At 71.9% G+C, this 111,676-nt stretch carries 108 protein-coding genes, 3 tRNA genes, 1 other RNA gene and 2 pseudogenes; 56 read left to right on the forward strand and 58 right to left on the reverse strand.

Going from position 1 to position 111,676, the window contains the following annotated elements:
• Window positions 1-923: 923 nt before the first annotated feature.
• On the reverse strand, window positions 924-1,712 hold the full coding sequence (locus tag ACA361_RS19670) for a Fic family protein (protein ID WP_375013671.1): 789 nt from the start codon (window positions 1,710-1,712) through the stop codon (window positions 924-926).
• Window positions 1,713-1,869: 157 nt separating this feature from the next.
• Here ACA361_RS19670 and acs point away from each other — a divergent pair, with 157 nt between their 5' ends.
• From acs to ACA361_RS19690, 4 genes are all read left to right on the forward strand, one after another.
• The gene (gene acs / locus ACA361_RS19675) at window positions 1,870-3,837 is read left to right on the forward strand and encodes an acetate--CoA ligase (protein WP_375013673.1); all 1,968 of its coding nucleotides are present in this window, start codon (window positions 1,870-1,872) and stop codon (window positions 3,835-3,837) included.
• Between the two features lie 292 nt (window positions 3,838-4,129).
• Window positions 4,130-4,576: a phage holin family protein gene (locus ACA361_RS19680; protein ID WP_375013675.1), complete on the forward strand. Its 447-nt coding sequence runs from the start codon at window positions 4,130-4,132 to the stop codon at window positions 4,574-4,576.
• 6 nt (window positions 4,577-4,582) lie between these two features.
• Complete coding sequence (locus ACA361_RS19685; protein ID WP_375013676.1) at window positions 4,583-5,506, forward strand: alpha/beta fold hydrolase; 924 nt, start codon at window positions 4,583-4,585, stop codon at window positions 5,504-5,506.
• Window positions 5,507-5,568: 62 nt separating this feature from the next.
• The gene (locus ACA361_RS19690; protein ID WP_375013678.1) at window positions 5,569-6,063 is read left to right on the forward strand and encodes a DUF309 domain-containing protein; all 495 of its coding nucleotides are present in this window, start codon (window positions 5,569-5,571) and stop codon (window positions 6,061-6,063) included.
• A 61-nt stretch (window positions 6,064-6,124) separates the two neighbouring features.
• Here ACA361_RS19690 and ACA361_RS19695 read toward each other — a convergent pair whose 3' ends face one another.
• The 3 genes from ACA361_RS19695 to nth all read right to left on the reverse strand — a co-directional run bounded on the left by ACA361_RS19695 (window position 6,125) and on the right by nth (window position 8,999).
• A complete protein-coding gene (locus tag ACA361_RS19695; protein ID WP_375013679.1) occupies window positions 6,125-7,321 on the reverse strand; it encodes a MarP family serine protease in 1,197 nt (398 codons plus the stop codon).
• A gap of 198 nt (window positions 7,322-7,519) precedes the next feature.
• Entirely contained in the window at window positions 7,520-8,122 is a 603-nt protein-coding gene (locus ACA361_RS19700; RefSeq protein ID WP_375014225.1) for an NUDIX hydrolase, read from the reverse strand.
• A 124-nt stretch (window positions 8,123-8,246) separates the two neighbouring features.
• On the reverse strand, window positions 8,247-8,999 hold the full coding sequence (gene nth, locus ACA361_RS19705; protein WP_375013681.1) for an endonuclease III: 753 nt from the start codon (window positions 8,997-8,999) through the stop codon (window positions 8,247-8,249).
• Between the two features lie 114 nt (window positions 9,000-9,113).
• On the opposite strand from nth, the gene ACA361_RS19710 reads away from it, so the two are divergent.
• Window positions 9,114-9,800, forward strand: a complete 687-nt coding sequence (locus ACA361_RS19710; protein ID WP_344594623.1) for a Crp/Fnr family transcriptional regulator — start codon at window positions 9,114-9,116, stop codon at window positions 9,798-9,800.
• Between the two features lie 113 nt (window positions 9,801-9,913).
• On the opposite strand, the gene ACA361_RS19715 is transcribed toward ACA361_RS19710, so the two are convergent.
• The 5 genes from ACA361_RS19715 to ACA361_RS19735 form a co-directional block, all read right to left on the reverse strand.
• Window positions 9,914-10,717, reverse strand: coding sequence for an MBL fold metallo-hydrolase (locus ACA361_RS19715; RefSeq protein WP_375013683.1), 804 nt, complete (start codon window positions 10,715-10,717; stop codon window positions 9,914-9,916).
• Between the two features lie 143 nt (window positions 10,718-10,860).
• A complete protein-coding gene (locus ACA361_RS19720; RefSeq protein ID WP_375013685.1) occupies window positions 10,861-11,709 on the reverse strand; it encodes an NUDIX hydrolase in 849 nt (282 codons plus the stop codon).
• A 115-nt stretch (window positions 11,710-11,824) separates the two neighbouring features.
• The gene (locus tag ACA361_RS19725; RefSeq protein ID WP_366624330.1) at window positions 11,825-12,286 is read right to left on the reverse strand and encodes a RidA family protein; all 462 of its coding nucleotides are present in this window, start codon (window positions 12,284-12,286) and stop codon (window positions 11,825-11,827) included.
• Between the two features lie 7 nt (window positions 12,287-12,293).
• On the reverse strand, window positions 12,294-12,452 hold the full coding sequence (locus ACA361_RS19730) for a DUF4177 domain-containing protein (RefSeq protein WP_157420262.1): 159 nt from the start codon (window positions 12,450-12,452) through the stop codon (window positions 12,294-12,296).
• Between the two features lie 27 nt (window positions 12,453-12,479).
• Entirely contained in the window at window positions 12,480-13,493 is a 1,014-nt protein-coding gene (locus ACA361_RS19735; RefSeq protein WP_375013687.1) for a slipin family protein, read from the reverse strand.
• 216 nt (window positions 13,494-13,709) lie between these two features.
• Between ACA361_RS19735 and ACA361_RS19740 the strand changes: the two genes are divergently transcribed.
• Both ACA361_RS19740 and ACA361_RS19745 read left to right on the forward strand, forming a co-directional pair.
• A complete protein-coding gene (locus tag ACA361_RS19740; RefSeq protein ID WP_375013688.1) occupies window positions 13,710-14,705 on the forward strand; it encodes an ArsA-related P-loop ATPase in 996 nt (331 codons plus the stop codon).
• 118 nt (window positions 14,706-14,823) lie between these two features.
• Window positions 14,824-15,960, forward strand: coding sequence for an ArsA family ATPase (locus ACA361_RS19745; protein WP_375013690.1), 1,137 nt, complete (start codon window positions 14,824-14,826; stop codon window positions 15,958-15,960).
• A gap of 183 nt (window positions 15,961-16,143) precedes the next feature.
• On the opposite strand, the gene ACA361_RS19750 is transcribed toward ACA361_RS19745, so the two are convergent.
• Window positions 16,144-16,455: a WhiB family transcriptional regulator gene (locus ACA361_RS19750; RefSeq protein WP_375013692.1), complete on the reverse strand. Its 312-nt coding sequence runs from the start codon at window positions 16,453-16,455 to the stop codon at window positions 16,144-16,146.
• Between the two features lie 473 nt (window positions 16,456-16,928).
• Between ACA361_RS19750 and ACA361_RS19755 the strand changes: the two genes are divergently transcribed.
• Window positions 16,929-19,232: a transglycosylase domain-containing protein gene (locus ACA361_RS19755; RefSeq protein ID WP_375013693.1), complete on the forward strand. Its 2,304-nt coding sequence runs from the start codon at window positions 16,929-16,931 to the stop codon at window positions 19,230-19,232.
• A 36-nt stretch (window positions 19,233-19,268) separates the two neighbouring features.
• Here the strand turns inward: ACA361_RS19755 and ACA361_RS19760 are convergent, their stop codons facing one another.
• Window positions 19,269-19,727, reverse strand: a complete 459-nt coding sequence (locus ACA361_RS19760) for a GatB/YqeY domain-containing protein (RefSeq protein ID WP_375013695.1) — start codon at window positions 19,725-19,727, stop codon at window positions 19,269-19,271.
• A gap of 108 nt (window positions 19,728-19,835) precedes the next feature.
• Between ACA361_RS19760 and ACA361_RS19765 the strand changes: the two genes are divergently transcribed.
• Window positions 19,836-20,732: a metallophosphoesterase gene (locus ACA361_RS19765; RefSeq protein ID WP_375013697.1), complete on the forward strand. Its 897-nt coding sequence runs from the start codon at window positions 19,836-19,838 to the stop codon at window positions 20,730-20,732.
• 80 nt (window positions 20,733-20,812) lie between these two features.
• A tRNA-Pro gene (locus ACA361_RS19770) sits at window positions 20,813-20,886 on the forward strand.
• Between the two features lie 113 nt (window positions 20,887-20,999).
• Here ACA361_RS19770 and ACA361_RS19775 read toward each other — a convergent pair.
• Complete coding sequence (locus ACA361_RS19775) at window positions 21,000-21,446, reverse strand: hypothetical protein (protein WP_375013699.1); 447 nt, start codon at window positions 21,444-21,446, stop codon at window positions 21,000-21,002.
• 78 nt (window positions 21,447-21,524) lie between these two features.
• Here ACA361_RS19775 and ACA361_RS19780 point away from each other — a divergent pair, with 78 nt between their 5' ends.
• On the forward strand, window positions 21,525-22,706 hold the full coding sequence (locus ACA361_RS19780) for an HNH endonuclease (protein ID WP_375013700.1): 1,182 nt from the start codon (window positions 21,525-21,527) through the stop codon (window positions 22,704-22,706).
• 668 nt (window positions 22,707-23,374) lie between these two features.
• On the opposite strand, the gene ACA361_RS19785 is transcribed toward ACA361_RS19780, so the two are convergent.
• Window positions 23,375-23,788, reverse strand: a complete 414-nt coding sequence (locus ACA361_RS19785; RefSeq protein WP_375013702.1) for an ATP-binding protein — start codon at window positions 23,786-23,788, stop codon at window positions 23,375-23,377.
• A 320-nt stretch (window positions 23,789-24,108) separates the two neighbouring features.
• Here ACA361_RS19785 and ACA361_RS19790 point away from each other — a divergent pair, with 320 nt between their 5' ends.
• The 5 genes from ACA361_RS19790 (at window position 24,109) to ACA361_RS19810 (ending at window position 26,484) form a co-directional block, all read left to right on the forward strand.
• Window positions 24,109-24,954, forward strand: a complete 846-nt coding sequence (locus ACA361_RS19790; RefSeq protein ID WP_375013704.1) for a helix-turn-helix domain-containing protein — start codon at window positions 24,109-24,111, stop codon at window positions 24,952-24,954.
• Between the two features lie 13 nt (window positions 24,955-24,967).
• On the forward strand, window positions 24,968-25,192 hold the full coding sequence (locus ACA361_RS19795) for a DUF397 domain-containing protein (RefSeq protein ID WP_375013706.1): 225 nt from the start codon (window positions 24,968-24,970) through the stop codon (window positions 25,190-25,192).
• Between the two features lie 19 nt (window positions 25,193-25,211).
• Entirely contained in the window at window positions 25,212-25,436 is a 225-nt protein-coding gene (locus ACA361_RS19800; protein WP_375014227.1) for a DUF397 domain-containing protein, read from the forward strand.
• 278 nt (window positions 25,437-25,714) lie between these two features.
• Window positions 25,715-26,152 carry a hypothetical protein gene (locus ACA361_RS19805; RefSeq protein ID WP_375013708.1) on the forward strand — a complete coding sequence of 146 codons (438 nt, stop codon included), beginning with the start codon at window positions 25,715-25,717 and terminating at the stop codon, window positions 26,150-26,152.
• A gap of 113 nt (window positions 26,153-26,265) precedes the next feature.
• Window positions 26,266-26,484, forward strand: coding sequence for a hypothetical protein (locus tag ACA361_RS19810; RefSeq protein WP_375013710.1), 219 nt, complete (start codon window positions 26,266-26,268; stop codon window positions 26,482-26,484).
• A 6-nt stretch (window positions 26,485-26,490) separates the two neighbouring features.
• Here the strand turns inward: ACA361_RS19810 and ACA361_RS19815 are convergent, their stop codons facing one another.
• From ACA361_RS19815 to ACA361_RS19825, 3 genes are all read right to left on the reverse strand, one after another.
• The gene (locus tag ACA361_RS19815; RefSeq protein ID WP_375013712.1) at window positions 26,491-27,216 is read right to left on the reverse strand and encodes a DUF981 family protein; all 726 of its coding nucleotides are present in this window, start codon (window positions 27,214-27,216) and stop codon (window positions 26,491-26,493) included.
• 409 nt (window positions 27,217-27,625) lie between these two features.
• Window positions 27,626-28,117 (reverse strand): GNAT family N-acetyltransferase, encoded by a 492-nt coding sequence (locus ACA361_RS19820; RefSeq protein WP_375013714.1) that lies wholly within the window; start codon window positions 28,115-28,117, stop codon window positions 27,626-27,628.
• 111 nt (window positions 28,118-28,228) lie between these two features.
• Window positions 28,229-29,230 (reverse strand): pyridoxal-phosphate dependent enzyme, encoded by a 1,002-nt coding sequence (locus ACA361_RS19825; protein ID WP_375013716.1) that lies wholly within the window; start codon window positions 29,228-29,230, stop codon window positions 28,229-28,231.
• Between the two features lie 77 nt (window positions 29,231-29,307).
• Here ACA361_RS19825 and ACA361_RS19830 point away from each other — a divergent pair, with 77 nt between their 5' ends.
• From ACA361_RS19830 to ACA361_RS19840, 3 genes are read left to right on the forward strand one after another with little or no spacing between them, the layout of a single operon-like run.
• Window positions 29,308-30,288, forward strand: coding sequence for a LysR substrate-binding domain-containing protein (locus tag ACA361_RS19830; protein WP_375013717.1), 981 nt, complete (start codon window positions 29,308-29,310; stop codon window positions 30,286-30,288).
• A gap of 47 nt (window positions 30,289-30,335) precedes the next feature.
• Entirely contained in the window at window positions 30,336-30,620 is a 285-nt protein-coding gene (locus tag ACA361_RS19835; protein WP_375013719.1) for a hypothetical protein, read from the forward strand.
• Window positions 30,621-30,632: 12 nt separating this feature from the next.
• Window positions 30,633-30,764 (forward strand): hypothetical protein, encoded by a 132-nt coding sequence (locus ACA361_RS19840; protein ID WP_375013721.1) that lies wholly within the window; start codon window positions 30,633-30,635, stop codon window positions 30,762-30,764.
• A 12-nt stretch (window positions 30,765-30,776) separates the two neighbouring features.
• Here ACA361_RS19840 and ACA361_RS19845 read toward each other — a convergent pair whose 3' ends face one another.
• Window positions 30,777-30,974 (reverse strand): hypothetical protein, encoded by a 198-nt coding sequence (locus ACA361_RS19845; RefSeq protein ID WP_375013723.1) that lies wholly within the window; start codon window positions 30,972-30,974, stop codon window positions 30,777-30,779.
• Between the two features lie 168 nt (window positions 30,975-31,142).
• Here ACA361_RS19845 and ACA361_RS19850 point away from each other — a divergent pair, with 168 nt between their 5' ends.
• Complete coding sequence (locus tag ACA361_RS19850; RefSeq protein ID WP_375013724.1) at window positions 31,143-31,925, forward strand: MerR family transcriptional regulator; 783 nt, start codon at window positions 31,143-31,145, stop codon at window positions 31,923-31,925.
• 58 nt (window positions 31,926-31,983) lie between these two features.
• On the forward strand, window positions 31,984-33,756 hold the full coding sequence (locus tag ACA361_RS19855; RefSeq protein ID WP_375013726.1) for a prolyl oligopeptidase family serine peptidase: 1,773 nt from the start codon (window positions 31,984-31,986) through the stop codon (window positions 33,754-33,756).
• Window positions 33,757-33,768: 12 nt separating this feature from the next.
• Here the strand turns inward: ACA361_RS19855 and ACA361_RS19860 are convergent, their stop codons facing one another.
• From ACA361_RS19860 to ffs, 7 genes and pseudogenes are all read right to left on the reverse strand, one after another.
• Complete coding sequence (locus tag ACA361_RS19860; protein ID WP_375013727.1) at window positions 33,769-34,437, reverse strand: TetR/AcrR family transcriptional regulator; 669 nt, start codon at window positions 34,435-34,437, stop codon at window positions 33,769-33,771.
• Window positions 34,438-34,684: 247 nt separating this feature from the next.
• Window positions 34,685-35,971 carry an aspartate kinase gene (locus ACA361_RS19865; protein WP_375013729.1) on the reverse strand — a complete coding sequence of 429 codons (1,287 nt, stop codon included), beginning with the start codon at window positions 35,969-35,971 and terminating at the stop codon, window positions 34,685-34,687.
• Window positions 35,972-36,133: 162 nt separating this feature from the next.
• Window positions 36,134-36,703: a DUF5063 domain-containing protein gene (locus ACA361_RS19870; protein ID WP_375013731.1), complete on the reverse strand. Its 570-nt coding sequence runs from the start codon at window positions 36,701-36,703 to the stop codon at window positions 36,134-36,136.
• Entirely contained in the window at window positions 36,696-37,295 is a 600-nt protein-coding gene (gene recR / locus ACA361_RS19875; RefSeq protein ID WP_375013733.1) for a recombination mediator RecR, read from the reverse strand. The genes ACA361_RS19870 and recR overlap by 8 nt, the downstream gene beginning before the upstream one ends.
• A gap of 203 nt (window positions 37,296-37,498) precedes the next feature.
• Window positions 37,499-37,849, reverse strand: a pseudogene (locus tag ACA361_RS19880) (YbaB/EbfC family nucleoid-associated protein); the annotation flags it as partial.
• Between the two features lie 130 nt (window positions 37,850-37,979).
• Complete coding sequence (locus tag ACA361_RS19885; RefSeq protein WP_375013735.1) at window positions 37,980-40,067, reverse strand: DNA polymerase III subunit gamma and tau; 2,088 nt, start codon at window positions 40,065-40,067, stop codon at window positions 37,980-37,982.
• Between the two features lie 52 nt (window positions 40,068-40,119).
• An RNA gene (gene ffs, locus ACA361_RS19890) (signal recognition particle sRNA small type) lies at window positions 40,120-40,215 on the reverse strand.
• A gap of 80 nt (window positions 40,216-40,295) precedes the next feature.
• Between ffs and ACA361_RS19895 the strand changes: the two genes are divergently transcribed.
• Window positions 40,296-40,652 carry a DUF952 domain-containing protein gene (locus ACA361_RS19895; RefSeq protein WP_375013737.1) on the forward strand — a complete coding sequence of 119 codons (357 nt, stop codon included), beginning with the start codon at window positions 40,296-40,298 and terminating at the stop codon, window positions 40,650-40,652.
• 10 nt (window positions 40,653-40,662) lie between these two features.
• A tRNA-Ser gene (locus tag ACA361_RS19900) sits at window positions 40,663-40,747 on the forward strand.
• Between the two features lie 67 nt (window positions 40,748-40,814).
• Here ACA361_RS19900 and ACA361_RS19905 read toward each other — a convergent pair.
• Window positions 40,815-41,351, reverse strand: a complete 537-nt coding sequence (locus ACA361_RS19905) for a MarR family winged helix-turn-helix transcriptional regulator (protein ID WP_375014229.1) — start codon at window positions 41,349-41,351, stop codon at window positions 40,815-40,817.
• A 51-nt stretch (window positions 41,352-41,402) separates the two neighbouring features.
• Here ACA361_RS19905 and ACA361_RS19910 point away from each other — a divergent pair, with 51 nt between their 5' ends.
• The gene (locus tag ACA361_RS19910; RefSeq protein WP_375013739.1) at window positions 41,403-43,469 is read left to right on the forward strand and encodes an MMPL family transporter; all 2,067 of its coding nucleotides are present in this window, start codon (window positions 41,403-41,405) and stop codon (window positions 43,467-43,469) included.
• On the opposite strand, the gene ACA361_RS19915 is transcribed toward ACA361_RS19910, so the two are convergent.
• From ACA361_RS19915 to upp, 8 genes and pseudogenes are all read right to left on the reverse strand, one after another.
• On the reverse strand, window positions 43,466-43,786 hold the full coding sequence (locus tag ACA361_RS19915; protein ID WP_375013740.1) for a type II toxin-antitoxin system VapB family antitoxin: 321 nt from the start codon (window positions 43,784-43,786) through the stop codon (window positions 43,466-43,468). The genes ACA361_RS19910 and ACA361_RS19915 overlap by 4 nt on opposite strands.
• A gap of 111 nt (window positions 43,787-43,897) precedes the next feature.
• Window positions 43,898-45,174, reverse strand: a pseudogene (locus ACA361_RS19920) (CynX/NimT family MFS transporter).
• 92 nt (window positions 45,175-45,266) lie between these two features.
• Window positions 45,267-46,007 carry a FadR/GntR family transcriptional regulator gene (locus ACA361_RS19925; protein ID WP_375013742.1) on the reverse strand — a complete coding sequence of 247 codons (741 nt, stop codon included), beginning with the start codon at window positions 46,005-46,007 and terminating at the stop codon, window positions 45,267-45,269.
• A gap of 112 nt (window positions 46,008-46,119) precedes the next feature.
• A complete protein-coding gene (locus ACA361_RS19930; RefSeq protein ID WP_375013744.1) occupies window positions 46,120-47,571 on the reverse strand; it encodes a helix-turn-helix domain-containing protein in 1,452 nt (483 codons plus the stop codon).
• A 317-nt stretch (window positions 47,572-47,888) separates the two neighbouring features.
• On the reverse strand, window positions 47,889-48,407 hold the full coding sequence (locus tag ACA361_RS19935; RefSeq protein ID WP_375013746.1) for a PH domain-containing protein: 519 nt from the start codon (window positions 48,405-48,407) through the stop codon (window positions 47,889-47,891).
• A gap of 10 nt (window positions 48,408-48,417) precedes the next feature.
• On the reverse strand, window positions 48,418-48,576 hold the full coding sequence (locus ACA361_RS19940) for a hypothetical protein (RefSeq protein WP_366622000.1): 159 nt from the start codon (window positions 48,574-48,576) through the stop codon (window positions 48,418-48,420).
• Between the two features lie 75 nt (window positions 48,577-48,651).
• Entirely contained in the window at window positions 48,652-48,960 is a 309-nt protein-coding gene (locus tag ACA361_RS19945; RefSeq protein WP_375013749.1) for a hypothetical protein, read from the reverse strand.
• 156 nt (window positions 48,961-49,116) lie between these two features.
• Complete coding sequence (gene upp, locus ACA361_RS19950; RefSeq protein WP_375013751.1) at window positions 49,117-49,755, reverse strand: uracil phosphoribosyltransferase; 639 nt, start codon at window positions 49,753-49,755, stop codon at window positions 49,117-49,119.
• Between the two features lie 126 nt (window positions 49,756-49,881).
• Between upp and ACA361_RS19955 the strand changes: the two genes are divergently transcribed.
• The 5 genes from ACA361_RS19955 (at window position 49,882) to ACA361_RS19975 (ending at window position 52,190) form a co-directional block, all read left to right on the forward strand.
• Window positions 49,882-50,394: a hypothetical protein gene (locus ACA361_RS19955; RefSeq protein WP_375013753.1), complete on the forward strand. Its 513-nt coding sequence runs from the start codon at window positions 49,882-49,884 to the stop codon at window positions 50,392-50,394.
• A gap of 198 nt (window positions 50,395-50,592) precedes the next feature.
• Window positions 50,593-51,078: a tRNA adenosine deaminase-associated protein gene (locus ACA361_RS19960; RefSeq protein WP_366621992.1), complete on the forward strand. Its 486-nt coding sequence runs from the start codon at window positions 50,593-50,595 to the stop codon at window positions 51,076-51,078.
• A 75-nt stretch (window positions 51,079-51,153) separates the two neighbouring features.
• A complete protein-coding gene (locus ACA361_RS19965) occupies window positions 51,154-51,591 on the forward strand; it encodes a tRNA adenosine deaminase-associated protein (protein WP_366621990.1) in 438 nt (145 codons plus the stop codon).
• Window positions 51,592-51,657: 66 nt separating this feature from the next.
• On the forward strand, window positions 51,658-52,095 hold the full coding sequence (gene tadA / locus ACA361_RS19970) for a tRNA adenosine(34) deaminase TadA (RefSeq protein ID WP_375014231.1): 438 nt from the start codon (window positions 51,658-51,660) through the stop codon (window positions 52,093-52,095).
• 10 nt (window positions 52,096-52,105) lie between these two features.
• Window positions 52,106-52,190: transfer RNA gene (locus ACA361_RS19975), tRNA-Ser, on the forward strand.
• A gap of 43 nt (window positions 52,191-52,233) precedes the next feature.
• Here the strand turns inward: ACA361_RS19975 and ACA361_RS19980 are convergent.
• Both ACA361_RS19980 and ACA361_RS19985 read right to left on the reverse strand, forming a co-directional pair.
• Window positions 52,234-53,103: an EamA family transporter gene (locus ACA361_RS19980; protein ID WP_375013755.1), complete on the reverse strand. Its 870-nt coding sequence runs from the start codon at window positions 53,101-53,103 to the stop codon at window positions 52,234-52,236.
• Window positions 53,103-53,753, reverse strand: a complete 651-nt coding sequence (locus ACA361_RS19985) for a B3/4 domain-containing protein (protein WP_375013757.1) — start codon at window positions 53,751-53,753, stop codon at window positions 53,103-53,105. Before ACA361_RS19985 ends, ACA361_RS19980 begins: the two co-directional genes overlap by 1 nt.
• A 71-nt stretch (window positions 53,754-53,824) precedes the next feature.
• On the opposite strand from ACA361_RS19985, the gene ACA361_RS19990 reads away from it, so the two are divergent.
• Entirely contained in the window at window positions 53,825-54,388 is a 564-nt protein-coding gene (locus tag ACA361_RS19990) for a helix-turn-helix domain-containing protein (RefSeq protein ID WP_375013758.1), read from the forward strand.
• A 47-nt stretch (window positions 54,389-54,435) separates the two neighbouring features.
• Window positions 54,436-55,440: a hypothetical protein gene (locus ACA361_RS19995; RefSeq protein ID WP_375013759.1), complete on the forward strand. Its 1,005-nt coding sequence runs from the start codon at window positions 54,436-54,438 to the stop codon at window positions 55,438-55,440.
• 272 nt (window positions 55,441-55,712) lie between these two features.
• Here ACA361_RS19995 and dnaN read toward each other — a convergent pair whose 3' ends face one another.
• The 4 genes from dnaN to ACA361_RS20015 are packed head-to-tail and all read right to left on the reverse strand — an operon-like array spanning window position 55,713 to window position 60,348.
• Window positions 55,713-56,861, reverse strand: coding sequence for a DNA polymerase III subunit beta (dnaN, locus tag ACA361_RS20000; protein ID WP_375013761.1), 1,149 nt, complete (start codon window positions 56,859-56,861; stop codon window positions 55,713-55,715).
• Between the two features lie 60 nt (window positions 56,862-56,921).
• Complete coding sequence (locus ACA361_RS20005) at window positions 56,922-57,419, reverse strand: methylated-DNA--[protein]-cysteine S-methyltransferase (RefSeq protein ID WP_375013763.1); 498 nt, start codon at window positions 57,417-57,419, stop codon at window positions 56,922-56,924.
• An 11-nt stretch (window positions 57,420-57,430) separates the two neighbouring features.
• A complete protein-coding gene (locus ACA361_RS20010; protein WP_375013765.1) occupies window positions 57,431-58,900 on the reverse strand; it encodes an AlkA N-terminal domain-containing protein in 1,470 nt (489 codons plus the stop codon).
• A 50-nt stretch (window positions 58,901-58,950) separates the two neighbouring features.
• On the reverse strand, window positions 58,951-60,348 hold the full coding sequence (locus ACA361_RS20015) for an MFS transporter (protein WP_375013767.1): 1,398 nt from the start codon (window positions 60,346-60,348) through the stop codon (window positions 58,951-58,953).
• A gap of 90 nt (window positions 60,349-60,438) precedes the next feature.
• On the opposite strand from ACA361_RS20015, the gene ACA361_RS20020 reads away from it, so the two are divergent.
• Both ACA361_RS20020 and ACA361_RS20025 read left to right on the forward strand, forming a co-directional pair.
• A complete protein-coding gene (locus tag ACA361_RS20020) occupies window positions 60,439-61,296 on the forward strand; it encodes a helix-turn-helix domain-containing protein (RefSeq protein WP_375013769.1) in 858 nt (285 codons plus the stop codon).
• Window positions 61,297-61,364: 68 nt separating this feature from the next.
• Window positions 61,365-62,495, forward strand: a complete 1,131-nt coding sequence (locus ACA361_RS20025) for a methyltransferase (protein ID WP_375013771.1) — start codon at window positions 61,365-61,367, stop codon at window positions 62,493-62,495.
• A gap of 242 nt (window positions 62,496-62,737) precedes the next feature.
• Here ACA361_RS20025 and ACA361_RS20030 read toward each other — a convergent pair whose 3' ends face one another.
• Window positions 62,738-66,073, reverse strand: coding sequence for a BTAD domain-containing putative transcriptional regulator (locus ACA361_RS20030; RefSeq protein WP_375013772.1), 3,336 nt, complete (start codon window positions 66,071-66,073; stop codon window positions 62,738-62,740).
• 95 nt (window positions 66,074-66,168) lie between these two features.
• Between ACA361_RS20030 and ACA361_RS20035 the strand changes: the two genes are divergently transcribed.
• The 4 genes from ACA361_RS20035 (at window position 66,169) to ACA361_RS20050 (ending at window position 68,878) form a co-directional block, all read left to right on the forward strand.
• Window positions 66,169-67,017 (forward strand): NAD(P)-binding domain-containing protein, encoded by an 849-nt coding sequence (locus ACA361_RS20035; protein WP_375013774.1) that lies wholly within the window; start codon window positions 66,169-66,171, stop codon window positions 67,015-67,017.
• Window positions 67,018-67,151: 134 nt separating this feature from the next.
• On the forward strand, window positions 67,152-67,604 hold the full coding sequence (locus ACA361_RS20040) for a MarR family winged helix-turn-helix transcriptional regulator (protein ID WP_375013775.1): 453 nt from the start codon (window positions 67,152-67,154) through the stop codon (window positions 67,602-67,604).
• A gap of 155 nt (window positions 67,605-67,759) precedes the next feature.
• Window positions 67,760-68,503, forward strand: a complete 744-nt coding sequence (locus tag ACA361_RS20045; protein ID WP_375013777.1) for an SDR family NAD(P)-dependent oxidoreductase — start codon at window positions 67,760-67,762, stop codon at window positions 68,501-68,503.
• A 12-nt stretch (window positions 68,504-68,515) separates the two neighbouring features.
• Window positions 68,516-68,878 (forward strand): MerR family transcriptional regulator, encoded by a 363-nt coding sequence (locus ACA361_RS20050; protein WP_375013779.1) that lies wholly within the window; start codon window positions 68,516-68,518, stop codon window positions 68,876-68,878.
• A 6-nt stretch (window positions 68,879-68,884) separates the two neighbouring features.
• Here the strand turns inward: ACA361_RS20050 and dnaB are convergent, their stop codons facing one another.
• Window positions 68,885-71,506 carry a replicative DNA helicase gene (gene dnaB, locus ACA361_RS20055; RefSeq protein ID WP_375013781.1) on the reverse strand — a complete coding sequence of 874 codons (2,622 nt, stop codon included), beginning with the start codon at window positions 71,504-71,506 and terminating at the stop codon, window positions 68,885-68,887.
• Window positions 71,507-71,856: 350 nt separating this feature from the next.
• On the opposite strand from dnaB, the gene ACA361_RS20060 reads away from it, so the two are divergent.
• Window positions 71,857-73,182, forward strand: a complete 1,326-nt coding sequence (locus ACA361_RS20060) for an MATE family efflux transporter (protein WP_375013783.1) — start codon at window positions 71,857-71,859, stop codon at window positions 73,180-73,182.
• A 99-nt stretch (window positions 73,183-73,281) separates the two neighbouring features.
• Window positions 73,282-73,470, forward strand: a complete 189-nt coding sequence (locus ACA361_RS20065) for a hypothetical protein (protein ID WP_366621930.1) — start codon at window positions 73,282-73,284, stop codon at window positions 73,468-73,470.
• Between the two features lie 28 nt (window positions 73,471-73,498).
• Here the strand turns inward: ACA361_RS20065 and ACA361_RS20070 are convergent, their stop codons facing one another.
• The 6 genes from ACA361_RS20070 to ACA361_RS20095 form a co-directional block, all read right to left on the reverse strand.
• Window positions 73,499-74,407 carry a peptidoglycan recognition family protein gene (locus ACA361_RS20070; RefSeq protein WP_375013785.1) on the reverse strand — a complete coding sequence of 303 codons (909 nt, stop codon included), beginning with the start codon at window positions 74,405-74,407 and terminating at the stop codon, window positions 73,499-73,501.
• 227 nt (window positions 74,408-74,634) lie between these two features.
• On the reverse strand, window positions 74,635-75,081 hold the full coding sequence (gene rplI / locus ACA361_RS20075; RefSeq protein WP_366621924.1) for a 50S ribosomal protein L9: 447 nt from the start codon (window positions 75,079-75,081) through the stop codon (window positions 74,635-74,637).
• Window positions 75,082-75,097: 16 nt separating this feature from the next.
• Window positions 75,098-75,334, reverse strand: a complete 237-nt coding sequence (gene rpsR, locus ACA361_RS20080; protein ID WP_019631633.1) for a 30S ribosomal protein S18 — start codon at window positions 75,332-75,334, stop codon at window positions 75,098-75,100.
• A gap of 58 nt (window positions 75,335-75,392) precedes the next feature.
• Window positions 75,393-75,947: a single-stranded DNA-binding protein gene (locus ACA361_RS20085; RefSeq protein ID WP_375013788.1), complete on the reverse strand. Its 555-nt coding sequence runs from the start codon at window positions 75,945-75,947 to the stop codon at window positions 75,393-75,395.
• A gap of 37 nt (window positions 75,948-75,984) precedes the next feature.
• A complete protein-coding gene (rpsF, locus tag ACA361_RS20090; RefSeq protein WP_366621920.1) occupies window positions 75,985-76,275 on the reverse strand; it encodes a 30S ribosomal protein S6 in 291 nt (96 codons plus the stop codon).
• A 176-nt stretch (window positions 76,276-76,451) separates the two neighbouring features.
• Entirely contained in the window at window positions 76,452-76,613 is a 162-nt protein-coding gene (locus ACA361_RS20095; protein ID WP_366621918.1) for a hypothetical protein, read from the reverse strand.
• 215 nt (window positions 76,614-76,828) lie between these two features.
• Here ACA361_RS20095 and ACA361_RS20100 point away from each other — a divergent pair, with 215 nt between their 5' ends.
• The 3 genes from ACA361_RS20100 (at window position 76,829) to ACA361_RS20110 (ending at window position 78,605) form a co-directional block, all read left to right on the forward strand.
• Window positions 76,829-77,134 (forward strand): hypothetical protein, encoded by a 306-nt coding sequence (locus tag ACA361_RS20100; protein ID WP_375013791.1) that lies wholly within the window; start codon window positions 76,829-76,831, stop codon window positions 77,132-77,134.
• Between the two features lie 36 nt (window positions 77,135-77,170).
• Window positions 77,171-77,941 (forward strand): deoxyribonuclease IV, encoded by a 771-nt coding sequence (locus ACA361_RS20105; protein ID WP_375013792.1) that lies wholly within the window; start codon window positions 77,171-77,173, stop codon window positions 77,939-77,941.
• 292 nt (window positions 77,942-78,233) lie between these two features.
• The gene (locus tag ACA361_RS20110; RefSeq protein ID WP_375013794.1) at window positions 78,234-78,605 is read left to right on the forward strand and encodes a DUF4190 domain-containing protein; all 372 of its coding nucleotides are present in this window, start codon (window positions 78,234-78,236) and stop codon (window positions 78,603-78,605) included.
• A gap of 38 nt (window positions 78,606-78,643) precedes the next feature.
• On the opposite strand, the gene ACA361_RS20115 is transcribed toward ACA361_RS20110, so the two are convergent.
• The 5 genes from ACA361_RS20115 to ACA361_RS20135 form a co-directional block, all read right to left on the reverse strand.
• Window positions 78,644-79,114: a barstar family protein gene (locus ACA361_RS20115; protein WP_375013796.1), complete on the reverse strand. Its 471-nt coding sequence runs from the start codon at window positions 79,112-79,114 to the stop codon at window positions 78,644-78,646.
• A gap of 86 nt (window positions 79,115-79,200) precedes the next feature.
• Complete coding sequence (locus ACA361_RS20120; RefSeq protein WP_375013798.1) at window positions 79,201-80,562, reverse strand: glycosyltransferase family 87 protein; 1,362 nt, start codon at window positions 80,560-80,562, stop codon at window positions 79,201-79,203.
• Between the two features lie 107 nt (window positions 80,563-80,669).
• A complete protein-coding gene (locus ACA361_RS20125) occupies window positions 80,670-82,799 on the reverse strand; it encodes a transglycosylase domain-containing protein (RefSeq protein ID WP_375013800.1) in 2,130 nt (709 codons plus the stop codon).
• A gap of 557 nt (window positions 82,800-83,356) precedes the next feature.
• On the reverse strand, window positions 83,357-85,654 hold the full coding sequence (locus tag ACA361_RS20130; RefSeq protein ID WP_375013802.1) for a transglycosylase domain-containing protein: 2,298 nt from the start codon (window positions 85,652-85,654) through the stop codon (window positions 83,357-83,359).
• Between the two features lie 605 nt (window positions 85,655-86,259).
• Window positions 86,260-86,613, reverse strand: a complete 354-nt coding sequence (locus ACA361_RS20135; protein ID WP_375013804.1) for a DUF5318 family protein — start codon at window positions 86,611-86,613, stop codon at window positions 86,260-86,262.
• A gap of 95 nt (window positions 86,614-86,708) precedes the next feature.
• Here ACA361_RS20135 and ACA361_RS20140 point away from each other — a divergent pair, with 95 nt between their 5' ends.
• The 4 genes from ACA361_RS20140 (at window position 86,709) to ACA361_RS20155 (ending at window position 91,812) form a co-directional block, all read left to right on the forward strand.
• Window positions 86,709-87,359, forward strand: a complete 651-nt coding sequence (locus ACA361_RS20140) for a helix-turn-helix transcriptional regulator (RefSeq protein ID WP_375013806.1) — start codon at window positions 86,709-86,711, stop codon at window positions 87,357-87,359.
• A gap of 67 nt (window positions 87,360-87,426) precedes the next feature.
• The gene (locus ACA361_RS20145) at window positions 87,427-88,506 is read left to right on the forward strand and encodes an inositol-3-phosphate synthase (RefSeq protein WP_375013808.1); all 1,080 of its coding nucleotides are present in this window, start codon (window positions 87,427-87,429) and stop codon (window positions 88,504-88,506) included.
• A 181-nt stretch (window positions 88,507-88,687) separates the two neighbouring features.
• Window positions 88,688-90,472 (forward strand): ABC transporter substrate-binding protein, encoded by a 1,785-nt coding sequence (locus tag ACA361_RS20150; protein WP_375013810.1) that lies wholly within the window; start codon window positions 88,688-88,690, stop codon window positions 90,470-90,472.
• 56 nt (window positions 90,473-90,528) lie between these two features.
• Window positions 90,529-91,812 (forward strand): MFS transporter, encoded by a 1,284-nt coding sequence (locus ACA361_RS20155; RefSeq protein ID WP_375013811.1) that lies wholly within the window; start codon window positions 90,529-90,531, stop codon window positions 91,810-91,812.
• Here the strand turns inward: ACA361_RS20155 and ACA361_RS20160 are convergent.
• Window positions 91,767-93,101: an adenosylmethionine--8-amino-7-oxononanoate transaminase gene (locus tag ACA361_RS20160; protein ID WP_375013813.1), complete on the reverse strand. Its 1,335-nt coding sequence runs from the start codon at window positions 93,099-93,101 to the stop codon at window positions 91,767-91,769. The two genes, ACA361_RS20155 and ACA361_RS20160, sit on opposite strands and share 46 nt — an antisense overlap.
• A complete protein-coding gene (locus ACA361_RS20165) occupies window positions 93,098-94,564 on the reverse strand; it encodes a CCA tRNA nucleotidyltransferase (protein WP_375013814.1) in 1,467 nt (488 codons plus the stop codon). Before ACA361_RS20165 ends, ACA361_RS20160 begins: the two co-directional genes overlap by 4 nt.
• 390 nt (window positions 94,565-94,954) lie before the next feature.
• On the opposite strand from ACA361_RS20165, the gene ACA361_RS20170 reads away from it, so the two are divergent.
• From ACA361_RS20170 to ACA361_RS20195, 6 genes are all read left to right on the forward strand, one after another.
• Window positions 94,955-95,596 (forward strand): aminoacyl-tRNA deacylase, encoded by a 642-nt coding sequence (locus tag ACA361_RS20170; protein ID WP_375013816.1) that lies wholly within the window; start codon window positions 94,955-94,957, stop codon window positions 95,594-95,596.
• A 418-nt stretch (window positions 95,597-96,014) separates the two neighbouring features.
• A complete protein-coding gene (locus ACA361_RS20175; protein WP_375013817.1) occupies window positions 96,015-98,663 on the forward strand; it encodes a DUF6049 family protein in 2,649 nt (882 codons plus the stop codon).
• Window positions 98,593-100,458 carry a murein biosynthesis integral membrane protein MurJ gene (gene murJ / locus ACA361_RS20180; protein ID WP_375013818.1) on the forward strand — a complete coding sequence of 622 codons (1,866 nt, stop codon included), beginning with the start codon at window positions 98,593-98,595 and terminating at the stop codon, window positions 100,456-100,458. The genes ACA361_RS20175 and murJ overlap by 71 nt, the downstream gene beginning before the upstream one ends.
• Window positions 100,459-100,684: 226 nt before the next feature.
• Window positions 100,685-102,343, forward strand: coding sequence for an AMP-binding protein (locus ACA361_RS20185; RefSeq protein WP_375013820.1), 1,659 nt, complete (start codon window positions 100,685-100,687; stop codon window positions 102,341-102,343).
• Between the two features lie 218 nt (window positions 102,344-102,561).
• Window positions 102,562-103,155 carry an RNA polymerase sigma factor SigM gene (gene sigM, locus ACA361_RS20190; RefSeq protein ID WP_375013822.1) on the forward strand — a complete coding sequence of 198 codons (594 nt, stop codon included), beginning with the start codon at window positions 102,562-102,564 and terminating at the stop codon, window positions 103,153-103,155.
• A 26-nt stretch (window positions 103,156-103,181) separates the two neighbouring features.
• Window positions 103,182-103,988 carry a hypothetical protein gene (locus tag ACA361_RS20195; RefSeq protein WP_375013824.1) on the forward strand — a complete coding sequence of 269 codons (807 nt, stop codon included), beginning with the start codon at window positions 103,182-103,184 and terminating at the stop codon, window positions 103,986-103,988.
• 168 nt (window positions 103,989-104,156) lie between these two features.
• Here ACA361_RS20195 and ACA361_RS20200 read toward each other — a convergent pair whose 3' ends face one another.
• Window positions 104,157-104,726, reverse strand: a complete 570-nt coding sequence (locus tag ACA361_RS20200) for a dienelactone hydrolase family protein (RefSeq protein WP_375013826.1) — start codon at window positions 104,724-104,726, stop codon at window positions 104,157-104,159.
• 172 nt (window positions 104,727-104,898) lie between these two features.
• Between ACA361_RS20200 and trxB the strand changes: the two genes are divergently transcribed.
• The gene (gene trxB / locus ACA361_RS20205; protein ID WP_375013828.1) at window positions 104,899-105,876 is read left to right on the forward strand and encodes a thioredoxin-disulfide reductase; all 978 of its coding nucleotides are present in this window, start codon (window positions 104,899-104,901) and stop codon (window positions 105,874-105,876) included.
• Between the two features lie 18 nt (window positions 105,877-105,894).
• Window positions 105,895-106,209: a thioredoxin gene (gene trxA / locus ACA361_RS20210; protein WP_375013830.1), complete on the forward strand. Its 315-nt coding sequence runs from the start codon at window positions 105,895-105,897 to the stop codon at window positions 106,207-106,209.
• A 114-nt stretch (window positions 106,210-106,323) separates the two neighbouring features.
• Here trxA and ACA361_RS20215 read toward each other — a convergent pair whose 3' ends face one another.
• Window positions 106,324-106,941, reverse strand: coding sequence for a GNAT family N-acetyltransferase (locus ACA361_RS20215; RefSeq protein WP_375013832.1), 618 nt, complete (start codon window positions 106,939-106,941; stop codon window positions 106,324-106,326).
• A 255-nt stretch (window positions 106,942-107,196) separates the two neighbouring features.
• Here ACA361_RS20215 and ACA361_RS20220 point away from each other — a divergent pair, with 255 nt between their 5' ends.
• Together ACA361_RS20220 and ACA361_RS20225 are read left to right on the forward strand one after the other, a co-directional pair.
• Entirely contained in the window at window positions 107,197-108,429 is a 1,233-nt protein-coding gene (locus tag ACA361_RS20220; RefSeq protein ID WP_375014233.1) for a PLP-dependent aminotransferase family protein, read from the forward strand.
• Window positions 108,430-108,529: 100 nt separating this feature from the next.
• Window positions 108,530-109,483 (forward strand): D-alanine--D-alanine ligase, encoded by a 954-nt coding sequence (locus tag ACA361_RS20225; RefSeq protein WP_375013834.1) that lies wholly within the window; start codon window positions 108,530-108,532, stop codon window positions 109,481-109,483.
• Between the two features lie 280 nt (window positions 109,484-109,763).
• On the opposite strand, the gene ACA361_RS20230 is transcribed toward ACA361_RS20225, so the two are convergent.
• Window positions 109,764-110,756, reverse strand: a complete 993-nt coding sequence (locus tag ACA361_RS20230; protein ID WP_375013836.1) for a ParB/RepB/Spo0J family partition protein — start codon at window positions 110,754-110,756, stop codon at window positions 109,764-109,766.
• Window positions 110,753-111,622, reverse strand: a complete 870-nt coding sequence (locus tag ACA361_RS20235; RefSeq protein WP_375013838.1) for a ParA family protein — start codon at window positions 111,620-111,622, stop codon at window positions 110,753-110,755. The genes ACA361_RS20230 and ACA361_RS20235 overlap by 4 nt, the downstream gene beginning before the upstream one ends.
• Window positions 111,623-111,676 lie beyond the last annotated feature (54 nt).

Consider the following 111,676-nt stretch of genomic DNA (forward strand, 5'->3'; position numbering starts at 1 on the left):
ACACCGCGCGCCCCCGCCCCCGCCCGCGGGGGGCGGGGTGGCGCGATAGCCGCCACCCGGCCGCTCTACGACAGGGCGACCCCCGCCGGGGGGGAGAGCGGGGGTCGCCGAACGGTCCGGCTCCGGGGGGGTAGAGCCGGCCCGTTTTCCTAGAAAGCCTCGGAAGATCGAATCAGGCGGATGCCGGTTCGATCTATAGAGCGGGCAAAGTCGCTGCCTCCAGTGTAGGCAGATACAACATATGCTGCCCGATCGTCCAGAGTTCCGTCGAGCGGCAAAGTCATCCTGCCGGGTCATGCTTTCTTGCACCTGGTGGAGAGGATCCCACCCTGCGAGCCGCGTGACGTCGTAGGCGCTTCGCCGCTCCCGCCGGAGAACCGCCGGGAAAGCCCTGGACGAGGTTGGGAGCGTACAGCAGATCTAAAGATCCTTCCGGCACGGGACGAGATCGCCGACATAAAGAATCGATCACACTGCGTGATCGATTCCGGGATGTGCCGGAGTTGAGACGGTATCTCCCGGAATGGCGGCCAGTGGTGGCCGGTGCCCGGAGGGGCGGGCGCGGCTTTGGGACGGCCGCTCGCCGAATAGGGGCTTGTCATCAGGGCAAATAAGGCGTAGACAGGAGTTACGGACCAAGTGTCCGAGCACGGCAGCCGGGCACCCACGCGCGACCAGCCGCGGGAGGCGCGTAGTGACGGGCTTGACCCGCTCCTACGAATATGAGGTGCACGCTTGGTAACCCGGTGTGACGTGACTGGCGGCGGCGTCCCGCAGCGAGGGGCGCCGTTCGCTATGCCAGGAACGATCAATCACATTCGCGTATCACAACGGCGCACGTGAGGTCACGGCGGCGTGGCGCGCCCCGAAGGCTTACTTTTCGGAAAGGGCGCGGTTACGCCGGCAGCAGGTGTGAGTGGCCCTCAGCCACGCAGGAACGCCTCGCAGATGGCCTGCGAGTCGCGCGCCGCGGCGGCGGTCGCGTCGGCGCAATGGCGGATCCAGCCGGCGACGCCGTCCTGCGTCCCGGTGGCGTAGCCCCGCAGGGCGGCGGCGTAGCCCTCGGCGAGTTCCGCGTGACCGACCTCGGGCGCGGTGAGCGACTTGGGGTCCAGGCCGCGGGCGACCAGCGTGAGGCGCTCCGCGGCCCGCGCGACGATGCCGTCCCCCCACCCGAACGGGCGCAGGGTCAGCAGCTCGCCGTGCGCGATCGCGGCGACGACCAGGGCGGGGGCCTTCGTCGGGCCGGTGAGGAGGCCGCTCAGCATGTCCAGGCGGGCGGCGACCTCGGCCGGGGCCGGCGGCTCGCCCAGGCCGAGCGGGTCCTTGGCCGCCCGGTCGGAACGGGGCCGCCCGAGATCGGCGCTGTCGACGGCGTCCGCCGCGGCCAGCACGTGCAGGCGGGCCAGCACCTGCCGCGGCGCCTGACGCCAGGTCTCCGCGAGGGAACCGAGCTCCGCTGAGACCCGCAGCGCCCCCTGCACGGTGGGGTCCGCCGGGTTCTCCGTGCTGCGCAGCTCTTCCAGGGTGACCGAGGCGCCTTCCAGTACGGCGGTCGCGCGCGCCCCCCGCAGGGCGGACTCCGTGGACACCTCCGCGCTGCGCCGGCGGAGGATGCGGTGCCCGAGCAGCCTGTCCACGGCGGTCCGGGCGTCCGCGACCGCCTCGGCCACACCGGGCAGGTTCGCTACTTGGGCAAGGGCGTCGGTCACGCGCCCGACCCTATGCGGTCGCCGGTGTTCGCACGTCACCGCCCCGGGTAACGGTCGTCTCGCGGCCCCCGGCGGAACGGGCGGCTTGTGAGTCGGCAACATCCCTGGTGAAGTGGGTCTCACCGGGCGCCTTCCTCTCGCAACAAAGGAGTACGCGTTGAGCCAGAGTCAAGAAACACTGTCGAACCTGTTGCAGGAGACGCGGCGCTTCCCTCCCCCGGCCGACCTCGCCGAGGCCGCGAACGTCAAGGCCGAGGCGTACGAGGAGGCCGCCGCCGACCCGCAGGCGTTCTGGGCCCGCCAGGCGGAGCGGCTGAGCTGGTCCAAGCCCTGGGACGAGGTGCTCGACTGGAGCAACCCGCCGTTCGCGAAGTGGTTCGTGGGCGGCGAGCTGAACGTGGCGTACAACTGCGTCGACCGCCACGTGGAGGCGGGCAAGGGCGCCAAGGTCGCCTTCCACTGGGAGGGCGAGCCGGGCGACAGCCGGACGCTCACCTACGCCGACCTCCAGCGCGAGGTGAACAAGGCGGCCAACGCCCTGCTGGAGCTGGGCGTCAGGAAGGGCGACCGGGTCGCCATCTACCTGCCGATGATCCCGGAGCTGCCCATCTCGATGCTCGCGTGCGCGCGCATCGGGGCGACCCACTCGGTCGTGTTCGGCGGCTTCTCCGCGGAGGCCCTGCGCACGCGCATCAACGACGCCGAGGCCAAGGTGGTCGTCACCGCGGACGGCGGTTTCCGGCGCGGCAAGCCGTCGGCCCTGAAGTCCATCGTGGACGAGGCCGTGGAGGGGACGCCGTCCATCACCAAGGTCGTGGTGGTCCGCCGTACGGGCGAGGACGTCGCGTCCCATGACAGGGACGTGTGGTGGCACGACCTGGTGGAGCGGCAGAGCGAGGAGCACAAGGCGGAGGCGCACGACGCCGAGCACCCGCTGTACATCCTGTACACGTCCGGTACGACGGGTAAGCCCAAGGGCATCCTGCACACGTCCGGCGGTTACCTGACGCAGGTCGCGTACACGCACCACGCGGTGTTCGACCTGAAGCCGGAGACGGACGTCTACTGGTGCTCGGCCGACATCGGCTGGGTGACCGGGCACTCGTACATCGTGTACGGGCCGCTCGCCAACGGCGCCACCAGCGTCATCTACGAGGGCACCCCGGACACCCCGCACAGGGGGCGCTGGTGGGAGGTCATCCAGAAGTACAAGGTGTCGATCTTCTACACGGCGCCGACCGCGATCCGCACCTGCATGAAGTGGGGCGACGAGATCCCGGCGGAGTTCGACCTGTCGTCGCTGCGCGTGCTGGGCAGCGTCGGCGAGCCGATCAACCCCGAGGCGTACGTCTGGTACCGCGACAACATCGGCGGCGGGCGCGCGCCGGTGGTGGACACGTGGTGGCAGACCGAGACCGGCGGCATCATGATCAGCCCGCTGCCGGGCGTCACGGCGGCCAAGCCGGGCGCGGCGATGACGCCGCTGCCGGGCATCGCGGCGGACGTGGTGGACGACCAGGGCCGGCCGGTGCCGAACGGCGGCGGCGGGTTCCTGGTGGTCAAGGAGCCGTGGCCGTCGATGCTGCGGACGATCTGGGGCGACGACGAGCGGTTCGTGAAGACGTACTGGTCGCGGTTCGAGGGCCTGTACTTCGCCGGGGACGGCGCCAAGAAGGACGACGACGGCGACTTCTGGCTGCTGGGCCGGGTGGACGACGTCATGCTCGTCTCGGGCCACAACATCTCCACGACGGAGGTGGAGTCGGCGCTGGTGTCGCACCCGAAGGTCGCCGAGGCGGCCGTGGTGGGCGCGACCGACCCGGTGACCGGGCAGGCGATCGTGTCGTTCGTGATCCCGCGCGGCAGCGCCGGCGGCGAGGTGGAGGGCGAGGACTTCATCAAGGAGCTGCGCGACCACGTCGCCAAGACGCTCGGCCCGATCGCCAAGCCGCGGCAGATCATGATCGTTCCGGAGCTGCCCAAGACCCGGTCCGGCAAGATCATGCGGCGGCTGCTGCGCGACGTGGCGGAGAACCGCAGCATCGGGGACGTCACCACGCTGGCCGACAGCACGGTGATGGACCTGATCTCCGAGAAGCTGCCCGCGTCCAAGTCCGACGACTGACACGCGGCCGAGGCGCGTTCCGGGCGGCCGTTCCCGCGGGGGAGCGGCCGCCCGGACGGCCCTGGGTGTGACCGCCGGGCCGGTGATCGGTAAGTTCGTGGGCGTCTCCGGCGGATCCCGGCCGCGGGGCGGCGCCGTATAGGGCGTTCGCAAAGGGTCGGGGCCGGTTTCACCGTTTCTCTGCTGTACGGCGGTTTGGCCTATACCGACCCCGCACAATTCGAGAGAGTGACGACAGCGGTCCTGATAGCGGGCCTCCTCGCCTCGGTGGCCGCCTGGAAGGAGAGAGCGAATGTCCGAGGCACTGCCGGGCGAACGCGTCGAGGAGAAGTCCCTCGGCGAACTCGTCGCGCTGGCGTCGAGCAACGTCTCCGACCTGGTCAGGGCGGAGATCGACCTGGCCAAGATGGAGCTGAAGGGCGACGCCAAGAAGGCCGCTCTGGGCAGCGTCATGTTCAGCGTGGCGGGCCTGATCGCCGGGCTGATCGTGATCCTGCTGTCGATCGCCGCCGCGTACGGGCTGGTCGCGCTGGGCGTCTGGCACTGGGCCGCGTTCCTGATCGTCGCGGGCGTCTACCTGCTGCTCGCGCTGGCGCTCATCGGGATCGGCTACTGGCGGATCAAGAAGATCGAGGGGGCGAAGCGGACCCGCAAGACCCTCAAGGACGACTTCGCCGCGCTGCGCCGCCGCGGCGACTCCGCCGACGCCGACGCCGGCACTCCAGCGCTGACGGACTGACCGGCCATGCCCGCGTTCGGCTCGTCCATCGTCGAGGTCGACGGCCCCTGGACCCACCGCACGGTCAGCGCCGGGGGCACCCGGTTCCACGTGGCGGAGGCCGGTGAGGGGCCGCTCGTGCTGCTGCTGCACGGCTTCCCCGAGTTCTGGTGGTCGTGGCACAACCAGCTGGTGTCCCTCGCCGCGGCGGGCTACCGGGCGGCGGCGGTGGACCTCCGCGGGTACGGCGGCAGCGACAAGCCGCCGCGCGGGTACGACCTGGTCACGCTCGCCGGCGACGCCGCCGGGCTCGTCCGGGCGCTCGGCGAGGCGAACGCCATCGTCGCGGGCCACGACTGGGGCGGGCTGCTCGCCTGGACGATGGCCGTGTACCACCCGAAGGTGGTCCAGCGGCTCGCCGTGGTCAGCGCACCGCATCCGCTCCGCCTGCGCCAGGCCGTACGGAGCGATCCGCGCGGCCAGGGATGGGCGGCGCGGCACATCTTCGGCTACCAGCTGCCGATGTGGCCCGAACGGCGCCTCATCAGGAACGACGCCGAATTCCTGGGACGCCTCCTGCACGAATGGTCGGGCCCAGGGTGGCCGGACGAGAAGACCGAACGGCTCGTGCGGGACGCGATGCAGATTCCGGGCACGGTCCACTGCGCGCTCGAATACCACCGCTGGTTCATCCGGTCGCAGCCCCGCCCAGATGGCATCCGGTACGCGCACCGCATGCGCACGCCGATCCAGGTGCCCACCCTGCAACTGCACGGCTCCCTGGACCCGTGCACGCTCCCGGCCAGCGCGCAGGGGTCCGGCCGCTACGTCGAGGCGCCGTACCGGTGGAAGCTCATCGAGGGCGCCGGCCACTTCCCCCACCAGGAACGCCCCCGCGCGTTCGACGCGCAGCTCCTCGGCTGGCTGAAGGACCCCGAGCCGGAGCACTGAACGGAGCACCGCGGCACAACCCCGGGCGTCGCGCTCCTCCTGCGTGCGCTCACAATGGGGTCATGCGGGATCGCGACGAGACGGGGCGGCCGCGCAATGCCCGGCCGCGCGACGCGTACGGGCGCCCACTGCCCCGAGGCGCCGCCGGGACGCCCACCATGCCCGACGACCTGACCGTGACGCCCACGGAGGCTCTGGAGCAGGCTCAGCGGCTCCTGGACGAGGACAGGCCGTTCCACGCCCACGAGGTCCTGGAGGCGGCGTGGAAGGCCGCGCCCGAGGCGGAGCGCGAGCTGTGGCGCGGCCTCGCCCAGGTGGCGGTGGGCGTCACGCACGTGCGGCGCGGCAATCCGCGCGGCGCGCGAGCCCTCCTGGAACGCGCCGCCGACCGCATCGAGGAGCACTCACGGAACGCGCCGCACGCGCCGTACGACATCGACGCCCCCGGAATCGTCGCGGAGGCGCGCCGCATAGCGGAGAGCGCCGAGAACGCGGCGGACGGCACCGAGCTCCCCATAGCGCTGCGCCTGACCCGTTCCGGGCGACCGGAAACGTAACCGCAACCGGCCACCCGCCCTTGCAGCGAGATCAGCCGAGGCCAGCCTAGGTCGGTCGAGGTCAGTCGGAGCAGTTCTGCGTCGTGACGGGGGTCGTGGCGGCCGCGCCGGCGCGGGCGTCCGGGGCGACCTCCTCGGCGGTGAGCGCGTAGCCGGTGGCCGGCGCGTCCAGCGCGGCCGCGAAGATCACGCCGTACACGGTGCCGTCGCGGGCCAGCAGCGGGCCGCCGGAGTTGCCCGGCTCGACCGTGCCGCGGATCGCGTAGATCTCCCGGCTGACCTGGCCGGCGTGGTAGATGTCCGGGCCCTTGGCGGTCTGCCGGGCGCGGATCCGGGCGGCGCTCGCGGTGAACGGGTGGTTCTTCGGGAAGCCGGCGATGATCGCGTCGTCCCGCACCTTGGCCTCGCCGGCGAACTTCAGCGGCGGCGCGTCCAGGCCGGGCACGTGCAGGACGGCGATGTCGCGCTTGGGGTCGTACAGGACGACGCGGCCGCGGTCCCGCGCGCCGCTCAGCGAGGCGATCACGGACTGGCCGCGGGCGCCGGCGACGACGTGCGCGTTCGTCATCACGCGGTCCTTGGCGTACACGAACCCGGTGCCCTCGATCTTGCGCTGGCACTGCGGGGCGGTGCTCTCGACCTTGACGATGCTGCGCTTGGCGGCCTGGAGCGCCGGCGTGTCGAGGATGGCGTCGTCCGGCGGCGGCACCTCGACCACCGACTCGCCGCCGAGCCCGTTGAAGACCTGCGGGAACTCGCTGGCCTTCACGAACCCCTGGAACGAGGCGAACCAGGTGGCGGCCTGCGACGGCATCACGCCGTCGATGCCGTTGATGATCGTGGAGCCGTTCACCTGGGTGCGGACCGGCTTGAACTCCGAGCCGGCCACCAGGCTGCCGAAGAACCAGGCGACGATCAGCAGCGACAGCGAGCTGACGACGGCGCCGCCGGCGGCGTCGGCCGCCCGGGCGTTGTCGCCGGTCACGCGGTTGCGCAGCACGGCGCCCACGGAGGACGCGATCAGCTGCCCGAGGGTCGCGGACAGGAACGCGATGACGATCGCGAGCAGCGCCTGCTGCGCGGCGCCGTCCACGGCGGCCTCGGCGATCGGCGGCGCGATGAGGACGCCTATGACGCCCCCGCCGACGAAGCCACCGAAGCTCAGCAGGCTCACGATGAAGCCCTGCCGGTAGCCCGAGACTGCGAACAGCACGACGAGCACGAGCAGTATCAGGTCCAGAAGGTGGTCGCCCAGCACCGCTTCACCGTATAGCGCGAACGGCCCGCCGTACGTCCCCTCGCTGTACCAGATTGTGCGTCCTTATCTCGCCGTCTGGTGCGATGCGCGCCCGTTCCCGGCCGCGTACGGTACGGGATCGCCGGTCGGGCGGGGATCAGGTGGCACCGGCCGGGACGCCGGAAGAGCGCCGGAAGGGGTGATCAAGGCCACCCGTTCTCAGTCGCGGGCGGCCAGGTCCAGCACCTTCTGCGGGAGGTCCTCCACGCGCTCGGTGTCCCAGGGGCGGTTCCAGCCGCCGGCGTCCAGCACCTCCGTGAGCAGCCCCGCGGTGAAGCCCCACACGAGCATGTCGCGGACCTCGAACGCCGGGCCGAGCCTGACGCCGGACGGGTCCCGCACCATCAGCCGGTTGGCCGGGTCGACCAGCTCGGCGATCGGGACGCGGGCGACGGTGGCGACCTCGCCGGGATGGCCCGGGGCGATCTCGGACGGCTCGCGCCACCACGCGGCGACCGGCGTGACGCGGTGCCGGCTGTGCCGCAGGTAGAGCTCGGGGAGCGTGGCCAGAACCTCCACGCCGGCCCGCTCGACCCCGGCCTCCTCCCACGCCTCGCGCAGCGCGGCGTCGACCGGGCCGCCGTCCTCGGGGTCGATGCGGCCGCCGGGGAACGCGGGCTGGCCGGCGTGCTTGTTGAGGGTGGCGGCGCGCTCGGTGAGCAGGATGTCCGGTCCCTCGGGGCCCTCGCCGAACAGGATCAGGACCGCCGCGGCGCGGGCGCCGGGCTCGGGCTCGGGGCTCAGCAGCGGCGGCACCGTCATGTGCGGGGCGGTCCTGCAGAAGCGGTCGAGCCAGGCGGGATGCGAGGAGGGGATCTCGGTCACGCCTTACCCAACCCGCCCGCGCCGCCGTTGCTTCCCGTGGCGGGAACGGAGCCGGTCACGGTCACGAGAACGGGCCCTCCTTCACCAGCTTGCGGGCGGTCGCCTCGTCGGTCGGTCCCTCGCCGTACGCGGGGCACAGCCGGGCCAGCGGGCAGGCGCCGCAGGCGGGGCGGCGGGCGTGGCAGATGCGGCGGCCGTGCCAGATCAGCCGGTGCGAGAGCATCGTCCAGTCCTTGCGCGGGAACAGCTCGCCGACGATCTTCTCGACCTTCACCGGGTCGGTCTCGTCGGTCCAGCCGAAGCGCCGGACCAGCCGGCCGAAATGGGTGTCGACGGTGATCCCGGGGACGTCGAACGCGTTTCCGAGGACCACGTTGGCCGTTTTACGGCCGACCCCGGGCAGCTTCACAAGATCGTCCAGTTTGCCGGGAACCGCCCCGTCGAAGCGTTCGCACAGGTCATGCCCGAGTTTCATAATATTGTTGGCCTTGGCCCGGAAGAACCCGGTCGACTGGATCATCCGCTCGAGCTCCTCGCGGTCCGCGGCGGCATAGTCCTCGGCCGTCCGATACCGGGCGAAGAGAGCCGGTGTGACCGCGTTCACCCGGCGGTCCGTACACTGGGCGGACAGGATCGTGGCGATGAGCAGCTCTAGCGGGTTGGTGAAGTCCAGCTCGCAGTGCGCGTCGGGGTAGAGCGCGGCGAGCTCGCGGTTGATCCGCCGGGCACGGCGGACCAGGGCGAGGCGCGTCTCCGCCCGGGGCCGGGGCTTGCGGGGCGCCGTCACGGAGGCGGGACTACCGTTGCGAGGCACGTGGGCAAGGGTACGTCCTCGGCTCCCGTCGTTCGGCGCGCCGCGGACCCTACCCTCACGTACGCGGTGGGACGTACGTCACACTATGCATGTAGGTGTTCGAGGAGGAGAAGCGTGACCGACCGCGACGTGGACGTTCTGAGCAGGGCCCCGCTGTTCGAGGCACTCGACGAGCAGGGCGCCAAGGCGCTGCGCGCCAACGTGACCGAGGTGCGGCTGGCACGCGGCCAGACGCTCTTCAACGAAGGGGAGACGGGCGACCGCCTCTACGTGGTGCTGGACGGCAAGATCAAGCTGACCAGGGCGGCCCCGGACGGCCGGGAGAACCTGCTCAGCGTGCTCGGCCCCAGCGAGATGTTCGGCGAGCTGTCGCTGTTCGACCCGCGCCCGCGCACCGCGAGCGCGATCGCGGTGACCGAGTGCCGGCTGGCCGGGCTCGGCCACGACGACCTGCGCCCCTGGCTGACCGGGCACCCCGAGGTGGCCGTCCAGCTGCTGCGCGCGCTGGCCCAGCGGCTGCGCCGGACCAACGACGTGATGGCCGACCTGGTGTTCACCGACGTGCCCGGGCGTGTCGCCAAGCAGCTGCTCGACCTGGCCGAACGGTTCGGGCAGCCGTCCGAGGCCGGGCTGCACGTGCACCACGACCTCACCCAGGAGGAGCTGGCGCAGTTGGTCGGCGCCTCCCGGGAGACCGTCAACAAGGCCCTGGCCGACTTCGCGCAGCGCAACTGGCTGCGGATCGAGGCGCGGGCGGTGGTCATCCTCGACATCGAGCGGCTCCGCAAGCGCTCCAAGTAGGCCGGAGCACCTCCGAGACAGCCCAGAGCAGCCCGGGAGTCCCGGGCGCGCGCCCCCCGCCCATCGACCGACGCGGCGGCCCGACCGCTCCCCTCGGGAGGTCGCCGCACCCCTCAGCCGCGTTCGCGGAGGTATTCGAGCTGCGCCTCGACGGACAGCTCCGCCGCCCCCCAGAGCGACCTGTCGACATCCGCGTACACCTTCGCGACCACGTCCTTCGCGGTACGCGCGCCCTCCGCGAGGGCGGCCTCCACCTGGGCGAGGCGCTCGTGCCGGTGCCGGATGTAGTGGTCGAGCACGCCGATCGGGTCGTCCAGCTTGGGGCCGTGGCCCGGCAGGATCGTGGCGGCCTCGCGCTCCTCGGAGAACTTGCGCAGCCGGTCGAGCGAGCCCAGGTAGTCGCCGAGCTTCCCGTCGAGGACGGTCGTCCCGTACCCGAGCACGGTGTCCCCGGTCAGCACGGCGCGGTCGGCCGGGAGCCAGAACGTCAGCGAGTCGTCGGAGTGCCCGGGGGTCTCCATGATCCGCAGCTCCAGGCCGCCGGTGGTGACCACGTCGCCCTCGGCGAGGCCCTCGTCGCCGAGGCGGAGCCGCGGGTCCAGGGCGCGTACCGGGACGGTCCCGCGCCCGCCCGCCGCGGCCGCGGCCAGCTCGGCGAACCGCGCGGCGCCGGCCGAGTGGTCGGGGTGGCCGTGGGTGAGCAGGATGAGCCCCACCCGGCGGCCCTCGGCCGCGATGCCGTCCACGACGCGGCGCAGGTGGACGCCGTCCTTGGGGCCGGGGTCGACGACCACGACCTCCTCCGCGCCGGGCTCGCCGATCACCCAGGTGTTGGTGCCGGTCAGGGTCATCTCGGACGGGTTCGGCGCCAGCCAGCAGCGGGCGCGTTCCGTACCCATCCCGTCGATGTCGCTCATGTCACCCATCCTGCCCAACCGCTGATCATGGCCGAGGGCCGGGTTCCACCGGCCGAGACGGTTCAGATGCCGCAGCGCGGACGACCCGGCGATCCGGTACCGGACCGCGCGGGACAGGGCGCCGCGACGCGAGGACACGCGGCTCAGCCCTGCGGGTAGTACTGCTCGGTCCCCTCGGGAAGCACCAGGTACGGGACGCCGTCGACGATCTCCGCCTGCGGCTCGTTCACCACGATCTCGCGCGGCGCCGCCAGCACCTCGGCGACCGTGCCGAACTCGGCCAGCTCCGCGAGCGTCGCCAGCGTCGGCGGCAGCATGAACCAGTCCCCGGCCCGCGCCCGCTCGACCGCCTCCGCCGGGCGGACCCACGCCACCCGGTCGGCCTCCGTGCTGACGTCCCGGGCGCGCTGCCCGGCCGGCATCCCCGCGACGAAGAACCGCGTGTCGTACCGCTTGGGCTCGATCGCCGGGGTGATCCAGTGCGCCCACGGCCGCAGCAGGTCCGAGCGCAGCACCAGACCGCGCCGCTTCAGGAACTCGCCGAACGACAGGGAGCGGTCCAGCAGCGCCTGCCGGTCCGCCTCCCAGTCGTCCCCGCGCGTGTCGTCCACGACCGTGCCGCCGGTGGGGCCGGCGAGCAGGACCAGCGTCTCCTCGAACGTCTCGCGGACCGCCGCGCACACCAGCTCGCGCGCCAGCGTCTCGTCCGCCTTGAACGCCGTGCCCCACTCGGCCGGGGACGGGCCGGACCAGCCGGGCGCGGCCTCCCCGTCGCGCGGGTCGACCGAACCGCCGGGGAAGACGTACGCGCCGGGGGCGAAGGCCATGGAGGCGACCCGGCGGAGCATGAACGCCTGGAGCCCGTGCTCGTCGTGGTCGCGCAGGACCACGACCGTCGCCGCGTGCCGCGCCGGGGCGGGCTCCAGCCGGCCCGCCCGGATGTCCTCGAGCCTCTCCACGAAGCTCTGGGGCAGCTTCAGCCCGCTCACCATCGCGCACCCCACCGCATGATCCTCATGACGGTGTATTCGGACATACCGAATGCCGTTCCGTCAAGGGTGGCGCCCGCCCCCCGGCCGCACGGCCCCGGCGGTACGGCCCCGCCGGTCAGGACACCTCGGCGATCAGCTCCACCTCGACCGGCACGTTGCTCGGCAGCACGGCCACGCCGACGGCGCTGCGGGCGTGCACGCCCGCCTCGCCGAAGATCTCCGCGAGGACGTCGCTGGCGCCGTTCACGACCTTCGGCTGGCCGTAGAAGTCCGGCGCGCTCGCCACGAACCCGAGCACCTTCACGATCCGGACGACCCGCGACAGCTCGCCCAGCTCCGCCTTCAGCGCCGCGACGCAGTTGATCGCGCAGATCCGGGCCTGCTCGGCGGCCTGCTCCAGGCTCACCTCGGCGCCGACCTTGCCCAGCACGTGCAGCTCGCCCTTCACGAACGGGACCTGCCCCGAGGTGTAGACGAGCGAGCCCGTCCGCCGGGCCGGGATGTACGACCCGGCCGGCGCCGCGACCTCGGGCAGCTCCAGCCCGAGCTCGCGCATGCGCTCCTCAGGAGTGCTCATCGCGCTCTCACTGCTCCACTTCGCGCTTGAAGTAGGCCACCAGGTTCTCCGGGTTGGGCCCCGGCAGGACGGTGACGAGCTCCCACCCGTCCTGGCCCCAGTTGTCAAGGATCTGCTTGGTCGCGTGCACCAGCAGCGGAACGGTCGCGTACTCCCACTTCTTCATGCCGCTCAGCCTAGCGATCGCCGCGGGTCAGGCCCCGCCCTCCGGGGGTGTCCGCTCGCCGGCGGCGAGACCGCGCGTGGCCTCGTCCTTCGCGGGCTTCGGCTCGTCCAGGCCGATCACGGGCGGGACGTTCTGGGCGGATTCGAGGGTGGAGGGCGCCTCGGCGGCCTTGGCCAGTTCCTCCTCGGCCCTGGCGAGGCGCTCGCCCAGGCCCGGCTTCTCCTGCTCGGACGCCTCGGCCCCCGCGGCGGTCCCCTTGCCGCCGTCGGTCATCCGGTCGAAGAACCTGAGGAGCTCCACCGGAAGCGGCATGACGAGCGTGCTGTTCTTCTCGGCGGACACCTCCACGACCGTCTGGAGCAGCCGGAGCTGGAGCGCGCCCGGATCCTGCGACATGATCTCGGCCGCCGCGGCCAGCCGCTTGGACGCCTGGAACTCGCCGTCCGCGGTGATGATCCGCGCCCGCCGCTCCCGCTCGGCCTCGGCCTGCCGGGCCATCGAGCGCTTCATGCCCTCCGGCAGCGAGACGTCCTTGATCTCGACCCGCTCGATCCGGACGCCCCACGGCGCGTCGGTGATCTCGTCCATGATCGCCCGGAGCCGTATGTTGATCTTCTCTCGCTCGCCGAGGAGCTCCTGCATGTCGGTCTGGCCGATCACGGAGCGCAGCGACGTCTGCCCGATCTGGGAGACCGCGTACCCGTAGTTCTGCACGTTCACGATCGCCTTCACCGGGTCCACCACCCGGAAGTAGACGACCGCGTCGACCCGTACGCTCACGTTGTCCTGGGTGATGCCCTCCTGCGCCGGCACGTTCATGGTGACGGTCTGCTGGTTGACCTTCTGCATCCGCTCCATGATCGGGATGATGAACGTCAGCCCCGGGCGCCGTACCGCGCCGGCCCGCAGCTGCCCGCCCCGCTGGACCTGGCCGAACCGGAAGACGATGCCGTGCTCGAACTGCTGCACGACACGTACCGACGAGGCCGCCCCCAGCAGGGCGAGGATCACCAGGACGACCAGGATGAGTCCCACTTCCATCACGGCTCCTCACGCGTCGTGAGCCGAGTCCGCGCGGGACTGCGGGCCCGGCCCGATGACCGGTCGTACGTTTCCCAGCTAACCTCGCGGGGAGGCCCGAGACAACGGTCCGCCGCATCACGTTCCGTGAACACCGGAACACCGTGTCAGGAATCACTTGCATGAGGGCGGACCACCCTCTGAAGTCCTTGCCGAGCGAACGATATGGTCGATCGGGTGAGCGCGAGAGACACCGACTGGGACGGCGTACGCCTCCATGTGGTCACGGGCAAGGGCGGGACCGGCAAGACGACGGTCGCCGCGGCCCTGGCCCTGGCGCTGGCCACCGGAGGCCGCAAGGTGCTGCTGGTCGAGGTCGAGGGCCGGCAGGGGATCGCCCAGCTCTTCGACTGCCCGCCGCTCCCGTACGGGGAGCGCAAGGTCGCGGTCGCCCCGGACGGCGGCGAGCTGTACGCGCTCGCCATCGACACCGAAGAGGCGCTCCTCGAATACCTGGAGATGTTCTACAGCCTCAAGCGGGCCGGCAAGGCGATGTCCAAGCTCGGTGTGGTCGACTTCGTCACCACCATCGCCCCGGGCCTGCGGGACGTGATCCTCACCGGCAAGACCAGCGAGGCGGTGCGGCGCCGTGAGAAGGACGGCTCGTTCGTGTACGACGCCGTCGTCATGGACGCCCCGCCGACCGGCCGGATCACCAAGTTCCTCAACGTCAACGACGAGGTCTCCGGGCTGGCCAAGGTCGGGCCGGTGCGCAACCACGCCGACACCGTGATGAAGGTCGTGCGCAGCCCCGAGACGGCCGTCCACTTCGTCACGCTCCTGGAGGAGATGCCCGTCCAGGAGACGACGGACGGCATCCAGGAGCTCACCGAGGTCGGGCTGCCGGTCGGCGGCATCATGATCAACATGGAGCATCCGCCGCTCCTGACGCCCGACGAGACGGCCGCGGCCGCCGCGGGCACCCTCGACGCGGAGGGCATCCTGCGCGGTGTGAAGGCCGCCGGGCTGGAGCACGGCGCCGAGGCGATCACGGCGGTCCTCGCCGCCGAGGCCGGCGAGCACGCCCGCCGCACCACGCTGCAGCGCCGCGAGAAGGAGCGGCTGGAGAAGATCGACCGGCCCCGCTACACGCTCCCGTTCCTGTCGGACGGCATGGACCTCGCCGGGCTGTACGACCTGGCCGAGTCGCTGCGCGAGCAGGGCGCCGCATGAGCGGCGCGCACCGCACGAGCGGAACGGCCGGCAGGGGCGGCGCGCGCGGCGTGAGCTGGACCGCGACGCGCGGCGTGAGCTGGACCGCGGACGACCCGCGGCGAACGGAAGAGGCGAGATGAGCCCGACCGGCAAGACCCCGCCCGCCCTGGACGTGGACGCGCTGATCGACGACCCCCGTACGAAGATCATCGTGTGCTGCGGCTCCGGCGGCGTCGGCAAGACCACCACCGCCGCGGCCCTCGGCGTCCGCGCCGCCGAGCGCGGCCGCGACGTCGTCGTGCTGACCGTCGACCCGGCCCGCCGGCTGGCGCAGTCGATGGGCCTGTCCGAACTCGACAACAACCCGCGCCGCATCGAGATCGACGGCGACGGCGAGCTGCACGCCATGATGCTCGACATGAAGCGCACCTTCGACGAGATCGTCGAGGCGCACGCCGACCCGGACCGGGCCAAGCAGATCCTCGCCAACCCCTTCTACCAGTCGCTGTCCTCCAGCCTGTCCGGCACGCAGGAGTACATGGCGATGGAGAAGCTCGGGCAGCTGCACCGCTCCGGCGCCTGGGACCTGATCATCGTCGACACCCCGCCGTCCCGGAACGCGCTGGACTTCCTCGACGCCCCCGAGCGCATGGGCCGCTTCCTGGACGGCCGGTTCATGAAACTGCTCGCCGCGCCCGCCAAGACCGGCGGCCGCTTCGGCGTGAAGGTCATCAGCGCCGGCTTCGGCATGTTCACCGGCGTCATCAACAAGGTGCTGGGCGTCCAGCTGCTGCGCGACGTGCAGACGTTCGTGGCGGCGTTCGACACGGTGTTCGGCGGGTTCCGCGAGCGCGCCGAGAAGACGTTCCGGCTGCTGCAGACCCCGGGCACCGCGTTCCTGGTGATCGCCGCGCCCGAGCCGGACGCCCTCCGCGAAGCGTCCTACTTCATCGAGCGGCTCGCCGAGGAGCGCATGCCGCTCGCCGGGCTGGTCGTCAACCGCGTCCACGAGTCGGACGGCGACGTCCTGACCGCCGCCCGCAGCCAGGCCGCCGCCGAGACGCTGGAGGAGCGCGGCGAGCACACGCTGACCGCCGCGCTGCTGCGCATGCACACCGCGCGCATGCAGCTGGCGGCGCGCGAGGAGCGCCTGCGCGAGCACTTCGCCTCGGCCCACCCCGCGGTGCCCATCACGGCGGTGCCGGCGCAGGCCGAGGACGTCCACGACCTGGACGGCCTCCGCCGGGTGGGCGTCGACCTGGCGGCGAGCTGACCGGCCGCGCGCCGCGCCGTCCGCTGCCAGCCGTCCGCTGCCCGCTGCTCGCCGCTCCTGCGAGCGGCCGCACGTCCGACAGAGCTCAGGAACGACCGTAGGCCCGGCACCCTTCGCGGGTGCGGGCCTACGGTCGTCACGAAGACCTTGCCTCGCCGGTGATCGAGGGAGGCGGGTCGCCGGTCAGCTGGCGACGAGTTCGCTCTCGTCGGGCTCGACCGTACGCTCGTACTCCTCCTTGGCGGTCTCCAGCAGTTCGCGCCACGAGCGCACGTCCGGACGCCGCCTCAGCAGGGCCCGGCGCTCGCGCTCGGTCATGCCGCCCCAGACGCCGAACTCGATCCTGTTGTCGAGGGCGTCGGCCAGGCACTCCGTACGTACCGGGCAGCCGCGGCAGATGAGCTTGGCTCGGTTCTGCGCCGCTCCCTGTACGAACAGGGCGTCTGGATCCGCGTTACGGCAGGCGGCGCGGGCGGTCCAATCCGTGATCCACATCTTGGCCCCACTCCCCTAGGGTCTGTGTCGATTTGCGCTCCTTGGCCAGACGGGCGCGGACGTCAGGCCGCCAAACGAAAGCCGTGGGGAAGAACTTACGGAAGCGAGGGGGGATTCAACAGACCCCGATGGGCCCATTCTCGATATAGCCCTCCAGGGCCATACCGCCGGAACGGACTAGTTACCTCTAGTTGACGTTCGAGCCGCCACCGTGGTTGTCACGAAACCGAGGATCGTTCGGTGAACGCCTCCCCGGCCGACCGCGCTCCCATCGTCCCGCACCGCCGGCCACTCCGTACGGCAAACGGGTTGATCGGCCGCGCGGCACCGGGTCGTACCGGAGAAATCCCAGCTCAGCTGGTATCGCACCCGGGAGTGGTCCACCCCGAATGAGCGACCTGTCCCGTATGCACTGGTCATCCACGCGTACCCTAGAGCGCGTGCACGGTGTTAAAGAGAATCGGCGGCAGGCCATGGCCACCCTCTTCCGGCTGCTCGGAGCGGGGGTCGCCGCCGGTGTGCTGGTCGCGTTCATCGCGCTGCCCGGCGTCGGGAGCGCGGGCCTGACCGCGCGCGACGCCGCGAACAACTTCGAGGCCATGGAAGGCCAGCTGAAGACGTCGCCGCCGTCCGAGAAGACGGTGATGTACGACGTCAACGGCAAGGAGATCGCCCGGTTCTTCGACAAGTACCGCGAGTCGGTCCGCCTCGACCAGGTCAACCAGATCATGAAGCAGGCGATCGTCGACATCGAGGACTCGCGCTTCTACCAGCACGGCGCGCTCGACCTCAAGGGGACGATCCGCGCGCTGGCGTCCAACGCCAACTCGGAGCAGACGCAGGGCGGCTCCACCCTGACGCAGCAGTACGTCAAGAACCTCCTGGTCGACAACGCCAAGACCGACGAGGAGTACGCCGACGCCACCGCCCCCACGGTCGGCCGCAAGCTCCGCGAGCTGCGCTACGCGCTCGACCTCGAGCAGCGGATGACCAAGGACCAGATCCTTGAGGGCTACCTCAACATCGCCTACTTCGGCGGCGGCGCGTACGGCGTGCAGGCCGCGTCCAAGCGCTACTTCAGCAAGCCCGCCAGCGCACTCACGCTCGGCCAGGCCGCGCTGCTCGCCGGCATCACGCAGAACCCCACCGCGTACGACCCCACCCTGCACCCCGACGCCGCCCGCAAGCGCCGCGACGTCGTCCTCTACCGGATGGTGCAGCTCGGCCACGCCACCAAGGCGCAGGCCGACGCCGCCGCCGCCAAGCCGATCGAGCTGAACGAGACCAAGCCGGTCGGCGGCTGCGAGACGAGCAAGGCGCCGTACTTCTGCGAGTACGCCAAGTACGACGCGCTGCAGGCCCTGTCCGGCGGCAAGTACTGGCAGCTGAAGCCGAAGCAGCGGCAGGACATCGTCAACAAGCTCAACCGCGGCGGCTACACCATCCGCACCACGCTCGACATGAAGGCGCAGAACGCCGTCGACAAGGCGCTGCGCTCGGCCGTGCCGCCGGCGGGCAACCGGGTCGGCGCCGAGGCCATGGTCGAGCCGGGCACCGGCAACGTGCGCGCGATCGGGCTGAGCAAGCGGTTCGGCGCGGGCAAGGGACGCACCACCATCAACCTGCCCGCCAACGTCGCGCACGGCGGCGGCACGGGCGTGTCGGCCGGCTCGACGTTCAAGATCTTCACCCTGCTCGCCGCGCTCGACGAGGGCATCCCCGTCAACACCAGCTTCAACTCGCCGGAGACGATGACCATCGGCGGCTTCCAGCCGTGCAAGTACACCGGCATGTTCGGCGGCAAGAAGTACGACGGCGAGATGCTCGGCGGCGGCGGAGGCTGGACGGTCTCCAACGCGGGCGACAGCGAGCAGGGCAACTTCAACCTCAAGACCGGCACCTGGCACTCGGTCAACACGTTCTACGCGCAGCTGGAGAAGCGGGTCGGCGTCTGCGACTCGGTCAAGATGGCCGAGAAGTTCGGCATGAAGCGCGGCGACGGCAACCCCCTGGCGCCCGTGCCAGCCCAGGTCCTCGGCGTCAACGACGTCGACATGGTGAGCCTGGCCGCCGCGTACGCCGGCATCGCCGCGCGCGGCAAGTACTGCCAGCCCAAGTCGATCACCGAGATCGTCGACCCGGCCGGCAAGCCGGTCAAGCTGCCCAAGCAGGACTGCCACCAGGCCGTCGACGAGGACGTCGCCGACAAGGTCAACAGCATCATGCAGGGCACGCTCTCGCAGGGCACCGCCAAGGGCCGCGGCATCGGCCGTCCCGCCGCCGCCAAGACCGGCACCTGTGAGGCGCACACCTGCGCCGTCTTCGCCGGGCACACGCCGAACATGGCGGCCGCCACCGCGTACTGGGACTTCCGCGGCCCCTGGAAGTACAAGGTGTACGGCGTGTACGGCGCCGACACGCCCGGCGCGATCTGGCAGAACAGCATGCGCAACGCGCTCGCCGGCAAGCCCGCTCCCGGGTTCGCCCGGCCGACCAACAACTTCGGCGACACGATCCGCGTCCCCGACCTGAAGGGCATGTCCGTCGGCGCCGCCACGGCCCGCCTCAAGGCCGCCGACCTCCAGGTGAGGGTGTCGCCGCGGCCGATCGAGTCCGACGCGCCGAAGGGCTCGGTCGCCTCGACGTCGCCGCAGGCCCAGGGCGAGGTCAGCCCCGGCACCACGGTGATCCTCTACATCAGCAACGGCCGCCGCGGCGGGGACAGGCCCGGCCCCCGGCCGGGCGACGACGGCTTCCGCTGGCCCTGGCAGGACTGAACGGAGAACGCCCCCCGGGAAACCGGGGGGCGTTCCTCACTTTCCGGCGAGTTGCCGCTTGACCTCCGCGGCCACCCGGCCGCCCTCGGCGCGCCCGGCGACCTTCGGGTTCACGACCTTCATGACCTGCCCCATGGCCCGCGGCCCGTCCGCCCCGGTCGCGGCGATCGCGTCCGCGACCAGCGCCGCCAGCTCCGCGTCGCCGAGCTGCGCGGGCAGGTAGTCCTCCAGCACGGCGCCCTCGTCCCGCTCCGCCCGCGCCTGCTCGCCGCGTCCCGCGTCCTCGAACGCGGTCGCCGCCTCCCGGCGCTTCTTGGCCTCCCGGGCGAGCACCTTGACGACGTCGTCGTCCGACAGCTCGCGGGACTTCTTGCCGGCCACCTCCTCGTTCTTCACCGCGGTGAGGGCCATCCGCAAAGTGCGCGTACGCACCTCGTCGCGGGCCTTCATCGCGGCCGAGAGGTCGCTCTCCAGCTTCTCCTTCAGGGCACTCATGGGGACAATCATGCCCGCCGCCCCCACCCGGGCTCACCAGGATTACGCGCGGGTGCCCGATTCTGGGAGCATATGAGGCGTCGGGTTTGAGCCCTTGGAGGGAGAACCGTGCGAAAGCTCTACGCCGTACCCCTGGGACTGGCGGGTGCGGGCGCGGCCACGTTCGGATACGCGTCCGTCATCGAGCGGAACTGGTTCCGGCTCCGCCGGTTCGACGTACCCGTACTGCCTCCGGGCCGCCCCTCCGTCAAGATCCTGCACATCTCCGACGCCCACCTCACCCCGGGCCGGAGCCGCCTGATCTCCTGGGTCCGCTCCCTGGACGCCCTGGAACCCGACCTCGTCATCAACACCGGCGACACGCTCTCCCACCGCGACTCGATCGGCCCGTTCCTGGACGCCCTCGGGCCCCTCCTCGACCGCCCGGGCGCCTTCGTGTACGGCTCCAACGACCTCTACTCGCCGATCTTCAAGAACCCCCTGCGCTACGTCTGGCGCACCAGCAAGGCCGACTACAAGAAGCGCCGCCGCGAGCCCGACCTCCCGTACCGCGAGCTCGGCTCCTCCCTCCAGGCCGCCGGCTGGCTCGACCTCAACAACCGCATCGGCCGCCTCAAAGTGGGCGAACTCGACATCGAGTTCGGCGGCATCGACGACTCCCACATCAACCGCGACCGCTACGACAAGATCGCCGGCCCGGTCGACCCGCAGGCGGACGTCCACCTGGGCGTCATGCACTCCCCGGAACCCCGCAACCTCGACCGCTTCACCGCCGACGGCTACGACCTCCTCCTCGCCGGCCACACCCACGGCGGCCAGGTCTGCGTCCCCTTCTACGGCGCCCTCGCCACCAACTGCGGCATCGACCGTCCCCGCGTGAAGGGCCTGCACCGCCACCGCGGCTCCTGGCTCCACGTCTCCGCCGGCCTCGGCACGTCCCCCACCGCACCCATGCGCTTCTGCTGCCCGCCCGAAGCGTCCCTCCTCACCCTGGTCCCCCGCTAAATAGGGACGCACCACCCTCCGGCATCCGCTAGAGTGGACGAGGCGCCGGGAGCGTGTACAGCTTCCGGGCAGCCACCAACCGGGGTGTAGCGCAGCTTGGCAGCGCGCTTCGTTCGGGACGAAGAGGTCGTGGGTTCAAATCCCGCCACCCCGACACAGGTCAAGGGCCACTTCCGATCATGGAAGTGGCCCTTCGCTGCATCTATACGGCGCTCAAGAGCAACAACGCCAGTCAACCAACCTAGACCCGCACCGAACGCCGGTCGTCTAATCTCCCATGACCTCGAAGAACGAGATCTCGTCCGGGACACCATCACGGTAGAGGACGACGTAGTAGCCATGGCCGCGATCCTCCACGACACCCCAGAGCGAACCCTTCGCCCGTTGGTAGTCGTCGCGGGTCGGGCGGTCAGTGCCGAACAGGCGATGGGCGGTCTCGCGTGTCAGGGGAGCGGCCGACGCGATACGGGACTCCTCATCAGGGCCGCAGACATCCCAGATGTCCAGCACCGAATGGGTGCCCGTCTCCCGAACCACCGGATCCGCCCAGAGTTCATGAATCGAGCCAGGTCGCGGACGCTCCGGGAAACCCCAACGACCGTCATGCACCCAGTAGTAGTCGCCTTCCCGGAAAGTCAGGACCCGGGCCATGGTCAGCGCCGCGGAGACGTCCACGTTGTAGGGCACTACGCGGTCCCACTCGGTTCCGCCCATGAGGACCTCCTTCACAGCGCTCGGCGATAACGGTCCAAGATCCGGCGAACTGCCGCTACTCGGACATAGCATCCGCTTATGGATCTGTCGCCCATCACGCGGGAGGCCGTGCTGGACGCGATCGCCGAGTGCGACCGCTTGGGACGGAACCGCTTCCGTGAGGAGTACGGCTTCGACCCCGCGCGCCAGTACTTGCTGCACTACAACGGCGCATATTACGACTCCAAGGCCATCGTGGGCGTGGCCTATCGGTCCGTCGCCGGCCGACCGCTGAAGGCCGGGGAGTTCTCCGGTGGACGCCAGACCGTCGGACGCCTCCTCACCCGGCTGGGATTCGAAGTGATCACCGACGAGCCTCTTCCGCCCCTTCAACGGCTCATGGCCCAATTGAAGGGGCTGCGTGTCGCCAGTACCGCTGACGGGCCCGCGAGGCACCAGCCCATCACCCTGCTGTGGGCCCTGGGACGCGCCGCCCGCCACGATCCGCGCTTGGTCGCCTGGAGTGAGGCGCACACTGAACTGCGCGGACTCCTGCGCGAGTACGGCCAACCCCGTTCAAGGCCCCGGCCGGAGTTTCCGATTCTCGCTCTGGCGCACACGGATCTGTGGGAGCTGCGCGGTCACACCGGGGCAATCCCGGCCGCACACGGCGAGCCCCTGGGATGGATGGACGAGCACAACCCGCACAGCGGCCTGTCGCCATGGGCGTACGAGCTGGCGGCCTCCTCTGAGGAGGCACGCGGCGAAGCCATCGCTGAGCTTGGCCAACGGTTCTTCGACGGCGCGGTTCCCCAGGCACTGCTCCGCGACGTCGGGCTACTGACCGAGACGGCAGACCCTCCCAGTCGGCACGAGCACGACGATTTCGCGGCCTATCAGCGCCTTTGCCGAAACGTCGAGGCCGCCGAAGCGCGCGGCGACCATGACCGCACCAGTCGTACGAGTGATGAACGGCCCGTACGTTCCGCGACCGCGGTCAAGGCCGTGCTCCTGCGCAGCCGCGGCCGTTGCGAGAATCCGTTGTGCGCCGGTCAGCCCGCCGACGTCACCGACCGCGGCGAACCGATCCTGGAAGTCGACCACGTCGAAGACCGCGCGAAATGGGGACGCGACCATCCCAGCCAGATGATCGCGCTGTGCCCCAACTGCCACGCCATCAAGACCCGCGGCCAGACTCGTGAACGGCTACGCGAACTCCTCCTCACCGAGGCCCGCTCCCGCCACACCACCTGGTACGACCTGAACACGAGTCAGGACTGACAGCACTCCACACCAGAGTGTTCAAGGCACCGGCCGTCCGTACCTCAGCACAATGCGGCGGCACCCCCGGTACAGACGGCTGAGAAGGCCGTCACTTCGGCGGCGTGCAGCCGTGTCAGTGGGTCGGAAGTGGCCGACCGCAGGAGGTGGCCGCTTGCCTCGGCCGTCCCAGATGCCGTGGGGCGTTCGAGTGGGTGGCTTCCTTTGCCGGGTGCGGGGGTCTCCGCCGTTTCGGGAAATGGAGCCTCCGAGGATCGCGTCGATACGACGGGACAGGTCATGGGCGTTCTTCGCCTCCACCAGCCGACCGGGCAGCAGGGCCCAGATGGAGCCGGTGTACTCGCCCCACCAGAGGCACAGACCCGGGTAGCGTCGCCGCAGCCATGCCACGGCGAGATCAAGATCGCTCTCCCTGGCCAGGCCGCTCGGCCACTCGGTGGCCGGCTCGAACGGAACTCTGTGGGGTCGGGCGATGGGCTCTCGAAGAGTCACAACGGCACTCCAAGCAAGCGCGGCGCACGCGCTCGTCAGGTGATTGACGGCCAGGACGGCCTGTCGAAGGGTCGTGGGGCCGGTGAAACCGGGGGGCGATCACCGGCCGCACGACGAGCCGGCCAGAACGGCCGGGTACGGGGCGCACACCACGGGGTGCGGTGCGCTTCCTGGTCTCAGCGGTTGATCAGTGCCCAGGTAGCGTGGCCGTCGGCGCAGTCGTACTGGCCGGTCTCGTCGGCATACGCGCCCGCCAGGAGCAGTCCGCGTCCGTGCTCCGCCGGATCGGTACTCCGATCACTGCGCACGGGAGAGGGCCCGTCGTCCCGGACCACGAGTCGCGTCTGATGAGTGCCGATGCGTAGCTCAGCCCTGATGCGGCCACCGGGCCTGCTGCTGGCCGTGTGCCACAGCGCGTTCGTCCCATACTCACTGACGATCAGCTCGAACGCCTCGGCCAATGCCGGCTCATCGGCAAGCAGCAGCCGAACCCAACGGCGCATCAGAGGAATCGCCTCGTCCATGCCGGGCACGTCCACACGCCACACGTACTCGTCGGTGGTCTTCTTCGTGGGAGTGGCGGTGTCCACTGCTGTAGGTCTGTCCGAACGGGCCGGACCCACTGCGTACGGCGACCTGTCGGCGTCATGCGACGGCGCCCTCGGAGCTATCCTCATGTCGTCTCCCGTCAGGGGGATGGATGCCGCGCGGCCCGGCCAGGGGCTCCAATCCGTAGCCAGGGCCGCGCGGCGGTCTTATCCGCGCACATGTCTGCACGGACCCTTCTTTCGCTGGTTACGCACAGCAGTCTGACCAGCTCCGAGCACTGCGTCAATGCACTGTGCATGATCTCTTTCCTATGTGTGCTCGTATGCATGCACAGAGCTATGCATTCCGGCACAATGAGGCCATGGCATCGCTACAGCACAGCCTCACCGCCAGAGGGCGCAGGCTGGCCCGCGAACTTCGAGCGCACCGTGAGAGCGCCGGGATGACACTCGACCAAGCCGCAGCGGCCCTGGGTTGGAATCGGTTCAAGCTCGGGCGGATCGAGTCCGGCAAGACCAGGGCCACGGCAGCGGACGTGGGACGCATCCTCGACCTCTACGGCACTGAGGATTCCGTGCAAGCCGCTCTCCTTCAGCTGGCCCGCGAAGCAGGACGACGCGGCTGGTGGACCGCCTACTCCGGCGTCTTCACCGGTGGGTATGTCAGCTTGGAAGATGAAGCGGCAGAGATCCGCACCTACCACGTGCAACTCATTCCCGGCCTCCTACAAACCGAGGACTACGCACGCGCCGTCATCTCCGCAGGCACCCCCGGTGACCCCGATGAGGTGAACAAGCGCCTTCACGCCCGTATGGCGCGCAAGACACTGCTCAGCCGCCCGGACCCCCCGCGTCTCAAAGCCGTCCTCGCCGAATCGGCGCTGCGACAGCTCATCGGTGGCCCGCAGGTAATGCAGGGCCAACTCACCGAGCTCGGCCGCGCCGCCCAGCGTCCCAACGTCGAGATTCGTGCGCTGCCGTACACAGTCGGTGCCCGCGCCGGGGTCGAAGGCTCCTTCGTCATCCTCAGATACCTTGACCCGCTGGACCTCGACATCGCTTACTCCGAAGGCATTTACGGAAACGTCTACATCGAAGGCGCAGACCACGTGGCCCGCTGCAACGCAGAGTTCGACGACATATGGGACGCTGCCCTCGATGAGGAGCAGAGCACTGCCCTCATCACCGCAATAGCCGCAGAGCTGTAGATATCCTGGCCGCATGCACCCCTCTGCAGATCTGTCCGTCACGGCCTGGCGGAAAAGTTCCAAGAGCACTGCCCAGGGCAACGAGTGCGTCGAGATCGCCGACATGAGCGGTTTCATCGCGATCCGCGATTCCAAGCACTCCACCGGCCTGCGCGTGACAATGAGGCGCTCCTCGTTCACCCTGCTTGCCCAGCAGATACGTCGAGGTCAGTACGACCTTGAACACCACGGCGATTAGCTCCTTGCGACTCTTTGATATGCCGCAACACGAGGAACCTGCGGGTGAGCGAGGTATCCGCCTCACGTGGCGTCGCTCCTCCTACAGCACCAGCGGTGAGAACTGTGTCGAAGTTGCCGCCCTACTCGACCACCTCGGTGTACGCGACTCCAAGGACCCGGATGGTCCCAAGCTCGTTTTCAGCGCCATGGCCTGGCAGAACTTCAGGAGTCAGGTCAAGGCCGGCGCGTACGACCGGACGTGAGACAGCACTCCGCAGGCCCGTCCGCCGCGGGCGGCACGGCCTCTGATGCCGCCGCAGTAGCTGTACGGGCTGATGCGGTGACCACCTACCTCCCCGGGTCGCGCCCCCGACGTTGACTCGTGGCGTGTCTCGCTCCAGGAGGCGCCACTAGAGGCGGACACGCCACGAGTCAACACAGCGGGCCAGCAGGGAACTCGTGGTCACCGCCCGGCTCGGTGCTCTTGGGCGTGATGGCCGTTCGGGTGAACGTGGGCAGGGGACGTGTGAGGATCGCGGGTATGGCGATTGCTCGGATCACTCTTAGTTCGGGGCGTGATTTCGAGTTGGTGGGGTTAGAGGTCTTCTCCACTTATGGCGGGATGCTTGAGGGGTATCCGCATGCGGCGCTGAACGATCGTCTGCTGGACTCGCTGGCCAAGCGCCGCGAGTCTCCGTACGGGACTCCGCCCGTTCATGTGATCAGGCCGCCGCGTACCCACCCTCACCCGGAGCCACGGAGCGGGTCGTTCGGGCCGGTCGAGACGCTGCCGGCGGTGTATTGCCGTGGATCGTTCCGCTCGGCACGTATCGATGAGGAACTCGATCCGGTGCTTCATCAGTCCTGGCTGGCCGTGGTCTGGTTCCAGGACGATCTGAACGATCCGGTCGTCGACTTCGTGGCGGCGGCCATCGCCGATCTGCCTTGGGACGCCCTCGCGGAGGATGACGAGCTCTGACGTGCAGGCGCCGTCAGGTTCCCGGGCGGCCGGATGCGGTCGGAACAGGAACAGGCGCGTGGTGATCGGGAGAGAACCAGTAGGAGGTCTTTCGCCGACACCCGGGAGTCTGGATGAGCGAGACGGTGCGGGAAGCGCTGCAGGCGGTGGGATTGCTCGCCTTCCTCGCCGTGGTGGTGGCCGGGGCCGCCGCACTCGACACCTGGATGGGGCGCAGGCGTACGCGGGGGCCGGGGCCCCGGCGGGCGGACGGGCGGCGCGGGCCGCGCTCGCGCCACATCGCGCGCCATCCCGCGGTACCGGACGAGGACACCCCGGAACGCCAGGTGTGAAGCGCGTCAGGACGTGTTGATGATCAGGCCGATGTGGGTGAAGTAGTTCAGGGCGCCGAACAGCAGGAACACGATCCCGGCGATCGCCCACACGATGCCGATGACCTTCGTCGTCCAGTTCGCGGGGCGGCGCAGGGCGAAGGGGAAGAGCACGGCCCCGATGCCGACCAGCACGTACAGGCCCGAGATGAACGACGCCTCCAGCCAGGGGTACTCCGCGAACTCGCCCGAGATCGGTTCTTCCGGCGGTGCCGCGAAGAGCTGGTAGGTCCAGCCCGCCGCGGCGATGCCGAAGCAGGCCAGGCCCATGCCGAACACGAAGATCGACAGGGGTCCGGCGAGCCGTGCGACCAGGGCGACCCGGTCCGGGGCGGCGGCCAGTGCGTCGCCGCGCTTCCACAGGAAGAGCGCGGCGGCCAGCAGCATCGCGCCGAACGCCAGCGCCGGCTCGCCGAAGATGATGTTGTCGAACGGGAAGCCCTGCCCCGCCAGCGGCCAGGTCAGGGTCATGTGGAGGCCGGTCGCCGCCAGCAGGGCGCCCAGTGTCCCGAACGCCAGGGCCCAGCCGGTGGGCTCTAGCGGTTCCCGCGAGTTCAGCAGGCGTCGCCCCAGCCCCACGACCAGTAGCAGTCCAGCGCCCGCGGCCACCGCCATGATCGTGTTGTACGTGGGCATCTTGGTCCAGTCGATCTTGAGATCGGCCTCCGCCATCACCAGTACAAGATCATTCATGTGCCCAGAGTAATGATCTCTGTTCAAGGAGTGATGACCGGGTGTCACCGGTCAGCGCCGATAGCCAACGGCGGGGTGTCGGCCGGTTGGCGGATCAGTCGCCTGAGCGGGCGGTGATCGCGGTCCTCAGGCGGTCGAGGCGGCACAGGTTCCTCGCCGCCTGGTAGAGCGTAAGGGCGATCATGACGAGCCAGTAGGCCGCGAAGGCTCGCCATGCGATCTCGCCAGCCGCTTTCCATGCCGGTTAGGGGGCGGCCGCCGGGGTGCGGTTCGGTCATATGTCATATCTGAGGCTCTGCCGGAGCCGGAGAGGGCAACCGTAGGGGACGCCTGGCTGCCCGAGTGCAGGGGGCACGCCGAGGACGGCGGCACGGAGGGTCCGTGCATCGCCGTCTCGGACGGTCGCCGGTCAGGTCAGAGGGGCCAAGACCATGAGGACCTCCTCATGGCCGTCGCGGGGCCAGCGGCCGGTCTCCTGCCAGCCGAGGCGGTCGTAGAAGTTCTCCAGTCCGTGGCCGCCGCAGGTGGCGAGCTGGAGGCGTTCGAGGCCCATCTGCTCGCGGGCGGTGCGCTGGAGGCGGCGCATCAGGGCGGTGGCGACACCGCGCTTGCGGTACGAGGGGCGGGTCTGGAGGTAGCAGACCCTGCCCCAGTGGTCGATGAGGGGGTTGTCGTCGCGGTTGAGGGTCGCCCAGCCGACGAGGGCGGTGCCGGAGAGGGCGGCGAAGAGGCGTTGGCGTTCGGGGTGCAGGCGGGTGAGCAGGGTGTCCAGGATGGGAGCGATGTTCTTCCTGGACGGGCCGCCGTCGTGGCGGGCCACATCGGTCCAGCAGTCGATCAGGCCGCGGCGGAGTTGCGCGGTGACGTCCGAGCGGTCGGTGAGCTGGATGAGGTCGGGCATACGGGGGTCCACCTCTCACGCTGGTCGCCCTCATGATCCCTGCGCGAGCCGTCGAGTGGAATGGTGGATTATGGGCCAAATGACCGACGTTAGGTGATTCTGTAGCCGGGGTCATACCGCCGGGTTCGCGTCGGCGCCCTCGGTGATCAGCAGCACGACCGTTCCCCGGGCCAGGTCGCCCGCCGCGCGGGCACCGGCGAGCGACGCTCCGCCGCACGGCCCCGCCGGGACGCCGAGCGCCGCCAGATCATGTACGGCCCGGGCCGCCGCGCCGTCCGGGACGGCGACCGCGGCGTCCAGTCCGTCCCGGAGGTAGGGCCAGGCGAGGCTGGACGGCGTCGCGCAGTTGAGCCCGGCCATGATGGTCCGCCCGGCCGGTACGGTCACCGGCCGGCCGCGCCGCAGGCTCTCCAGCACGCAGGCGGCGGTGTCCGGCTCGACCGACAGGAGCGTCGTGGAGGCCGCGCCGCCGCTCCGGTAGTGGGTGACCGCGGCCTGCGCCAGGGAGCCCACGCCGACGGGGATGGACAGCAGATCGGGCGCGCCCCCGAGCTGGGCGTCGATCTCGGCGAACAGCGTGGAGTAGCCCTCGACGATCCAGCGCGGCACGTCCTCGTACCCGGGCCAGGCCGTGTCCTGCACGAGGAGCCCCGGCTCGGCCGCGGCCCTCCGTACCGCCTCGTCGTACGGGCCCGGCACGTCCACGACCTCGGCGCCCTCGTCCCGGATGGCCGCGCGGGCCGCCGGATGCACGCCCGCCGGCACGAAGACCCGCGCCTCCAGCCCCAGCATCCGCGCCACGGCGGCGACCGCCCGCCCGTGGTTGCCGTCCGTGGCGGTCACCAGCCGCGCCGCTCCGCCGTGCTCCAGGGCCCGGCGGATCCCCCAGGACGCGCCGAGGATCTTGAACGCGGGGAGGCCGAGCCGCCGCGTCTCGTCCTTGGCGAGGACGCGGTCGGCGCCCAGTTCGGCGGCGAGGGCCGGCAGCTCGACCAGGGGCGTCGGGGCGTACCCGGGAAGGGCCCGGTGGAAGTCCGCGACCGGAGGCGCGGGCGGGCAGCGCCAGGTACGGGCGGCGGGCCGCAGGTAGAGGTCGTCGAGTACGGGAGCCATGGCGGTTACAGTGCCGTGGCCGGCTTCGATCGGTCCAGCGAATGTTTCCGACCGGTATTCGTAAGGAGAGCCGACGAATGCTCGACCTTCACAGGTTGCGGCTGCTGCGCGAGCTGAAGCACCGGGGCACGCTGGCGGCCGTCGCGGACGCGCTCTCCTACAGCCCCTCGTCGATCTCCCAGCAGCTGGCCGTGCTGGAGAAGGAGGCCGGAGTACGGCTCCTGGAGCCGGTGGGGCGGCGGGTACGGCTCACCCCGCAGGCCGAGATCCTCGTCGCGCACACCGAGGCCGTTCTGGAACGCCTCGAACGCGCCGAAGCCGAGCTGGCGGCGTCCCTGACGGACATCACGGGCGTTCTGCGCATCGCGGCGTTCCAGACGGCCGCGCTGGCGCTCGTACCGGAGGCGCTGGACCGGCTGCGGGAACGCCATCCGGCGCTCAGGGTCGAGGTCACCGAGTGCGAGCCGGAGACCGCCCTGCCCGCCCTCACCGCCCGCGACTTCGACCTCGTCATCGCCGAGGAGTACCCGGGAAGCCCGGAGGCCAGGCACGCGGAGATCGAGCTGGAGGACCTGTGCCGCGACGAGATCCGCCTGGCCCTGCCCGGAACCGGGCCACCCGCCCGGCCGGACGCGTCGGCGCCCCTCCCGGCGGAGGGACTGCCGTGGGTCATGGAGCCGGCGGGGACCGCGTCGCGGCGGTGGGCGACGGCGCTGTGCCGGGGAGCGGGGTTCGAGCCGGACGTCCGGTACGAGTCCAGCGACCTGCTGCTGCACCTGCGGCTCGTCGAGCAGGGTCACGCGGCGGCGCTGCTGCCCGACCTGGTCTGGGACGGCCGGGCGGCGAACGTGCACCTCAGGAGGCTGCCGGACGGCCTGCGCACCCGCCGGGTCTTCACCGCCGCACGGCGCGGGAGCGGCGCCCATCCGGCCATCCGGGCCGGCCGCGAAGCCCTGGCGGTGGGGGTAGGACTACGGGACTCTCGGGGGCCTTCTCCTGACTCTTTCGGGGTTTTCCCCGATGGCGATGAATCCGCGGGGCGGTCACAGTCGTATTAGGCAGTGAGGGGTTGCGACGACGCCCCACCGACGGAAGAAGGCATCCGATGTCGACCGTGCCGCCGACCACCACCGGCTCGACGAACCTCACCACGTCCGAGCTGGCCCAGATCCTCTTCGCCTCCCGGCTGCAGGCGTCCGACCACCCGTCCCCCGAGCAGGTCCGGACGGCGATCGACGAGCGGCTGTGCGCGTGCGGCGGCGACCGCGGCCCGTGCGCCGCGTACGTCGCGCAGGAGGCCGGGGACCACCCCGAGTCGTACGCGGCGCGGATGCGGTGGGCACTCAGCACCGTCGGCCGCGCCTTCCCCGCCTACGCCGCCGCGGCCTGAAGGGACATCGCCATGCGTTCCCGTTTCGCCGAGCGGCCCGAGCCGATCGTCCCGCGCACGCTCAAGCAGCTCCTGGCGGCCGCCGATCAGGAACAGCGGCGGCGCCGGCCACGGAAGGTGATGATCGCGCGGAGGGTCACCTAGCCGGCGGCCGGATCAGCGCTTCTTGCGCTTCTTGGACTTGCCGCTGTCGGACTCCCACTCGTACCCGGGAGTGTTCTTCTCGCAGAAGCTGTCGGCGACCACCTGGTCGGTGGCGTCGTGCTCGCAGTGGCGGTTCTCGCCGCAGGCGCTCACGCCCAGGCCCGCGACCAGCACGGTGGCGGCGAACAAGGCGGCGGGGGTCTTGGCCATTGGACGTTCGACCTTTCGGACTCGACGGGGACCGGGTGAGGCTAGCCCACGGGCTTCCCGAACGCCCGCCCCACCCCCGCCGTACGGTAGCCGGAAGGCGCCTGAACGCAAGGCGGCCGGGCGGGGATCGCCCCTTCCGGACGGTCACCGCGAACTATGCTGGCGGCCGTGAGCGACAACCCCGCGGAGGATCCCCGAACCGGCGACGACGTCTCGCGTGACGGGCCCTCCGTACGGGAGTACCGCATCGGCGAGCTGGCGCGGGCCGCCGGGATCCCGGTCCGTACGCTGCGCTACTACCAGGAACGCAAGCTGCTGCCCCCGCCGCGGCGCGCGGGGCGCATCGGCCTGTTCTCCGAGGACCACCTGGCCCGGCTCCGCATGATCGGCGATCTGCTGGAGCGCGGCCACACGCTGGAGGGCATCCGCGAGCTGCTGTCGGCGTGGGAGCAGGGGCACGACATCGAGGCCGTGCTCGGCGTGGAGAAGGCGGTGACCACGCCGTGGTCGACCGAGACGCCGGTGACGATGTCGGTGGACGAGATGGCCGCGCTGTTCCCGGGCGAGATCGACGAGGCCGTGATCGAGCGGGCCGTACGGCTGGGCCACATCCGGATCGACGGCGACCGCGTCACGCACTGGAGCCGCCGCCAGCTGGACGCGACCGTGACGCTGGTGCGCGCGGGCGTGCCGCTGGCCGAGGTGCTCTCGGTGAGCCAGGAGCTGCAGCGCAGCATGGACGATCTCGCCTCGATGTTCGTCCGCCTGATCACCCGGCATGTGGTGGCCCGGCTCGCCGAGGAGGACCTGGACCGGCTCACCGAGGTCCTCGGGCAGCTGCGGCCGGGCGCGCGGCTGTCGGTGGAGGCGGCGTTCGCGCGGTCGATGGACCGGCAGGTGCGGGCGGAGGTCGACCGCGTGCTGGGCCGCCTGGCGGGCCCCGCCGCGTAGCGCGGCGGCACGGCGCCGCGCGGCGCGGGCAACGCGATCACGGCGGCATACTGGTCCCATGGTCGACGAAGAGCGCTGGAAGGCCCGCTTCCGGGCCGCCCGGGTGAGCCTGCCCGGCTGGGCCCGGGAGGCCCCGCACCGCAGCACCTACCGGTCGAACGTGACCGGGACCTGGGAGATCTACTCCTGGGACCGGGCGACCGGGGAGCGCCGGCAGGTGACCGACCGGCCGAACGGCACCTGGATGGGCGGCGTCGACCCGACCGGCGCGTGGGTCTGGTGGTTCGCCGACACCGACGGCGACGAGTTCGGCGTCTGGCGGCGCACGCCGTTCGGCGGCGGGCCCGGCGACGACGCGCCGGCCGTTCCGGGACTGGAGCCGGCGTACCCTTCCGGGCTGGCCGTGGGGTCCAGCGGGCTCGCGGTGGTCGGCCGGACGACCGAGCACGGCAACACCGTGCACCTGTGTCGTCCCGGCGCCGGCCCCGAGGTCCTGTACGAGCACGCCGAGGACGCGCACGTCGCGGCGCTGTCGCGGGACGAGGGCCTGGTCGCGATAGGGCACAGCGAGCACGGCGACAGCCGGCACATGGCGCTGCGGGTGCTGCGGCCGGACGGGACGGAGGTCGCCGACCTGTGGGACGGGCCGGGCAAGGGCGTGTACGGCTCCGGCTTCGCGCCGGTGGCGGGCGACACCCGGCTGCTGGTCAACCACGAGCGGCGGGGCCGCGACGAGCTGCTGATCTGGGACCCGGTCGCGGGCACCGAGCAGGAGATCGTGCTGGACCTGCCGGGGGAGATCGGCGCCGACTGGTACGCCGACGGCTCCGCGCTGCTGATCTCGCACTCGCACGAGGCGCGCGACGAGCTGTACCGGTACGACCTCGGCGACGGCTCGCTGACCAGGATCGACACCCCGCGCGGCGTGATCGGCGGGGCCACCGCCCGGCCGGACGGAACGGTCGAGTTCTCCTGGTCGTCGGCCGCCGAGCCGCCCGTCGTCCGGTCCACGTCGGGCGCCGTGGTGCTGACGCCGCCCGGCCCGCCGGCGCCGCCGTCCGTACCGGTCGAGGACGCGTGGGTGGACGGCCCGGGCGGCCGCGTGCACGCGCTCGTCAGCAGGCCCGCCGAGGGTACGGGCCCGTTCCCGACCGTGTTCGACGTGCACGGCGGGCCGACCGCGCAGGACGAGGACTCGTTCGTCCCGTCGGCCGCGGCCTGGATCGACCACGGCTTCGCGGTGGTGCGGGTGAACTACCGGGGTTCGACCGGGTACGGCTCGCAGTGGCGGGACGCGATCGAGGGCCGGGTCGGGCTGACGGAGCTGGAGGACATCAAGGCGGTCCGCGACTGGGCGGTCTCGTCGGGGCTCGCCGACCCCGGCAAGCTGGTCCTCACGGGCGGCTCGTGGGGCGGTTTCCTCACGCTGCTGGGCATCGGCACGCAGCCGGACGACTGGACGGTCGCGGTCGCGGCGGTGCCGGTCGCCGACTACTTCGCCGCGTACGAGGACGAGATGGAGGGCCTCCAGGCGTTCGACCGGTCGCTGTTCGGCGGCTCGCCCGCGGAGGTGCCGGAGCGCTACCGCGAGTCGTCGCCGCTCACGTACGCCGAGAAGGTCACGGCGCCGGTGCTGATCCTGGCCGGCGAGAACGATCCGCGCTGCCCCATCCGGCAGATCGACAACTACCTGGCCAGGCTCGCCGAGCTGGGCCGCGAGCACGAGGTGTACCGGTACGACGCGGGCCACGGCTCGCTGGTCGTCGAGGAGCGGATCAAGCAGATGGAGGCGGAGATCTCGTTCGCCCGCCGCCATCTCGGCCTGGCGTGACCGGCCGTCCGGCTAGGCGCGCACGTCGCGGATGATGTCGACCAGCTCCCGGGTGACGGACTTGAAGCCCGGGAGCCGGGACATCGACACCATCCGGTTGACGAGCGGAACGGTCCGCTCGACCAGCAGGTAGGTCTTGCGGCAGCCCGGCGAGCTGTCGTGGACCCAGTAGAGGACGATGCCCATCGAGTAGAGCCACAGCAGCTCGGGCAGCTCCTCGCGGAACTCCCTGTCGATCTTCAGCGTGGAGCCGTCCACGACCTCGCGGTAGATGCCGACCGCCGCCGACCGGGACGGCCCCGACTCGGAGCTGAACGGGTTGAGCGGGCTCGTCGGCTCGGCCGCGAACTTGAAGAACTTCCCGGCGAACGCGTGGTACGGCACCATCGTGTCGACCCGCGCCTTCAGCACCCCGAGCAGCCGCGGCGCGAAGTCGCGTTCGGAGTCGAGGACGGCCCGGCACGCCTTGACGTGCTCCTCCTGGAGCTCGTCGTAGTACGCCTGGATCAGCTCCTCCTTGGAGCCGAAGTAGTAGTAGGCGTTGCCGACCGAGACCCCGGCCTCCTTGGCGATGCCCCGCATCGTGGTCGCCTCGTAGCCGCGCTCGCGGAACAGCCGCAGCGCCGTCTCCACGATCAGCGCACGGGTCTGCTCCGACTTCACCGGCCTGGTCTCGGTCACGTTGCCACCCTAAAGCCCGGGAGCAAGACTCGCTCATGTCCAGTGACAAGCAGTGAGCGCCCCTACCACCCCGGCCCGCGCCGGTTCGGGCGAGGGCGAAGCCCAAAAGGGGGACGAGGGGACGAAGTCCCCAGCAGGGGGTGCGGGGGACGGAGTCCCCTGCCCCGGGGCGGGCGCCCGTAGCGAGGAACGAGCGCAGGGCACCCACCCCGGGTCGGGTGGTGTGGAGGGTCGCCCCTCCACAGGGTTACCTCCCGGTGCCGCCGTAGACGACGGCCTCGACCTGCTCGGCGTCGAGTTCGAAGGCGTGGTGGGCGGCGGCGACGGCGGTGTCGAGGTCGTCCTGCGAGACCACCACCGAGATGCGGATCTCCGAGGTGGAGATCATCTCGATGTTGACGCCGGCGTCGGCGATGGCGGAGAACAGCGAGGCGGTGACGCCCGGGTGCGACCGCATCCCGGCGCCGATCAGCGAGACCTTGCCGATGCGGTCGTCGTAGCGCAGCGACTCGAAGCCGACCCTGTCCTTGACCTTGTTGAGCGTGGCGAGCGCGGACTGGCCGTCGGTGGCCGGCAGCGTGAACGAGATGTCGGTGCGGCCGGTGGACGCCGCCGACACGTTCTGCACGATCATGTCGATGTTGATCTCGGCGTCGGCGAGCACCGTGAAGATCGAGGCGGCCTCACCGACCTTGTCCGGGACGCCGACCACGGTGATCTTGGCCTCGCTGCGGTCGTGCGCGACCCCGGAGATGATCGCCTGCTCCATGTCCCCGTCTTCCTTCCGGACCTCGATGTCGCTGCTGTCGACGACCCACGTGCCTTCCTTCTGGCTGTACGAGGACCGCACGTGGATCGGGATGTTGTAGCGGCGCGCGTACTCCACGCAGCGCAGGTGGAGGATCTTGGCGCCGCTGGCCGCCATCTCCAGCATCTCCTCGTACGAGATGCGGGGGATGCGGCGGGCGGTCGGCACGATCCGCGGGTCGGCGGTGAACACGCCGTCGACGTCGGTGTAGATCTCGCACACGTCGGCGTCCAGCGCCGCGGCCAGCGCGACCGCGGTGGTGTCGGAGCCGCCGCGGCCCAGCGTGGTGATGTCCTTGGTGCCCTGCGAGACACCCTGGAAACCGGCCACGATGCAGATCGAGCCCTCGTCCAGCGCGGTCCGGATCCGGCCCGGCGTCACGTCGATGATCTTGGCTTTGCCGTGCGAGCCATCGGTGATCACCCCGGCCTGGGACCCGGTGAACGAGCGGGCCTCGTGACCGAGGTTGGCGATGGCCATGGCGAGCAGGGCCATCGAGATCCGCTCACCGGCGGTGAGCAGCATGTCCAGTTCGCGGGCGGGGGGCAGGGGGCTGACCTGCTCAGCCTTATCGATCAGGTCGTCCGTCGTGTCACCCATGGCGGAGACCACGACGACCACGTCGTGCCCCGCCTTCTTGTTAGCGACGATGCGCTGGGCGACCGCCTTGATGCGTTCGGCATCGGCGACGGAGGAGCCACCGTACTTCTGCACGACAAGAGCCACGAGTGGGCGCTCCTCGGATAGGGGTCAGGCGTTCCGGCGTAAGAGTCTACCGAGGTCGATCCCGTGGGTTACGACCAGGTAACTGCGCAGAGCCGGAACGCCGCCCCGAACCGGTCCGATTCCCGTCCCGTTCCCGTCCCGCGGGGCCTTCCGTTCCCGCGGTCAGGTGACGGCCGCGGCCTGCTCCGGAACGTCCGCCGCCTCCTCGGCCACGTCCAGCCGCGCCCCGGCGATCACCGCGTGCAGGGCCCGCAGGGCCGCGCCGGCGTGGTTGCCCCAGTGGTTGAAGTAGGAGTACTGCCACCACCACAGCGCCTCCAGCGGGCGCTCCTGCTGGTAGTGGCGCAGGCCGTGGACGAGGTCGCTGGCCACGTCGACCAGGTCGTCCGACAGCCGGTAGGCGGTGGGCTCGCCGTCCTTGTACGGGTCGAAGACCTCGGTGTACTCGTCGACCGCCACCAGCCGCTCGGACAGCCCGACGCGGATGTGGTCCAGGTCGGGGTCCTCGCCGACCTCCGGCTCCCAGTTGTCGGGCAGGATCACGTCGGCGGTGGCGCCCAGCTGCGCACCGGCCAGGATGACCTGGGAGACCTCCAGGAGCAGCAGCGGCACCGTCCGCGGGCCGGCCTCGCCCCGGGCCACCGCCTCCAGGCCGCCGAGATAGTTCTCCACATGGCACGCGACCCGCTCGGCGAGCGCGTTCCAGTCCTGTGGGCTGTTGGCGTCAGACATCGAGCAGCCTCCGTCCTTCGAATGCGCGGCCAAGCGTCACCTCGTCTGCGTACTCCAGGTCACCGCCCACCGGCAGGCCGCTGGCCAGTCGGGTGACCTTCAGTCCCATGGACTTCACGAGGCGGGCTAGGTACGTCGCGGTCGCCTCGCCTTCCAGGTTGGGGTCGGTGGCCAGGATCAGCTCGGTCACGGTGCCGTCGGCGAGGCGCTGCATCAGCTCGCGGATCCGCAGGTCGTCCGGGCCCACGCCCTCGATCGGGCTGATCGCGCCGCCGAGCACGTGGTACGTGCCGCGGAACTCGCGGGTCTTCTCGATCGCGACGACGTCCTTGGACTCCTCGACCACGCAGATCACCGCGCGGTCGCGGCGCACGTCCCGGCAGATCCGGCACTCCTCCTCTTCGGCCACGTTCCCGCACGTCTTGCAGAAGCGGACCTTGTCCTTGACCTCCTTGAGCGCCTTCCCCAGGCGCTCGACGTCGGCGGGATCGGCGGCGAGGAGGTGGAAGGCGATCCGCTGCGCGCTCTTGGGGCCGACGCCGGGCAGCCTGCCCAGCTCGTCGATGAGGTTCTGGACGACCCCTTCGTACAACGGACTACCTTCCTCTCACGTTCTGCGGACCGGCCGGCGGGTGGCCGCCGTCAGGCCCCGGGAGCCTGCGGCTTGGTCCCGCCCTTGCCCGGCTCGTCCTCGTCCCGGTCCTCGTCGTCGTCCCGGTCCGGGCCGGCGATCTCCGGCGCGGGGCCGGTGCCGCCGGGGAACCCCGGGAAGCCCGGCAGGTCGGGCATGGCCGGCATGCCGGGGAACCCGGGCATGCCCTCGGCGCCCGGCCCGCCCAGGCCGGGGATCCCGCCGCCGATGCCGGCGGCGAGCGGTCCCATCGTCGACTGCTGCAGGTCGGCCACGGCCCGTCCGGCGTCCCGGATCGCGGCCAGCACCAGGTCCGCGATCGTCTCGGCGGTGTCGGCCGGATCGTCGGCGTCGATCACCTTCGGGTCGATGGCCAGGCCGGTCACCTCGCCCTGCCCGTTCACGGTCGCGGTGACCAGTCCGCCGCCCGCGGTGCCGGTCACCTCGGCCTCCGCCAGCTCCTGCTGCGCGGCCATCAGCTGCTGCGCCTGCTGCAGGAGCTCCTGGATGTTCAAACCACCGGGTTCCACGGCTTGCTCCGTTTCCTTTCAGCCCCTGGCGGGCGCTGCTCGGCGACCTGTCTTCCCGAGACTACGGCTTTCGCCCGCGATCCGATACGTACGGGCACCGGCGCGCGGGTCCGGCTCAGGTGTTGTCGATCTCTCGGATGATCTGCCCGCCCAGCTCGCGCTGGATGAGCGCCATCCCGCTGGACTCGGCCTCGGAGCCGTCCGCGTCGGCGTCGCCCTCGGGGTCGACCTCGTCGCTCTCGTCCATCGGGACGGGTTCCGGGGGCGGGGGCGGCTCGTCGGGCGGCGGCGGTCCCGGATCCGGCACGGCCGCCGCGGCGGGCGGCTCGGGCGCCGGGGCCGGGACGGACGGCTCGGGACGCGCGGGAGGCTGCGGCGTGCCGCCGCCCGGACGCGGCGCCGCGGGCGTGGACGCCCCGGTGAACCCCGCCGAGGGGCCGGGCCTGCCGCCCCCTCCGGGACGCCCGCCGCGCTGGCCGCCGGGGGCCGCGCCGCCGGTCACGGTGTCGATGCGCCAGTCGACGCCCATCCGTTCCCTGAGCACCTCGCGGAGCACCGCGTCGCGGCCGCCGTTGACGAAGCCGGCCCGGGTGCCCTCGTTCTCGAACGACAGCGTGAGCAGGTTGCCGTCGAGCGTGATCGGCCGCACATCCTTCATGATCACCATCCAGGCGACCTTGCTCTTGAGCTTGACGGCCTCGACGATGTCCGGCCACAGCCGCTGGACGGCGGTCACGTCCATCCCGCCCGCCGCCGCTGCCTGGGGCTGGGCCGGCGCCGGGGCGGCCTGCCGCTGCGGCGCGGCCTGCTGAGGCTGCGCGGGCTGTGCGGGCTGCGGGGGCCGCTCCTCGCGGCGCGGTGCGGCCTGCGGCTCCGGGGCCTGCTGCGGCCTGGACGCGGGAGCGGGCTGTTCCGGAGCCTGCGGAGCCTGCGGGGGTTGCTGGGGCTGCGGGGCGGGAGCCGGCCGGGCCTCCTGCACCGGAGCGGGAGGCGGGGCCGCGAACGCCTGGACGGGCCCGCCGCCGGCCGGAGCGCCGCCGCCCTGGGCGACCTGCCGCTCCAGGCGGTCGAGGCGGGCGAACATCGACGCCTCGTCCTCGTACGCGGCGGGCAGCAGGATCCGGGCGCAGATCAGCTCCAGCAGCAGCCGGGGGGAGGTCGCGCCGCGCATCTCGGTCAGCCCGGTGTGCAGCAGGTCGGCGGCCCGCGCCAGCTCGCCCGGGCCGAGCGAGCCGGCCTGCCGCTTCATCTGCTCCAGCTCGTCCGGCGGGACGTTCAGCAGCCCGGTGCCGCCGGCCTCCGGGACGTTCGACAGGATGACCAGGTCGCGGACGCGTTCCAGCAGGTCGGCGGTGAAGCGGCGGGGGTCCTGGCCGCTCTCGATCACCCGGTCGATCGCCTCGAACACCGCGCCGCCGTCGCGGGCCGCGAACGCGCCGATCACCTCGTCCAGCAGGGCGGAGTCGGTGTAGCCGAGCAGCGAGACGGCGCCCGCGTACGTGATGCCCTTCTCGTCCGAACCGGCCAGCAGCTGGTCCAGGATCGACAGCGTGTCCCGGGCCGAGCCGGCGCCCGCCCGTACCGCCAGGGGCAGCGCGGAGTCCTCGTACGGGACGTCCTCCGACCGCAGGATCTCCTCGACCAGCTCCTGCAGCGTGCCCGGCGGGATCAGCCGGAACGGGTAGTGGTGGGTCCGCGACCGGATCGTCCCGATGACCTTCTCGGGCTCGGTGGTCGCGAACACGAACTTCAGGTGCGGCGGAGGCTCCTCGACGAGCTTCAGCAGCGCGTTGAAGCCCTCCCGGGTGACCATGTGCGCCTCGTCGATGATGTACACCTTGAAGCGCGCCGAGACGGGCGCGAAGAACGCCCGCTCGCGCAGGTCGCGGGCGTCGTCGACGCCACCGTGCGAGGCGGCGTCGATCTCGATCACGTCGATGTGGCCCGTACCGGTCGGGCCGAGGGCCACGCACGAGTCGCACGTGCCGCAGGGATCGGGCGTGGGGCCCTTCTCGCAGTTGAGCGAACGGGCCAGGATCCGGGCGCTGGAGGTCTTGCCGCACCCGCGCGGCCCGCTGAACAGGTAGGCGTGGTTGATCCGGCCGTTGCGCAGCGCCTGCTGCAAGGGCTCCGCGACGTGCTCCTGTCCCTTGAGCTCGGCGAACGTCGCTGGCCGGTACTTGCGGTACAGAGCCAGACTCATCGGGGGTCCGCCCTCCTCGCGAAGCAGAGCGTCAGAAGCCAGGGGTCCAAACTAAAAGGACCCCCCGCACACCCGCCAGAGCCTGCTTATCCTTGCTGCCTTCCGGCCCTGGGGAGGTTCACAGGGTGACGCCATGCGAGGGGTCTGCCAAGAGTCTATGGCATCCGCGGGGCGCGCACGTCCGGTTGCCCGCGCTCGCGTACGCACCCGGGCGTAGGCTGCCGCCCCATGCCCCTCTCGCAGCCCCCGCCACCGCGCGGGACGCTCCTGCACATCGCCGAGCGCCGCCACTGGGAATCGGCGCGCGACGCGGGTGTGTCGTACGCCATGTCGACCCTCGGCCGGACCCTGGACGAGGAGGGCTTCGTCCACTGCTCGTCCGACCTGGCGCAGGCCGAGGGCGTCCTGGAGCGCTTCTACGCCGGCGTCGACCGCGCCGGCCTCCTGCTGCTGGTCATCGACGTCTCCAGGCTCGACGCTCCCGTCCGCCACGAGCCGGCGGACGGGAGCCTCTTCCCCCACGTGTACGGCCCGATCCCGCTTTCCGCCGTAATTGATGTCAGGCCAGTCCCCGGGAGCCGGTAAGCTGGCCCGCGGAGGATTCGCCTAGTGGCCTAGGGCGCACGCTTGGAAAGCGTGTTGCGTGCAAGCGCTCGCGAGTTCGAATCTCGCATCCTCCGCTCGCCCGACGAGGCAGACGCGTCAGGGCAGGCACGTCGAGGGCGGCACCCGCACCGGGTGCCGCCCTCACTGCTTTTCCGGCGCCTCGGGGGCCCGGCGGCGCTTCTCGGCGAGCTCGTCGTTCAGGACGTTCAGGAAGCGCATGACGGTGCGGAGCTCGGCCTCGTCGAAGCGGGCGCGGGCGGCGTCGGTGCCGCGCGCCAGCGGGTGGAAGAACTCGCGGGCGACCGCCTTCCCGTGTGGCGCGTAGTGCAGGTGGACGACGCGGCGGTCGGCGGTGTCGCGGGCGCGCCGGATGTGCCCGCCGCGTTCCAGCCGGTCGAGGACGGCCGTGACCGCGCCCGAGGTGAGGTTGAGGCGCTCGCGCAGCCGGCCCGGGGTGAGCGGGCCGCCCTCCTCGTCCCCGTCCAGGATCGCCACCAGGGCCAGGACGTCGGTGCCGTGCAGGTTCTGGGCCCGCGCGAACTCGTGGGTGATCCGGTTGAACTCGCCGTTCAGGCGGCGGAGCTGGACGGCGAAGGCCCGCAGGTCCGTCGCCGTGAAGTCGTTCCCGTCCGTACCGGGGTCGTTCCCGTCCGTACCGCACCTCCCGCTAGAGTCGATATCTCAATCATCAAGATACTTAATCGCTGAGTTTCGGGGAACAGGGAGCGGATGGCGAACAAGGTACGCGGCGCCCGGTGGGCCCTCCCGGCCCTGCTGCTCGTCGTCTGGCTGGGGATCGGCGGAGCGCTGGGACCGTACGCGGGCAAGCTCGGCGAGGTCGCCACGAACGATCAGGGTTCGTTCCTGCCCGAGAGCGCCGAGTCCACACGGGTGCTCGACGCGCAGCGGGCGTTCCAGGCGGAGCAGGCGCTGCCGGCGATCGTGGTGTGGGAGGCGCGGGGCGGTGGAACGCTTCCGCCGGACGCGCGGGCCGCCGCGACCCGCGCGCTGGCCTCGCTGAACGGCTCCGCCGAGGTCGCCGGGCAGGTCTCGCCCGCGCTGCCGTCCGAGGACGGCCGGGCCGTGCAGGGCGTCGTGCCGCTGCGGCCCGAACTCGAGGACGGCCTGGAACCGGCCGTCGAGAAGATCCGCCAGGCCGCGGCCGGGGTGCCCGGGACGTCCGTCCACGTCGGCGGGCCCGCGGCGACCCAGGCCGATCTCAAGAACGCGTTCGCGGGCATCGACGGGCTGCTGCTGGGCGTGGCGCTCGGCGTCGTCCTGCTGATCCTGCTGCTGGTCTACCGCAGCGTCCTGCTGCCGCTGGTCATCATCGTGGGCGCCGTGCTCGCGCTCGCGCTGGCCTGCGCGATCGTGTACGCGCTGGCCGACCGCGGCATCGTCATGGTGGACGGCCAGGTGCAGGGCATGCTGTCGATCCTGGTCATCGGCGCGGCGACCGACTACGCGCTGCTGCTCACCGCCAGATTCCGGGAGGAACTCGGCGTACGGGACGGACGCTTCTCCGCGATCAAGGCCGCGCTGCGCCGCTCGGCGGGCGCGATCGTCGCCAGCGCCGCCACCGTCGCGCTCGGGCTGCTGGCACTGCTGCTCAGCGACCTCACGAACACGCGGGCGCTCGGCCCGGTCGGCGCGATCGGCATCGCGTGCGCCGTGCTGAGCACGCTGACGTTCCTGCCGGCGATGCTCGTGCTGCTCGGGCGGGTCGCGTACTGGCCGGCCCGGCCCCCGAAGGAGGGCGCCGAAGGGCACGCCGTCTGGCGGCGCGTCGCGGCGCTCGTGGACGCCCGGCCGCGGCGGGTCTGGATCGCGACGCTGATCCCGCTGCTGGCGTGCGCCGCGTTCATGCCGGTGCTGCGCGCCGAGGGCCTGCCGATGGACGAGACGTTCGTGAACGACACGCCGTCCGTCCAGGCGCAGCGGGCGATCGGTGAGCACTTCCCGGGCGGCTCCGGGGACCCCGCCGTCGTGATCGCCGCGGCGGGGAGCGCGGACGCGGTCGTGCGCGCGGCCCAGGGCGTGCCCGGCGTCGCCTCCGCCGCGCCGGTGACCGAGTCCGGGCGGCCCGGCGGCGGGCCGCCGAAGGTCGTGGACGGCCGGGCGCGGATCGACGTGACGCTCGCGGGCGCGTCCGACGGCGACGCCGCCAAGCGGACCGTGCAGCGGCTCCGTACGGCCGTGCACGCCGTACCGGACGCGCGGGCGATGGTCGGCGGCCGGACCGCGCAGCAGATCGACACCCAGGACACCGCCACCCGCGACCGCAACCTGATCGCGCCCGTGGTGCTGGTGATCATCCTGCTGATCCTGGTCGTGCTGCTGCGCGCGCTGGTGCTGCCGCTGCTGCTGGTGGCGACCGTGGGACTCGGCTACCTCGCCACGCTGGGCGTCACCGCGCTGGTGTTCCAAGGGCTGCTGGGCTTCTCCGGCACGGACGCGTCCGTGCCGCTGTACGGGTTCGTGTTCCTGGTGGCGCTCGGCGTCGACTACAACATCTTCCTGATGACGCGGGTACGCGAGGAGGCGCTGCGGCACGGGACGCGGGAGGGGATCCGGCGCGGGCTGACCGCGACCGGCGGCGTGATCACCTCGGCCGGGGTGGTGCTGGCCGCCACGTTCGCGGCGCTGGTGGTGATCCCGCTGGCGTTCCTGGCGCAGATCGCGTTCATCGTCGCGTTCGGCGTGCTGCTGGACACGCTCGTCATCCGGTCGCTGCTGGTGCCGGCGCTGGCCCGCGACATCGGCCCGTCCGTGTGGTGGCCCGCGCGGCGCTCCTAGCCGGGCTCCGGGAGGCTCTGGCGGGCGTCCATGTCGTAGACGCGGGCGTGCAGGACGAGGCGCTGGTGGAGGGCGGCGCGCAGGGCGCGGTGCAGGCCGTCCTCCAGGTAGAGCTCGCCCTGCCACTGCACGACGTGGGGGAAGAGGTCGCCGTAGAAGGTGGAGTCCTTGGCCAGCAGCGACTGGAGGTCGAGCTCCCGCTTGGTGCTGACGAGCTGGTCGAGCCGCACCTGGCGAGGAGGGATCCTGGCCCAGTCACGGGACGTCATCCCGTGGTCGGGATAGGGCCTTCCGTCACCCACCGCCTTGAAGATCACCCCTTGAGTCTACGGCGTCGGGTGGGGCCGGAGAAGATGGCGCAACTGCCTCGGTCACCTCACCCAGGGTGCACGGTCAATGGCATTTCACCAGGTGAACCCCTATAACGGTCAGCGGGTCCCGGCCGCCTCCGGGACGGGCGCGGGCGCCTCCGCGGGCTTGTCCCGCCGGGGGACGGGCCGCACGTACCCCGGCCTGGCCACCCGGAGCCCGGTCAGCAGCTGCGGCACGACCAGCGCGAGCAGCAGCCCGATCGGGACCTCCCAGCCGCCGGTCGCGTCGTGCAGCACGCCGACCGCGAGCGGGCCGACTCCGGCCAGCAGGTACCCGCCGGTCTGCGCCATCCCCGACAGCCGCGCCGCGACCGCGGGCGTCGCCGCGCGCAGGCTCAGCATCGTGACCGCCAGCGGGAACGCGCTGCCGGTGGACAGCCCGAGGACGGTGACCCAGAGCCAGCCCAGCTGCGGCGCCAGCAGCAGCCCGCCGAGCCCCGTGACGTAGACGACGCTGATGGCGCCGATCAGCGGCCGCTGGTCGCGCAGCCGCGCCGCCAGCACCGGGACGACGAAGCCCAGCGGGATACCGATGATCATCATGAGCGAGACCATCGAGCCGGCCGCCGTGGCCGGGAATCCGCCGTCGCGCATGATCTCCGGCAGCCACGAGAGCAGCACGTAGAACATCAGCGAGGTGAACCCCATGAAGCCGGTCACGAACCACGCCAGGGGCACCCGCAGCAGCGTCCCCTGCTCGTCGGGGTCCGGGGCGCCGCCCGGGCCGTCCGCCTCGCGGGTTCCGGCGGGCGGGGCCGCCTCGGGGCGGCGGCGGAGGCCAGCGGGCCCCAGACGAGGACCGCGACCAGGGACGGGACGGCCCACACCGCCAGGGCCAGCCGCCAGCCGCCGGCCTCGGTCAGCGGGACGGCCAGCCCGGCGGCGATCGCGCCGCTGCCCGCCATCAGCATCATCGCCATGCCGGTGAGCGCGCCGATCCTTCGCGGGAAGACCCGCTTGATGACGGCGGGCATGAGCACGTTCCCCATGGCGATCCCGGCACCCGCCAGGACGGTGCCGGTGAACAGCGCGGGCCGGGCGGGGATCACGCGCAGGACGACGCCCGCGGTGATCATGACGAGCGAGATCGCGATGGCCGGCTCGGTGCCCAGCCGCCGCGCCAGCACGGGCGCGACGGAGGCGAACAGGCCGAGGCACAGGACCGGCAGCGTCGTCAGGACGCCGACCTCGACGCCGGACAGCCCGAACGTGGTCCGCAGGTCGGTGAGCATCGGGGAGATGCCGGTGATCGCCGCGCGCAGGTTGACCGTCAGCAGCACGAGGCCGGTGAAGGTCCACACCGCGGTGGCGCGAGTGATGCGTGGGGAGGTCATATCGCCTTCGTCGATGCCGCTCGGGAGCGGATGGATCCGGTGGTTCGTCGGCCGCGCGAGGGGCGGCGGCGGATGTTCGTCGCGGGGGACGGCTAGGACGGGGCGTCCGGGGCGGCGGAGATCTCGGAAGCCGCCGTGGTCCCGGCGGGCGCCGCGGTCGCGGTCTCGGTGGAGCGCAGGATCTCGTCCAGGCAGATGTGGGTCGCGCGGGCGGCGGCCTCGGCGTCCCCGGCCTCGATCGCCGCGGCGATGGGCCCGTGCGGGACGTCCGCCTGCTCCGGCGCGAAGCCCGCCGCGCCGCCGATGCTCGCGCGCAGCGCCGCGCTGAAGTCCCGGTACAGCTCGGTGAGGACGCCGTTGTGGGTGGCCTCGACGACCGCCGTGTGGAACGCCAGGTCGGCCTCGATGAACTCGGCGTGCGCCCCAGCGGCCCAGGTCGCGTCCCGTTCGGCCAGCGCCGCGCCGATCGCGGCGACGTCCTCCGGGGTACGGCGGGCCGCGGCGAGCCGGGCGGCCTCCACCTCCAGCCCGCGCCGTACCTCCAGGATCTCGATGATCTCGGCGGTGGCGAGCCGGCGGCGCACGGCACCGGACAGCTCGCTGGTGGCCCGGACGTACGTGCCGTCGCCCTGGAGGCACTCCAGCAGCCCGACGTGCGTCAGCGCCCGGACGGCCTCGCGGACGGTGTTCCGCCCGACGCCCAGGCTCTCCGAGAGCACCGGCTCAGGCGGGATCTTGGCGCCCACCGGCCAGTTCCCGGCGGTGATCTCGCCCCTGAGCTGGTCGATGACCTGCTCCACCAGCGACGAGCGACGGGCCGCGCGCAGTGTCAAGACTCCCCCTAGGATCCAGGGATTCCACCAATCATCCCATGTCTCCATGTTAGGACGCCCCGAGCGGGCCCGTTTATTCCAGGCGGCGGCGGATCCGGTGCGGAAGCGCTCGTTACGACACCGCTTGCGTCGCGTTGTGGGAACGGGCGGGGCGCAGCCCGGCGGCCTCCAGAGCCTGGCGGTACGCGCCGGTGGCGCCCTTGCCGTCGCCGGCGGCCTCGAACAGCTCGCCCAGCTCGCGGAACAGCTGCGCGGCCGGGCGGCCGGCGGGGAGCCGGTCGAGCTCGCCCACGGCGGTGCGCAGGACGACCAGCGCGGCCGTCGGGTCCTGCTGGGCGAGCCGCGCGCGGGCCAGGACGGCGCGGGCCTGCGTGGTCTTCCGCACGTGGGCGGCGACGTCGCCCGCCGGGACGCTGTTCAGGTGGTCGAGGTCGGCGGAGGGCGGGGCGGCCAGCGCCCGGCCGGTATCGAGGAACTTCTCCAGCAGCGCGATCGCCTTCTCGGGGCGCCCGACCAGGACGAGCGCGCGCGCCCGCTCGATCGTGCTCTCGATCCCCTCGGCCCCTTCCAGGGCGGCGGTGCCGCGCAGCAGCTCGATGGCCTCCTCGGCCGCCGCCGTGCGCGCGCTCTCGTTCCGCCGCAGGGCGGAGGACGCTTCCGTGCCGTTCTCCTCGGCGGAGAACGGGGCGACGCCGCGCAGCAGCGCCTTCGCGCCGGCGAGGTTGAGGCGGGCGCGGGCCAGCGTGGGCGTGACGCCGCCGTGGGCGGTCAGGGCCTGGTCGGCGAAGTAGAGGGCGTCGCCGACCGATCCCTCCTCCAGCGCGCGGGAGCTGGCCCGCTGGTACGCGCGGGTCGGCTCGGTCTCCTCGCCCTCGTCACCGCCGCCGGGCGGGGCGCCCAGCACGCGGCGTCCCAGAGCGTGCGCGCGGACGGGATCGGAGCGGTCCACGTAGGCCAGCAGCAGGATCCGCCCGACCTCCGTGTACTCGTGGCCGGTGCGCAGCCTGAGCTGGCCCAGCCGGGCCAGCGCCCGTTCGGCGAGCGCGATGGCCTGCCCCAGGTCGCCGACCGCGTGGTAGCAGCGGGCCAGCGCGATCACCGGCGGCAGCCAGCTCGCCCGGCCCGGGTCGCGCTCGGCCTGCTCGCGCAGCTCCTCGAACAGCGCGATGGCCTCGGCGGTACGGCCCAGCTCCTCCAGCGCGCGGGCGCGGCCCCAGCGGGCCCGGGAGGTCAGGTCGGGGTCGTCGCTGCGCGCGAGGACGTCGTCGAAGCCGCTCTCCGCCGTCGCCGCGTCACCGGCCAGCAGGGCCAGGTGCGCGTGCCGTTCCCGGACCTCCAGATGGGCGCGCTGCTCCGGCTCGACGCCCTCGGCTAGGTACTCCGGAGTGCAGCCGAGGCGTTCCGCGAGCATCCGCAGGACGGTCGGCGTGGGCGTGCGCTTTCCGGACTCGATCAACGAGATATAGCTGTCGGAGAGGTCGTGACCGGCGAGCTGTGCCTGCGACAAGCGTCTGGTCAGCCGCAGGTTGCGGACACGTTCGCCGACATTGCCTGGACCCGGCATGTGGACTCACTTAGCGGAAGTAAACAGGCGGCTGGGGTGCCGACATGATTGCACATTGCGGGTCGCCCCACATCGTGAGCAACCAAGCGGCACGACATGGAATCACCTGGACGAGCCCGGCGTCAGCCCTTCGCCGGCGACCCGTGGCCGGGGGGCCGGTACGCCGTTCCGGCTCGGGGATCAGCCGCGCTCCCAGGGGATCTCTCTTACCGTAGCCGGTCCGCTGCCGCGCGGACGGCGATGCCCCTAATTCGAGGCCCTAGGGCCCGAAAAGCCCGTACAAAACCCTCAATGTCCCCACATGTCACGACCGCGACTTAGTCGTCGGCGGACGCGTTCTTGTTCGGGAAGATCATCTCGCAGACCTCGAGGTACAGCTGCTCGGGATACGGCAGGTAGTCGACCGTGTCGAGCGCCTGGTCCTGGCCCGCCGACTCAAGCACGAAGTCCCCGTACCCGAGCATCCGGCCGGCGATCGTCCGGCGGAAGCTCATGTCGGTGACCTTGGCCAGCGGCATCATCGCCACCTTGCGGGTGATCAGCCCGGTGGTCAGCAGCATCCGCTGGTTGGTGATCACGAAGTAGTCGACCGACCACTCGGCGACCCGCCAGACGAACCACGCCAGCAGGATCAGCCAGCCCCACCAGATCCAGGCGGTGACCTCGGCGACGGTGTTGCTCAGCACACCGGCGATGATCAGCCCGGCCAGCACCAGGCCGACCGGGAGCATCAGCACGGCGGGATGCCGCCGCACCGTGATGACCTGCGTCTCGTGCGGGAGAAGGTACTTGTTGACCGAGGCCGGGGCGGAGTCGCCGGGCGTCACCAGCCGCATCGCCGCCTCCTCAGGTCAGCTCGGTGACGAAGGTGGCCATCGCGCCGGCCGCCGAGGCGATCCCTTCGGCGGCGCTGCGCACCGAGCCGGCGGCGCCGTCGGGCTGCTTGATCACATAGAACGCCACGAAGGCCGCGGCAGCCCACGTGAAGTACTTCTTGGCGGGCAAGGCAGCCTCCCGGAGCGAATGACCCACAGACCCCAGATCAGTTTCGCACAGCCCCGATGTGCCGCAAAGTAACGCCTATGGCGCGTTGCCGAGGGTCGGACGCGACCCCTGGCGGCGGCGCTCGGCCGCCACGACCGCGAGCACCTGGAGGTGCTTGCGCGCGATCCGTTCCACCAGGTCCGGCGACGCCGCCCCGGTGACCTCCTCCGCCCCGTGCCGGGCCGCCTCGACGCAGCGCGCCACCGTGTCGGCGGCGTGCACGTTCGCGAACTCCTTGGTGAGGCGGCCGCCGACCTGCGCGTACCCGGCCTCGCCGGCCGCCGCCGCTTCCTGGTGCGCGGCGTCCTCGCGGTCCGGCCGCCCGCTGTCCCCTTGGTGAGCCATTGCGCTTCCTAGAGCCTCGCTCGCGCCGCTCCGGTCCCGAACGGTCCCCATGTATGCCGGGGCGGCGGAGAGGAACGATCGATGACGTTCCGTGGCTGCTTATTACCCAGGGTCACCTATGCGCGAACATCGCGCGAAGTGGTCCGCGATCTGCCGCTAGACCACGCCGTAGAGGCGGTCGCCCGCGTCGCCGAGCCCGGGGACGATGAAGCCCTGCTCGTTCAGGTGCGCGTCCACCGCGGCCGTCACCACGCGGATCGGCACCCGGGTGCCGTCGAACGCCTGCTCCATGTACTTCAGGCCCTCGGGCGCCGCCAGCAGGCAGATCGCCGTGACGTGGTCCGCGCCGCGGTCCAGCAGCAGCTGGATCGCCGCGGCGAGCGTCCCGCCGGTCGCCAGCATCGGGTCCAGGACGTAGCACTGCCGGCCGGAGAGGTCCTCGGGCAGCCGGGTGGCGTACGACTGCGCCTGGAGCGAGCCCTCGTCCCGGATCATGCCGAGGAAGCCGACCTCGGCGGTCGGCAGCAGCCGGGTCATCCCGTCCAGCATCCCCAGGCCCGCGCGCAGGATCGGCACGACCAGCGGCTTGGGGCTGGCGAGCTGCACGCCCTCCGCCTCGACGAGCGGCGTCCGCACGGTGGCCTGGGCGACCCGCACGTCCCGGGTGGCCTCGTAGGCCAGCAGCGTGACCAGCTCGTCGGCCAGGCGGCGGAACGTGGGCGAGTCGGTGTTCACGTCCCGCAGGGTGGTGAGCTTGTGCGCGACGAGCGGGTGGTCGACGGCGTGGGTCTGCATGCGCACACCGTACCCGCGACGGTAGTCCCGGTCTGCCACGCTTGCCCCAAGATGGTTCCCTGGTGAGGGCAGGACATGCGCCGGACGGAGAGGATAGGAGCCCGCCGAGCGGGGCACGATGCCGTTATGACCCGAGATCGCGACCAGCAGCCGAGACGCTTCGCGTCGGCCGATGACGCCTTCCTGGAGGTCACCGGGTCGCGCGCGGGCGCCAGGCGCGTCCGCGGCGAGGGTACGCGCCGTACGCCCGGCGGGCGGCCCCCACCGCGCGGCGGGAACGCCGCGGGCGCCGAGGAGAGCGCACACGACCAGAGCGACCAGGACGACCCGAGCGACCAAGAGGACCGGGACGACCGGGACGCGGCCACCGGAGCCGCCGCCGGCCGGGAGCCGAGCGGCGGGCGGGAACCGGAGACCGGGCGGGAACGGGACGAGGACGGGCCGGAAGAGCCGCCGGCGCGGGAGAGCGACCCCGCCGCGCCCGATCCCGAGGAGGTCCGCGACCATCTGCGCCGCCGCGCCATCTTCCTGCGCGAGCTGGCCGAGGCCAGGGAGCTGCGCGAGCGCGTGACCCCGCACCGTTCGCGGCGGGCCCGGATCCACGCGGCACTGCGCCGCCGTACGTTCCGGCTGCACTGACCGGCCGCGGCGCCCCCGCGCCACCCCGCGCCGGCCGGCCGCGCGGAGGCGACCGAGTACCCTCGGCCGAGGCGCCGGCGGGCGGCGCTGTCTCCACGCCTCACATCCGGTCAGGGAACCGAGTTTGGGCGTGGGGGGCACGAGGAGGCGCCGCATCTGCGAGCATGCCGTGGCAGGATCGGCGCCGGTGGGGTGGAAATGACGGATGTGGACGCGACGGACTTCGCCGTCGTGGTGTACCGGGAGGACGAGCGCTGGGAGGCCGAGGTCCTTCCCGTGGCACTGACGGAGGACCTCTCGGGACTGGTCCATGCGCTGCGCCAGCAGCCCAGCCTCGGCGGGACGATCGGGCTGGTGTCGGTGGGCGACGACTTCTTCGTCGCGATCCGGCTGCTCGGCGACGAGGTGATGGTCTTCCTCTCCGACGTGACCGCCTCGGTCGACTGGCCGCTGGCCGGGCAGGTGCTGGAGCACCTCGACATCCCGATCCCCGAGGACGAGGAGCTCGACCAGGTCCTCCCCGTGGGCGACATGTCGATCTTCGCCGATCTGGGTCTGGACGAGATGGAGCTCGGCGCGATCTCCGGCGACCTGGAGCTCTACCCGGACGAGATGCTGCTCAGCATCGCGGGCCGGCTCGGCTTCGCCGCCGCGTTCGAGCGCGCGCTGGACGCGTTCGGCTGAGAAATCGGCGCCGCTCCCGGATCAGGGGCGCTCAAGGGGTGTGACCGGCGCAATCCCGTGGGTCACAATGAGCGGGTGTCCTACTTCGCCGCCGTCTTCGCCCGTACCCCGCAGGGCTGGGTCGGGACCGAGGCCGTACTCGCCGAGGTCGAGGGGATCGACGACGTCACCGACCTGATGCGCGAGGCCGCCGTCGAGTCGTACGGCGACGCCGTCGTGCTGCTGATCGAGGAGGACGACGACTGGTTCGCCGTCCTCCGGCTGGACGGGGAGAGCGAGCCGCAGGCGTTCGTGTCGGCCATGCGCGAGGACGGCATGTGCGGGCTCTTCCACCAGCTGGTGGGGGAGGTCCCGGACGGCGACGCGGGCGGCGACCCGGGGCTGCTGGAGGATCTCGGCGTCGACACCAAGCGGCTCGGCGAGCTGGGCGAGCGGGCGCTGCCGGGCGACGCGCTGCTGACGGTGGCCGAGCTCGCCGGGTTCGGCGAGGAGTTCGACCGGCTCCGTGACTAGCGGACGGCGGCGGCCGGGGCGCGCGCGGTGACGGAGATCACTCCTGAGGAGGAGTTCGCGGCTCCCATGCGGCTGGCCCTCGCCGAGGCGCGCCTGGCCGGGGAGGCCGGTGACGTTCCCGTGGGCGCCGTCGTCCTGGACGCGTCCGGAACGGTGATCGGCAAGGGCCGCAACGACCGGCAGCGCACCGCGGACCCCACCGGCCACGCCGAGATCGTCGCGATGCGCGCCGCCGCGGCCGTCCTCGGCGGCTGGCGCCTCTCCGGCTGCACGCTCGTGGTCACCCTGGAGCCGTGCACGATGTGCGCGGGCGCGTCCGTGCAGGCGCGCGTGGACCGCATCGTGTACGGCGCGGTGGACCTCAAGGCGGGCGCGGTGGGCTCGCTGTGGGACGTCGTACGGGACCGCCGCCTCAACCACCGTCCCGAGGTCTTCGCGGAGGTACTGGCCGACGAGTGCGGTTCTCTGCTTTCCGAGTTCTTCGCGCACCGCAGAGTCGGGTAGGCTCTCCCGCGGTGGTGTCGCCTAGTGGACGAGGGCGCACGCCTCGAAAGCGTGTGAAGGGCAACCTTCCGTGGGTTCGAATCCCACCACCACCGCCTCACCGAGAAGGCCCCCGTATTCGGGGGCCTTCTTCGTTTCTCAGCCGATCGTGACCAGGGCGACGCCCGCGACGGCCACCGCCAGACCGAGGCGCTGGACGGCGCGGAGCCGCTCGCTGTAGGCGATCCTGGCCAGCAGCACGGTGATCGCCGGGTACAGCGAGGTGAGGACCGCGGCGAGGCTGAGCATGCCCTGCTGCGCGGCGACGAAGTACAGCCCGTTCGCGGACGCGTCCAGGATCCCCGACAGCACCGCGAGGCCGATCAGCAGCCGGCCCGAGACCGGCGGGCCCTGGTTGCCGCCCGCCCTGGCCAGCAGGAACAGCGCCGTACCGATCACGACGAGGTTACCGACCCGGGCCGAGACCAGGGGCCACAGCCCGCCGCCGTCGCCCGCCGCCTCCAGCAGGATGAAGAAGATCCCGAAGCAGGTGCCGGAGATCCCCGCCATCAGCGGGCCGCCGTCGTACCACCGGACCGCCTTCCTGGCCTCGGCGCCCGGGTCGTCCTTCTCCATGCTGACCAGGCCGATCGCCACCAGGCACAGCAGCACCCCGGCGAGGACGGTGGTGTCCAGGCGTTCCCCTCGGAGCGTGCCGACGGCGACCGGGAGCACGGCCGAGGCCAGCGCCGACACCGGGGCGACGACGCTCATCGGGCCGCGGGCGAGCGCCCGGTAGAACGTGATCAGGCCGAGCCCGCCCGCCAGCCCGGCACCGAACCCCCAGGCCAGCGACGGCGCGGTGGGGCGGCCACCGATGATCACAGCGGCCGCCAGCACCACCACCAGGCCGACCGGCACGCACCATGCCAGCGCCTTCAGCGCGGTCGACCGGCGGGAGACGGCGCCGCCGAGGAAGTCCGCGACGCCGTAGGCGAGGGCCGCCCCCAGCGCCAGCACAGTCACCATCAGGCGCCGCCGATCAGGCGGCTCTCGATCCGCGCGTCCGGGCTGAACTCGCGGAGCCGCGCCGCCAGCGCCTCCCCGGCCTCGTGGAGCCGCTCCAGCGGGTACGGCTCCAGGCGCTCCAGCAGGAAGAGCGCGTTCTCCGTGGACTCGGTGATGCGGGTGCGGACGCCCTGCCGCCAGTTCCAGCGCCGGCAGGTCACGCCGAGGTCGTCGCGCCACACCACCTCGCCGGCCGCCGGGTGCTCCGTGGCGGGCTCCCCGCCGGCGACCGTGTCGAACGGCTCGTCGCCGGTCGCCCGGACGAGCCGCGCCGCGCCCTGGTAGGCGTCGAGGTCCTCGCCGCCGATCGGCAGCACGTACTCGACGCTGACCGCGTTGTAGGCGTCCACGACCCTGTTGATGGAGGGCAGCGCGTCGGCCCGGCGCAGCAGGGCGTCGACGGACGACCGTGTCCGCTGGGGCTTGGCGCCGAACCCGCGGTACGCCTCCCGCCACGCCTCCACGTGCGGGTCCTGCGCGGCGCCCTCGGGCACCTTGACGGTCACCTCGCCGCCCGGCCCGTTCACCAGGCCCTCGGCGGTCATGGCGAGCACCGCCACATCGGGACGCAGGTCCCGTACCGCCTGCTCGATGACGATCCGCTCCAGCATCGCACCCTCCGTCCGGTCATTTTAGTGAACCCTATATACCATTCTAACGACCACACTCTAGGGTTGTGACCGTGAGCGATCAGGACGCCATCGGAGAAGCGGTGGCCAGGACCGTACGGGCACTGCGCGCCGGCCACGGCTGGAGCCTCGACGAGCTGGCCGGCCGCGCCGGGGTGAGCAAGGGCGTACTGGTCGGTCTGGAGCAGGGACGCGGCAACCCCAACCTCGGTACGCTCATTCGCATCTCGGACGCGCTGGGCGTACCGCTGACCCGGCTCGTGCAGGTGGAGGAGCAGCCGCCCGTACGGGTGTTCCAGCCCGAACGGCACGTGGTCCTGTGGGAGGGCCCGGCCGGCGGCACCGGCACGCTCCTGGGCGGCAGCGATCCGCGGCCGTCCCTGGAGCTGTGGCGCTGGGAGCTGCGGGCCGGGGAGGTCAGGGAGAGCGACGCGCACGTACCCGGGACCAAGGAGATCGTGTACGTGGAGGAAGGGGTCCTCACCCTCACCGTGGACGGCCGCAGCGACACCCTCCGGGCCGGCACCGCCGCCGTCTTCGTCGGCGACCGCCCCCACGCGTACGGCAACGCGGGGGACACCGGCCTGCGGTTCGTCCTCGCCGTCCTGGACCCGTGACGCGGGATCCTTGGAGCGGGCCAGCGCGTTGAAGGAGTGTGCAGCCGGTGAACGGAAGCGAGACCCAAGGCGTCTCCGGAACGGTCATGGCCCTCGGCTCCGGTACCGCCTGGCAGGTCGTCTCCCCCGCCGCCCTGGAGGCCCCGCACCTGCTCGCCGCGGTCGCCGTCGGTTCCCCCGGCGAGGTCTGGGTCGCCGGCCACGCCCGCTCCCGCCCGCTGATCGCCCGCTGGGACGGCGCGTCCTGGACGACGCCGCCCGCGCCGCCGCCCGAACCGGCCCACATCGGCGCCGGCTTCCAGGGCATCGACGCCGACCCGGAACGCGCCATCGCCGTCGGCGGCGCCTATGACCGCGTCACCGCCGGCGAGGTCCCGCTGATCCGGCACTGGAACGGCGCCTCCTGGCAGGACCACGCCCCGGAGGAGACGGGCTACGTCCTCACCGACGTCGCCCTCTTCCCCGGCGCGGCCTGGGCCGTGGGCCACGGCCTCCCCTGGAACGTCCCAGGCCCGGTGGCCCTGCACCACTCCGAGGGCTCGTGGCGGCTCGTCCCGCTGCCGCCCGTCCCCAAGGGCAGGCTCCTCGCCGTCTCCGGCACCGCCCCCGACGACGTCTGGGCCGTCGGCGCCGCCGACCGCGGCGCCCTGATCATGCACTACGACGGCCGCGCCTGGACCCGCGTCGCCGCCCCCTCGACGCGCTTCCCCCTCACCGACGTCGTGGCGCTCTCCCCGTCCGACGCCTGGGCCGTCGGCCGCGACCGCGTCCTGCACTGGAACGGCCGCAAATGGAGCCGTACCAGGACGCCGGTGACCTCCGCCAACACCATCACCGCCCGTGCCGCCGACGACATCTGGGTCGCGGGCGGCCACGGCGAACTCGCCCACTACGACGGCACCCGCTGGACCCTGACCGACTCCCCCCAGGGAACCACCGCCGTCTGGCTGGCCTCCGCCTCCTCCGGCACCACCACCTGGCTGACCGGCTCCCACCAGGCCACCCGCCAAACCCCGACAACCCCGCCCCAGAGCATCTCCGCAGAGTCTTAGGCTTCGTCCTTGGCGTCAGGCCGTGGACGGCCTTCCTTCCGGCGGGCAAAGCGGCGATCGCTGCATCGCTCCGACTCGCCCAGGGATCAGGGCCTCGCTTGCGCTCGCCCCTGCCTTCGGACGCGATCGCAACGCCTGGGGTCCACACCGCCTGAGCAGGCCGGCTCAGGTGGGTGAGAGGGGTTATCGGCGGGTACCTGCCATGTTCTTGCCCGGCGGCTCTGTCGCCGGTGCGTTCGCGTGTGCTCGCGGTGCGGAGATCGGCTCGGGTCTCAGATGCGGACGGGCATGGCCAGGTAGCGGAAGCCGGTGTCCTCGCCGGTGTCGGTGGCGTGGTCGTCGTCGGTCTTGTCGGGGACGGCGCTGAGGAGAGCGGCCTTGGTGGGGGCGGTGCACTGGAGGCGGGCGAACTCGGTGTCGACGCCGGCCAGGCCGTCCAGGAGGTACTGGGGGCTGAAGGCGATGTCGATGTCGTCGCCGTCCAGGAGGGCGGGGAGGCTCTCGTTGGCGCGGGCGTTGTCGCCGGAGGCGGCGCGGACGCGGACCTCGCCGGGCGTGAAGGCCAGCCGTACGGGGGTGTTGCGCTCGGTGACCAGGGCGACGCGCTTGATGGCCTCGATGAACGGGGCGACGCGGACGCGGGCGGTGGTCGTCCAGGTGCCGGTGAGGCGGGAGCGGTAGTCGATGAACTGGTCGTCGAGCAGGCGGGTGGTCATGCTGCGGCCGCCGCCGGAGACGCCGATCAGCACGTCGCCGGAACCGGACAGGTCGAGGGTGACCTCGGCGCCGGGCTTGATGGCCTTGGCGGTGTCGGCGAGGGTGCGGGCGGGGACGACCACGCCGGCGGTGAAGGCGGGGTCGGCGGGCGTCCAGGTGAGTTCGCGGGCGGCGATGCGGTAGCGGTCGGTGCAGGCCATCCGCATGGTGGCGCCGTCGATGTCGAGCCGGACGCCGGTCAGCATGGGGAGGGTGTCGTCGCGGCCGGCGGCGGGGGTGACCTGGGCGACGGCGGCGGCTAACAGGTCGCCGGGGACGGTGCCGGCGTGCGCGGGCGGCTCAGGGAGGGCGGGGTAGTCCTCGACGGGCAGGGGGAGCAGGCCGAACTCGGCGCTGCCGCACGTGAGGACGACCTCGGAGCCCTTCAGCGCGACGTCGACGTCGTGCGGCGGGAGGCTGCGGACGATCTCGGCGAGGAGGCGGCCGGGCACCAGCGCGCGGCCCGGCTCGGTGACGGTGACGTCCTCGCCGGTCAGGACGGCCTGGGCGGAGACCTCGTAGTCGAAGCCGGCGAGGGACAGCGCGCCGTCGGACGCCTCGATCAGCAGGCCCGCCAGGACGGGGAGGGCGGGCCGCGACGGCAGCGTGCGCGCCGCCCACGCCACCGCGTCCGCGAGCGCCTGCCGATCGACCCGGAACTCCATCGTGCCCCCTCGTCGCGCTGAAAGCCGTGCACCGGGAACGGTAGCGGCCGGGTCCGACAACTAGAAGAGAGTCTCGGTTTTCACGCGCTTCTCGAAGTCGAGGAGGTAGCGCTTGCGGTCGAGGCCGCCGCCGTAGCCGGTGAGGCCGCCGGTGGAGCCGACGACGCGGTGGCAGGGGACGATGATGCTGATCGGGTTGCGGCCGTTGGCGAGGCCGACGGCGCGGGAGGCGCTGGGCTTGCCGAGCTCCCGCGCCAGGGTGCCGTACGTGACGGTCTCGCCGTACGGGATCTCCAGGAGGGCGTTCCAGACGCGCTGCTGGAACGGGGTGCCCTGGAAGGCGACGGGGAGTGTGAACGTGGTGAGTTCGCCCGCGAAGTAGGCGCTGAGCTGCTCGGCTATGGGGGTGAACGTGGCGTCGCCGTCAGCAGGAACGCCAAAGGTCTCCTCTGGGGGGCGGTGCCGCTGGGCGTTCATGTAGAGGCCCGTCAGGGCGTTGCCGGTCATCACCAGGGTGAGGGGGCCGACGGGGCTCTCGATCGTCGTGTGCGTGCGCATGGTGTTCTCCTTCAGGCGGGGAGGTCGTTGATGGCGTGGTCGCCGGTCGCCCACAGGTACTGGACGGCGTACGCGCGCCAGGGCCGCCAGGCGGCCGCGCGGCGGGTCAGCGCCGCGGGGGTGGCGGGCAGGCCGAGTTCGCGGGCGGCGGCGCGGACGCCGAGGTCGGACGGGGTGAACGCGTCGGGGTCGCCGAGCGCGCGCATGGCGATGATCTCGACGGTCCAGGGGCCGATGCCGGGGAGGGCCGCGAGCTTCGCCCTGGCCTCGTCCCAGTCGCTTCCGGCGCCGAGGTCGATCTCGCCGGCGGCGAGCGTCGCCGCGAGGGTGGTGAGGGTGGCGCGGCGGGCCTGCGGGAACGCGAGGGCGGCCGGGTCCGGTTCGGCGAGGTCCCGCGGGCTCGGGAACAGGTGGGTGAGGCCGCCCGCCGGGTCGGTGATCCGCTCGCCGTGGGCCGCCACCAGGCGCGCCGCGTGGGTGCGGGCCGCGGCGGTCGACACCTGCTGGCCGAGTACGGCGCGTACGGCGAACTCGGCGGCGTCGGCCGCCCGGGGCACGCGGCGTCCGGGGGCCTTGTCGACGAGGGGCGCCAGTACCGGGTCCGTACGCAGGAGGTCGTCGACCGCGACGGGATCCGCGTCCAAGTCCAGCATGCGGCGGCACCTGCTTATGGCGATGGCCAGGTCGCGGAGGTCGGTCAGCGTCAGCGAGCACGCGACGTGGTCCGGCTGGGGAGTGAGCGCGACGATCGCGTGCCCATGGGGGAGGCGCAGCGTTCTCCTGTACGCGCCGTCCCGCCACTCCTCTACGCCGGGTACGCCGGTGGCCACCAGATGGCCGAACAGGTTGTCCGGGCATAGGGGAGCGCGGAAGGGCAGCCGCAGGGAGAGCGATTGCGTGCCTGCGGCGGGGTGCCCGCGCGCGACCCGGTCCCGGAGCTGGGTGGGGGTCAGTGCGAAGACCTCGCGGACGGTGTCGTTGAACGCCCTGATGCTGGCGAATCCGGCCGCGAACGCGACGTCCCCCATGGGCAGCGCGCTGGTCTCTATCAGCAGGCGGGCCGTCTGGGCCCTCTGGGCGCGGGCCAGAGCGAGCGGCCCCGCGCCGAGTTCGGCGCGGAGCTGCCGTTCGATCTGCCGGGTGCTGTACCCGAGGCGGGCCGCCAGCCCCGGCACCCCTTCACGGTCGACGACGCCGTCCGCTATCAGGCGCATGGCCCGGGCCACCACGTCTGCGCGGTGGTTCCATTCGGGGGAGCCGGGGCTCGCGTCCGGGCGGCAGCGCTTGCAGGCCCGGAAGCCCGCCTGCTGCGCCGCGGCCGCGCTCGGGTAGAAGCGCATGTTCGCGGGCTTCGGCGGCACCACCGGGCAGCTGGGCCGGCAGTAGATGCCGGTGGTGACTACGCCGGTGTAGAACCAGCCGTCGAACCGCGCGTCCTTGGACCGCACCGCCCGTACGCAACGTTCCACGTCCTCGTGCATGGGTTCAACGATCGCCGATGTCAGCGGCTTTCACTAGCGAGAATCCGACATCAACGTGGCGGCACGGCGCGCGCCGTACGGCCCGTTCGCAGGAACACGCCGACGACGGCGGCACCGGCCAGGACGAGACCGGCGTTCACCAGCGTAGCGGCGTGCACGCCCCCCAGGACGTCGCCGCGCGCCGTCGCGACCGCGCTCATGACCGGGATGCCCAGCGTGATCGCGACCTGCTGGGTCATGGTCGCCAGCCCGGTCGCCAGGCCCTGCTCGCCGTCCGGCAGCCCGGAGGTCGCGACGCCCATGAAGGCGACGATGGCCACCAGGTTCCCGAAACCGCCCACGGCCGTGGCGATCAGCAGCAGCCCCAGCGAGCTCCGCGTCTCCCCCAGGCCGAGCAGCGCGGCCGTCGCGGCGGCCTGCAGCACCAGGCCCGACACCAGCGTCCAGCGCCCGCCGATCCGCGCGATGAAACGGTGCGCCGCGATCCCGCCCGCGACGGTGCCCGCGCCCAGGACGCCGAGCACCAGCCCGGTGACCAGCGGCGAGTATCCGAGGACCTGCTGCAGGTAGAGCGTCATCAGGAAGACCAGCGAGGTCTCGGTGGCGAACGCGACGAACCCGCCGACGTTCCCCCACGTCACGGTGCGCTTGGCCAGCACGCGCGGCGGCGCCAGCGGGGCCTTCGCGCGCCGTTCGATCAGGCCGAACGCGGCGAGCAGCGCGGCGGCCAGGAGCAGGGCGGGCGCGTTCCCGGCGGTGATCCCGTACACGAGGGCGAGCAGGCCGCCGGTGACGGTCACCGCGCCCGGAACGTCCAGCCGCGCCCGTTCGGCGGCCCGGCTCTCTTTGATCACCAGCGGTGTCGCGACCAGGATGGCGACCGCCACCGGAACGTTCACCAGGAACGCCCAGCGCCAGCTCAGCAGGTCGGTCAGCACCCCGCCGAGCACCGCACCCGCCGTGAACCCCGCCGACATCAGCGCCCCGCTCAGGCCGAGCGCCCGGGACCGCAGCGGCCCCTCCGCGAACGAGGTCGTCAGCAGCGACAGCGCCGCCGGGGTCGCGATCGCCGTCGCGAGCCCTTGCAGAACGCGCCCCGCCAGCAGCAGCGCCGGTGTGGTCGCCAGGCCGCCCAGCAGGGAGCCGAGCGCGAGCAGCGCCATGCCGGCCAGCAGCATCCGGTGCCGTCCCGCGAGATCGGCGACCCGTCCGAAGAGGAGGGTGAAACCGGCCGCGGGCAGCGCGAACGCGGTCGCGATCCATTGCAGCCCCGTCAGGCTGAAACCGAGGCCCTCGCCCACTACGGGGAGGGCCACGTTCAGGATCGAGAAGTCGATGGCGAGCATGAACTGCGCGCCGAGCAAGAGGGTCAGGATCAGCTTCTGCCGCGAGTCCATGCGCGCCTTGCGGGGCGCGGCGACGGTCGCGGCCGTGGTCATCGTGGTCATGGCGTCCACGATCGGCCGTACGGCCGGGCGTACCCAGAGCCCCGGTTTTCGTACCACTGCCAGTGGCACCCTGCGGTTACCCTCACGAGCATGACGGAATTGGGCGACTTCCTGAGGTCGCGCCGCGCGCGCTTGCAGCCGGACGAGGTGGGGCTGCGCTCGTACGGGACCCGCCGCCGCGTCCCCGGGTTGCGCCGGGAGGAGCTGGCGCAGCTGGCCGGAGTCAGCGTCGCCTACTACATCCGCCTAGAGCAGGGGAACGCCGACAACGCCTCCAGCGAGGTGCTCAACGCCATCGCCGAGGCGCTGCGACTCGACCCGGACGAGCGGGCGCACCTGCACCGGCTCGCGCATCCGCCCCGTACGGAACCGCATCACGGCCCGCCCCGCTTGCGGGCGCCCCTCCAGCACCTGCTGGATTCGATAACGCATGCCCCGGCGTACGTGGTGGGCCACCACACGAACGTCGTCGCATGGAACCGGCTCACCGCCGCCGTATTCGTCGACCTCGCCCGCGTCCCTCCTGGGGAACGCACCTGGACGCATCAGATCCACCTCAACGACGACTACCGCGCCCGCCTTGGGGACAACTGGGAGGCCGTCGCCCAGCGCAACGTCGCGCACCTGCGTTACCGCTCTGGCGAAGACCCCGGCGACGCCCACCTGAAGCGCCTCATCGACACGATGCTGGAACGCAGCGAAGACTTCCGCCGCCTCTGGTCGGCCCACCAGGTCACCGACCTCACGCACGGGGAGGCGCGCATCGACCACCCCGAGGTGGGCCCGCTCGTCCTCCCGTTCGAGACCCTGCACCTGCCCGGAGACCCGGACCTCAGCCGCCTCATGCTGTACGCGGCCGAGCCCGGCTCCCCGTACGAGAAGGCCCTCGACAGGCTCGCCGCGACGTCCGCCCACGCGTCCAGTGCCGACCTGGACGGCGATCCGTGAGCCGCGCGCTGGGATAATCGGCTCCCGGGGGGCGGCGACGGGCGGCCCGGAAGGCCGGGGACGCGCGCGTGGACATCCGATGGACGCAGGACGGCGAGGAGCGCTCGGCCCGCTGGCGTTCCGAGAACGGCGCGCCCCCGCCCCGGCGGATCGTGGTCGCCGACGACCGGACGAAGGCCGACGACGCGTACCGGCTCGCCTGCGAGGGCACCGCGCTGCTGTGGCAGGGCGACTTCCAGAACGCGCGGCAGCTGCTCCAGGCCATGGCGCGGCGCGCGGACCGCACGCCCAAGCGCAAGAAGCGGAAAGCGCCCGAGCCGTCGCGGGTGCAGGAATTCCATCTGCATCGCCAGGCGCAGGGGCAGCGAGCGCGCACGCTGGGCATGCTGCTCATACCCGTCGAGGCGGGACATGCCGTTCCGCTGCGGCGCGCGCCCGATGTACGGCAGGCGTGCACCGAGGCGTACGGGCAGGCCGACGAGCCCTATGTGGTGTCGCTGCGCGAACTCCTGGGCGTGGTCGGCGCGCACGAATGGCGCGCCAAGGGCGTCGAGATACCGGCCCTTGCAGGTGAACGCATCCACCCGCACTACGGGGTCTTCTCCCCTGTACGGGGCGAGTACGTGGACCTGGTGGCCGAGGCTCCGATCCCGGACGGGACGAAGCTCGCGTTCGACATCGGCACCGGTACCGGAGTGCTGGCGGCCGTCCTGGCCCGCCGAGGCGTCGAACGGGTCATCGCCACCGACCAGGAGCCGCGCGCGCTTGCCTGCGCCCGCGAGAACGTCACCCGCCTCAACGTCAACGTCGAGGTCCTAGAGGCGGACATGTGGCCGCCTGGAAGGGCCGGACTCGTGGTGTGCAACCCGCCGTGGGTCCCCGCTCGTCCTGGCTCGCCCCTGGAGCACGCCGTGTACGACCCCGACGGCCGCATGCTCAAGGCGTTCCTCTCCGGCCTGTCCGCGCGCCTGGAGCCCGGGGGAGAGGGCTGGCTCATCCTGTCCGACCTGGCCGAGCACCTGGGCCTGCGCACCCGCGAGGAGCTGCTTGAGGCGTTCGCGGCGGGCGGCCTGGAGGTCGCCGGCCGCCTCGACACCAGGCCGCGCCATCCGCGTGCCGCGGACCCCGGCGACCGCCTCCACGCCGCCCGCGCGGCCGAGGTGACGTCGCTCTGGCGACTGCGACCCGCACAGGGCTGATCCCTCCCGAGCCACTCGCCGCGTACTACAGCGACTTCCAGGCCACCTCCAGGCCCCGGACCAGACTGATCCCCGCCGAGCCGCTCACCGCGCACTACAGCGACTTCTAGGCCGCCGCCAAGCCGCGGAGCAGGCTGACCTCGGCTGAGCCGCTCACTGAGTATTACTGCGGCTCCCTGGCCGCTGCCAGGCCGGACCAGCCTGATCCTCGCCGAGCTGCTCGCCGCTTATTACAGCGGCTTTCAGACCGCCCCCAAGCCAGGCTCGGCGATCTCCTGGCTGACGGCGTCGTCCACGGGTGTCTTCTGGCCCGCCTCGAAAGCGGTCCTGTACGCGTCGCTCCCCAGGGCCTCCCGCGCGCTCGCGGCGACGCGGTCGACGTCGCCGCGTTCGGCGGGCGGGAGCGGAACGCCCGTGGACGCCCTGGCCGCGTCCGCCGCGCCCAGCAGCCGCGCCGCCCGCTCGTGCTCGCCCGCGAGCGCCCGCGCGCCCGCCAGCCCCTCCAGGGCCAGCGCCAGCGCCCGGCGGTCACCGGTGGCACGCGCCGCGGCCAGGCCCTCCGCGTGCAGTGCCAGCGCCTCGCCCGCGGCCCCTCGCAGCTCCGCCACGAAGCCCAGCTCCGCCAGGATGAACGCGATGCCGCCCGCCCCCTCCCAGCGCCGGCACCACTCCAGCCACGCGCGCAGATGCCGTTCGGCGTCGTCCAGCCGCCCCTGCCGCCGGGCCAGCATCCCCAGCCCGATCTCGGCGAACTCCTCGCCGCGCGGGAACGACCGTTCCGCCGCCAGGTCGCGGGCCCGCCGGTGCAGCTCCGCGGAGCGCGCGTGGTCGCCGGTCAGCAGCGCGACCCGGCCCAGGCGGGCCAGCATCCCGGACACCTCGTTCCACAGCCCGAGGTCCTCGGCGACGCGCAGCCCGTCGCGGCGCAGCCGTTCCGCGCCCGCGTGGTCCCCGGTGATCTCGGCCAGCTCGCCGAGGACGCGCACGGCCTGCAGCTCGCCCCAGCCGTCCCCGAGCTCGCGGAACAGCGCCCGGCTCTCCGCACCGGCCGTTGCGGCGCGCCGTACACCGTCGGGCTCCCCGCTGTAGAGCGACACCTCGGCGCGCACGCTCAGCGCCGCGGCGGCGCCCCAGCGGTCGCCCTGCGCCCGGTATTCGCGCAGCGCCCGTTCCACCAGCTCGAACCCGGCTGACGCCTCCGCGAACCCCAGCGTGCAGTAGCCGAGCAACCAGCACGCCCATGCCCGCCCGGCCGGATCGTCGATCTCGTCGTACCGCCGTACGGCCGCGCGCGCCTGCCGTAGCGGATCGGGGTCGCTGCCGTCGAGCACCAGCAGCGCCATGGCCGCGCGCCAGACCGCGGCCGCCGCCCGCCGCTCCTCCGCGCGAGCGTCCTCCGCCGGTCCGCCGACGTCGGCTCCGTCACCCAGCGCGAGGGCCATGCGGAACGAGCGGTGTGCCTCGGTGAAGCGGCCGCGCAGGAACCAGTACCAGCCGAGCGCGTTGACCAGGCGCAGTGCCTCCTTCTCGGCGCCGTCCTCCAGCGCGCTGTTCAGCGCGGCGCGCAGATTGGGGGTCTCGGCGTCCAGGCGTTCGAGCCAGCGGCGCTGTTCGCGGCCGCGCAGGAGCGGTGCGGCACGTTCCGCCAGGGCGATGTAGTGGTCGCGATGCAGGCGGCGGACGCCGTCGAACTCCCCTGCCTCGACCAGACGTTCCCTGGCGTACGCGGCGACCGACTCCAGCAGGCGGTAACGAACGCCGCCTCCGGGCGTCTCCACGAGCACGACCAAGGAGCGTTCGACGAGCCGCCCCAGGAGGCCGACCACTTCGTCCGGCAGCACGACGGCACCCGTCCCCCCGGCACGCACCTCGCCCGCGCACACCACCTCGGCGGCGTCCAGCGTGCAGCCATCGGCGTGCGCGGCGAGGCGGCGGAGCACGGCGCGTTCGGGCTCCGGCAGCGGCTCCCAGCTCCAGTCGATCACCGCGCGGAGGGTGCGCTGCCGCGGCGGCACTCCGCGCGGGGCCGAGTTCAGCACCCGGAACCGGTCGTCCAGCCGGGCGGCCAGCTCCCGCACCCCCATGGCCCTGACCCGGGTGGCGGCCAGTTCCAGCGCGAGCGGGACGCCGTCCAGGCGGCGGCAGATCGCCACGACGTCGGCGGCGTTCCCGGCGTCAAGCGCGAAACCCGGCGACGCGGCCGCCGCGCGCGCCACGAAGAGCCGCACCGCGCTCGACCGCCGCTCCAGCTCCCCCGGACCGTCCGGCACGCCCGCCGCGGGAAGATCGAGCGGCGGCACGGCCCGCAGCCGCTCACCCACGATCCCCAGCGCTTCCTGCCCGGTCGCCAGGACGCGCAGCTCCGGCGCCTCCCGCAGCACCGCCGCGACCAGCTCGGCGACCGGCTCCACGACATGCTCGCAGTTGTCCAGCACGAGCAGCGCCCGGCGATTCCGTACCGCCTCGACCAGCCGGTCGGCCAGCGGACGCGAGCGGTCCTCCGGCCCGGGACGCGCCGTCGCCCCGTCCCGGACGCCGAACGCCGCCGCGACCGCCTCCACCACGCCCGCGGCCGCGCCCGGGCCGGGAGCCAGCGCGGCCAGCTCCACCGCCACGACGCCGCCCGGGAACGCGTCCGCCGCCCGCCGCGCGGCCTCGAACGCGACCCGCGTCTTGCCCACCCCGCCGGGCCCGGTCAGGGTGACAAGCCGCTCCTTACCGCCGGCCAGCAGCCCGCGCACCTCCTGGACGATCTCCTCGCGGCCGATCAGTTCGGTGAGGGGCGCCGGCAGGTTCGTCCGGGGAACGGCCCGGACCGGCCGCGGCTCCAGCGCCGCGTCCTGGCGCAGAATCGCCTGGTGGAGGGCGGCCAGCTCCGGGCCCGGGTCCAGCCCCAGCTCGTCCCGCAGGCGGTCGCGCGTCTCGGCGTACCCGGCCAGCGCCTCACTCTGGCGACCCGACAGGTAGAGGGCGCGCAGGTGCGCGGCACGGAGCCGCTCGCGCAGCGGATGCGCGCCGACGAGCGCGCCCAGCTCCCCGGCCAGCAGGGCGTGCTCGCCCAGCTCCAGGCGCGCCTCGGCGAGATCCTCGACCGCCACGAGCCGCTGCTCCTCCAGGCGCTGCGCCTCCGCCCGCGCGAACTCCTCGTCCGCGAACCCGGCGAACGCCGGCCCGCGCCACAGCTCCAGCGCCTCCGACAGCAGCGCGGCCCGCCGCCGCGGATCGTCCCGGTGCTCGCGCGCCCGCCGCAGCAGATCCTCGAACCTGTCCGCGTCGACATCGCCGTCCCCGGCCCTAAGCAGGTATCCGGGGGAGCTGAACACCAGCAGCTCCCGCGCGCCCGCGCCCGCGTCCGCCAGGGCACGCCGCAGCTGCGACACCTTCGCGCGCAGCGTCTTGGCCGCCCCGCCCGGAGGCTCCGCCCCCCACAGGTCCTCGATCAGCCGGTCCGCGGGCACCGGGCGGCCGCGATGGACGAGCAGGACGGCCAGCAGCGCCCGGACCTTGGTCTCGGGCACGCGCACCGCACTCCCGTCCGCCGCCCGCACCTCCAGCGGCCCCAGCACCCCGAAACGCACGCCGCCACGGTAGCCGGACCACAACCCGGCCGGAGCCGGACCACAACCGCCCCCGCGCACAGTGGTCCCCGTAACCACCGACTGAGGAGCGACCGATGACCGACAAGACACCCGTGACGATCCTCGGGCTCGGCGCCATGGGCACCGCGCTCGCCACCGCGCTGATCGAGGCGGGGCACCCGACGACCGTGTGGAACCGCTCGCCCGAGAAGGCCCGCCCGCTCGTCGAACGGGGCGCGACCCGCGCGGCGACCGTCGCCGACGCGGCCGCGGCGAGCCCGCTGGTGATCGCCTGCCTGCTGGACCACGAGGTCGTGGACGCCCTGCTCGGCCCGGCCGCGGACGTCCTGTCCGGCCGCGACCTGGTCAACCTCACCAACGGCACGCCCGAGCACGCCCGCACCGCCGCGGCGTGGGCGGCCGGGCACGGCATCGCCTACGTCGACGGCGGGATCATGGCGACTCCCCCGCTGATCGGCGACCCGGCCGCCGCGTTCGTCCTCTACAGCGGCTCGCGGGCGGCGTTCGACCGGCACCGGGAGACCCTCGGGGCACTCGGCGGCGCACGCTTCCTGGGGGAGGAGCCCGGCCTGGCGGCGCTGTACGACCTCGCGCTGCTCAGCGCCATGTACGGGATGGCCTCCGGCGTCCGGCACGCCCAGGCCATGGTCGGCGACGAGCGCGCCGAAGCGTTCTCCGCCGAGTACCTCGCGCCCTGGCTGCAGGCCATGGCCGGCCCGATCGCGATGGGCGCGGCCGGCGACGACTCGGACTCCCCGCTCGGCATGCAGGCGATCGGCCTGGCCAACATCGTCGAGGGCGCGCGCGGCGAGGGAACCCCGATGTCCCTGCTCACCCACATGCTCACGCCCATGCGCGACATCGTCGCAGCCGGGTACGACGACCTGCTCCCCCCGCTGATCGACGAGATCGCCCAAGCCTGACGCCCCCACCAGGCCCGACGTCGACTCGTGGCGTGTCTCCCCTCCCGCACCCGCGCGAGAGCACGACACGCCACGAGTCGACATGGCGGGCAGCGGCATCGTGGGTATGGCCAACGGTTCGGTATCATCGCCGCATGACCACGGGGGACGACGCGCAGCCCGCACGCCTCAAGCACGCGCCGAGCTGGCTGATCAGCCAGGTCTCGACGCACGGCCACCGGCTGGTGCACGAACGCTTCGCCGCCGCCGGCGGCCGCGGTTACCACTACCGGCTGCTCGCCGCCCTGGAGGAGTTCGGCCCGGCCAGCCAGGCCGCCCTCGGCCGCCGCACCGGGATCGACCGCAGCGACGTCGTCGCCGCGCTGAACGAGCTGGCCGCCCGCCGGCTGATCGAACGCGCCCCCGACCCGGCCGACCGCCGGCGCAACATCATCACGCTCACCACCGCCGGCCGCCGCCACCTGGAACGCCTCGACGGCGTCGTCACCGAGATCCAGGACGAGCTGCTGGCCCCCCTCTCACCGGCCGAACGCGACCAGCTCACCCGCCTCCTGGCAAAAATCGCCGACCACCACCGCACCCCCTGACCACGGCCTCAATACCGGCTCTCCTGACCATCGATCACGATGGTCAGCCCCGCCCCCCGCAACTCCGGCCCCGGCTCAGCCCAGAACACCTCCGGCTTCACCCGGCGAACCTCACCTTGACCTTGACGCAGGCGGCAGGGTTTCAGGCTCATCCCATGAGCACCGAACAGCCCAGGACCGTCATCGTCACCGGAGCCGGCACCGGCATCGGCCGCGCCACCGCACGCGCGTTCGCGGACGAGGGCGCGCACGTCATCGCGGTCGGCCGCCGCCCCGAACCGCTCGCCGAGACCGCCGCCGGACACCCGAACATCCGCCCGGTCACGGCCGACATCACCGCCGACGGCGCCCCACAGGAGATCATCGATTCCGCCCTGGCGGCCTCCGGCCGGCTGGACGTCCTCGTCAACAACGCCGCCATCGTCCAGAGCGGCCCGCTGGGCACGATCACCCGCCGGACGATCGACCCTCAGGTCGCGACCAACCTCGTGGCGCCCATCCTCCTCACCCAGGCGGCCCTGCCCGTCCTCGACAACGGCGCCGTCATCAACGTCACCACCTCGGTCGGGCAGCGCGCCTGGCCGGGCAACTCCGTCTACGCCGCCACGAAGGCCGCCCTGGAAACGCTCACCCGCGCCTGGGCCGTCGAACTGGCACCGCGCGGCATCCGCGTGCTGGCCGTCGCCCCCGGCGCCATCGAGACCCCCATCGGCGAGCATCAGGGCCTCACTCCCGAACAGATCACCGCCGTACGGAAGTGGCAGCTCGCACAGACCCCGATGGCCCGCATCGGCCGTCCCGACGAGGTCGCCTGGGCGATCACCGCGCTGGCCTCCGCGCGGGCGTCCTTCGTCACCGGCACCGTCCTCCCCGTCGACGGAGGCGCCGTGATCGCGTGATACCTCTGTCGGATGCAGATCGGTGAACTGGCGCGGGCCACGGGCACCACACCCCGTGCCCTGCGCCACTACGAGCAGGCCGGCCTGATCGACTCGGCGCGCGCGAGCAACGGCTACCGCGTCTACGACGAACGCGCCCTCATCCGCGTCCGCAACATCCGCGTCCTCCTGGAAGCGGGCCTCACAGTGGACGACGTCCGCGCCTTCCTCCCGTGCCTGGACGGGGACGTCGGCGCCGCACCCTCACCCGAGGGCATCCGGATCGCCCAGAACCGCCTCGCCGTCCTCGACGCCCGCATCGCCGCCCAGACGAAGGCCAGGAACCACCTGGCCGACGCGCTCCGCGCCGCGACCGGCGGAGCCCCGCCCCCTTAACGGCGGCTACTGCGCCATGTCGACGAAGCGGCTGTAATGCCCCTGGAACGCCACGGTGACGGTGGCGGTCGGACCGTTACGGTGCTTCGCCACGATCAGGTCGGCCTCGCCCGCCCGAGGCGACTCCTTCTCGTACGCATCCTCACGGTGCAGAAGCACCACCATGTCCGCATCCTGCTCGATGCTGCCCGATTCGCGAAGGTCGGACACCATGGGCTTCTTGTCCGTCCGCTGCTCCGGACCACGGTTGAGCTGGGAAAGCGCGATGACCGGCACGCCCAGCTCCTTGGCCAGCAGCTTCAGCGAACGGGAGAACTCCGACACCTCGACCTGGCGGCTCTCCACCCGCTTGCCCGACGTCATCAGCTGCAAATAGTCGATGATCACCAGCCGCAGGTCGTGCTGCTGTTTCAGGCGCCGGCACTTGGCGCGGATCTCCATCATCGACATGTTGGGCGAGTCGTCGATGAACAGCGGCGCCTCGGCCACCTCGCTCATCCGCCGCGCCAGCCGCGTCCAGTCCTCGTCCTGCATCGTCCCCGAACGCATCGCGTGCAGCGCCACCCGCGCCTCCGCCGACAGCAGCCGCATCGTGATCTCGTTGCGCCCCATCTCCAGGCTGAAGAACGCCGAGGTCAGCCCGTGCTTGATGGACGCGGCACGGGCGAAGTCAAGCGCCAGCGTCGAGTTATGCGTCGGGATGCAGGAACGACCGGCCAGGTACATGTGGTCGGCGTTGTCGACCTGCACGCACCGCACCGGCACGCTGGGAATCGGCCGCACGTCCACGATGTAGCGCACCCGGGCCTTCGGATCCACCGTCCTGCGCTGCCGCGCCAGCTTGCGCGGAAGCCGGAAGACGGGCTCGGCCGGAGTGAAGTTGATCCGGTAGTACGTCGAGGTTTCCGGCGAACGCCCCTTGACGGGCTTCGTCGTCATCGTCGCGCGGTAGCCGAGGCCGAGGATCAGCTCGTGCGCCCCCTCGGCCAGCCGCTGGTTCACGAAGCCGAGCTGGGCCTGCCCGTTCTCGGAGACGTATCCGTCGGTGTCGAGCATCCCGGCCAGCAGCGCCCGCCGCTGCGCCTCCGACGCCCGTAGGTAGCGCGCGGGTACGTGCTTGTTCCGGAAGAGCCCGAGCTCTTTGAGCTTGGTGGTGAGACCGGGGAGACCGAGATCCCCTGGAGTGCGGCGGCGCACGACCGGCTGCCCGGCCGCTTCGATCTCTCTCAGGATCTCCTCGTCAAAGCACGTGATGCTCCCCGTCCGGCTGGCACCGTCACCGAGCCATGCCCCGAGGACATAGGGGTCGATGGGCAATTCCGCAGGAGGAAGCTGGAGCGGCGCGGCCACGTCCACGGCATGGTTGGGACGGCCGTCGCCATCGCAGCGCAGCGTGGTCGCGATCTCCTTCGTCGTCTTGATGGGACGGTGCTGCGCGGTCGTGGCGAAGTTCTTCGGACGTGCGGCACGTCCCAGCAGCCCTCGATAGAGGGCCGTGTGCTCGTAGCGGGGCTGACGCTTGGAGATGCCCGTATCGGCCTCACCCTGGTGGCCGAGTGTCCTGGTGCCCGTGTAGAGCGCGTGCTTGGACTCCGCGCCGACCACGGACATCGCCTGGCGGTGCGTGATGAGCCGGCCGGGCCGTTCGTTGGCGGCCGCCGTCGCCCAGCGGACACGATCGATCGACTCGTCGGACCAGTGGTGGGCCGTCATGCGTTGGCCGCTCTGGCAGCGGCTCGCGCGGGTCGTCGTACGCCACTGGTGCTGGGCGTCCGCGATGATCACTTCTCCGTCGGAGAACTCGACCTCGTAGCAGGGGCGGCCGTGCATGACCTCGGTGGCGGCGACGACGCGGGTCGGCTTCCCGTCGGCCCCGATCAGGTGGTCCCCCACCTTGACCTGCCCCATCGTGGTCCAACCCGTGGGGGTTATAAGGGGTGTATCGACATTTAGGGCCTTACCCATCGCAGGTCGAGCAGCCACCACTACCATCTGGCCGGGGTGGAGGCCATTGGTGAGGGCGTCGAGGTCGGCGAAGCCGGTGGGGACGCCGACCATCTGGCCGCCGCGGCTGCCGATGGCCTCGATCTCGTCCAGCGCGCCGGGCATGATCTCGCTGAGCGGTACGTAGTCCTCGCCGGTGCGCTTGTCGGCGATGGCGAAGACCTCGGCCTGGGCGCGGTCGAGCACCTCGTCGGCGTCGGCGCCGTCGGCGGCGTACCCCATCTGGACGATCCGGGTGCCGGTCTCGACCAGCTTCCGCAGCACCGAGCGCTCGCGGACGATCTTGGCGTAGTAGCCGGCGTTGGCGGCGGTGGGGACCGAGGAGATCAGCGTGTGCAGGTACGGGGCGCCGCCGATGCGGCCGATCTCGCCGCGCTTGGTGAGTTCGCCCGAGATGGTGACGGCGTCGGCCGGGTCGCCGCGCCCGTACAGGTCGAGGATCGCGTCGTAGATGATCTGGTGCGCGGGCCGGTAGAAGTCGTGGGTGCTGACGACCTCGATGACCTCGGCGATGGCGTCCTGGGAGAGCAGCATGCCGCCGATCACGCCCTGTTCGGCGGCGATGTCGTGCGGCGGGGTGCGTTCGAACTCCTGCTCGTGCGATCCGAGCTCGGTCACACTCATCCTGCGCACCCCCTTGCCATCTGCCGCCGGCCGGCCCCGGCCGCTCGTCGAGGACCGTTCGCCCCACGTTTACCGGACGGCTCCGACATTCTCTGGGGCAGCACGCCCGGTCGGCAAAAAGATCTGTGGACGAGCCTGTGGACGCGCTGTGCAGACACGCCGGAAAGGTTGTGCACGAGCTGGGGACAACCCTGTGGACAACTGTGGACCGTCTCGCGTTCGTTGCTTCTGACCTGCGGTAACGTCATCCACCGGCTGTGTGGGAAAGAAAGTCCGGCCGCCGGCCACCTTTCCGCCTCGTAAGGGACAAACTCGGTGCATCCCTTACATCTGCTACCGTAAGCGGCAGTATGGTCGGCTCACCCCTGCGTGCGAACCCGCACGACCGCGAGATCCTGCGGCTCGCCGTACCCGCTTTCGGCGCTCTGGTGGCCGAACCGCTCTTCCTGCTGACCGACTCGGCGATCATCGGCCATCTCGGCACCGCGCAGCTCGGCGGGCTCGGCGTGGCGGGCCAGGCGCTGGCGACGCTCGTCTACCTCTGCGTCTTCCTCGCGTACGGAACGACCGCCGGCGTCGCGCGCCAGATGGGCGCGGGCGATCTGAAGGCCGCGATCCGCCAGGGGATCGACGGGATGTGGCTGGCGGTGGTGATCGGCGTCGCGCTGATCGTCGCGGGCTGGCCGCTGGTGCCCTGGCTGGTCGACATGTTCGGGTCGTCGCCCTCGGTGGACGCGTACGCGCAGACCTACCTCAAGGTCAGCCTGCTGGGCATCCCGGGAATGCTGCTCGTCCTCGCCGGTACGGGGGTGCTGCGGGGCCTCCAGGACACCCGCACGCCCCTTCTGGTGTCGATCGGCGGCTTCGGCGCGAACCTCGTCCTGAACGTCGTGTTCGTTCTGGTGCTGGACTGGGGGATCGCGGGCTCGGCCTGGGGCACCGTGATCGCCCAGACCGCGATGGCGGCCGTCTACATCGCGATGGTGTTGCGCGCCGCCCGCCGGCACGGCGCGCCCGTGCGCCCCGACCTGGCCGGTGTGCGCACCGCGGCGACGGCCGGCGCGCACCTGCTGCTGCGCACCGCGGCCATGCGCGTCGTGCTGATCGTCGGAACGTCCATCGCCGCCCGGATGGGCGATCCCGAGATCGCCGCGTACCAGGTCGGTTTCCAGATCTGGAACCTGCTGGTCTTCGCCCTGGACGCCATCGCGATCGCCGGGCAGGCCATCACGGGCCGCTACCTCGGTGCCTCGGACGTGCGCGGCACGCGGGCGGCCACCCGCCGGATGATCCAGTGGGGGATCGCCTGCGGCATCGTGTTCGGGGTCGGGATCCTGGTCGTGCGTCCCTGGCTGCCGGACCTGTTCACCACTGACGACCAGGTGCGGAGCCTTCTGCTCGGTTCGCTGATCCTGGTCGCGCTGCTGCAGCCCATCGCGGGTGTGGTGTTCGTCCTGGACGGCATCCTGATCGGTGCCGGGGACGGCCCGTACCTCGCGATCACCTCGCTGGTCGCGACGCTGGCGTTCCTGCCCGCGGCGCTCCTCGCGTACGGGGCGGGAGCGGGCCTGCTCGGCCTGTGGGCGGCGATCGGGGTGTGGATGGTGGCCCGGCTGATCACTCTCGGGCACCGCGCGCGGGGCGAGGCGTGGCTGGTCACGGGCGCCACCCGCTGACACGCCGCGGGACCGTCGTCGTCCCAGCTCAGTGACCGTTCCCGAGGGATGTCGCGAAAGCCCACGCGCCCCAGCCGCCACTCTCGCTAGTATTCGAACATGTGTTCCACGCACGGCGAGCGGATGGCCCGCCTGACGCAGGCGATCGACGACCTCGCGGCCGAGGGCCTGGCCGGCCTGCCTCCGGAGACGCTGGTCGAACGGGTCGCCGGCATCTGGTCGCTCGTCGAGGGCATCGATCCCGAGATCGCCCGCCGCCGTACCCGGTACACGACCCCGGAGTCCTGACCGCGGAACGCACCCCGCCGGCACGGATTCAGTCCGGGACGTTCACGTCCGGCAGCAGGTTCTGCCTGGGAGGGGTGACCGAAGCACTCGGAGACGGGCTCGCAGGTGAGCCCGGAGGCGTGCTCGCAGAGGGGCGCGCGGGTCCGCTCTGGGAGGGGGACGGCGATGGCGCGCTGGGCTCGGCCGACGGCGCCGGCGCGTCCGCCTCGTTCACCTCGGACGGCGGCGTGGCCTCGGCCGCCTCCTTGTCGGAGCCGCCGTCCAGGCGCAGCGCGACTCGGGTGCGCAGCTCGGTGAGCCTGGCGTACATGATGTCGCCGGGGCAGTCGGTCGAGTACAGGTCGCGGTGGCCGACGATGGCGCGGAACGGGTCCAGATCGTACGCCGTGCACAGCCATGCGCACGTGTCGATGAGGGAGTCCCACAGCCGGGACGGGACGGGCGCCCTGCTGTAGGTGCCCTCGTTCTCGATGCCGATCGTGTGCCGGTTGTGGTGCAGGGTCTGCGCTCCGACCGCGTGGCGGCCCGTGCGGATCGCCTCCAGGCTGCGGTTGCGGCCTTCCATCACGTACCCGCCGCGGCTGATGGTGAGCTGCTGGCCGGCGTCGTTCCAGCCGCGCCCCCGCATGTGGAAGCGCTGGATCTCCCGCGAGAGCCGGAACGCCTGCGCGAGCGAGCGGTCCTTGGTGTTGGCGGTCGCGGTGTGGTGGACGACGATCCGGTCCGGCGCCCGGGAGATCACCTGGGCGGGCCGGGTGGGGCGCAGCGCGCCCCATTCGTCCCTGCTGTACACCTTGAAGGGCGGCTCCTCGCCCTCCGCGGCGAGCGCGCTTTCCTGGGCGAGCGCGCGGCCGGGCATGAGCAGGTCGAGTGCTCCCAGGCCGAGGATTCCCGCCATGCCACGGCGGGTGAACCCGCGCTCCGGATGTGTGGACACATCGGCCTCCTCCACGTGATGATCCACTAACGGACGGTAGCGATCATGTGGTGACGGAGCCAAAGACCCGGAGGTTCAGGGGCGTTTCCCGTGAATCGTTCAATCCCCCAGCAATCTGACCTGCGGTTTCGCTGAGGGGTGCCGGAACGCAGAACGCTCCGCGTTCCGCCCGCCGGAGCGGGGTGAGGAACGCGGAGCGGTGCGGTGGCTCGCCGCGAGCGGCGGGCTCAGGCTTCCACGACGTCCACGTCGATGGTGGCGTTGACGTCGGAGTGCAGCCGGATGCTGACCCGGTGGGTGCCGACGGTCTTGATCGGGTTGCCGATCTCGATGCGGCGGCGGTCCAGGTCGGGGCCGTCGGCGGCCTTGACGGCCTCGGCGATGTCCGCGGCGGTCACGGCGCCGAAGAGGCGGCCGTTGGTGCCGGTGCGGGTGCGCAGGGTCACCTTGAGGGACTGCAGGGCGCCGGCGACCTCGCGGGCGTGCTCGACGGTCGCGATCTCGCGGGCCGAGCGCGCCTTCTTGATCGAGTCGATCTCGCGCTCCGCGCCCCGGGTCCACTTGATGGCGAACCCGCGGGGGACGAGGTAGTTGCGGCCGTAGCCGTCGCGGACCTCGATGACGTCGCCGGGCTCACCGAGACCGGAGACCTGCTGAGTGAGGATGAGCTTCATGGTTGGTCCTCCTTCCTCAGCGCGCGGTGCTGGTGTACGGCAGCAGCGCCATCTCACGAGCGTTCTTGATCGCCGTGGCGACGTCGCGCTGGTGCTGGGTGCAGTTGCCGGTGACCCGGCGGGCACGGATCTTGCCGCGGTCGGAGATGAACTTCCGCAGCAGGCCCGTGTCCTTGTAGTCGACGTAGGAGATCTTCTCCTGGCAGAACACGCAAACCTTCTTCTTCGGCTTGCGAGGAGGTGGCTTCGCCATCGTGGTGCTCCTTTGATGAGAGCCCCGCTCGCGCGGGAATGGACTGTTGTCGTGTGGGCTAGAACGGCGGGTCGTCGGAGAATCCGCCGCCACCGCCGGAGCCGCCGCCGGTGGCCCAGGGGTCGTCGGCCGGGGCGCCGCCGCCGAAGCCGCCGCCCTGCTGCTGGCCGCCGCCGCCCTGCTGGCCGCCGCCGAAGCCGCCGCCACCGCCGGAGCCGCCACCGAAACCGCCGCCGCCACCGCCCTGCCGCTGGGTCTTGTTGACCTTCGCGGTGGCGTTGCGCAGCGAGGGGCCGACCTCGTCGACCTCGATCTCGTAGACGGTGCGCTTCTCACCCTGCTGGGTCTCGTACGAGCGCTGCTTGAGGCGCCCCTGCACGATCACCCGCATGCCGCGCTGCAGGGTCTCGGCGCAGTTCTCGGCCGCCTGCCGCCAGACGTTGCAGGTGAGGAAGAGCGCTTCGCCGTCCTTCCAGTCGCCCGACTGGCGGTCGAAGAACCGCGGGGTCGAGGCGATGCGGAACGACGCGACCGCCTGGCCGCTCGTGGTGAAACGTAGGTTCGGGTCCTCCACGAGGTTCCCGACGATCGTGATTACGGTGTCGCCTGCCATTGGCTCGCTCCGGCTGTGGTGAGGGCCTGAGCCAGGCTCAGTGGACCTCGGGGCGGATGACCTTCGTACGGAGGATCGACTCGCTCAGGTTGAGCTGCCGGTCGAGCTCCTTGACCGTGGCAGGCTCGGCCGAGAGGTCGACCACCGCGTAGATGCCTTCGGACTTCTTCTGGATGTCGTACGCCAGCCGGCGGCGACCCCAGACGTCGACCTTCTCGACGCTCCCGCCGCCGTCCTTGACGACCTTCAGGAACGGGTCGAGCGCGGCGTTGGCGGTGCGCTCGTCGATGGCGGGGTCGAGAATGGCCATGAGTTCGTAACGACGCATGCTGTGTCCCTACCTCCTCTGGACTGATGCGGTCACGGTCTCTCCGTGACAGGAGGGCTCTTGCGTCCTTCGCGGCCGCGTGGCGCCGGCCGGGTGACCGGCCACCTGCCGCGAGACCGATACAGGCTACCAAGAGTCGGCAGCGTGAACGCCGTTTCGGGGTCGCCGCCCGCGGGCTAGCGGCGGGCGGCCGGTGCGGCCTTGGCGCACCGCCTGCGGTCCAGCTCGGCCATGATGTCGGCCATGCGGGCGCGCATGCGGGCCGTCTGCGTCGTCAGCACCGACAGCTCCTCCACGAGCTCCGCGTCGCCGATGACGGCGAGTTCGCTCTGCCTCATCTGAGCACCTCCTGACGCTCCCCGTTCCCCGCAGGAAGCGGCGTCCTCGAATCCATGTTCGACGTTACCCCGGCCCGCCGACATTTTCGGTCGCGCCCGGGCCGAATGATCAACGACTTCGGCGGGAATCTTCTACGGGCGTCCGGGCAGGACCCACGGGCGAGACGGACGAGACGGACCGACCGTCCGGAGGATCTGAGGAAGAGGTGTCCCCCATGTCACAGGAGGCGACCGGGAAGAAGCGGTCGGCACTCACCCTCAACACCGACGGTGAGCGCCACCCCGTGGAGAACTCCCTCGCGGTGACCGCGATCACGCTGGGGCTGGTCGCCCTGGTCCTCGGTTTCATCCCGGCCACGCACTTCTTCGGCGCGCTCGCCGGCACCATCGGCCTTCCGGTCGCGCTGTACTCGCAGCTGGTGTCGGCCACGACGGGCGAGCGCTGGCTGAACGTGGTGGGCATGGTGACCTCGTTCGTCGGGGCCGCGTTCGCGCTGAGCCATGGCGGTTTCTCGCTCTGACCGCTGTTGTCGGTGGGCCCGGATACCCTCGTAGGCATGCGTATCGGAGCCCACGTCGACCAGACCCAGCCGCTGGACAACGCCCGCGAGCGCGGCGCCGACGTCGCGCAGTTCTTCCTGGGTGACCCGCAGGGCTGGAAGAAGCCCGTGCTGCCCGAGGGCGTGGAGGCGATCCAGGGCTCCGACGTGGACGTGTACGTGCACGCCCCGTACGTCATCAACGTGGCCACGTCCAACAACAGGGTCCGCATCCCCAGCCGCAAGCTGCTCCAGCAGCACATGGAGGCGGCGGCCTCGATCGGGGCGAAGGCGCTGATCGTGCACGGTGGGCACGTGCTGAAGGACGACGACCCGGAGACCGGGTTCGAGAACTGGCGGAAGGTCTTCGAGCGGCTCGACTGTCCGGTTCCGGTCTACATCGAGAACACCGCCGGCGGCGGCAACGCGATGGCGCGCAAGTTCGACCGGATTGCCCGGCTCTGGGAGGTCCTGTCCAGCGTGAACGGCCTGGACTCCAAGATCGGCTTCTGTCTGGACACCTGCCACGCGCACGCCGCCGGGGAGGAGCTCATCGACGCCGTCGACCGGATCAAGGCCATCACCGGCCGCATCGACCTGGTGCACTGCAACGACAGCCGGGACGCGTTCGGGTCCGGCGCCGACCGGCACGCCAACCTCGGCGCGGGCAACATCGACCCCGAGCTGATCCTGACCGTCGTCCGCGCGGCCGGCGCCCCGGTGGTCGTCGAAACCCCAGGTGACGGGCAGGCCGACGACATCGCCTGGCTCCGCGCGAACCTCACCTGACCCCGCTCCGCCTTCGCCTGCCTCCGCCCCCTCCACGTGTCCCGACCGGCCCCGTCCGGCCGCGTGCAACCTCAGCCGGCCACGGCCCGGCCGCACCGCCGTCCAGTACCCGGCGGGCCAGAAAATTCGCCCCCTCACCTCAGGAACCCCGCAGGCCGTCGCCGCATCTAATCTCGCTGTACGGCAAAGCGAGTGATCTCGCCTCACTGGCATACTTCGGACAAACGACCTCAGCCCCAGCGCACGCGCGCGAACCAAGCGACGACGGGCGCGCCGAACGATCGGGAAGTCAATGGCACAACCCCCCTACGACCCGTACGGCGGCGGCTACGGGCAGGACCCGTACGCGCAGCAGCCGTCCGTCCAGCACCACTACTACGGTGGCGGCGCCCCGGTCGCCGTGCAGAACAACGGCATGGCCGTCGCGTCGATGGTGCTCGGGCTCATCGGCATCGTGTTCTGCGGGTTCACCTCCATCCTGGCGATCATCTTCGGGCATGTCGCGCAGAGCCAGATCAAGCGGACGGGTGAGGGGGGCGCCGGCATGGCGACCGCCGGCCTGGTCCTCGGCTACATCATGACCGGAATCTGGGTGCTCGCCTGGATCTTCTACCTCGGCCTGTGGGCCGCCGTCGTGGGCAGCAGCGCGGGCACCACCTACTAGTCCCCATTGGCGGGGTCGCCCCCGCCCGGTCGGTCCGGTCAGGCGAGCCTGGGGACGCCGGCCACCTCCACGCCCATGCTCGACAGCAGCACGGTCATGGGGGTGCCGGTGTCCCGCCAGTGCCGCACCGCCCCGGTGAGGACGCCGAGCGCCGTCCGGAACGCGCCCTGATCGGCCTCCGCCAGCTCGGCCCACGCCTCGTACACGACCAGGTAGCCGCGGTCCGCGGGCGCCCACGACAGGTCCCGCAGGCAGTCCTCCAGGGCGTCCCAGTTGCCGCCGAACCAGTCCGGCAGGTCGAAGACCCCGGCGCTCAGCCGCAGGAACGACTCCCTGTCCCGGGCGCGGTGCCCGTCCAGGTGGAAGGCCCGCCAGCCGGCCTTCTCCGCCTTCTCCGCCCAGCCGGTCGCGGCCACGCCCGCGCCCGGAGCGGTGGGCGCGCGCCACTGGTAGACGCCCGGCTCGACCCGGCCCTCGATCATCTCGTCGATCGCGCCGCTCGCGTCCATGTCCACCTCCCCGGTCGGCAGTGTGGTCTCCTGCCCGTCCCGTATCCGATCATGCAGGCCGGAGCCGGGAACGGTGACGCGTGCGTTCAGGTGACGGCCGCTTTCAGGGGTGCCGCCCGGCGCCTGCGGCGGAGGGCGCCCAGCGAGACGACGTCGCCGGCCCCGTCGAGCACGCCGCCCGCCGGGTCGTCCACGCCGCCGGTACGGACGGCATCGTGCGACGGCCGCAGGATCTCCCAGACGACGAGCGCCGCCAGCAGCGCCACGGTGAGGAACCGGGCGAGCAGGGCGATGTTGTAGACGTTCTGGTCGATGCCGGCCGCGGGCAGGTCGAAGGAGAGCAGCCCCGACAGCAGTTGCGGAAGGTCGGCGGAGTCCTGGCGGACGGTCACCGACAGCAGGTACCACCAGATGCCGAAGAAGTACATGATCTCGCCGGCCTGCCACACGGCGTACGCCGGCAGTTTGGGCCGCGCGAGCACGACCAGGGGGAGCAGCCACAGGACGTACTGCGGCGACCACACCTTGTTCGGCAGCATGAACGCGACCAGGACCAGGAACATCAGCTGCGGCAGCCGCGGCCGCCGGGGAGCGGCGAGGGCGAGCACGGCGATGCCTAGGGCGAGCACGAGGAACGTTCCGGTACCCAGCAGGTTGAGCGTGCCGGTCTCGTCCAGCCCGCCCATTCCCCGGTCCTGCAGGAAGAAGAAGATGGATCCCCAGTCGATCCCCCTGGTCTGGCTGAAGCTGTAGAACTCCAGCCAGCCCTCCCAGGCGAGCACCATGATGGGCACGTTCACCAGCAGCCAGGCTCCGGCCGTGCCGGCGAGGAGCCGTCCCATGGCGCGCCACTGCCCGGCGCGCACGCACAGCAGCACCAGCGGCCCGAGGAAGAGCAGCGGGTAGAACTTCGCGGCGATGGCCAGCCCCAGCAGCGCGCCCGCCCAGCCCGGACGCCGGGTGGCCCAGGCCGCCAGCGCCAGCGCGGAGAGGCCGACGGCGAGCAGGTCCCAGTTGATGTACGCGGTCAGGACGAGCGCCGGGGACAGCGCGACCATCAGCCCCGCGCGCAGCGACTTCCTCCCCGCGACGAACGCGGTCGCCAGCACGGTCGCGATGGCGAACAGGCCGAGCACCAGCACCGTGACGTTGAAGAACGCCATGCCGCGCGTGTCGATCCCGAACGGCCGCACGAGCACGCTCACCAGGTGCATGAGCGCGCCGCTCAGCACCGGGTACTCGACGTACTGGAGGGAGTCCCCGGTGAACGTGTCGAAGTAGGGGACCTTGCCGTCGCTCAGCCCGCGCGCGTAATAGAGCGGGTAGACGTCGGTGTAGCAGGCCCGGGTCGTGGTCTTGACGAAGTCGAACGAGGCCGCGGCGCACGGCTGCTTCTGCACCCAGGCCAGCACCGCCGCGAGCGCCGAGATCCCCGCGAGCAGCGGCACCAGCCGCTGCGCGCGTCCCCGCTCAGCATCCGAATCCGGTTCAGGGGGCGACTCAGACCGCGGGGAAAACGCCATGGGGGAAGCCTATTGGTGACCGGCCGCCGCGATCACGGCCGCGAGGGGCACCGTTCCGGGTGGCGGTCGCACCACCACGGCGGCGGCGGATAGTCCGGCGGGACGTTGGGGTCGCAGCCGATCGGGAGGCCCATGCGGTCGCACGGGGGACCGCCGGGCGACCCTGTGGGGAGGCCCGGTCCCGGGCCCGGGGACGCGGGGACGCAGGGTTCGTCCTCGTCGTCCGGCGGGCCGGGGGTGCAGGTCGGGTCGGGCGACGGGGACGGTTCGGTGGGAGCGGGCTCCGGCTTCGGCACGGACCACGGGGCGGGCGAGCCGACGTTCCCGGGCGGTCCGAACGGGCGGATCTCCTTGTCCTCGTGCGCGCGGACCATGAAGCGCTTGAAGAGGTCGGCGGGGACGGTGCCGCCGTAGATCTGGTTGTAGCCGCCGATGCCCTGGAGGGATCGGAGGCCGCCGTCCCGGTCCTGCCGCCACATGGCGACCGAGGTGGCGAGCTGCGGGGTGTAGCCGACGAACCAGGCGGACTTGTTCGCGTCCGTCGTGCCGGTCTTGCCGGCGACCGGGCGGCCGGGGAGGGCGGCACGGGTGCCGGTGCCGGAGCGGACGACGGCCCGCATGGCGACGGTCGCGTCGCGGGCGACCTCCGGGGGGAGGACGTCGTCGGACTCGTACGGCACCTTCTTGATCTTCTTGCCGTTCGCGGCGGGGACCGGGCCGCCGTGCCGGTCGGTGACCTTGCTGATGACGTGCACCGGGGTGTGCCGGCCCTCGGCGGCGAACGTGGAGTAGACCGAGGCCATCGTGACCGGGCTGACCGAGACGGTGCCGAGGGGGAGGCTGGTGAAGCCGGACCTCAGGTTCTTGGTGTCCGCCGGGATGCCCATCCGCGCCGCCATCTCCGCGACGTTCTCGAGCCCGACCTTCTGGCCGAGCTCGACGTACGCCGTGTTGATCGACATCTCGGTCATCTGCTCCAGCGTGTAGACGCCGTTCTCGCTGCGGGCGTCGTTGGTGAACTCGTCGCCGTTGATGACGCGGCTGTACGCGCCGTCCATCCGCGTCTTCAGGCTGACGCCCTGGTCCAGCGCCGTGGCCAGCACGATCGGCTTGAACGAGGAGCCCGGCTGGATCCGGCCGTCGAAGGAGTCGTCGAACTGCTGCTTCGTGTACGACGGCCCGCCGTACGCCGCCACGACGCCGCCGGTCTCCGGGTCGACCGACGCGAGCCCGAAGTGGACGTCCTTGCCGAGGCCCTTCTCCGCGCGGATCTGCTTGACGGCCCTGGCGGTGTGGTCCTGCAGCTCCTTGTCGAACGTCGTGGTGATCCGCAGCCCGCCCGTCTCCAGCAGGTCGTCGGGGACTCCGAGCCGCTTGAGCTCCTTGAGCACCCGTTCCTTCAGGTAGCCCGCCTGGGAGGAGGACGGGACGTCGCTCCAGTTGCGCTGCGTCTTCGGGAAGCGCTGCGCGGCCCGCTCGGCGGGGCTGAGCCACTTCTCCTCGACCATGCCGTCCAGGACGTAGTTCCAGCGCGCGATCAGGGCCCGCTTGGCGGGCTGGGTGTCGGGCCCGGTGGTGACGAAGTAGCCGGGACGCTGGATGAGGGCGGCCAGCATCGCCGCCTCGCTGACGGTGAGCTCCTTGACGTCCTTGTGGAAGTAGGCGCGGGCGGCGGCCTGGATGCCGTACGCCTGGCGGCCGAAGCTCACCGTGTTGAGGTAGAGGCCGAGGATCTCGTCCTTCTCCTGCTCGTTGTCGAGCCGGATCGAGATCATGATCTCCTTGAGCTTGCGGCTGATCGTACGGTCCCGGCTGAGCCCCTGGTAGTAGTTGCGGGCGAGCTGCTGGGTGATCGTGGAGCCGCCCTGGACGTCGCCGCCGGTGGCGGTCCTGAACAAGGCGCGCGCGACGCCGGTCGGGGAGACGCCGTGCTCGTGCTCGAAGTTGCGGTCCTCGGCGGCGAGCACGGCGTGCCGGACCGTCATCGGGATCCGCGACAGCGGGACGCTCTCGCGGTGCATGCCGATGCGGGCGATGGGCGTCTTGCCGTCCCGGTAGTAGATGACCGACTCCTGCGCGACGGCGCCGGCCTGCGTCTCGCTGGGGATCGGGGTGTTGGCGTACGCGACGCCGATCAGCGTGGCGGCGCCGAGGATCAGCACGCCGGTCGCGGCCAGGACGGCCTTCCAGGACGGCAGGCGGCGCCGCCATCCGGTACGGCGGGCCGGGCGCGCCGCCCCCCGGGGACCGCCCGGACCTCCCGGACCTCCCGGGCCGCGGGGTCCGCCGGGGCCTGGGCCGGCGGGTCCGGCCGGACGTCCGGGCGCCGGGTCCGCGGGCACGCCGGACGGCCGGCGATGGCCGCCGCCTCTGGAGCCCAGGATCTTCGGCAGTGCGGCGTGGGCCGGCGCGTGCGCTCCGCCCCGCGCACGCCCGCCGTGATCCCTGCCCTCGCCTGCGCCGTCCGGGTAACCCACGCGCGACCTCACCACCTGGAGTACGGCTGTGCGTCGGTCCGAGGGTAACGCGTAGGTCACGGGGCGGGGGGCGTCCAGGTCATGCCTTGACCTTGATCAGGGGCGGAACGTCCGCGTTCCGACCGCCGGTTCCGTGATGTCACAACCGCCGTTCCTGTCCCGGAAACGGCCGACGGCCGGCCCGTCCCCCGAGGGGCGGGCCGGCCGTCGGGCCGAGCCGTGGAACCGCGTGTGCCAGGTGATTACTCGTCGTTCCTGCCGGGCGGCTGCGGATCGTTCGGGCCCGGCTCCGGCTCCTGGTTGTCGTTCTTGCAGACCGGGTGGTCCCGGTTCCGCATGCACCACCAGCCGTTGTCCGGCGGGTTGGGCTCCGGCGGCTTGCTGGCGTCGCAGTTCTCATTGGGGAACGGCGTCGTGCACGCCGGCTTGTCGTCCGGCTGCTCGGGCTGGTCGGGGTCCTGGCAGCGCGGGTGGTCCTTGAAGATCGGCCGGTTGCAGTACTCCGGCTTCTCGTCCTCGTCCTCTTCGGGGCGCTCGGTCTTCTTCGGCTCGGGCTTCTTCGCGAACTGCTGCGCGTTGCCGCCGAAGGCCGGCTCCGCGAACTGCTCGGGAGTCGTGCCGGCGACCGCCTTGGCCATGTACGCCTTCCAGATCTTGGCGGTGATGCCACCACCGAAGACCTCGGCCTGACCGTCGAACGACAGCGTCTTCTTCTTGTCGTTGAAGAGCGTCACCGAAGTGGAGATCTTCGGGGTGTAGCCGACGAACCACGTCGCGACGTTCTTCTCCGTCGTACCGGTCTTGCCGGCGACGGGACGGTCGGGGAGGGCGGCGTTCTCCGCCGTACCGCCCGGCTTGACGACCTGCTGGAGGGCGTAGTTGACGTCGCGCGTGACGTTGGTCGAGATGACGTTCGTCTTCTTGTCCCAGCTCAGCTTCTTGTAGTCGCCCTCACCGGTCTTGTTGCGGACCTTCTTGATCACGTGCGGCTGGTAGTAGGTGCCGCCGTTGGCGAAGGTCGCGTACCCGGACGCCTGCTCGATCGCGCGGATGTCGTTGATGCCCAGCGCCAGACCGGCCTGCTGCTTGTAGGGGTCCACCATGTCGGGGGAGACGCCCATCTCCTTGGCCGTCTTGACGACGTCCGGAACGCCGACCTTCAGCGCCAGCTGCACGAACCCGGTGTTGGACGACTCCTTGGTCGCCTTGATCAGGTCGATGCCGCCGGGCGCGTCGTGGCTGTTGCGGATCGGGTCGAGCGCCCCGGGCGTGCCGTTGGGCACCACCTCACCGGAGCCGTTGAACGAGACGTTCCCGCGGCCCTCGACCAGGCTCCGGAGGCTGTAGCCCTTGCTCAGGGCCGTCGCCAGCACGTACGGCTTCATCGCCGAACCCGCCTGCGCCGAGCCCTTCCAGACGTTGTCGAAGGTCTGCTTCAGGTAGTCGGGGCCGCCGTAGATGGCCTCGACCTCGCCGTTCTTGGCGTTCACCGACGCCAGCCCCAGCCGGATGTTGCGCTTGAGGAGCTTGGCGGGGTCGCCGGGGACGTTCTCCTCCACCGCCTTCTTGGCGGCGACCATCTTGTCGTAGTCGAACGTGGTGGTGATCCGGAGGCCCTGGTCGAGGACCTCCTTCTCCTTGATGCCCTTGCGGTCGAGCTCCAGCAGCGCCCGCTTGATCATGTAGCCGCGCTGGCCGCCGTACGTCGCGAAGCCGCCGACGTCCTTGGTCTCGGGCAGCTGCCCGTAGTACTTCTGGAAGTCGGCGTCGCTGATCGTGTTGGTCTTGCGCATCCCGTCCAGGACGTACTGGTAGCGGGCCTTGGTCTGCTTGACCAGCTCGGGGTCGTCGCTGGCGGGGTCGAACCGGCCGGGCTGCTGGATGATCGCGGCGAGCATCGCGCCCTCGCCCGGGTTCAGCTGGCTGACGTCCTTGCCGTAGAACGCCTTGGACGCGGCCTGGATGCCGTAGGCGTTGCGGCCGAAGTAGATGGTGTTGAGGTACTGCTCAAGGATCTTCTCCTTGCTCCCCAGCTCGTCCTCCAGCTTCAGCGAGATGAACAGCTCCTTGAACTTGCGGCTCATCGTCCGCTCGTCGCTCAGGTAGTAGTTCTTCGCCAGCTGCTGGGTGATCGTCGAGCCGCCCTGGGTGGAGCCGCCGCTGATGTTGACCCAGACGGCGCGGGACAGGCCCTTGACGGAGAAGCCGCTGTCGGTCCAGAAACTGCGGTTCTCGGCCGCGATCACGGCCTCCCGGACGTGCTTGGGCACCTTGTCGTAGGTGACCAGCTCGCGGTTCTTGCCGATCCGGCCGATCTCGCGCTTGCCGTCCGCGTAGTAGAAGATCGCGGACGTCTGCATGGCGTCGTCGTTGCCGGTGGACGGGACCGGCGTCTGCGCGTACGCGACGCCGATCAGGGTGAGGAACGCGAAGAAGCCGAGCGCGAGCACGCCCGTGACGATCTTCCAGTTCGGTACGTACTTCCGCCAGCCGGTGCGCTGCTCCTTGCCGTCCTTGGAGCGGCCGGCGCCGTTGCGCATCCGGCCCATGCCCCTGCGGCCGCCGTCGTCGCCGGAGCCGTCCCAGAAGCCGTGCGGACCGCCAGGCCCGCCAGGTCCACCGGGGCCGCCCGGCGGGCGGCCACCGCCGCCACGACCGGGTCCACCGGGACCGCCGGGGGGACCTCCGCGCCCGCCCGGAGGACCGCCACGGCCTCCCGGGCCGCCTCCTGGGGCGCCGCCGCGGCCGCCGCCCGGGGGACCGCCGGGTCCTCCCATGGCGCGGTGCCCACCGCCTCCGCGCGGAGCACCGCCACGCGGCCCGCCGGGACGGCCCGGGCCGCCGGGTCCGGCCGCCCGGCGGGCGGTGGGCCGGCCGGGCAGGGGCGAGTCCGTCTTGGCTGCGGCCCGGCCTTGGACACCGGATCGGCTGGGGCGGGGAAGGTTCCCGCCCGGCCGCTGCGACCTGGCTCTGGGTCGGGGCTGGCTTGGATTACTCACGCGTCCTCATCCACGGGGGTACGGCTTTGCGTCGTCCGAAGAGTACTGTGCAGGCGGGTGCGCGGGAGACCCGTGCGCACGGCCGAGACTCTTCCGCGGGTCCGTCTCGGGCCGTGGACCCCGCCGGCTGCGAGGCCGCCCGGACGTCATCCGCGCTGGCTGCGGGGCTCGTCTCCATGGCCGAGTACGTATGACACCGTCAGGTGGTTCCAAGCGCAACCTTGGCATACTTCGACCACATAGACCCCGGATTCTCCGTATTCGCGTGCCCCATCCGCAAGCACGGGGGCCGCACGGACCCGGCCCGTACAGCGTCGCAGGTCCTTCACGCGCGCGCATGTGACATGCGTCAAATGTTGCCGTACGCGCGGCGGCCCGCGACCTGCCGCCACCTCGTGCGGGCCGGGCGGAACGCGGCGCGCCGCCCGCTTCTCTCCGTCTCCGAGACTTGCCAGGATCCCGACCCGTACGTATCTTTGCGATGTATCGAGCCGATACATTAGCTCGATACATCGAAGAAACACATCGGGCCGTTCTACCCCGCGGCCCGGCCCGTCGTCGAGCGGAGCCCCGGCTTCGCGGAAATGGGGAGCGCATGGGAGGCAGGAAGGGATCGGGCGTTCTCGAACTCGCCGTTCTCGGCCTGCTCCACGAGTCCCCCATGCACGGCTACGAGCTGCGCAAGCGGCTCAACGTCGTGCTCGGCATGTTCCGCGCCCTCTCGTACGGCTCGCTCTACCCGTGCCTCAAGCAGCTCCTCGCCAAGGGGCTCATCGTCGAGGACCGGCCGGAGGAGCCGAACACGGCGCTGGCCCTGCAGAGCCGCCGCTCGAAGATCGTCTATAAGCTCACCGCCGACGGCAAGGAGCGGCTCCAGCAGCTGCTCACCGAGGCCGGCCCGGCGGCGTGGGAGGACGAGGGGTTCGGCGTCCACTTCGCCTTCTTCTCGCACACCCGCGCCGACGTCCGGCTGCGGATCCTCGAAGGCCGGCGCAGCCGGCTGGAGGAGCGGCTCGAGAGCGTGCGGTCCGCCCTGGCGCGGACCCGTGAGCGCGTCGACAGCTACACCCTCGAGCTGCAGAACCACGGGCTCGAGTCCGTCGAACGCGAGGTCCGGTGGCTCAACGAGCTGATCGGGCGCGAGCGGGCGGAGCAGGAGCAGGAGCAGGCAAGGGCCGCCAAGGCCGACAACAGCGTGAGCAACGCTAAACAGACTCAGGACACGCCTCGCGAGCAGGGCCGCTGATCCGCGGCCGCCGCCAGGTCTGGTGGAGAGCCACCACATGTCCCGCTACATGAGAAGGAGCAACCGGATGGGTTCGGTGCGTGTCGCCATCGTCGGTGTGGGCAACTGCGCCGCTTCGCTCGTCCAGGGCGTCGAGTACTACAAGGACGCGGACCCCGCGATGCGCGTCCCTGGGCTCATGCACGTCCAGTTCGGCGAGTACCACGTCGGCGACGTGGAGTTCGTCGCGGCGTTCGACGTGGACGCGAAGAAGGTCGGCATGGACCTGTCCGAGGCCATCGTCGCGAGCGAGAACAACACGATCAAGATCTGCGACGTGCCGCCGACCGGCGTGACCGTGCAGCGCGGCCACACCTTCGACGGCCTGGGCGAGTACTACCGGGAGATGGTCGAGGAGTCGGACGCCGAGCCGGTCGACGTCGTGCAGGCCCTCAAGGACGCCCAGGTCGACGTGCTGGTGTCGTACCTGCCGGTGGGCTCCGAGGAGGCCGACCGCTTCTACGCGCAGTGCGCCATCGACGCCAAGGTCGCGTTCGTGAACGCGCTGCCGGTGTTCATCGCCTCCGACCCCGAGTGGGCCGAGAAGTTCACCGAGGCGGGCGTGCCGATCGTCGGCGACGACATCAAGTCGCAGGTCGGCGCCACCATCACCCACCGCGTGATGGCCAAGCTGTTCGAGGACCGCGGGGTCGAGCTGCTGCGCACGTACCAGCTCAACTTCGGCGGCAACATGGACTTCATGAACATGCTGGAGCGCAAGCGCCTCCAGTCCAAGAAGATCTCCAAGACGCAGTCGGTCACCTCCCAGATCCCGCACGAGATGGCCAAGGCCGACGTGCACATCGGCCCGTCCGACCACGTGCCGTGGCTGGACGACCGCAAGTGGGCCTACGTCCGCCTGGAGGGCAAGTCCTTCGGCGACACCCCGCTCAACCTGGAGTACAAGCTGGAGGTCTGGGACTCCCCCAACTCCGCCGGCGTCATCATCGACGCGGTCCGCGCCGCCAAGATCGCCAAGGACCGCGGCATCGGCGGCCCGATCCTGTCGGCCAGCTCCTACTTCATGAAGTCGCCGCCCGTCCAGTACAGCGACGACGAGGCGCACGAGGCCGTCGAGAAGTTCATCCGCGGCGAGGTCGACCGCTGACGGAGTTCTAGAACGGCGTCTTGCCGGGCTTGAAGGCGCCCCGGTGGTGGGTCTCCACCGCCGGGGCGCTTTCATGTTCCCGGGGAAAATGGCGATGTTGAGGCCATTGTCACTCTCTGGCTCTAGTCTGGCACCGGCGGTGATGGGCGCGTAGCGTTCGGAACCCGAGTGGAGGAGGGTCATGATGCGCCAGACGCTGAAGGTGACGGCGGGATGCGCGGGACTCGCCGTGGGGCTCACCGCGTGCGGAGGCGGCGCGGACCCGTCCGCGGTCCCCACCGGCCCGCCGCGCGAGGGCGGGACGCTCCGCGTGGTCGGTTCGTCCGACGTCGAGCATCTGGACACCGCCAGCGCCAACAGCGTCGGCGCGTACGGCCTCACGCGCACGTTCGCGCGCACCCTGTTCGGGACGAAGGCGTCCAACAACTTCGACGAGACGATCCCCCTGCAACCCGACATGGCCGTCGAGATCCCCACCCGGGAGAACGGCGGCGTGAGCAAGGACCGCCGGACGTACACGGTGAAGCTGCGCGAGGGCGTGCGGTGGAACACCCGGCCGCCGCGTCCGGTGGTCGCCGCGGATTTCGTCCGCGGGTTCGAGCGGCTGTGCAATCCGGCGTCGCCGTCCAGCGGCAAGGGCTACTACATCTCCACGCTGGAAGGCATGGAGGAGTACTGCGACGGCTTCGAGAAGGTCGACGCCAAGAACCCCGCGGCCATGGCGGGCTACCAGGACGACCATGACATCAAGGGCGTCAGGGCCGGGGACGGCCGGACGCTCGTCTTCCGCCTCAAGGAGCCGGCCAGCGACTTCCTCAACCTGCTGTCGCTCCAGTTCACGGCCGCGGCGCCGGAGGAGTACGACCGGTACGTCCCGGACGGCCCCGACTTCCGGCAGAACACGATCTCCAACGGGCCGTACCAGATCACCGAGTACCGGCCGGGCGGCTCGTACGTGCTGAGCCGCAACCCGGTGTGGCGGCCGGAGACCGACCCGCTCCGCGGCCGCCATGTTGAGAAGATCCAGATCACGCTCGGCCAGGACTCGCCGCAGGCCGTGCAGCAGCAGCTGGAGACCGGCACCGCCGACCTGTCCTGGGACCATCCCGTGCCGACCGCCGCGATCCCCCGGCTGCGCAGGGCGCGCGACCCGCGGTTCGCGATCAGGGACGCGCCGAGCAACAGCCCGTACCTGGTCTTCAACACCCGCAGCCCCAACAACGGCGGCGCGCTCGGGAAGAAGGAGGTGCGGCAGGCGCTCCAGTACGCGATCGACCGCACCGCGCTCATCAAGATCGTCGGTGGCCCGGAGGTGGCCGAGCCGCTGCACACGGTCATCCCGCCCGGCAACTCCGGGTACGCGCCCGCCGACCGCTACCCGACGCCGGGCGAGGCGGGCGACCCGGCACGCTGCCGCCAGCTCCTCGCCAAGGCGGGCCACCCCGGCGGGCTGAAGTTCACGTTCCCGTACCGCACCAACAGCGTGCACAAGCTCATCGCCGAGTCGATCAAGGCGAACCTGGACGCCTGCGGGGTGGACGCCGAGCTGTCGCCCGACTCGGGCGGCACGTTCTACGGCAAGACGATCTCCTCCCCGGAGCGCGCCGCCGAGGGCGCCTGGGACATCGCCGCCCCCGGCTGGACGCCCGACTGGTACGGCAACAACGGCCGTTCGATCATCCAGCCGCTGTTCGACGGCCGCACCTACGGCGCCGGCTCCACCAACTACGGCGGCTACGACAACTTCATGGTGAACGGCATGATCGACGCCGCGCTGACCGCTCCCGAGCCGGCCCACGCCGCCGGCCACTGGCAGCAGGCCGACAAGACCATCATGGAGGACGCGGCGATCGTGCCGCTCCTCAACCGCTCCCACCCGATCTTCCACTCGTCCCGGGTGGGCGGCGCGGTCTTCCTCCCGACCACCGCCAACTACGACTTCACCCGAGTCTGGCTGGCCCGCTGACCCCCGCTCGCCGCCGAGCGGAGGCGAGGCCGTGAACACGGCTTTAGGCTGGGCTGGTGAGAGCTAGTGAACTGCGGGCGATCCTGCGTGGGCGGGACTTCCGGCGGCTGTACGCCACGCGGCTGACCTCGCAGCTCACCGACGGCGTGTTCCAGGTGGCGCTGGCGGGTTACGTGTTCTTCTCGCCGGAGCGGCAGACGTCGGCGGGCAAGGCCGCGGCGGCGTTCGCGGTGACGCTGCTGCCGTACTCGGCGCTCGGGCCGTTCGCCGGGGTGCTGATCGACCGCTGGCGGCGGCGGCAGATCCTGGTGTGGACGCCGGTGCTGCGCGCCGTCATGATCGTTCTGGTGGCCGCGCTGGTGGGGGCGGGGCAGGACGGCGCCGCCTTCTTCGTGGGCGTGCTGATGCTGCTGGGCGTCAACCGGTTCTTCCTGGCGGCGCTGTCGGCCGGTCTCCCGCACGTGGTGAAGCGCGAGCATCTGGTGACGGCGAACGCGTTCGCCGTCACGTCCGGGACGGTCATCGCGTTCGCCGGCGGCGGTGTCGGCTACCTGCTGCGCGGGCTGTTCGGGGCCGGGCACGCGGGGACGGCGCTGATCCTGCTGTGCTGCGGCGGCATGTTCCTGCTCGCGGGGCTGGTCGCGACGTCGCTGCCGCGCGGCGTCCTGGGCCCCCATCTGGAGGAGGCGGCGCCGCAGACGCGGGAGGCCCTGGGGAACGTCCTGCGCGGCCTCGTGGACGGTGGGCGGCACATCGTGCGGCGGCGGCCGGCGGCGTTCGGGCTGGCGGCGATGTCGTTCCACCGGTTCCTGTACGGCGTCATCCTGATCATGACGCTGCTGCTGTGCCGCAACCGTTTCGCGGACGACGCGGACGCGGGACTGGCCACGTTCGCGATGATGCTGGGCGTCTCGGGCGCCGGGTTCTTCGCCGCCGCGGTGATCACCCCGCTGGTGGTGCGGCGGATCAGCAAGCAGGCGTGGATCACCGTGCTGCTGGCGGCGGGGGCGGCGTGCCTGCTGCTGCTCGGGACGCCGTTCAGCGAGCCGCTGTGGGCGGCGGGCGGGTTCGCGCTGGGGGTGGTGTCGCAGGGCGTGAAGCTCTGCGTCGACACGATCCTCCAGGAGTCGATCGACGACGCCTACCGGGGGCGCGTGTTCGCCGTGTACGACATGCTGTTCAACGCCACGTTCGCCGCGGCCGCGGCGGCGGCGGCCGCGTGGCTGCCCGCCGACGGCGTCTCCTACCCGACGCTGGGGATCGTCATCGCGGCGTACGCGGTGGGCGCCGCTGTCTACTGGGCCGCGTCGTCCGGCACGAGGGACTCGGCGATCGCGTAGAGGGCGTCGGCGATGTGGCCGGTCTCGTCCTCGGTGCAGACGTACGGCGGCATCGCGTAGACCAGCTTCCCGAACGGCCGCAGCCACACGCCGTGGTCCATGGCGATCGCCTGCGCGGCCGTGACGTCCACGGGGCCGCGCGCCTCGACCACGCCGATGCCGCCCAGCACGCGGACGCCGGCGACGCCGGGCAGGTCGGCCGCGCCCTCCAGGCCGGCGGTCAGCACGGCCTCGATCGTGTCGACCTCGGTACGCCAGTCGCGCGACAGGAGCAGGTCGATGGACGCGCTCGCGACCGCCGCCGCCAGCGGGTTGGCCATGTACGTGGGGCCGTGCATGAGCGCCCCGGCCTCGCCCGCGGAGATGCCGTGCGCGACCTCGTCGGTGCACAGGGTCGCGGCCATCGTCATGTAGCCGCCGGTCAGGGCCTTGCCGACGCACATGATGTCGGGCGCGATCTCGGCGTGGTCGCTGCCCCACAGCTCGCCCGTACGGCCGAACCCGGTGGCGATCTCGTCCAGGATCAGCAGCAGGCCGTGCTCGTCGGCCAGCGCGCGCAGGGCCTGGAGGTACTCGGGGGCGTAGAAGCGCATCCCGCCGGCGCCCTGGACGATCGGCTCGACGATGATCCCGGCCAGTTCGTGGGCGTGCTCGCCGGCGAGGGCGGCCAGCTCGGTCAGGTACGCCTCGTCGGGTTCGGCGGCGTACCCGAGCGGGGGCGGCGGCGCGAACACGTGCCGCGCCAGCACGTCGCTGAACAGGTGGTGCATCCCGTTCACCGGGTCGCAGACGGCCATGTCGCCGAACGTGTCGCCGTGGTAGCCGCCGCGGACGGTCAGCAGGCGGTGCTTCTCCGGCCGGCCCTGCGACCGCCAGTACTGGAGCGCCATCTTGATCGCGACCTCGACCGCCACCGAGCCGGAGTCGGCGAAGAACACCTTGGTCAGCGGCGCGGGGGAGAGCTCGACCAGCTTCCCGGCCAGCTCCACCGCGGCGGGGTGGGTGAGGCCGCCGAACATGACGTGCGCCATCTTGCCGAGCTGGCGGGTCACCGCGGCGTTCAGCGCCGGGTGGTTGTAGCCGTGCACGGCGGCCCACCAGGACGACATCCCGTCGATCAGCTCGGTGCCGTCGGCCAGCGTCAGCCGCACGCCCGACGCCGACACCACCGGCAGTACGGGCGCGGTCGCCGGCATCGGGCCGTACGGGTGCCAGATGTGCTCGCGGTCGAACGCCAGCAGCCGGTCGGCCTCGGCCGGGCTCATCCGGCCCAGGGTCAGCTCGATCACGGCGCCTCCCCGCCGAGGATGCCCTGCTCGGCGCCCCACCGGCGGAGCTCGTCGGCCGCCGCGTCGTGCCCGATCGGGCCGCGGTCCAGGCGCAGGTCGAGGAGGAACCTGTACGCCTTCCCCACCAGCGGGCCCGGCTTGATCCCGAGGATCTCCTGGATCTCGTTGCCGTCGATCTCGGGGCGGATCGCGGCCAGCTCCTCCTCCTCGGCCAGCCGCTCGATCCGCGTCTCCAGATCGTCGTACGTGCGGCGCAGCCGGTCCGCCTTGCGCTTGTTGCGGGTGGTGCAGTCGGCCCGGGTCAGCTTGTGCAGCCGCGACAGCAGCGGGCCCGCGTCCCGGACGTACCGGCGGACGGCCGAGTCGGTCCACTCGCCGGTGCCGTAGCCGTGGAAGCGCAGGTGCAGCTCCACCAGCCGCGACACCGCCTGGACGACGTCCTTGGGGTAGCGCAGCTCGGTCAGCCGCTTGCGCGTCATCTTCGCGCCGACCACCTCGTGGTGGTGGAACGACACCCGCCCGCCGGCCTCGAACCGCCGCGTCTTCGGCTTGCCGATGTCGTGCAGCAGCGCCGCCAGCCGCAGGATCAGGTCGGGCCCGTCCTCCTCCTGGGCGATCGCCTGCTCCAGCACGATCAGCGAGTGCTCGTACACGTCCTTGTGCCGGTGGTGCTCGTCGATCTCCAGCCGCAGCCTGGGCAGCTCCGGCAGCACCTGCGCGGCGAGCCCGGTGTCGACGAGCAGGGCGAGCCCCTCGCGCGGGTGCGCGCCGCAGATCAGCTTGGACAGCTCGTCGCGGATCCGCTCGGCGGAGACGATCTCGATCCGGCCGGCCATGTCGGTCATCGCCTGGACGACGTCCGGCGCGACGGTGAAGCCGAGCTGGGACGCGAACCGGGCGGCGCGCATCATCCGCAGCGGGTCGTCGCCGAAGGAGTCCTCCGGCCGGCCCGGCGTCCGCAGCACCTTGTCGCGCAGGTCGGCCAGCCCGCCGAACGGGTCGACGAACTCGTGCCCCGGCAGGCGGGCCGCCATCGCGTTCACCGCGAAGTCGCGGCGGCGCAGGTCCTCGTGCAGCGACGTGCCGTACCGCACCTGCGGCTTGCGGGACTTGGGGTCGTACGACTCGCTGCGGTAGGTGGTGATCTCCAGCTCGTGGGATCCCTTGCGCAGCCCGACCGTGCCGAACTCGATCCCGATCGTCCAGATGTTGTCGGCCCAGCCCTTGACGAGCTCCAGGATCCGCTCCGGCGGGGCGTCGGTCGTCAGGTCGACGTCCTTGCCCGGCCGGCGCAGCAGCGCGTCCCGCACGGGCCCGCCGACCAGCGCCAGCTCGTGACCCGCGGCCTGGAAGCGGGCGCCGAGCTCGTCCGCCACGGGGGCGATGGGGCGCAGCAGTTCGGCGATCGCGACGCGCCGCTCGGGCGCCTGCTCTGGGGTCACTTGGTCTTTGGACACGGCCATCCAGCGTATTTCCTCGGGGACCTGCGGACAAAAGGCTTTGCGTACCCCGGAGCGACCCCTTCGTCCGCGAAGGTGGAGTAAGAAGACCCTTCACATGGTGCGATCTCCGGGTTACGTTCTGGACACCCCCGATGACGCCCCGCCGTATCAGGACGGACCATCGCCGAGGACTCCCGTAAGACGCTCAACGGTAGCGGGGAGCAGCCGGGGGCGTTCCACCCGAGTCGCGAGCCGGCCGGAGAGGCGCCGCCGGCGCGCGCCGGTGCGGCAGGGATGAAGACGGGCTGCGGGGGTATGTGGGGGCTCTCTCACTACACGGGCCCACCGGGGTGCAGGGACCGGAACCGGGGGTGTGCGCGGGGACGGATCCCCCGCGGGACGGAGGCGAAGATGAAGGACGCCCTCACCATCCACCGATCGCTCCTCGAACAGGAGATCCAGCACGAGATCGTCCGGCTGCCGGCCGGGATCGCCCGCGCGGACGAACTGCCCGGAGCGCTCGGCCTGCCCGCGGGCCGCTGCCTGGCGACGCGGATCTTCGCCTGCAACGACGTGCAGAGCGGCCGGCGCTTCCTGGCGGGCGTGATCGTCCCGGCCGGGACGGAGCCGCCGGCCGAACCGGTCCGGCAGGCCACCGGCGCGCGGCTGATCCGTCCTGCCCGCGCCGACCTGGTCAACTCGGTCACCGAGTACGCCGCCGACCTCGTGTGCCCGCTGCTGCTGCCCGACGGCATGCCGGTGCTGGTCGACCAGGGGATGCTGGACGCGCTGCCGCTGGACGACGTCGTCTACACCGCGACGGGGGAGGCGTCGACGGCCCTGGGGATCCGCGCGTCCGATCTCTGCGCGCTGAGCGGCGCCAAGCCCGTCCGGCTGAGCGGGGGCGAGCGTCCCGAGCGTCCCGAGCGTGCTGAACGGTCCGAGCGGGGCGAACGGGCCGAACGGCGGCCGCCCTGGCAGTCCAAGGCCGGTCTCCCCGCCCGCCGGCGGCACGGCACCAATCCCTCGCGGGCGAACTCGTCCAGCACCTGACCCACCCGTCCGCGACCGTCCGAGGCTCGACACGCCGTCCGGCCTTCCGGCGCCATGCCGTCCGTCGCCGCCGCCGCGCGCGTACTTCTGGACGGGCTCCTTTCGCGTCTTTACGCCGACGTGAGGTCCGAGGCGGCAGAGTGGGGGCGAAGGCGAGCGAAGCGGACGGCGATGATCAGGAGGGGCGGGTGACGGGTACGGACCGGCCCGGCGGCGCGCTCCCGGGCGGCGGGAGGCCGGGGCGGTGCGGCGGCGGGGCTACGATCGTGCGCGAGACGCGGGAAAGCGACGCCCGCCGAACCCGGGCGCCCGGCGGCCTCCGGGCGCGATTCCGGACGGGACTCCGGGTGAGGCCCCGAACGAGACTCCGAACGAGAACGGTGTGGACGGACAGGGCGTGAGAACGGTCCTACACGCGGTGGCTGCGACCACCCTGCTCTCCTGCGTGGTCGTGGGCACCGCGCCCACGGCCATGGCGGTGCCCGCCGAACCCGCCGCCGCGGATCCCGCGCGGGACCGCGGCTCGGCCGGCCAGGACCGGTCCAAGAGCCAGGTCACCCTCGCGCTCGGCACGGTCACCCCCAAGACCGCCGAGGCCACCGGCGCCAAGTCCAGGATCACCGTCACCGGGGCGGTGCGGAACGTCTCGGGCCAGGAGCTCCCCGGCGTGACCGTACGGCTGCGCACCTCCGCCCAGCGGATGAGCAGCCGCACCGAGCTGGCCCAGTTCGCCGCCGGCCAGCCGGCCCGGCTCGGCGGCGCGCCGGCCTCCCGGCCGCTGCCGCAGGCGGGCGCCGCCGGAGGCGCGGCGACCTTCTCGCTCAGCACCACCACCGCGGCGATCGGCCTCCGCCAGTTCGGCGTCTACCCGATCGGCGTCGAGGTCGTGAACCAGTACGGCCAGGCGCTGGCCGGCGTCACCACGTTCGTCACGTTCATGCCGCGGGGCACGCAGGTCAAGCCGCTGTCGGTGGCGTGGGTCTGGCCGCTGATGAGCCGCCAGCACCGGGCCGCCGACGACACGTTCCTCGACGACCGGCTCGCCGCCGAGATCGCGCCGCAGGGCCGGCTGGGCGGCCTCGTCGGCGCCGCCGCGAGCACCCGCACCCCGATCACCTGGTCGATCGATCCGGCCCTGATGGACGACGTCCAGACGATGGCGAGCGGCGCGTACACCGTGAAGCCGCCCAAGAGCGAGCGCGGCACCCGCAAGGAGAAGAGCCCCGCCGCCGACGCCTGGCTGAACGCGCTGCGCGCGGCCTCCAAGGACGACCCGTACTTCACCGTCCCGTACGCCGATCCCGACGCCGTCGCGCTGGTCCGCCACAAGATGCAGAACCACCTCGGCATCGCGTACGGCAACACCGGCGTCGCCGGCCAGGTCCTGCGCCGCCAGCCGAACACCCAGGTCGCCTGGCCGCCGTCCGGGATGGCGGGGCCCGGCACCCTCGACCAGATGGCCAAGGCGGGCCGGCTCGGGAACGGGACGTTCCTGATGAGCAGCGCGGCGTTCGCCGATCCCGCGCAGGGTTACACGCCGAGCGCCACCACCTCGCTCCCGACGTCGGAGGGCACCAAGCGGGCCGTCGTGTACGACGAGACCCTCAACAGGATCGTCAGCGCCGACACCCGGACGCCGGGCTCGGCCGTGCTGGCCGAGCAGCGCTTCCTCGCCGAGACCGCGATGATCAGCGCGGAGGCGCCGACGCTGGCCCGCTCGCTGGTCGTCGTCCCGGACCGGCGCTGGAGCCCCTCGCCCGCGTTCGCCAAGAACCTGCTGAGCCACACCGGCGGCAGCGCCTGGATGCGCACCACGGACCTCGCCAAGGTCGCCGCGGCGGCGCCACAGGAGCGCGTTTACCGCGGCTACCCGGACTCCATGGAGGCGTACGAGCTGGGCGAGCGCTACCTGCGGGAGGTCGCGCGCATCTCCCGCTCCGCCGCCCGGTTCGGCTCCGTGATGGTCGAGCCGATCAAGATGAACTACCGGCGCGCGGTGCTCCGGATGGAGTCGACCGCGTGGCGCGGCAAGTCCCGCTACAAGCAGGCGGTGGCCGCCCGCGAAGCGCTGGACGACCGGCTCGACGCGGACATGGGGCGGGTCGCCGTGATCCCGCCCGAGAAGGACCGCGTCTCGCTGGCGGGCGGCTCGGGCAAGTTCCCCGTCACCATCGTGAACGGCCTGCCCGACCAGACGATCGAGGTCCGGCTGGAGATCGTGTCGGAGAACACCGCCCGCCTCCAGGTCGGCCAGGTGGACGACCAGGAAGAGCTGATCAGGCTCGGGCCGGGGCAGAAGCGGTCCCGCTGGATCCCGGTGCAGTTCGCCGGCAACGGCAGCGTCCAGGTGCAGGCGCGGCTGAAGTCGTCGGACGGGCGGACGTTCGGCGAGGCGACGTACATCAAGGTCCGCACCACCGGCTACGGGCAGCTGGCACTGCTCATCACCGGTGGCGGACTTGCCGTACTCTTCGTGGGCGTCGGAGTGCGGGCCATCAGAGCGAGGCGCCGCCGGAAAGCGGAGGCAGCCGGTGACGGATCGACCGGAATGGGACCAGCGGCGGCCGGACCCGCGGGAGCGGGATCCGGAGCGGCCGCCGGCGCCGGACCCGTGGCCGGCGGTGCCCCCGACTTCAGGCCCCCCACCCGGGCAGAGGCCGTCCGGCCCCCCGCCGGGCCGGGACCGGTGGGCCCCGCAGGGGCACCCGGGGCCCCAGGGACGAACGGATCCGCACAGCCGATGGGCCCCGCAGGCGCAGCCGGGGCCGCAGGGACCCCAGGGGCCGCAGGGACGCCCGGATCCGCGTGGCCGGGAAGCGTGGCCACAGAATCCCCAGCCCCCGCAGCACCCTCAGCATCCGCAGCACCCTCAGCATCCGCAGCACCCGCAGAATCCGCCCTACCCGCAGAACCCGCAGACTCCTTCGGGACCTCCGCCGCGGACCCCTGGCCGCCACGCGAGGCCGGCCCCGGGCCAGCCGCAGGGCCGGCCGCCGATGCCGAGCCCGGGGCAGGGGCGTCCGGGTGGCCCGCCGCCGGCCGGCACCGGGGCGGCGACCAGGGTTGACCTGCCGCTCCCGGGCGGTGCCGCCGCAGGGCTAGGCCAGTCGGGTCCCGCGGCCACACCGGGGACCCCGCCCGGCACCGGAACGCCCGACGCGACCGCCGACCTGAGCGCCACCGGCGCCCCGCCGCGGGAGCAGCCGCCCGCATCGGACGGCGGCGGACGGGGCGGCGGCGCGGCCGGGCTGCTCAGGTCCGGCGCGATGATGGCCGTCGGCACGCTGGCCTCCCGCATCACCGGCTTCCTGCGGACCGCGCTGCTGGTCGCCGCCCTCGGCACCGGCGCGCTGGCGGACGCGTACAACACCGCCAACACGGTCCCGTTCATCGTCTACGACCTGCTGCTCGGCGGCATCCTCACCGCCGTGGTCGTCCCGCTGATCGTGCGGGCCAGAGAGCGCGACGCGGCGTACGGCGCGCGCTACGAGCAGCGGCTGTTCACGCTCGCGGTGCTCGGCCTCGCGCTGATGACCGCGGTGGCGGTACTGCTCGGCCCGCTGTTCATCAGCATCTACGGCGGCGGCATGGAGGGCGCGCAGCGCGACCTGGCGGTGCTGTTCGCCCGGCTGTTCGCGGTGCAGATCTTCTTCCTGGGCGTCAGCGCGTTCTCCGGCGCGATCCTCAACACCCGCAAGCGGTTCGCCGCGCCGATGTGGGCGCCGGTCCTCAACAACATCGTCATCTGCTGCACGGCCGGCGCGTTCCTGCTGGTCGCCACCGGCCGGGTCACCCCCGAGTCGATCAGCGACGGGCAGGTCGCGCTGCTGGCCGGCGGCACGATCGGCGGCATGGCGCTGCAGACGCTGGCGCTGTGGCCGTCGCTGCGCGGCTCGGGCTTCCGCTGGCGCCCCCGGCTCGACTTCAAGAAGGGCGAGCTCGGCCAGATCGGCAAGATGGCGATCTGGACGCTCGCCTACGTGGTGATCACGCAGATCGGGTTCGCGGTGACCACCCGGCTCGCCAACGCGGCCGGCGTGCTGGGCCGTGAGCAGGGCCTCGGCGACGTCGGGTACACGCCGTACTTCAACGCCTACCAGCTCTTCCAGCTGCCGTACGCGATCATCGGCGTCTCGGTGATCACGGCGCTGCTGCCGCGGATGAGCGAGCACGCGGCGTCCGGCCGGATGGCCGAGGTCCGCGACGACTTCTCCAGCGGGCTGCGGCTGTGCTCGGTGGTGATCCTGCCGGCCGCCGGGCTGATGGGCGTGCTCGCCTCGGAGATCACCGTCGTGCTGTTCGCGCACGGCGCCACGACCGTGGAGAACGCGCAGGTCATCGCCGACGTGCTGCGGATGTTCGCGATCGCGCTGGTGCCGTTCGCGGCGTACCAGCTGATGCTGCGGGTCTTCTACTCGATGCAGGACACGCGGACGCCCACGTTCATCGGCATCGGCGTGGTGATCACGAATATCGCGATGGCGCTGACCGCCTACACGGTGCTGCCCACCGAAAAGATCATCGTCGGGATCGCGGGCGGGTTCGCGATCGCGCAGACGGTCGGCGCGGTGCTCGGCTGGGCGATCCTGCGCCGCCGGCTGGGCGGCATGGACGGCCGCCGCATCTTCGTTTCGTATCTGAAGCTGATCGTCGCCCTCTGGCCGCTGATCGGTTTCGCTTACGCCGTCCACGCGATCGTCGACGCGGCGCTCGGCCCCGGCCTGGGCACCGGATTGCTCGCTCTCGCGGTCGGCAGCGCCGGCGGCGGGTTGCTCTACCTCGCCTTCGCACGGATGATGCGGGTGGACGAGGTCGGCTCGATGATGTCGATGATCACGCGCCGGCTGCCGGGACGAAAGTGACGGAAGAACAGGAGGACGTGAGAAAAGGCCAGAAGAACGGCCGAGGTACGCGTGACAAAGTACACAGGACGCGCCCCGATAAGGCAGCCGCCCATCAGAGTTAGCACTACCATGGTTGGGCAGTACGGCTTGCGGGGCGACACCCTGGGGAACGCAAAAGGAGGGTCGGAGGCGTAAGCTGCCACGCCACGAACATGGGATCTGACCACCTGTGCAGGACGTTGCCGTGAGCACGTCCGTCATCGAGCCCGGCACGCGCCTCGCCGGTCGCTACCGTCTCGAGAAGCGCATCAAGGAGTCGGGCGGCTCCTCGTTCTGGAAGGCCATCGACGAGATCCTGGCCCGTGCCGTGGCCGTCCGGACCTTCGACCCCGACTTCCCTCGCATCGCCGAGGTGGTCACCTCCGCACGCGCCGCCAGCCGGCTCACCGACCCCCGCCTCACCCAGGTGTTCGACGCCGACGACAGCGGCGAGAGCGCGTACGTGGTGAGCGAGTGGGTCGCCGGCGAGACCCTGGAGCAGATGCTCCAGAAGGCCCCGCTGGAACCCGGCCGCGCCGCGACCCTCCTCTACGAAGCGGCCGAGGCCATCGCCGCGGCCCACGAGGCCGGCCTGGCACACCTGTGCCTGTCGCCCCGCGACCTGGTGTGGACGACCGGCGGCACCGTCAAGGTGCTCGGCATCGCCACCGACGCCGTCCTCGCCGACCGCTACTCCGACGAGCCCGCCCGGCGGGACGTCGAGAGCCTCGGCGGCATGCTGTACGCGGCGCTCACCGCGCACTGGCCCGGCGCCCCGGAGCGGTCGGCGCTGCCCGCCGCCCCGCAGGTCGACGGCACGGTCAAGGCGCCCCGCCAGGTCCAGGCGGGCGTCCCGTTCGCCGTGGACGCGATCGTCTGCCGCTGCCTCGGCATCGAGGTCGCGGGCCAGCAGCCGCTGGCCGACCCCGCCGAGCTGGCCAAGGCGCTTCGTGGCGTGCCGCGCACGCCGCTGCCGCTGTTCGCCGGCCTGGGCAGCGCGCAGCCGCCGGCGCCCACCCGGCACAACACGCAGGCGCGGACCCAGCACGTACCGCCGCCGTCCCGCCCGCCCGAGCGGCAGGCCCCCGGGCGGCAGCGTCCCGCGCAGCACCAGCATCCGCAGCAGGGCGGCCGCCGGCAGCCCGCGCCGCAGGGGCGCGCGCAGCGCGGCCCCCAGCACGCGGCGCAGCACGGGCAGCCGCCCGGCACCGGCACGCGGGGCACCATGCCCGCGTCGCCGCAGCGCCCCGGCGGGTTCAAGACGAGCAACCGCGCGCTGCTCGGCGTCGCCGCCGCCGCGCTCACCGTGATCGTCGGCCTGGGCGCCTGGGCCATCGGCAGCAGCGGCTCGTCCGGCGAGGGCGGGCAGCCCGGCGCCACCGACCAGCCCCGCACGTCGCGGCCCGCCGCGCCGCAGGCCGGCAAGCTCCCCGTCGCGAACGTCTCGCCCGCCGAGAAGGTCTCGCGCGGCAACGGTGACGACACCATCGGCAAGAACCTCAACGTCCTCACCGACGGCCGGAACGGGGAGGTCTGGGAGACCCAGACGTACGCCGACACCAACTTCGGCAACCTGGCCAAGGGCCTGGGCGTCGTCCTCGACATGGGCGGGGCCGTGGAGGTCAGCAGCGTCAAGGTCGCCACTCCCGCGGGCGGCGGCACCATCCAGGTCAGGGTGGGCGACCAGCGCGACATCGACGCGATGAGCGCGTTCGCCAGCCAGTCGCCGAACGCCGGCGAGACCTCGTTCAAGGGGTCCGCGCGGGCGACCGGGCGCTACGTGCTGGTCTGGTTCACCCAGCTGCCCTCGCCCCCGAAGGGCAAGATGAGCGAGATCACCGTGTACGGCGTCGCCAAGGGGTGACCGGTCCCGCCGTTCCGGCGCCGTACCGGCCGGTCGAAACGGTCCCCGTCGCGGATGACGTGGCGAGGACCGTCCCGTGAGGCGGTGCCAGTCGGTATCGTGCCTCTGAGCAGATTGTCCCCTTCCCCCAGGATTTCAGCGGTGTCGACGCGACCAGGCAGGATCGACCGCACGCATCCGGCATGGAGCGGCGCACACACTCGTGAGAGCGGGCGCTCATGACGTCGGTGAGCATGCAGCACGTGGACGAGGTACCGGACAAGGAGCTGCTCGCCCGGCATTCCCAGGGTGATCCGCACGCCTTCTCCGCGCTGGTGCACCGGCACCGGGACCGGATGTGGGCGGTCGCGCTGCGCACGCTCGGCGATCCCGAGGAGGCCGCGGACGCGCTGCAGGACGCGTGCCTGTCGGCGTTCCGCGCGGCCGGCCGGTTCCGCGGCGACGCGGCCGTCACCACCTGGCTGCACCGGATCGTGGTGAACGCCTGCCTCGACCGGATCCGCCGCAAGTCCGTCCGGCCCGCCACCCCGATGGGGGACGACGCCACCTTCGACGCGGTCGCGCCCAAGATGCCCGACCCGACCGACGCCCACGGGGTGTCGCTGGACGTCCGCACCGCGCTGGCGGAGCTGCCGTTCGAGCAGCGCGCCGCGCTCGTCCTGGTCGACATGATGGGCTATTCGGTCGACGACGCCGCGCAGGTCCTCGAGGTCCCGGCCGGAACGATCAAGAGCCGGTGCGCGCGCGGCCGCGCCCGGCTGGCGCCGCTTCTGATCCACCACAGGAACCGTCGGGACCGTAAGAACGTCTGAGGTGTGGAAGGAGGTGGCATGCCCAAATGAACCCCGCGCATTATGACTACGACACCCTGGCCGACCTGGCCGAGGGACTGCTCGAAGACGACCAGGCCGCCTCCGTCAACGCGCACCTCGAATCCTGCGCCGACTGCCGGGACCGATCCGCCGACCTTGCGGACGTCTCCCGGATCCTGGCGGAGGCTCCCGTCCCGTCCATACCCGCCGAGCTGGCGTCCCGCATCGATTCGGCCATAGCGGCCGAGTCGCTGAGCACCGCCACCGTGGTGAACCTGGAACAGAGACGTGGAAGGCGGCATTGGCGGATCCTCTCGGCCGCGGCGGCGACCGTGATCGTGCTAGGCGGTGGCGCCATCGCCGGCACGGTGGCCCTGGACGGGAACGAGCATCAGGCGACCGCGCCACCGCTCAGTGACAACCAGGACTCCGGCGCGAAAGGGAGCGCCGGCGACTCCAGGCCCAGCCCGTCCGAGATGATCGCTCCAGGCGAGCACGCCCCCGAGAAGCCCGCCTTCGAGGTCATCCGCAGCGGCACCGACTACCGCGCCGGCACCCTGGACCGGCAGGTCGACGGCGCGCTCGACCGGGGCGGCGAGCCGCGCTCCGCGGCCGGGCCGCCCGACGCCCGGCTGGCCGGCTGCGTCAGCGCCGTCACCGGGGGGAGGTCGCCCGAACTGGTCGACGCCGCGAAGTTCGACGGCGGCCCCGCCACCGTGATCGCGGCACCGGCCGGCGCCGCGGGCACGCTGGACGTCTGGGTCGTCGGCCCCGACTGCACCGCCCAGGACCCGCGCATCCTCAAGCGGGCGACGGTCCGCCGCGGCGGCTGAAGCGCCGCGACCATCCATCGCGTCCCCGGCCGCGGGCCCCCGTCCCGTGACCGGGAATCAGGCGAGCGCGACATCACGCCGCCGGTTCCGCTCGGAGAGACCCTCCGGGCGGGACCGGCGGCTTTCGTCTGCGGCCGCTGAACGCGTCCCCGCCGGGGCGGTTCCCGGTCAGAGGTCGTCGAGGAAGTCCTCGGCGATGGCCCAGGTGCGTTCGGCGGCCTCGGCGTCGTAGTCGTCGAGGTCCGGGTCGGTGTAGAGGTGGCCGGCGCCGCCGTACCGGTAGACCTCGACGTCCGCTCCGGCGCGGCGCATGCGCAGGTACCAGGCGTTGAGCCAGTCGACGGGCTCGTAGGTGTCGGGGTCGGCGACGTGCAGCTGGACGGCCAGTTCGGTGGACACGTCGTCGGCGAGGTCGGACGTGCCGTGCAGGAGCAGCAGGCCGCGGGCCTTGCCGTCGGCGAGGGCGAGGTTCTGGGCGATCGAGCCGCCCAGCGAGAACCCCGCGTACACCAGGCCCTGGCCGATGTGCGGCGCGGCGGCCGACACCGCGCGGCGCAGCAGCTCGTCCCGGCCGATCTCCTCCTTGATCGCGGCGCCCTCCTCGGGGTCGTCCACGACGCGCCCGTCGTACAGGTCGGGCACGTGGACGTCGTGGCCGGCCGCGCGCAGCCGGTCGGCCGCCGCGTGCACGGCGGGCCGCAGCCCGTACATCGAATGCAGCAGGAGGATCGGCGCCATGAGATCAGCCTAGGGCCGGAAAACCCCTGCTCGCGCGGTACGGGAATCACCGGGGCCTAGTATCGGTTGTCGCGACTGGCAGGCCGGGTCGCAACCGAGGGCGCGGCGGCCGGCGTCGCGGCCACGGGACGCCCGCCGGCACGCAGGGTGAACAGAGGAGAGGCACAGAACAGTGAGCGACGTCCGCAACGTCATCGTCATCGGCTCGGGCCCCGCCGGCTACACGGCCGCCATCTACGCGGCGCGCGGCGACCTCAAGCCGCTGGTCTTCGAGGGCTCGGTCACCGCCGGTGGCGCTCTGATGAACACCACCGACGTGGAGAACTTCCCCGGCTTCCCCAACGGGATCATGGGCCCCGACCTGATGGACGGGCTGCGCCAGCAGGCCGAGCGGTTCGGCGCGGAACTGATCGCCGACGATGTCACCGAGGTCGACCTGACCGCCGACCCCAAGATCGTCAAGGTGGGCGACGAGACGTACCGCGCCCGCGCGGTCATCGTGGCGACCGGCTCCGGGTACCGCGAGCTGGGCCTGGAGAACGAGAAGCGGCTGTCCGGCCGCGGCGTCTCCTGGTGCGCCACCTGCGACGGCTTCTTCTTCCGCGAGCAGGACATCGCCGTGGTCGGCGGCGGTGACACCGCGATGGAGGAGGCGATCTTCCTCACCAAGTTCGCCCGTTCGGTGACCGTGATCCACCGCCGCGACGAGCTGCGCGCCAGCAAGATCATGCAGGACCGCGCGTTCGCCAACGAGAAGATCAGGTTCCTCTGGAACAGCGAGGTCGCCGAGGTGCTCGGCGACGACCGCCTCTCCGGCGTGCGGGTCCGCGACACCCGGACCGGCGCCGAGAGCGAGCTGGAGATCACCGGCCTGTTCATCGCGATCGGCCACGACCCGCGCAGCGAGCTGTTCGACGGCCAGCTGGAGACCGACGCCGACGGGTACCTGCTCGTCGACGCCCCCACCACCCGTACCAAGATCCCCGGCGTGTTCGCCGCCGGCGACGTGGTCGACCACATCTACCGCCAGGCCATCACCGCGGCCGGCAGCGGCTGCTCGGCCGCCATCGACGCCGAGCGCTGGCTGCAGGACCAGGGGGCCGCCGAGACCGTGCCGCAGCCGCCCAAGGAACTGTCCCACCAGGGCTGATCAGAGAACGGAGATCCGATGAAAGCCGTGACCGACGCCGACTTCGAGGCCGAGGTGCTCAAGAGCGACAAGCCCGTGCTGGTCGACTTCTGGGCCGAATGGTGCGGTCCGTGCCGGATGGTCGCCCCGATCCTGGAGGAGATCTCCAAGGAGCACGGCGACAAGCTGGAGATCGTCAAGCTGAACATCGACGAGAACCCGAAGGTGCCGGCCCAGTACCAGATCCTCGGCATCCCCACGCTGAACGTCTACAAGAACGGCGAGGTCGTCAAGCAGATCCAGGGCGTCAAGCCCAAGGCCGCCCTGCTGCGCGAACTCGGCGAGTTCATCTGAGCCGCCCCTGAAGACCTCGCCCCCTCCCGCGGCGAGCGCGAGACGACGGGCCCGTACCGGACATCCGGTACGGGCCCGTCGCTTCGGTAACGCCCGCGGGACGCTGAGAGCGGCTCAGACGGGGCGGAGGGCGCCTTCTGGGGTCATGGAGCCCAGGAGGCGCTCCAGGGCCACCTCGACGTCCTCACGCCACGACAGGGCCGACTTGAGCTCCAGCCTGAGGCGCGGGTAGCGGTGATGCGGCCGTACGGTCTTGAAGCCGACCGACAGCAGGTAGTCGGCGGGGACCAGGCAGCCGCCCTCCTCGATCTTGAGGTCGCCGAACGCCTCGATCGCCTTCACCGCCCGCCGGGTGAGGTCCTTGGCCACGCCCTGCACGAGCATCCGGCCGAGCCCGCCGCCGGCGAACTCCGGCAGGATGTGCGCGGTCATCAGCAGCACGGCGTCGGCGCTGACGGGGCTGGTCGGGAACGCCACCGAACGCGGCACGTACAGCGGCGGCGCGTACATCACGAAACCCGCCGGGACGTCGTCGACATAGACGATCTTGCCGCAGCTGCCCCATTCCAGGAGCGTGGAGGAGATCCACGCCTCCTTCTCCAGCTCCGGCGCCCCCGCCTCGACGGCGCGGTCGCGGCTCACCGGATCGAGCTCCCAGAACACGCAGCGACGGCAGCGGCGCGGTAGATCGTCCAGATTGTCCAGCGTGATGTTGACGAGACGACGCGACACCGGAACAGCACCCCCTGCGGAAACGTGCGGTGCGCCACTTCGCGAGATTCCCGGCAACACTCGGGGATCCTCGGGCATCGTATCGGACAGGGCGCTTTCCGCCCGCGAACGGCGCGGCCCGGCCGCCCCGCCTCGTCGAGCATCAGGGCCTATGTCGTAGTTTGCAGTAACGTCCGAACACCCCGGAGGTGCCTCGTGGAACAGCACGCGCGTACAGACGCCTACTCCGACCGTTACGCAGCCCGTGCCGCCGGCATGGTGCCGTCGGAGATCCGGGCCCTGTTCGCGGTCGCTTCCCGGCCCGAGGTCGTCTCCCTGGCGGGCGGCATGCCGTACGTCTCCGCCCTCCCGCTGGACGCCGTGGGGCAGATGGTCGGCGACCTGATCGCGCGCAACGGCGCAGAGGTCCTCCAGTACGCGTCCGCGCAAGGCGACCCGCTGCTGCGGGAGCGCATCTGCGAGGTCATGTCCCTCGAAGGCATCCAGGCGTCCGCGGACGACGTCGTCGTCACCGTCGGCGCCCAGCAGGCGCTCGACCTCATCACCCGCATCTTCGTCGACCCGGGCGACGTCGTCCTGGCGGAGGCGCCCTCCTACGTCGGCGCGCTCGGCACGTTCGCCTCGTACCAGGCGGACGTCGTCCACGTACCGCTCGACGAGGGCGGCCTCATCCCGTCCGCGCTCCGCGAGACGCTGGAACGGCTCCGCCGCGAGGGGCGGCGGGTCAAGTTCCTCTACACCGTCCCCATGTTCCAGAACCCGGCCGGCGTCACGCTCACCGCCGCCCGCCGCGCCCAGGTCCTGGAGATCTGCGCCGAGTACGACGTCCTGATCCTGGAGGACAACCCGTACGGCCTCCTCGGCTTCGACGGCGAGCCCATGCGCGCCCTCCGCGCCGACGACGCCGAGCGCGTCATCTACCTCGGCTCGTTCTCCAAGACGATCGCCTCCGGCCTCCGCGTCGGCTGGTGCCTCGCGCCGCACGCCGTCCGCGCCAAGCTCGTCCTGGCGGCCGAGTCCGCCGTCCTGTGCCACCCGAGCTTCTCGCAGTTCGCCGTCCGCGAGTACCTCTCCACGCAGCCGTGGCAGGAGCAGATCAAGGACTTCCGCGAGCTGTACCGCGAGCGCCGCGACGCCATGCTCGAATCGCTGGACGCGATGATGCCCGAGGGCTGCACGTGGACCCGCCCCGCCGGCGGCTTCTTCGTCTGGCTCACCCTCCCCGAGGGCCTGGACGCCAAGGCGATGGCCCCGCGCGCCATCGCCGACCGCGTCGCGTACGTCCCCGGGACGGGCTTCTACGCCGACGGCGGCGGGCACCGGCACATGCGGCTGTCCTACTGCTACCCGGAGCCGCACCGCATCCGCGAGGGGGTCCGCCGGCTGGCCGCCGTGATCGAGCAGGAGATCCGGCTCCGCGACACCTTCGGCGGCGTCGGCGCGACCACCCCGAACGGGGTCGACACTCCCGGACCGGGCCTGGTCTGAAATCCCGTACAAGGCGCGCCGACTCCCCCATCCTGGAGCCGGCGCGCCTTTGCGAAAACCGTCAGGGCGAACCCCTGATTCCCGTTTAAGGAGCATCGTTGTGGAACTCGGCCATGTCGTCGTCCTGGCCGGAGGTCTCTCGTACGAGCGGGAGGTCTCCCTCCGCTCCGGCCGCCGTGTCGTGGACGCGCTGCGCGCCCTGGACGTCCCGGTCGAACTCCGCGACGCCGACGCCACGCTCCTGGACTCCCTCTCGAACGACCCGCCGGACGCCGTGCTCCCCGTCCTCCACGGCGCCGCCGGCGAGGACGGCGCGATCCGCGACGTCCTCGAACTCATGGGCGTCCCCTACGTCGGCTCCCGCCCCGACGCCTGCCGGGTCGCCTGGGACAAGCCCACCGCCAAGGCCGTCGTCCGCCAGGCGGGCCTGAACACCCCCGCCTCGGTCGCCCTCCCCAAGGAGGTCTTCCACGACCTCGGCGCCTCGTCCGTTCTCGACCACATCGTCCGCCGCCTGGGCCTGCCGCTCTTCGTCAAGCCCACCCGCGGCGGCTCCGCCCTCGGCGGCTCGGTCGTCCAGGAGGCCACCGAGCTCCCCGCCGCCATGGTCGGCTGCTTCGCGTACGGCGACGCCGCTCTCGTCGAGCAGTACATCTCCGGGACCGAGGTCGCCGTCTCCGTCATCGAACGCGACGGCTCCCCGCACGCCCTGCCCGCCGTGGAGATCGTCGCTGCCGGCGGGCGCTACGACTACACGGCCCGCTACGACGCCGGCGACACGGAGTTCATCACCCCCGCCCGGCTCACCCCCGAGGCCGCCGAACGCGCCACCCACGCCGCCGTGACGGCCCACCGGGCGCTGGGCCTCCGCGACCTCTCCCGTACGGACCTCATCATCGACGACTCGGGCGAGGCCCACTTCCTGGAAGTGAACGTGGCCCCCGGCATGACCGAGACGAGCCTCTTCCCGCGGGCGTTGACCGCGGCGTCCCTGGACCTCGGCTCCCTCTGCAAGAGCCTCCTCGCGAACGCCCGCTCCAGCACGTCCGTCTGAGCACGGCCACTCCCATTCGCAGAAGGCGCCGCACATCCCATGCGGCACTCGACCCCCCGATGTTTCCCGTGAAACATCCACCCACCCCCTCCCAATGTTTCCCGTGAAACATCGGCCCGCCGCCTCCGGACCGGCGGGTCTCGGCGGGTCAGGTGGCGTTCCTCAGCGCCCGGGAGCCGGGTGAGGTTTCCCGTGAAACATTCGCGCGTTGACGGCGGGGGAGAGGGCGGACATGGAAACGCCCCGGGCTTCGGCCCGGGGCGTTTCGCGGTTCGGTGGTTCAGAAGGCTTGGCCGCCCGGCTCGTCGTCCAGGGTCATGGCCTTGATGATGCGGTCGAGGTCCTCCATGGAGGCGAACTCCACCACGATCTTGCCCTTCTTGGTGCCCATGTCGACGCGGACCTTGGTCTCGTACCGGTCGGAGAGGCGATCGGCCAGCTCGCGGAGCTCGGGGGCCGTGGACTGCTTGCGGCGCTGCCGGGGCGCGGCCTTGGGGTCCTCGTCGACCTCGCGCAGGGCGACGATCTCCTCGACCGTCCGGACGGACAGCCCCTCGGCGACGATGCGGTGCGCGAGCTGCTCCTGCGCCTCGGTGCTCAGGCCCAGGAGGGCGCGGGCGTGGCCGGCGGTCAGGACGCCCGCGGCGAGGCGGCGCTGAACGTCCGGCGGGAGGTTCAGCAGGCGCAGCGTGTTGGTGATGTGCGGCCGGGAGCGCCCGATGCGCGTGGCGAGCTGCTCGTGGGTGGCGCCGAAGTCCTCCAGGAGCTGCTGGTACGCGGCGGCCTCTTCGATCGGGTTGAGCTGCTGCCGGTGGAGGTTCTCCATGAGGGCGTCACGGAGCATGTCGTTGTCGCCGGTGTCGCGGACGATCGCCGGGATGGCGTCCAGGCCGGCGATCTTCGAGGCGCGCAGCCGGCGCTCGCCCATGACGAGCTCATAGTCGTGCTCGGGGTCGTCGATGCGGCGCACGACGACCGGCTGGAGCAGGCCGACGATGGAGATCGACTCGGCGAGTTCGGCCAGGGGCTCCTCGGCGAACTCCTCGCGGGGCTGCCTGGGGTTGCGGCGGATGCGCTCCACCGGGATCTCGGCGAAGTGGGCACCGACCGGTGCGGGCTCCGCGGCGGGCGGAGCGGCCGCGGGCGTGCCGTTGGACGGCACGTCGCCGGGGTCCCCGGGGGCGGTGGCCGGGGGCGCCGCCGGCGGGCGGGTCGGGATGAGGGCGTCCAGGCCCCGGCCGAGGCCGGGCTGCCTGCGTCGCGGTTGGCTCACTCGGGCGCTCCCCGGTACGCCATCTCCGAGGCGGCCTCGCTGTAGGCGAGCGCGCCGCTGGAGCCCGGGTCGTACGTCATGACGGACTGCCCGTAGCTCGGCGCCTCGGACACCCGGACGCTCCGCGGGATCACGGTGTTGAGGACGACGTCACCGAAGTGGTTGCGGACGTCCTCGGCGACCTGCGCCGCGAGGCGGGTCCGGGCGTCGTACATCGTCAGCAGGATCGTCGAGACGACGAGCCCCTGGTTCAGGTGGGCCTTGACGAGGTCCACGGTACGGATCAGCTGGCCGAGGCCCTCCAGCGCGTAGTACTCGCACTGGATCGGGATGAGCAGCTCGTGCCCGCCGACGAGGGCGTTCACGGTGAGCAGGCCCAGCGAGGGCGGGCAGTCGATCAGGACGTAGTCGAACTTGCCCGTGTCGTACGCGCTCAGCGCCTTCTGCAGCCGCGACTCGCGGGCCACCTTCGAGACGAGTTCGATCTCGGCGCCGGCCAGGTTGAGGTTGGCGGGGGCGCAGTGCAGGTTCGGGATCTCGGGGGCCGCGACCACGATCTCGTCGAGCGGAAGATCCTCGATCAGGACTTCGTAGATCGACGGTACGTCGGCGTGGTGCTCGACGCCGAGGGCGGTCGATGCGTTCCCCTGCGGGTCCAGGTCGACGACGAGGACCTGGGCGCCGTGCATGGCCAGCGAGGCGGCGAGGTTGACCGAGGTGGTGGTCTTGCCCACGCCGCCCTTCTGGTTAGCGATGGTGATCACCCGGCACTCGGCCGGCCGCGGCCACTCCTTCTCCCGCCGCACCGGTCGTACCCGGCGGGCTGTTTCATGTGAAACCTTCGCGTCCTTCAGCGCTTCACGCACCAGTTCAGACTCCCCCTGAGATGGCCCGTTGCGCGGCCCGGGCGGCTCCTGTGC

The sequence above is a fragment of the Actinomadura sp. 21ATH genome, assembly GCF_041951345.1.
Lineage (GTDB): Bacteria > Actinomycetota > Actinomycetes > Streptosporangiales > Streptosporangiaceae > Spirillospora.

Excerpts from the sequence above, each read along its gene's own strand:
- ACA361_RS19680 (WP_375013675.1), top strand. The coding sequence starts at position 4,130 with ATGTCCGAGGCACTGCCGGGCGAACGCGTCGAGGAGAAGTCCCTCGGC.
- ACA361_RS19685 (WP_375013676.1), top strand. The coding sequence starts at position 4,583 with ATGCCCGCGTTCGGCTCGTCCATCGTCGAGGTCGACGGCCCCTGGACC.
- ACA361_RS19690 (WP_375013678.1), top strand. The coding sequence starts at position 5,569 with ATGCGGGATCGCGACGAGACGGGGCGGCCGCGCAATGCCCGGCCGCGC.
- ACA361_RS19700 (WP_375014225.1), bottom strand. The coding sequence starts at position 8,122 with ATGACGGTGCCGCCGCTGCTGAGCCCCGAGCCCGAGCCCGGCGCCCGC.
- ACA361_RS19715 (WP_375013683.1), bottom strand. The coding sequence starts at position 10,717 with ATGAGCGACATCGACGGGATGGGTACGGAACGCGCCCGCTGCTGGCTG.
- ACA361_RS19720 (WP_375013685.1), bottom strand. The coding sequence starts at position 11,709 with ATGGTGAGCGGGCTGAAGCTGCCCCAGAGCTTCGTGGAGAGGCTCGAG.
- ACA361_RS19725 (WP_366624330.1), bottom strand. The coding sequence starts at position 12,286 with ATGAGCACTCCTGAGGAGCGCATGCGCGAGCTCGGGCTGGAGCTGCCC.
- ACA361_RS19730 (WP_157420262.1), bottom strand. The coding sequence starts at position 12,452 with ATGAAGAAGTGGGAGTACGCGACCGTTCCGCTGCTGGTGCACGCGACC.
- ACA361_RS19735 (WP_375013687.1), bottom strand. The coding sequence starts at position 13,493 with ATGGAAGTGGGACTCATCCTGGTCGTCCTGGTGATCCTCGCCCTGCTG.
- ACA361_RS19745 (WP_375013690.1), top strand. The coding sequence starts at position 14,824 with ATGAGCCCGACCGGCAAGACCCCGCCCGCCCTGGACGTGGACGCGCTG.
- ACA361_RS19750 (WP_375013692.1), bottom strand. The coding sequence starts at position 16,455 with ATGTGGATCACGGATTGGACCGCCCGCGCCGCCTGCCGTAACGCGGAT.
- ACA361_RS19755 (WP_375013693.1), top strand. The coding sequence starts at position 16,929 with ATGGCCACCCTCTTCCGGCTGCTCGGAGCGGGGGTCGCCGCCGGTGTG.
- ACA361_RS19760 (WP_375013695.1), bottom strand. The coding sequence starts at position 19,727 with ATGAGTGCCCTGAAGGAGAAGCTGGAGAGCGACCTCTCGGCCGCGATG.
- ACA361_RS19775 (WP_375013699.1), bottom strand. The coding sequence starts at position 21,446 with ATGGGCGGAACCGAGTGGGACCGCGTAGTGCCCTACAACGTGGACGTC.
- ACA361_RS19780 (WP_375013700.1), top strand. The coding sequence starts at position 21,525 with ATGGATCTGTCGCCCATCACGCGGGAGGCCGTGCTGGACGCGATCGCC.
- ACA361_RS19790 (WP_375013704.1), top strand. The coding sequence starts at position 24,109 with ATGGCATCGCTACAGCACAGCCTCACCGCCAGAGGGCGCAGGCTGGCC.
- ACA361_RS19795 (WP_375013706.1), top strand. The coding sequence starts at position 24,968 with ATGCACCCCTCTGCAGATCTGTCCGTCACGGCCTGGCGGAAAAGTTCC.
- ACA361_RS19800 (WP_375014227.1), top strand. The coding sequence starts at position 25,212 with ATGCCGCAACACGAGGAACCTGCGGGTGAGCGAGGTATCCGCCTCACG.
- ACA361_RS19805 (WP_375013708.1), top strand. The coding sequence starts at position 25,715 with ATGGCGATTGCTCGGATCACTCTTAGTTCGGGGCGTGATTTCGAGTTG.
- ACA361_RS19810 (WP_375013710.1), top strand. The coding sequence starts at position 26,266 with ATGAGCGAGACGGTGCGGGAAGCGCTGCAGGCGGTGGGATTGCTCGCC.
- ACA361_RS19815 (WP_375013712.1), bottom strand. The coding sequence starts at position 27,216 with ATGAATGATCTTGTACTGGTGATGGCGGAGGCCGATCTCAAGATCGAC.
- ACA361_RS19820 (WP_375013714.1), bottom strand. The coding sequence starts at position 28,117 with ATGCCCGACCTCATCCAGCTCACCGACCGCTCGGACGTCACCGCGCAA.
- ACA361_RS19825 (WP_375013716.1), bottom strand. The coding sequence starts at position 29,230 with ATGGCTCCCGTACTCGACGACCTCTACCTGCGGCCCGCCGCCCGTACC.
- ACA361_RS19830 (WP_375013717.1), top strand. The coding sequence starts at position 29,308 with ATGCTCGACCTTCACAGGTTGCGGCTGCTGCGCGAGCTGAAGCACCGG.
- ACA361_RS19835 (WP_375013719.1), top strand. The coding sequence starts at position 30,336 with ATGTCGACCGTGCCGCCGACCACCACCGGCTCGACGAACCTCACCACG.
- ACA361_RS19840 (WP_375013721.1), top strand. The coding sequence starts at position 30,633 with ATGCGTTCCCGTTTCGCCGAGCGGCCCGAGCCGATCGTCCCGCGCACG.
- ACA361_RS19845 (WP_375013723.1), bottom strand. The coding sequence starts at position 30,974 with ATGGCCAAGACCCCCGCCGCCTTGTTCGCCGCCACCGTGCTGGTCGCG.
- ACA361_RS19855 (WP_375013726.1), top strand. The coding sequence starts at position 31,984 with ATGGTCGACGAAGAGCGCTGGAAGGCCCGCTTCCGGGCCGCCCGGGTG.
- ACA361_RS19870 (WP_375013731.1), bottom strand. The coding sequence starts at position 36,703 with ATGTCTGACGCCAACAGCCCACAGGACTGGAACGCGCTCGCCGAGCGG.
- ACA361_RS19885 (WP_375013735.1), bottom strand. The coding sequence starts at position 40,067 with ATGAGTCTGGCTCTGTACCGCAAGTACCGGCCAGCGACGTTCGCCGAG.
- ACA361_RS19895 (WP_375013737.1), top strand. The coding sequence starts at position 40,296 with ATGCCCCTCTCGCAGCCCCCGCCACCGCGCGGGACGCTCCTGCACATC.
- ACA361_RS19910 (WP_375013739.1), top strand. The coding sequence starts at position 41,403 with ATGGCGAACAAGGTACGCGGCGCCCGGTGGGCCCTCCCGGCCCTGCTG.
- ACA361_RS19930 (WP_375013744.1), bottom strand. The coding sequence starts at position 47,571 with ATGCCGGGTCCAGGCAATGTCGGCGAACGTGTCCGCAACCTGCGGCTG.
- ACA361_RS19935 (WP_375013746.1), bottom strand. The coding sequence starts at position 48,407 with ATGCGGCTGGTGACGCCCGGCGACTCCGCCCCGGCCTCGGTCAACAAG.
- ACA361_RS19945 (WP_375013749.1), bottom strand. The coding sequence starts at position 48,960 with ATGGCTCACCAAGGGGACAGCGGGCGGCCGGACCGCGAGGACGCCGCG.
- upp (WP_375013751.1), bottom strand. The coding sequence starts at position 49,755 with ATGCAGACCCACGCCGTCGACCACCCGCTCGTCGCGCACAAGCTCACC.
- ACA361_RS19955 (WP_375013753.1), top strand. The coding sequence starts at position 49,882 with ATGACCCGAGATCGCGACCAGCAGCCGAGACGCTTCGCGTCGGCCGAT.
- ACA361_RS19960 (WP_366621992.1), top strand. The coding sequence starts at position 50,593 with ATGACGGATGTGGACGCGACGGACTTCGCCGTCGTGGTGTACCGGGAG.
- tadA (WP_375014231.1), top strand. The coding sequence starts at position 51,658 with ATGCGGCTGGCCCTCGCCGAGGCGCGCCTGGCCGGGGAGGCCGGTGAC.
- ACA361_RS19980 (WP_375013755.1), bottom strand. The coding sequence starts at position 53,103 with ATGGTGACTGTGCTGGCGCTGGGGGCGGCCCTCGCCTACGGCGTCGCG.
- ACA361_RS19985 (WP_375013757.1), bottom strand. The coding sequence starts at position 53,753 with ATGCTGGAGCGGATCGTCATCGAGCAGGCGGTACGGGACCTGCGTCCC.
- dnaN (WP_375013761.1), bottom strand. The coding sequence starts at position 56,861 with ATGGAGTTCCGGGTCGATCGGCAGGCGCTCGCGGACGCGGTGGCGTGG.
- ACA361_RS20005 (WP_375013763.1), bottom strand. The coding sequence starts at position 57,419 with ATGCGCACGCACACGACGATCGAGAGCCCCGTCGGCCCCCTCACCCTG.
- ACA361_RS20010 (WP_375013765.1), bottom strand. The coding sequence starts at position 58,900 with ATGCACGAGGACGTGGAACGTTGCGTACGGGCGGTGCGGTCCAAGGAC.
- ACA361_RS20015 (WP_375013767.1), bottom strand. The coding sequence starts at position 60,348 with ATGACCACGATGACCACGGCCGCGACCGTCGCCGCGCCCCGCAAGGCG.
- ACA361_RS20020 (WP_375013769.1), top strand. The coding sequence starts at position 60,439 with ATGACGGAATTGGGCGACTTCCTGAGGTCGCGCCGCGCGCGCTTGCAG.
- ACA361_RS20035 (WP_375013774.1), top strand. The coding sequence starts at position 66,169 with ATGACCGACAAGACACCCGTGACGATCCTCGGGCTCGGCGCCATGGGC.
- ACA361_RS20040 (WP_375013775.1), top strand. The coding sequence starts at position 67,152 with ATGACCACGGGGGACGACGCGCAGCCCGCACGCCTCAAGCACGCGCCG.
- ACA361_RS20045 (WP_375013777.1), top strand. The coding sequence starts at position 67,760 with ATGAGCACCGAACAGCCCAGGACCGTCATCGTCACCGGAGCCGGCACC.
- ACA361_RS20050 (WP_375013779.1), top strand. The coding sequence starts at position 68,516 with ATGCAGATCGGTGAACTGGCGCGGGCCACGGGCACCACACCCCGTGCC.
- dnaB (WP_375013781.1), bottom strand. The coding sequence starts at position 71,506 with ATGAGTGTGACCGAGCTCGGATCGCACGAGCAGGAGTTCGAACGCACC.
- ACA361_RS20060 (WP_375013783.1), top strand. The coding sequence starts at position 71,857 with ATGGTCGGCTCACCCCTGCGTGCGAACCCGCACGACCGCGAGATCCTG.
- ACA361_RS20065 (WP_366621930.1), top strand. The coding sequence starts at position 73,282 with ATGTGTTCCACGCACGGCGAGCGGATGGCCCGCCTGACGCAGGCGATC.
- rplI (WP_366621924.1), bottom strand. The coding sequence starts at position 75,081 with ATGAAGCTCATCCTCACTCAGCAGGTCTCCGGTCTCGGTGAGCCCGGC.
- rpsR (WP_019631633.1), bottom strand. The coding sequence starts at position 75,334 with ATGGCGAAGCCACCTCCTCGCAAGCCGAAGAAGAAGGTTTGCGTGTTC.
- ACA361_RS20085 (WP_375013788.1), bottom strand. The coding sequence starts at position 75,947 with ATGGCAGGCGACACCGTAATCACGATCGTCGGGAACCTCGTGGAGGAC.
- rpsF (WP_366621920.1), bottom strand. The coding sequence starts at position 76,275 with ATGCGTCGTTACGAACTCATGGCCATTCTCGACCCCGCCATCGACGAG.
- ACA361_RS20095 (WP_366621918.1), bottom strand. The coding sequence starts at position 76,613 with ATGAGGCAGAGCGAACTCGCCGTCATCGGCGACGCGGAGCTCGTGGAG.
- ACA361_RS20100 (WP_375013791.1), top strand. The coding sequence starts at position 76,829 with ATGTCACAGGAGGCGACCGGGAAGAAGCGGTCGGCACTCACCCTCAAC.
- ACA361_RS20105 (WP_375013792.1), top strand. The coding sequence starts at position 77,171 with ATGCGTATCGGAGCCCACGTCGACCAGACCCAGCCGCTGGACAACGCC.
- ACA361_RS20110 (WP_375013794.1), top strand. The coding sequence starts at position 78,234 with ATGGCACAACCCCCCTACGACCCGTACGGCGGCGGCTACGGGCAGGAC.
- ACA361_RS20115 (WP_375013796.1), bottom strand. The coding sequence starts at position 79,114 with ATGGACGCGAGCGGCGCGATCGACGAGATGATCGAGGGCCGGGTCGAG.
- ACA361_RS20130 (WP_375013802.1), bottom strand. The coding sequence starts at position 85,654 with ATGCGCAACGGCGCCGGCCGCTCCAAGGACGGCAAGGAGCAGCGCACC.
- ACA361_RS20135 (WP_375013804.1), bottom strand. The coding sequence starts at position 86,613 with ATGTATCGGCTCGATACATCGCAAAGATACGTACGGGTCGGGATCCTG.
- ACA361_RS20140 (WP_375013806.1), top strand. The coding sequence starts at position 86,709 with ATGGGAGGCAGGAAGGGATCGGGCGTTCTCGAACTCGCCGTTCTCGGC.
- ACA361_RS20145 (WP_375013808.1), top strand. The coding sequence starts at position 87,427 with ATGGGTTCGGTGCGTGTCGCCATCGTCGGTGTGGGCAACTGCGCCGCT.
- ACA361_RS20150 (WP_375013810.1), top strand. The coding sequence starts at position 88,688 with ATGATGCGCCAGACGCTGAAGGTGACGGCGGGATGCGCGGGACTCGCC.
- ACA361_RS20165 (WP_375013814.1), bottom strand. The coding sequence starts at position 94,564 with ATGGCCGTGTCCAAAGACCAAGTGACCCCAGAGCAGGCGCCCGAGCGG.
- ACA361_RS20170 (WP_375013816.1), top strand. The coding sequence starts at position 94,955 with ATGAAGGACGCCCTCACCATCCACCGATCGCTCCTCGAACAGGAGATC.
- murJ (WP_375013818.1), top strand. The coding sequence starts at position 98,593 with ATGCCGAGCCCGGGGCAGGGGCGTCCGGGTGGCCCGCCGCCGGCCGGC.
- sigM (WP_375013822.1), top strand. The coding sequence starts at position 102,562 with ATGACGTCGGTGAGCATGCAGCACGTGGACGAGGTACCGGACAAGGAG.
- ACA361_RS20195 (WP_375013824.1), top strand. The coding sequence starts at position 103,182 with ATGAACCCCGCGCATTATGACTACGACACCCTGGCCGACCTGGCCGAG.
- ACA361_RS20200 (WP_375013826.1), bottom strand. The coding sequence starts at position 104,726 with ATGGCGCCGATCCTCCTGCTGCATTCGATGTACGGGCTGCGGCCCGCC.
- trxA (WP_375013830.1), top strand. The coding sequence starts at position 105,895 with ATGAAAGCCGTGACCGACGCCGACTTCGAGGCCGAGGTGCTCAAGAGC.
- ACA361_RS20220 (WP_375014233.1), top strand. The coding sequence starts at position 107,197 with ATGGTGCCGTCGGAGATCCGGGCCCTGTTCGCGGTCGCTTCCCGGCCC.